Origin of the sequence: Paenalcaligenes hermetiae (assembly GCF_039543645.1) — a bacterium.
Classification (GTDB): domain Bacteria; phylum Pseudomonadota; class Gammaproteobacteria; order Burkholderiales; family Burkholderiaceae_B; genus Paenalcaligenes; species Paenalcaligenes hermetiae.
Map to the genome: position 1 here is coordinate 514107 of NZ_BAABKD010000009.1, position 115343 is coordinate 629449.

General features: G+C 48.4%; 103 protein-coding genes and 1 tRNA gene (2 of these 104 cut by a window edge). 59 read left to right on the plus strand and 45 right to left on the minus strand.

Annotation, left to right across the window (positions count from 1 at the left end):
* The 8 genes in view from hisA to tatC are tightly spaced (at most 59 nt apart) and all read left to right on the plus strand, a layout consistent with a single transcriptional unit that may run on beyond the window.
* Positions 1 to 718, plus strand: partial view of a 1-(5-phosphoribosyl)-5-[(5-phosphoribosylamino)methylideneamino]imidazole-4-carboxamide isomerase gene (gene hisA, locus ABD980_RS08250; protein ID WP_260650841.1) — the 3' portion only. It extends 23 nt beyond the left edge of the window; 718 of the gene's 741 nt are visible here — the last part of the coding sequence; its start codon lies off the left edge, out of view; it ends in the stop codon at positions 716 to 718.
* Positions 715 to 1485, plus strand: coding sequence for an imidazole glycerol phosphate synthase subunit HisF (gene hisF / locus ABD980_RS08255; protein ID WP_260650842.1), 771 nt, complete (start codon positions 715 to 717; stop codon positions 1483 to 1485). The genes hisA and hisF overlap by 4 nt, the downstream gene beginning before the upstream one ends.
* Positions 1482 to 1880: a phosphoribosyl-AMP cyclohydrolase gene (gene hisI, locus ABD980_RS08260; RefSeq protein ID WP_260650843.1), complete on the plus strand. Its 399-nt coding sequence runs from the start codon at positions 1482 to 1484 to the stop codon at positions 1878 to 1880. Before hisF ends, hisI begins: the two co-directional genes overlap by 4 nt.
* Positions 1877 to 2212, plus strand: a complete 336-nt coding sequence (locus ABD980_RS08265) for a phosphoribosyl-ATP diphosphatase (RefSeq protein ID WP_300647002.1) — start codon at positions 1877 to 1879, stop codon at positions 2210 to 2212. Before hisI ends, ABD980_RS08265 begins: the two co-directional genes overlap by 4 nt.
* Positions 2213 to 2271: 59 nt before the next feature.
* Positions 2272 to 2640, plus strand: a complete 369-nt coding sequence (locus ABD980_RS08270; protein ID WP_345370927.1) for a histidine triad nucleotide-binding protein — start codon at positions 2272 to 2274, stop codon at positions 2638 to 2640.
* 12 nt (positions 2641 to 2652) lie between these two features.
* A complete protein-coding gene (gene tatA / locus ABD980_RS08275; RefSeq protein ID WP_260650847.1) occupies positions 2653 to 2880 on the plus strand; it encodes a Sec-independent protein translocase subunit TatA in 228 nt (75 codons plus the stop codon).
* A gap of 18 nt (positions 2881 to 2898) precedes the next feature.
* Positions 2899 to 3306, plus strand: a complete 408-nt coding sequence (gene tatB / locus ABD980_RS08280) for a Sec-independent protein translocase protein TatB (protein ID WP_260650848.1) — start codon at positions 2899 to 2901, stop codon at positions 3304 to 3306.
* Positions 3303 to 4061 (plus strand): twin-arginine translocase subunit TatC, encoded by a 759-nt coding sequence (gene tatC, locus ABD980_RS08285; RefSeq protein ID WP_300647001.1) that lies wholly within the window; start codon positions 3303 to 3305, stop codon positions 4059 to 4061. The genes tatB and tatC overlap by 4 nt, the downstream gene beginning before the upstream one ends.
* 33 nt (positions 4062 to 4094) lie before the next feature.
* Here the strand turns inward: tatC and ABD980_RS08290 are convergent, their stop codons facing one another.
* Entirely contained in the window at positions 4095 to 4802 is a 708-nt protein-coding gene (locus ABD980_RS08290) for an alpha/beta hydrolase family protein (protein WP_300647000.1), read from the minus strand.
* Positions 4803 to 4831: 29 nt separating this feature from the next.
* Here ABD980_RS08290 and ABD980_RS08295 point away from each other — a divergent pair, with 29 nt between their 5' ends.
* A complete protein-coding gene (locus ABD980_RS08295; RefSeq protein ID WP_345370929.1) occupies positions 4832 to 5608 on the plus strand; it encodes a Nif3-like dinuclear metal center hexameric protein in 777 nt (258 codons plus the stop codon).
* Positions 5609 to 5664: 56 nt separating this feature from the next.
* Here ABD980_RS08295 and mscL read toward each other — a convergent pair whose 3' ends face one another.
* The gene (mscL, locus tag ABD980_RS08300; RefSeq protein ID WP_300646998.1) at positions 5665 to 6132 is read right to left on the minus strand and encodes a large conductance mechanosensitive channel protein MscL; all 468 of its coding nucleotides are present in this window, start codon (positions 6130 to 6132) and stop codon (positions 5665 to 5667) included.
* 124 nt (positions 6133 to 6256) lie between these two features.
* On the opposite strand from mscL, the gene petA reads away from it, so the two are divergent.
* The 10 genes from petA to ABD980_RS08350 all read left to right on the plus strand — a co-directional run bounded on the left by petA (position 6257) and on the right by ABD980_RS08350 (position 15064).
* Complete coding sequence (gene petA, locus ABD980_RS08305) at positions 6257 to 6904, plus strand: ubiquinol-cytochrome c reductase iron-sulfur subunit (RefSeq protein ID WP_260650853.1); 648 nt, start codon at positions 6257 to 6259, stop codon at positions 6902 to 6904.
* Between the two features lie 43 nt (positions 6905 to 6947).
* Complete coding sequence (locus ABD980_RS08310; protein WP_260650854.1) at positions 6948 to 8333, plus strand: cytochrome b; 1386 nt, start codon at positions 6948 to 6950, stop codon at positions 8331 to 8333.
* A gap of 19 nt (positions 8334 to 8352) precedes the next feature.
* On the plus strand, positions 8353 to 9207 hold the full coding sequence (locus ABD980_RS08315) for a cytochrome c1 (protein ID WP_300646996.1): 855 nt from the start codon (positions 8353 to 8355) through the stop codon (positions 9205 to 9207).
* A 110-nt stretch (positions 9208 to 9317) separates the two neighbouring features.
* Positions 9318 to 9926 (plus strand): glutathione S-transferase N-terminal domain-containing protein, encoded by a 609-nt coding sequence (locus ABD980_RS08320; protein WP_260650856.1) that lies wholly within the window; start codon positions 9318 to 9320, stop codon positions 9924 to 9926.
* Positions 9927 to 9928: 2 nt separating this feature from the next.
* On the plus strand, positions 9929 to 10345 hold the full coding sequence (locus ABD980_RS08325; protein WP_260650858.1) for a ClpXP protease specificity-enhancing factor: 417 nt from the start codon (positions 9929 to 9931) through the stop codon (positions 10343 to 10345).
* Between the two features lie 45 nt (positions 10346 to 10390).
* Positions 10391 to 10466, plus strand: a tRNA-Thr gene (locus ABD980_RS08330).
* 169 nt (positions 10467 to 10635) lie between these two features.
* The gene (locus tag ABD980_RS08335; RefSeq protein WP_345370934.1) at positions 10636 to 11616 is read left to right on the plus strand and encodes a TRAP transporter substrate-binding protein; all 981 of its coding nucleotides are present in this window, start codon (positions 10636 to 10638) and stop codon (positions 11614 to 11616) included.
* A gap of 13 nt (positions 11617 to 11629) precedes the next feature.
* Positions 11630 to 12112 (plus strand): TRAP transporter small permease, encoded by a 483-nt coding sequence (locus tag ABD980_RS08340; protein WP_345370936.1) that lies wholly within the window; start codon positions 11630 to 11632, stop codon positions 12110 to 12112.
* A complete protein-coding gene (locus ABD980_RS08345) occupies positions 12109 to 13398 on the plus strand; it encodes a TRAP transporter large permease (RefSeq protein ID WP_300646993.1) in 1290 nt (429 codons plus the stop codon). Before ABD980_RS08340 ends, ABD980_RS08345 begins: the two co-directional genes overlap by 4 nt.
* Before the next feature lie 97 nt (positions 13399 to 13495).
* On the plus strand, positions 13496 to 15064 hold the full coding sequence (locus tag ABD980_RS08350; protein WP_345370939.1) for an LTA synthase family protein: 1569 nt from the start codon (positions 13496 to 13498) through the stop codon (positions 15062 to 15064).
* A 175-nt stretch (positions 15065 to 15239) separates the two neighbouring features.
* On the opposite strand, the gene ABD980_RS08355 is transcribed toward ABD980_RS08350, so the two are convergent.
* Positions 15240 to 15500, minus strand: coding sequence for a response regulator (locus ABD980_RS08355; protein WP_345370941.1), 261 nt, complete (start codon positions 15498 to 15500; stop codon positions 15240 to 15242).
* A gap of 35 nt (positions 15501 to 15535) precedes the next feature.
* Here ABD980_RS08355 and ABD980_RS08360 point away from each other — a divergent pair, with 35 nt between their 5' ends.
* Genes ABD980_RS08360 through ABD980_RS08370 form a run of 3 tightly spaced genes read left to right on the plus strand, consistent with a single transcriptional unit; the run spans position 15536 to position 18657 of the window.
* The gene (locus tag ABD980_RS08360; protein ID WP_345370943.1) at positions 15536 to 15928 is read left to right on the plus strand and encodes a diacylglycerol kinase; all 393 of its coding nucleotides are present in this window, start codon (positions 15536 to 15538) and stop codon (positions 15926 to 15928) included.
* A 59-nt stretch (positions 15929 to 15987) separates the two neighbouring features.
* Positions 15988 to 17919 carry a DUF294 nucleotidyltransferase-like domain-containing protein gene (locus ABD980_RS08365; protein ID WP_345370945.1) on the plus strand — a complete coding sequence of 644 codons (1932 nt, stop codon included), beginning with the start codon at positions 15988 to 15990 and terminating at the stop codon, positions 17917 to 17919.
* Positions 17920 to 17922: 3 nt separating this feature from the next.
* Complete coding sequence (locus ABD980_RS08370) at positions 17923 to 18657, plus strand: 3'-5' exonuclease (protein WP_345370947.1); 735 nt, start codon at positions 17923 to 17925, stop codon at positions 18655 to 18657.
* A gap of 36 nt (positions 18658 to 18693) precedes the next feature.
* On the opposite strand, the gene ABD980_RS08375 is transcribed toward ABD980_RS08370, so the two are convergent.
* The 18 genes from ABD980_RS08375 to ABD980_RS08460 all read right to left on the minus strand — a co-directional run bounded on the left by ABD980_RS08375 (position 18694) and on the right by ABD980_RS08460 (position 38117).
* The gene (locus ABD980_RS08375) at positions 18694 to 21108 is read right to left on the minus strand and encodes a penicillin acylase family protein (RefSeq protein WP_345370949.1); all 2415 of its coding nucleotides are present in this window, start codon (positions 21106 to 21108) and stop codon (positions 18694 to 18696) included.
* 74 nt (positions 21109 to 21182) lie between these two features.
* A complete protein-coding gene (locus ABD980_RS08380; protein ID WP_260650969.1) occupies positions 21183 to 22316 on the minus strand; it encodes an ABC transporter substrate-binding protein in 1134 nt (377 codons plus the stop codon).
* A 36-nt stretch (positions 22317 to 22352) separates the two neighbouring features.
* Positions 22353 to 23102 carry an ABC transporter ATP-binding protein gene (locus ABD980_RS08385; RefSeq protein ID WP_260650968.1) on the minus strand — a complete coding sequence of 250 codons (750 nt, stop codon included), beginning with the start codon at positions 23100 to 23102 and terminating at the stop codon, positions 22353 to 22355.
* Positions 23099 to 24880 carry a branched-chain amino acid ABC transporter ATP-binding protein/permease gene (locus ABD980_RS08390; protein WP_345370952.1) on the minus strand — a complete coding sequence of 594 codons (1782 nt, stop codon included), beginning with the start codon at positions 24878 to 24880 and terminating at the stop codon, positions 23099 to 23101. The genes ABD980_RS08385 and ABD980_RS08390 overlap by 4 nt, the downstream gene beginning before the upstream one ends.
* On the minus strand, positions 24880 to 25917 hold the full coding sequence (locus ABD980_RS08395) for a branched-chain amino acid ABC transporter permease (protein ID WP_345370954.1): 1038 nt from the start codon (positions 25915 to 25917) through the stop codon (positions 24880 to 24882). Before ABD980_RS08395 ends, ABD980_RS08390 begins: the two co-directional genes overlap by 1 nt.
* A gap of 293 nt (positions 25918 to 26210) precedes the next feature.
* Entirely contained in the window at positions 26211 to 27209 is a 999-nt protein-coding gene (locus ABD980_RS08400) for a CDP-6-deoxy-delta-3,4-glucoseen reductase (protein ID WP_345370956.1), read from the minus strand.
* A gap of 93 nt (positions 27210 to 27302) precedes the next feature.
* Complete coding sequence (gene dmpG / locus ABD980_RS08405) at positions 27303 to 28325, minus strand: 4-hydroxy-2-oxovalerate aldolase (protein WP_260650962.1); 1023 nt, start codon at positions 28323 to 28325, stop codon at positions 27303 to 27305.
* An 11-nt stretch (positions 28326 to 28336) separates the two neighbouring features.
* Positions 28337 to 29281: an acetaldehyde dehydrogenase (acetylating) gene (locus ABD980_RS08410; RefSeq protein ID WP_260650961.1), complete on the minus strand. Its 945-nt coding sequence runs from the start codon at positions 29279 to 29281 to the stop codon at positions 28337 to 28339.
* A gap of 2 nt (positions 29282 to 29283) precedes the next feature.
* Positions 29284 to 31137 carry a feruloyl-CoA synthase gene (locus tag ABD980_RS08415; protein WP_300648471.1) on the minus strand — a complete coding sequence of 618 codons (1854 nt, stop codon included), beginning with the start codon at positions 31135 to 31137 and terminating at the stop codon, positions 29284 to 29286.
* A gap of 119 nt (positions 31138 to 31256) precedes the next feature.
* Positions 31257 to 32042 (minus strand): 2-keto-4-pentenoate hydratase, encoded by a 786-nt coding sequence (locus ABD980_RS08420; RefSeq protein WP_260650959.1) that lies wholly within the window; start codon positions 32040 to 32042, stop codon positions 31257 to 31259.
* Positions 32043 to 32056: 14 nt separating this feature from the next.
* The gene (locus ABD980_RS08425; protein WP_345370961.1) at positions 32057 to 33037 is read right to left on the minus strand and encodes an NAD(P)H-dependent flavin oxidoreductase; all 981 of its coding nucleotides are present in this window, start codon (positions 33035 to 33037) and stop codon (positions 32057 to 32059) included.
* 23 nt (positions 33038 to 33060) lie between these two features.
* Entirely contained in the window at positions 33061 to 33855 is a 795-nt protein-coding gene (hcaB, locus tag ABD980_RS08430) for a 3-(cis-5,6-dihydroxycyclohexa-1,3-dien-1-yl)propanoate dehydrogenase (RefSeq protein WP_260650956.1), read from the minus strand.
* A 10-nt stretch (positions 33856 to 33865) separates the two neighbouring features.
* Positions 33866 to 34390: a 3-phenylpropionate/cinnamic acid dioxygenase subunit beta gene (locus tag ABD980_RS08435; RefSeq protein WP_345370963.1), complete on the minus strand. Its 525-nt coding sequence runs from the start codon at positions 34388 to 34390 to the stop codon at positions 33866 to 33868.
* Positions 34391 to 34402: 12 nt separating this feature from the next.
* Positions 34403 to 35749: an aromatic ring-hydroxylating oxygenase subunit alpha gene (locus ABD980_RS08440; protein WP_300648466.1), complete on the minus strand. Its 1347-nt coding sequence runs from the start codon at positions 35747 to 35749 to the stop codon at positions 34403 to 34405.
* A 41-nt stretch (positions 35750 to 35790) separates the two neighbouring features.
* Complete coding sequence (locus ABD980_RS08445; protein ID WP_260650953.1) at positions 35791 to 36144, minus strand: non-heme iron oxygenase ferredoxin subunit; 354 nt, start codon at positions 36142 to 36144, stop codon at positions 35791 to 35793.
* Positions 36144 to 36992 (minus strand): DODA-type extradiol aromatic ring-opening family dioxygenase, encoded by an 849-nt coding sequence (locus tag ABD980_RS08450; protein WP_260650952.1) that lies wholly within the window; start codon positions 36990 to 36992, stop codon positions 36144 to 36146. The genes ABD980_RS08445 and ABD980_RS08450 overlap by 1 nt, the downstream gene beginning before the upstream one ends.
* Positions 36992 to 37294: a hypothetical protein gene (locus ABD980_RS08455; protein ID WP_260650951.1), complete on the minus strand. Its 303-nt coding sequence runs from the start codon at positions 37292 to 37294 to the stop codon at positions 36992 to 36994. The genes ABD980_RS08450 and ABD980_RS08455 overlap by 1 nt, the downstream gene beginning before the upstream one ends.
* Positions 37295 to 37301: 7 nt before the next feature.
* Positions 37302 to 38117 (minus strand): alpha/beta fold hydrolase, encoded by an 816-nt coding sequence (locus ABD980_RS08460; RefSeq protein WP_260650950.1) that lies wholly within the window; start codon positions 38115 to 38117, stop codon positions 37302 to 37304.
* A 271-nt stretch (positions 38118 to 38388) separates the two neighbouring features.
* Here ABD980_RS08460 and ABD980_RS08465 point away from each other — a divergent pair, with 271 nt between their 5' ends.
* Positions 38389 to 38961, plus strand: coding sequence for a TetR/AcrR family transcriptional regulator (locus ABD980_RS08465; protein ID WP_260650948.1), 573 nt, complete (start codon positions 38389 to 38391; stop codon positions 38959 to 38961).
* Here ABD980_RS08465 and ABD980_RS08470 read toward each other — a convergent pair.
* Positions 38958 to 39878: a LysR family transcriptional regulator gene (locus tag ABD980_RS08470; protein WP_300648461.1), complete on the minus strand. Its 921-nt coding sequence runs from the start codon at positions 39876 to 39878 to the stop codon at positions 38958 to 38960. The genes ABD980_RS08465 and ABD980_RS08470 overlap by 4 nt on opposite strands.
* A gap of 118 nt (positions 39879 to 39996) precedes the next feature.
* On the opposite strand from ABD980_RS08470, the gene fmdA reads away from it, so the two are divergent.
* The 5 genes from fmdA to ABD980_RS08495 all read left to right on the plus strand — a co-directional run bounded on the left by fmdA (position 39997) and on the right by ABD980_RS08495 (position 45861).
* Positions 39997 to 41196, plus strand: a complete 1200-nt coding sequence (gene fmdA / locus ABD980_RS08475; RefSeq protein ID WP_345370968.1) for a formamidase — start codon at positions 39997 to 39999, stop codon at positions 41194 to 41196.
* Between the two features lie 53 nt (positions 41197 to 41249).
* Positions 41250 to 41543 (plus strand): FmdB family zinc ribbon protein, encoded by a 294-nt coding sequence (locus ABD980_RS08480; protein WP_345370970.1) that lies wholly within the window; start codon positions 41250 to 41252, stop codon positions 41541 to 41543.
* Between the two features lie 61 nt (positions 41544 to 41604).
* Positions 41605 to 42279 carry an HAD family hydrolase gene (locus ABD980_RS08485; RefSeq protein WP_300648455.1) on the plus strand — a complete coding sequence of 225 codons (675 nt, stop codon included), beginning with the start codon at positions 41605 to 41607 and terminating at the stop codon, positions 42277 to 42279.
* Positions 42280 to 42379: 100 nt separating this feature from the next.
* Positions 42380 to 43924 (plus strand): hypothetical protein, encoded by a 1545-nt coding sequence (locus ABD980_RS08490; protein ID WP_300648453.1) that lies wholly within the window; start codon positions 42380 to 42382, stop codon positions 43922 to 43924.
* 89 nt (positions 43925 to 44013) lie between these two features.
* Entirely contained in the window at positions 44014 to 45861 is a 1848-nt protein-coding gene (locus ABD980_RS08495; RefSeq protein WP_345370973.1) for an SLC13 family permease, read from the plus strand.
* Here ABD980_RS08495 and ABD980_RS08500 read toward each other — a convergent pair.
* The 5 genes from ABD980_RS08500 to ABD980_RS08520 are packed head-to-tail and all read right to left on the minus strand — an operon-like array spanning position 45835 to position 50710.
* A complete protein-coding gene (locus ABD980_RS08500) occupies positions 45835 to 47271 on the minus strand; it encodes a GTPase/DUF3482 domain-containing protein (RefSeq protein ID WP_345370975.1) in 1437 nt (478 codons plus the stop codon). The genes ABD980_RS08495 and ABD980_RS08500 overlap by 27 nt on opposite strands.
* Entirely contained in the window at positions 47268 to 48671 is a 1404-nt protein-coding gene (locus ABD980_RS08505; protein ID WP_345370977.1) for a DUF2868 domain-containing protein, read from the minus strand. Before ABD980_RS08505 ends, ABD980_RS08500 begins: the two co-directional genes overlap by 4 nt.
* 2 nt (positions 48672 to 48673) lie before the next feature.
* A complete protein-coding gene (locus ABD980_RS08510; protein WP_345370979.1) occupies positions 48674 to 49159 on the minus strand; it encodes a TPM domain-containing protein in 486 nt (161 codons plus the stop codon).
* A 9-nt stretch (positions 49160 to 49168) separates the two neighbouring features.
* Positions 49169 to 50038: a TPM domain-containing protein gene (locus tag ABD980_RS08515; RefSeq protein ID WP_345370981.1), complete on the minus strand. Its 870-nt coding sequence runs from the start codon at positions 50036 to 50038 to the stop codon at positions 49169 to 49171.
* Between the two features lie 60 nt (positions 50039 to 50098).
* Entirely contained in the window at positions 50099 to 50710 is a 612-nt protein-coding gene (locus ABD980_RS08520; protein ID WP_345370983.1) for a LemA family protein, read from the minus strand.
* A gap of 274 nt (positions 50711 to 50984) precedes the next feature.
* On the opposite strand from ABD980_RS08520, the gene ABD980_RS08525 reads away from it, so the two are divergent.
* The 4 genes from ABD980_RS08525 (at position 50985) to ABD980_RS08540 (ending at position 55589) form a co-directional block, all read left to right on the plus strand.
* Positions 50985 to 52274 carry a DEAD/DEAH box helicase gene (locus ABD980_RS08525; protein WP_345370985.1) on the plus strand — a complete coding sequence of 430 codons (1290 nt, stop codon included), beginning with the start codon at positions 50985 to 50987 and terminating at the stop codon, positions 52272 to 52274.
* Positions 52275 to 52404: 130 nt separating this feature from the next.
* The gene (locus ABD980_RS08530; protein ID WP_260651035.1) at positions 52405 to 53001 is read left to right on the plus strand and encodes a cysteine hydrolase family protein; all 597 of its coding nucleotides are present in this window, start codon (positions 52405 to 52407) and stop codon (positions 52999 to 53001) included.
* A 202-nt stretch (positions 53002 to 53203) separates the two neighbouring features.
* A complete protein-coding gene (locus ABD980_RS08535; RefSeq protein ID WP_260651036.1) occupies positions 53204 to 54808 on the plus strand; it encodes a peptide chain release factor 3 in 1605 nt (534 codons plus the stop codon).
* A 109-nt stretch (positions 54809 to 54917) separates the two neighbouring features.
* Positions 54918 to 55589, plus strand: a complete 672-nt coding sequence (locus ABD980_RS08540; RefSeq protein ID WP_345370989.1) for a hypothetical protein — start codon at positions 54918 to 54920, stop codon at positions 55587 to 55589.
* 32 nt (positions 55590 to 55621) lie between these two features.
* Here the strand turns inward: ABD980_RS08540 and bfr are convergent, their stop codons facing one another.
* Together bfr and ABD980_RS08550 are read right to left on the minus strand one after the other, a co-directional pair.
* The gene (gene bfr, locus ABD980_RS08545) at positions 55622 to 56104 is read right to left on the minus strand and encodes a bacterioferritin (RefSeq protein ID WP_260650977.1); all 483 of its coding nucleotides are present in this window, start codon (positions 56102 to 56104) and stop codon (positions 55622 to 55624) included.
* Positions 56105 to 56197: 93 nt separating this feature from the next.
* Entirely contained in the window at positions 56198 to 56449 is a 252-nt protein-coding gene (locus ABD980_RS08550; protein ID WP_260650996.1) for a (2Fe-2S)-binding protein, read from the minus strand.
* A 187-nt stretch (positions 56450 to 56636) separates the two neighbouring features.
* On the opposite strand from ABD980_RS08550, the gene ABD980_RS08555 reads away from it, so the two are divergent.
* A complete protein-coding gene (locus tag ABD980_RS08555) occupies positions 56637 to 57230 on the plus strand; it encodes a hypothetical protein (RefSeq protein WP_300647369.1) in 594 nt (197 codons plus the stop codon).
* Between the two features lie 278 nt (positions 57231 to 57508).
* Positions 57509 to 59200, plus strand: coding sequence for a 2-isopropylmalate synthase (gene leuA / locus ABD980_RS08560; RefSeq protein ID WP_345370992.1), 1692 nt, complete (start codon positions 57509 to 57511; stop codon positions 59198 to 59200).
* 59 nt (positions 59201 to 59259) lie between these two features.
* Here the strand turns inward: leuA and ABD980_RS08565 are convergent, their stop codons facing one another.
* A complete protein-coding gene (locus tag ABD980_RS08565; RefSeq protein WP_300647367.1) occupies positions 59260 to 59613 on the minus strand; it encodes a DUF1840 domain-containing protein in 354 nt (117 codons plus the stop codon).
* Positions 59614 to 59707: 94 nt separating this feature from the next.
* Here ABD980_RS08565 and ABD980_RS08570 point away from each other — a divergent pair, with 94 nt between their 5' ends.
* The 4 genes from ABD980_RS08570 (at position 59708) to ABD980_RS08585 (ending at position 66427) form a co-directional block, all read left to right on the plus strand.
* Positions 59708 to 63280 (plus strand): RHS repeat-associated core domain-containing protein, encoded by a 3573-nt coding sequence (locus tag ABD980_RS08570; protein ID WP_345370995.1) that lies wholly within the window; start codon positions 59708 to 59710, stop codon positions 63278 to 63280.
* 134 nt (positions 63281 to 63414) lie between these two features.
* Positions 63415 to 65100, plus strand: a complete 1686-nt coding sequence (gene argS, locus ABD980_RS08575) for an arginine--tRNA ligase (protein ID WP_345370997.1) — start codon at positions 63415 to 63417, stop codon at positions 65098 to 65100.
* 8 nt (positions 65101 to 65108) lie between these two features.
* Positions 65109 to 65759, plus strand: a complete 651-nt coding sequence (locus ABD980_RS08580) for an SPOR domain-containing protein (protein WP_260650984.1) — start codon at positions 65109 to 65111, stop codon at positions 65757 to 65759.
* A 35-nt stretch (positions 65760 to 65794) separates the two neighbouring features.
* Entirely contained in the window at positions 65795 to 66427 is a 633-nt protein-coding gene (locus ABD980_RS08585) for a thiol:disulfide interchange protein DsbA/DsbL (protein ID WP_345371000.1), read from the plus strand.
* A 74-nt stretch (positions 66428 to 66501) separates the two neighbouring features.
* Here the strand turns inward: ABD980_RS08585 and metC are convergent, their stop codons facing one another.
* On the minus strand, positions 66502 to 67689 hold the full coding sequence (gene metC / locus ABD980_RS08590) for a cystathionine beta-lyase (RefSeq protein ID WP_345371002.1): 1188 nt from the start codon (positions 67687 to 67689) through the stop codon (positions 66502 to 66504).
* A 9-nt stretch (positions 67690 to 67698) separates the two neighbouring features.
* Positions 67699 to 68772, minus strand: coding sequence for an MBL fold metallo-hydrolase (locus tag ABD980_RS08595; RefSeq protein WP_345371004.1), 1074 nt, complete (start codon positions 68770 to 68772; stop codon positions 67699 to 67701).
* Between the two features lie 74 nt (positions 68773 to 68846).
* On the opposite strand from ABD980_RS08595, the gene ABD980_RS08600 reads away from it, so the two are divergent.
* The 7 genes from ABD980_RS08600 to ABD980_RS08630 all read left to right on the plus strand — a co-directional run bounded on the left by ABD980_RS08600 (position 68847) and on the right by ABD980_RS08630 (position 77841).
* Positions 68847 to 69254, plus strand: coding sequence for a MerR family transcriptional regulator (locus tag ABD980_RS08600; protein ID WP_300646492.1), 408 nt, complete (start codon positions 68847 to 68849; stop codon positions 69252 to 69254).
* 63 nt (positions 69255 to 69317) lie between these two features.
* The gene (locus ABD980_RS08605) at positions 69318 to 70496 is read left to right on the plus strand and encodes an isovaleryl-CoA dehydrogenase (RefSeq protein ID WP_260650990.1); all 1179 of its coding nucleotides are present in this window, start codon (positions 69318 to 69320) and stop codon (positions 70494 to 70496) included.
* 23 nt (positions 70497 to 70519) lie between these two features.
* A complete protein-coding gene (gene aceK / locus ABD980_RS08610; RefSeq protein ID WP_345371008.1) occupies positions 70520 to 72370 on the plus strand; it encodes a bifunctional isocitrate dehydrogenase kinase/phosphatase in 1851 nt (616 codons plus the stop codon).
* Positions 72371 to 72380: 10 nt separating this feature from the next.
* On the plus strand, positions 72381 to 73562 hold the full coding sequence (locus tag ABD980_RS08615) for an acetyl-CoA C-acyltransferase (protein ID WP_345371010.1): 1182 nt from the start codon (positions 72381 to 72383) through the stop codon (positions 73560 to 73562).
* 89 nt (positions 73563 to 73651) lie between these two features.
* The gene (locus tag ABD980_RS08620) at positions 73652 to 75259 is read left to right on the plus strand and encodes a carboxyl transferase domain-containing protein (protein ID WP_345371012.1); all 1608 of its coding nucleotides are present in this window, start codon (positions 73652 to 73654) and stop codon (positions 75257 to 75259) included.
* A gap of 13 nt (positions 75260 to 75272) precedes the next feature.
* A complete protein-coding gene (locus ABD980_RS08625) occupies positions 75273 to 77288 on the plus strand; it encodes an acetyl/propionyl/methylcrotonyl-CoA carboxylase subunit alpha (RefSeq protein ID WP_345371014.1) in 2016 nt (671 codons plus the stop codon).
* A gap of 91 nt (positions 77289 to 77379) precedes the next feature.
* A complete protein-coding gene (locus ABD980_RS08630) occupies positions 77380 to 77841 on the plus strand; it encodes a Smg family protein (protein ID WP_260650995.1) in 462 nt (153 codons plus the stop codon).
* Positions 77842 to 77860: 19 nt separating this feature from the next.
* On the opposite strand, the gene ABD980_RS08635 is transcribed toward ABD980_RS08630, so the two are convergent.
* Entirely contained in the window at positions 77861 to 80371 is a 2511-nt protein-coding gene (locus ABD980_RS08635; RefSeq protein WP_345371016.1) for a GDYXXLXY domain-containing protein, read from the minus strand.
* A gap of 62 nt (positions 80372 to 80433) precedes the next feature.
* Between ABD980_RS08635 and ABD980_RS08640 the strand changes: the two genes are divergently transcribed.
* On the plus strand, positions 80434 to 83016 hold the full coding sequence (locus ABD980_RS08640; protein ID WP_345371018.1) for a DNA topoisomerase III: 2583 nt from the start codon (positions 80434 to 80436) through the stop codon (positions 83014 to 83016).
* 6 nt (positions 83017 to 83022) lie between these two features.
* A complete protein-coding gene (locus ABD980_RS08645) occupies positions 83023 to 83589 on the plus strand; it encodes an SET domain-containing protein (protein ID WP_260650497.1) in 567 nt (188 codons plus the stop codon).
* Between the two features lie 90 nt (positions 83590 to 83679).
* On the opposite strand, the gene ABD980_RS08650 is transcribed toward ABD980_RS08645, so the two are convergent.
* Positions 83680 to 85173: an AMP nucleosidase gene (locus ABD980_RS08650; RefSeq protein WP_345371021.1), complete on the minus strand. Its 1494-nt coding sequence runs from the start codon at positions 85171 to 85173 to the stop codon at positions 83680 to 83682.
* 245 nt (positions 85174 to 85418) lie between these two features.
* On the opposite strand from ABD980_RS08650, the gene ABD980_RS08655 reads away from it, so the two are divergent.
* Positions 85419 to 87578: a malate synthase G gene (locus tag ABD980_RS08655; RefSeq protein WP_345371023.1), complete on the plus strand. Its 2160-nt coding sequence runs from the start codon at positions 85419 to 85421 to the stop codon at positions 87576 to 87578.
* A 119-nt stretch (positions 87579 to 87697) separates the two neighbouring features.
* Here the strand turns inward: ABD980_RS08655 and ABD980_RS08660 are convergent, their stop codons facing one another.
* The 5 genes from ABD980_RS08660 to dinB all read right to left on the minus strand — a co-directional run bounded on the left by ABD980_RS08660 (position 87698) and on the right by dinB (position 93318).
* Positions 87698 to 88567 carry an alpha/beta fold hydrolase gene (locus ABD980_RS08660; protein WP_260650500.1) on the minus strand — a complete coding sequence of 290 codons (870 nt, stop codon included), beginning with the start codon at positions 88565 to 88567 and terminating at the stop codon, positions 87698 to 87700.
* 292 nt (positions 88568 to 88859) lie between these two features.
* Positions 88860 to 89798 carry a 3-carboxyethylcatechol 2,3-dioxygenase gene (locus tag ABD980_RS08665; RefSeq protein WP_345371025.1) on the minus strand — a complete coding sequence of 313 codons (939 nt, stop codon included), beginning with the start codon at positions 89796 to 89798 and terminating at the stop codon, positions 88860 to 88862.
* 277 nt (positions 89799 to 90075) lie between these two features.
* Positions 90076 to 90774, minus strand: a complete 699-nt coding sequence (locus ABD980_RS08670; RefSeq protein ID WP_345371027.1) for a fumarylacetoacetate hydrolase family protein — start codon at positions 90772 to 90774, stop codon at positions 90076 to 90078.
* 103 nt (positions 90775 to 90877) lie between these two features.
* Entirely contained in the window at positions 90878 to 92068 is a 1191-nt protein-coding gene (locus ABD980_RS08675; RefSeq protein ID WP_345371029.1) for an acetylornithine transaminase, read from the minus strand.
* Positions 92069 to 92136: 68 nt separating this feature from the next.
* A complete protein-coding gene (gene dinB, locus ABD980_RS08680; RefSeq protein ID WP_345371031.1) occupies positions 92137 to 93318 on the minus strand; it encodes a DNA polymerase IV in 1182 nt (393 codons plus the stop codon).
* 112 nt (positions 93319 to 93430) lie between these two features.
* On the opposite strand from dinB, the gene ABD980_RS08685 reads away from it, so the two are divergent.
* Genes ABD980_RS08685 through ABD980_RS08705 form a run of 5 tightly spaced genes read left to right on the plus strand, consistent with a single transcriptional unit; the run spans position 93431 to position 98917 of the window.
* Positions 93431 to 95005 carry an ABC transporter substrate-binding protein gene (locus ABD980_RS08685; RefSeq protein WP_345371033.1) on the plus strand — a complete coding sequence of 525 codons (1575 nt, stop codon included), beginning with the start codon at positions 93431 to 93433 and terminating at the stop codon, positions 95003 to 95005.
* A gap of 55 nt (positions 95006 to 95060) precedes the next feature.
* Entirely contained in the window at positions 95061 to 96047 is a 987-nt protein-coding gene (locus ABD980_RS08690; protein WP_260650507.1) for an ABC transporter permease, read from the plus strand.
* Complete coding sequence (locus ABD980_RS08695) at positions 96047 to 96958, plus strand: ABC transporter permease (protein ID WP_345371036.1); 912 nt, start codon at positions 96047 to 96049, stop codon at positions 96956 to 96958. The genes ABD980_RS08690 and ABD980_RS08695 overlap by 1 nt, the downstream gene beginning before the upstream one ends.
* 1 nt (position 96959) lies before the next feature.
* Positions 96960 to 97931, plus strand: a complete 972-nt coding sequence (locus ABD980_RS08700; RefSeq protein WP_345371038.1) for an ABC transporter ATP-binding protein — start codon at positions 96960 to 96962, stop codon at positions 97929 to 97931.
* Complete coding sequence (locus ABD980_RS08705) at positions 97928 to 98917, plus strand: ABC transporter ATP-binding protein (protein ID WP_345371040.1); 990 nt, start codon at positions 97928 to 97930, stop codon at positions 98915 to 98917. The genes ABD980_RS08700 and ABD980_RS08705 overlap by 4 nt, the downstream gene beginning before the upstream one ends.
* 53 nt (positions 98918 to 98970) lie before the next feature.
* On the opposite strand, the gene panD is transcribed toward ABD980_RS08705, so the two are convergent.
* The 4 genes from panD to dnaA all read right to left on the minus strand — a co-directional run bounded on the left by panD (position 98971) and on the right by dnaA (position 104575).
* Positions 98971 to 99513 (minus strand): aspartate 1-decarboxylase, encoded by a 543-nt coding sequence (panD, locus tag ABD980_RS08710; protein ID WP_260650511.1) that lies wholly within the window; start codon positions 99511 to 99513, stop codon positions 98971 to 98973.
* 12 nt (positions 99514 to 99525) lie between these two features.
* Positions 99526 to 101973, minus strand: a complete 2448-nt coding sequence (gene gyrB / locus ABD980_RS08715; protein WP_300646568.1) for a DNA topoisomerase (ATP-hydrolyzing) subunit B — start codon at positions 101971 to 101973, stop codon at positions 99526 to 99528.
* A 74-nt stretch (positions 101974 to 102047) separates the two neighbouring features.
* Entirely contained in the window at positions 102048 to 103157 is a 1110-nt protein-coding gene (dnaN, locus tag ABD980_RS08720; protein WP_260650513.1) for a DNA polymerase III subunit beta, read from the minus strand.
* A gap of 2 nt (positions 103158 to 103159) precedes the next feature.
* Positions 103160 to 104575 carry a chromosomal replication initiator protein DnaA gene (dnaA, locus tag ABD980_RS08725; protein ID WP_345371044.1) on the minus strand — a complete coding sequence of 472 codons (1416 nt, stop codon included), beginning with the start codon at positions 104573 to 104575 and terminating at the stop codon, positions 103160 to 103162.
* Positions 104576 to 104929: 354 nt separating this feature from the next.
* Between dnaA and rpmH the strand changes: the two genes are divergently transcribed.
* The 6 genes from rpmH to mnmE all read left to right on the plus strand — a co-directional run bounded on the left by rpmH (position 104930) and on the right by mnmE (position 110477).
* Positions 104930 to 105064: a 50S ribosomal protein L34 gene (gene rpmH / locus ABD980_RS08730; protein ID WP_260650515.1), complete on the plus strand. Its 135-nt coding sequence runs from the start codon at positions 104930 to 104932 to the stop codon at positions 105062 to 105064.
* A 51-nt stretch (positions 105065 to 105115) separates the two neighbouring features.
* Entirely contained in the window at positions 105116 to 105472 is a 357-nt protein-coding gene (locus ABD980_RS08735) for a ribonuclease P protein component (RefSeq protein WP_345371047.1), read from the plus strand.
* Complete coding sequence (yidD, locus tag ABD980_RS08740; protein ID WP_260650517.1) at positions 105472 to 105696, plus strand: membrane protein insertion efficiency factor YidD; 225 nt, start codon at positions 105472 to 105474, stop codon at positions 105694 to 105696. The genes ABD980_RS08735 and yidD overlap by 1 nt, the downstream gene beginning before the upstream one ends.
* A 91-nt stretch (positions 105697 to 105787) precedes the next feature.
* Entirely contained in the window at positions 105788 to 107461 is a 1674-nt protein-coding gene (gene yidC / locus ABD980_RS08745; RefSeq protein WP_345371049.1) for a membrane protein insertase YidC, read from the plus strand.
* Between the two features lie 164 nt (positions 107462 to 107625).
* Complete coding sequence (locus tag ABD980_RS08750) at positions 107626 to 109068, plus strand: catalase (protein WP_345371051.1); 1443 nt, start codon at positions 107626 to 107628, stop codon at positions 109066 to 109068.
* A gap of 38 nt (positions 109069 to 109106) precedes the next feature.
* Positions 109107 to 110477, plus strand: coding sequence for a tRNA uridine-5-carboxymethylaminomethyl(34) synthesis GTPase MnmE (gene mnmE, locus ABD980_RS08755; RefSeq protein ID WP_260650520.1), 1371 nt, complete (start codon positions 109107 to 109109; stop codon positions 110475 to 110477).
* A gap of 593 nt (positions 110478 to 111070) precedes the next feature.
* On the opposite strand, the gene ABD980_RS08760 is transcribed toward mnmE, so the two are convergent.
* Both ABD980_RS08760 and ABD980_RS08765 read right to left on the minus strand, forming a co-directional pair.
* Positions 111071 to 113170 (minus strand): GmrSD restriction endonuclease domain-containing protein, encoded by a 2100-nt coding sequence (locus ABD980_RS08760; protein WP_345371054.1) that lies wholly within the window; start codon positions 113168 to 113170, stop codon positions 111071 to 111073.
* Positions 113171 to 113197: 27 nt separating this feature from the next.
* Positions 113198 to 115343 carry the 3' portion of a type I restriction endonuclease subunit R gene (locus ABD980_RS08765; RefSeq protein ID WP_345371056.1) on the minus strand. Its footprint extends 893 nt past the window's final position, so 2146 of the gene's 3039 nt are visible here — the last part of the coding sequence; its start codon lies off the right edge, out of view — the gene reads right to left on this strand; it ends in the stop codon at positions 113198 to 113200.

A 115343-nucleotide genomic window follows, 5' to 3' on the forward strand; every position in this document is an offset into this window, starting at 1 on the left:
CCTCAAAGACGGACGCTGTGTACGTTTGCGCCAAGGCGCACTAGATGACGTTACTGTTTTCTCCGATGATCCCGCTGCTATGGCGGAACAATGGCTAGACCAAGGGGCGCGACGTCTACATCTGGTCGATCTTAACGGCGCATTTGCTGGTAAACCTGTCAACCAAGACGCCATTGCGGCGATTTTGGATGCTGTCAATGACGAGATCCCGGTACAAATTGGTGGTGGTATCCGTGACCTCGACACCATTGAGACGTATCTTGATATGGGTATACGTTATGTCATTATTGGCACCGCTGCCGTAAAAAGCCCTGGTTTTTTACGTGATGCCTGTAGCGCCTTTCCTGGTAGCATTATTGTTGGGCTAGACGCCCGTGATGGCAAAGTTGCCACCGATGGCTGGAGCAAAGTCTCCCGCCACGATGTGCTTGATCTTGCCAAAAAATTCGAGGACTACGGTTGCGAGTCCATCATTTACACTGACATTGGTCGTGACGGCATGCTCTCTGGCGTTAACATCGAAGCCACCGTACGTTTAGCTCAACACGTCAATATCCCTGTTATCGCCTCCGGTGGGGTTACCGATATCAAAGATATCAAAGCCTTATGCGAAGTCGAGAACGAGGGTGTAGAGGGTGTGATTTTAGGCCGGAGTATCTACGAAGGCACCTTGGACTTCGCCGAGGCGCAAACCTTTGCTGACGAGTACGAAGCATGAAATCTGAACCATCTTGCCGTATTATCCCCTGCCTTGACGTCACCGCCGGTCGTGTCGTAAAAGGCGTTAACTTTGTTGACTTAGTTGATGCAGGGGATCCTGTAGAAATCGCCCGTCGTTATGATGAACAAGGCGCAGATGAACTTACCTTGCTCGATATTACGGCGACCACCGAAAACCGCGACACCATTCTTCCTGTCATAGCCGAAGTCGCCAAACAAATCACTATCCCGCTGACCGTGGGTGGTGGGATCCGAGAGATCGAAGACATTCAACGCATCATCGATGCCGGCGCACATCGCGTTTCTATCAACAGCGCCGCCATTACAAACCCTGACTTGATTCGCGTTGCTAGCGAACAGTTTGGAAAAGAGCGCATTATCGTTGCTATCGATGCCCGCCAAACAGCAACAGACCCACAAAAATGGGAAATTTATACCCATGGTGGCCATCGCGCCACTGGTCTGGATGCCATCGAGTGGGCACAACGCGTAGAAGCACTAGGAGCCGGTCAGCTGCTAGTCACTAGCATGGATAAAGACGGCACAAAAACCGGCTTTGATCTCGATCTAACTCGTGCTATTGCCGAAGCGGTCAACATCCCCGTGATTGCCTCTGGTGGCGTAGGAAACCTACAGCACCTCGCCGATGGCGTTCTTCAGGGCAAAGCCGACGCGGTGCTAGCCGCCAGCATTTTTCACTTTGGCGAGCACACTATTGCTGAAGCCAAAGCTTTTCTGCGTGATCAAGGCATTACGGTACAATGAGTATGTCTTGGTTAGATCAAGTTAACTTTGATAGCAATGGCCTAATACCGGCCATTGCTCAAGACCACCTAAGCGGACGCATTTTAATGGTTGCGTGGATGAATGCCGAAGCGCTAGCCGAAACCGTTGCTACGCAACGTGCCGTGTACTGGTCACGCTCGCGCCAGCGCCTATGGCGCAAAGGCGAAGAATCCGGTCACCACCAGTCAGTGCGCTCGATTCGCTTAGACTGTGACGCTGATGTTATTTTACTTACCGTAGAACAGCACGGTGACATTGCCTGTCACACAGGACGGCATAGCTGCTTTTTTCAGCGTCTTAACACCAACGGGGACACCCCTAAATGGGAAATCACCGACCCCGTTTTAAAAGACCCAAAGTCCATTTACTCATGAACGCCGATCTTATATTTGCTGAACTCGCTGCTGTGCTGAAATCACGCTTGCCCTCTGCCGGTGGTGATCCTGATAGCTCTTATGTGGCTAAACTTTATGCCAAAGGCCCCGATGCATTTTTAAAAAAAATTGGCGAGGAAGCCACTGAACTAGTGATGGCAGCTAAAGACCAAAACCGCGAAGCAATCATTGCGGAAACGGCCGACCTTTGGTTTCATAGTTTAGTCGCATTAAACTACTACAATATCGAACCTAACGATATTATGGCTGAGCTAGCGCGTCGCCAAGGCATTTCCGGTCTAGTGGAAAAAGCCAATCGCAAAGACGCCTAACTATGGCACAATAGCTAACAAACGGATTTAATGGAAAAGGGCTTTGCCCTGTAGTACACATGAGTCAAAACTGCTTATTTTGCAAAATTATTGAAGGCAGCATTCCGTCAACGAAGGTTTATGAAGACGATGAGTTTCTTGCCTTTAAAGACATTAACCCGGTCGCTCCAGTGCATATTCTGCTGATTCCTAAACACCATATCGTCTCCATGCAGCATGTCACCCCCGACGATGCCTCCTGGCTCGGCAAAATGATGGCTCTGGTGCCTAAGATCGCCGCCGAAAGTGGCTGTAGGCCAGGACCAGAAGGCGGTTACCGTCTAGTCATTAATAACGGGCAAGACGGCGGTCAAGAAATCGATCACTTACACTTACATATCATTGGCGGCCCACGCCCTTGGAAAAACACGGCAACTGCGGTTGCATAACGGAGGCCCAACATGGGTAGTTTTAGTATTTGGCATTGGTTAGTTGTATTGGTCATCGTTGCCTTGGTTTTTGGGACCAAAAAACTGCGTAACATTGGTGAGGACCTAGGTGGCGCGGTCAAAGGGTTCAAAAAAGGCATTAAAGAAGCCCAAGAGGACGATCTTCCACCTAAGCAAGTTCCCGATCAGAGCACCGTAGACGTTCACGCCACAGAAAAACAAGACGTCTCTAAACACTAACGCGGCGCATGTGGCCCTATGTTTGACATTAGCTTTAGTGAACTTTTACTCATCGGCGTGGTGGCGCTAGTGGTTCTTGGACCCGAGCGCCTGCCACGGGTCGCCCGTACGGTTGGGCATATGTTTGGGCGTGCCCAGCGTTACATGAACGAGGTCAAAAGCGACATTCAACGCGAAATCGATTTAGACGAGATCAACTCCATTAAAAAACAAATGGAGGAAGCCTCGACCTCTATTAAGCAATCCGTGAATCAGTTCAGCAACCAAATCAAAGACCCCCTCGAAGAGGCACGTAAAGCTGTCAACGAATTAGGACAAGATACAGAGCAAGTGGGGGAAAGCCTTATCAAGGATACCAAGATCACCTCGGATCCCGCGCCCACTTCTCCCGCTTCTGATGATCGCCCTGGTGATAAAAAAGAATGACTACCCCCACTAACGATACGTTCATCTCCCATTTGGTTGAGCTACGCAGCCGCCTTTTAAAAGCGGTAGTCAGCGTGCTGGCCGTATTCATCCTTTTGTTTTTATTTCCTGGGCCATCGGTCATTTATGATTTTTTAGCGCAACCGATGCTCGCGTCGTTACCCCAAGACACGCGTATGATTGCCACAGGCGTGATCACCCCATTTATGGTGCCTGTCAAAGTCACGCTGCTTACTTCATTTATTATCGCCCTGCCTATTGTGCTGTATCAGGCCTGGGCATTTATTGCCCCGGGTTTATACACACACGAAAAACGCCTGGCTCTGCCCCTGATTTTTTCTAGCACACTGCTCTTCATTTTGGGGATGGCTTTCTGTTATTTTGTGGTGTTTAAAACCGTTTTTCATTTCATCGCGTCCTTTGCTCCCGACTCCATCACACCCGCGCCAGATATCGAAGCCTACTTAAACTTCGTGATGACGATGTTTATTGCTTTTGGGATCACCTTTGAAGTGCCGATTGCGGTGGTGCTACTGGTTAAAACTGGCCTAACCTCTGTCAAAAAACTACGCGAAATCCGTGGCTATGTAATTGTGGGTGCTTTTGTCATCGCTGCTGTGGTTACCCCGCCCGATGTAATCAGCCAGTTTCTCTTAGCTGGACCACTATGCTTGTTATACGAGGTCGGTATTATTTTTGCCAACCTAATCAAGCAGCCTCTCAAAACAGAAGCTGATATCGAGGCAGAATCCTAGCTTGTCTCATATAAAAAGGGCATAAAGCCCTTTTTACCTTTGCTCTAGCCATGCTTTTACCCGCGACCAAAATCCCAAGCTCGGGTCAATCACCTGCTGGTGGCTCAATGGCTCTTCCCAATACCACAGCTGATCACCGGTCTCGATAGCACGCTGGGTAAATTCCCGCGCATAGCTTACAGGAACACGCTCATCCAAAAAGCCATGAATCAACAATATAGGGCAACCTAGAGGTAATTGCGCAATAGGCGAAGCAGCTAAAAACAAAGAACTGTTTTTTTCAGGGGATGTTTTAAAAAACGCTTGGGCAGCTGCTTCTCCTAACTTGTCATGATACGCACGGACCACATCAGTTACTGGTGCCAACGCCACTACGGCCTCCACTTGAGACGCCGTTAGCAAAGCCAGCTGCCCCCCTACCGAATGCCCAATACTCAGCAAACGCTTAGGAAGCTGAAGTTGTTGAGCATGCTGTTTAACCTGCTGCAACGCCAGGGAAACGTCATCCCGAATCACAGGCCATTCCCCACCGCAATCCGCGCGTCGATATTCTATATTCGCTACTGCCCAACCGGTGGCTCGTAAATCTTGTGCCAAAGGTAGCATCAAGCTCAAGTCATGCTGCTGACGCCAAAACCCACCATGAATCAAAGCAATCACACCTTTGACCTTTACTTCAGTCTTGGGCATAAACCATTGAATAAATTGGGACTTATCTGCCCCATACGTTAGAATCTCCATATTTACCACCTTTTATTTCTCCTATTAATATGGCCAGTATAAACACTTCGCAATTAGTTCAATGGCTCGACAACTATCTACAAGCCTCGCGCTTTAAGGACTACTGCCCGAATGGGCTGCAAGTCGAAGGCACGCCAACCGTTCAACATATTGTGACCGGTGTGACAGCCTCTCAGGCGCTACTAGAAGCGGCGGTTGAACGCGGCGCGGACACCGTTTTAGTACATCATGGTTGGTTTTGGAAAAACGAGGACGCTCGTATTCGGGGCATGAAAAAAAAGCGCTTAGCTTTTGCGTTGGAACACGACCTAAATCTTATTGCTTATCATTTACCTTTAGATGCCCATCCTGAGGTCGGCAATAATACCCAACTCGCGTTACAGCTTGGTTTACAGCAGGATAAGGACGAAGATGGGCAACCTATAGGAATTGGTCCTAGCGGCCTTATTCAATTAGGTTATTTAGAAACTCCCAATACCCTAGAAAATGTTGCTAAAAAGCTTTGTCAACAATTGCAACGAAGCCCTTTGGTTGTTGGGAATCCACAACAGATTATCCAGCGCGTCGCTTGGTGTACGGGTGGTGCCCAAGGATTTATGACCGAAGCCATTGACGCCGGCGTTGATTTATATATCAGTGGCGAAGCCTCGGAACCCAACTATCATTACGCCTTAGAAAGCGATACGGCTTATATTGGTGCCGGCCACCATGCAACAGAACGCTATGGCGTAAAAGCACTGGGCGACAAAGTTGCCGCCCAGTTTGGTGTCAAAGTGGAGTTTATCGACATCAACAACCCCATTTAACGCGGAATAAAGCCCGTAAATCAGGGCTTTAAGGTACAATTAGCGCGATTCACTCATTAAGCATTTTTGTTTTTGAGAGCATCGCGAATTTCTCGCAATAGCACCACATCCTCGGGTGTGGGTGCTGGCTCAGCCGGAGCCGCAGCTTCCTCGCGGTGGGCTGCTTGGCGCATACGGTTAATCATCTTAACCATTAAAAAGACCACAAAAGCCAACAAAATAAAGTTGATCAAAATGGTCAAAAAGTTGCCCCAAGCAAACACTACTGCCCCTGCTGCATTAAGCTCCTCGAGTGTATATGCACCGCTGTAGCCTTCAGGAACACGTAATACGGTGAACTGATTTGCAAAATCGACTTCTCCCCCAAGGATAAAGCTGATAATCGGCATAATGACATCCTTCACCAGGGAATCGATGATTTTGCCAAACGCGCCACCAATAATTACCCCTACCGCGAGATCAATCATATTGCCTTTAACAGCAAAATCGCGGAACTCTTTTAAAAAACCTGTGGTTTTACTCATATAAACCTCTTAATGACATCACAGAAAATTTGCTAACGCTATAATATATAGCTGCAATGAAAATACCCAGACCAAGTCCGTAAATTGTGCAAAGCCCAACGTGGGCAGAAATAAGGATACTAGAATGAGTCAAATTACGACACAGCCCAACGAAAACGGAGCGGAAGAAACTTCCATTCTCCCGTCCGACCCTTCGCGTCGTTTTTGGGTCACTACCGCCTGTGCGGTCGGTGGTGTCGCCGGTGTGGCTACCGCAGTCCCTTTTGTGGGCTCGTTTGCTCCCTCGGCCAAAGCTCGCGCTGCAGGCGCACCCGTAGAAGTCGATATTTCTACACTCGCTCCAGGCGAAATGCGCACCGTCGAATGGCGCGGTAATCCCATCTGGATTCTGCACCGTACCGAAGCCCAATTAGCCGCTTTGAAAACCAACGACACTGACTTGGCCGATCCTAACTCCGATCGCCCTGGCTTTACTCCGGAATACGCCAAAAACGAATTCCGCTCCCGTCGTCCCGAAATCTTTGTGTGTATTGGTATCTGCACCCACTTGGGTTGCTCCCCTACACCACGCTTAGACGCAGGTGCTCAGCCGGGCGTACCCTCTAGCTGGACAGGTGGCTTCCTCTGCCCATGCCACGGCTCGACATTTGATCTCGCAGGTCGTGTCTTCAGCAACAAACCTGCTCCGGATAACCTTGAAATCCCTCCTTACGAATTCTCCGCCGATGGCACCCGTGTCATTATTGGTGTTGATGAGTTCAACAAGGCGTAAAAGGTCTCTACCGTCTTCATAATTCGATTAAAGGAGCCGTTTCATGGCTGGCGACAAAACTGTTGAAACGACAGGTCTATTAGGGTGGATAGATAAGCGCTTCCCGCTGACATCCCTCTACAAAGACCATATGTCTGAATACTACGCGCCAAAGAATTTCAACTTTTGGTATTTCTTTGGTTCTTTGGCCCTACTTGTGCTTGTTATTCAGATCGTGTCAGGGATATTCCTTGTCATGAACTACAAACCCGATGCAGAGCTTGCATTTGCTTCGGTGGAATACATCATGCGCGAAGTCCCCGGCGGTTGGTTTATCCGCTATATGCACTCCACGGGCGCATCCATGTTCTTCGTGGTTGTGTATTTGCACATGCTGCGTGGGTTGTTTTATGGCTCATACCGTAAACCCCGCGAACTTGTATGGATCTTCGGTGTAGCGATTTTCCTTTGTCTAATGGCAGAGGCCTTCTTGGGCTACTTGCTCCCTTGGGGACAAATGTCCTACTGGGGTGCTCAGGTGATTGTGAACCTGTTCTCAGCCATTCCTTTTATTGGTCCTGAGCTTGCTATCTGGATCCGTGGTGACTATGTGGTCTCTGACGCCACCTTGAACCGCTTTTTCTCCTTGCACGTTATTGCCATTCCCTTGGTCTTGATTGGCCTAGTTGTGGCGCACTTAATTGCGCTTCACGAGGTTGGTTCCAACAACCCCGATGGCATCGAGATCAAAGAAGGTCCTAAAAACGAAAAAGGGATCCCCCTTGATGGTATTCCCTTCCATCCCTATTACACCGTGCATGATATTGTGGGTGTAGCGGGTTTCCTTATCGTATTTGCGGCCATTGTGTTCTTTGCCCCAGAAATGGGTGGGTATTTCTTGGAGTTCAACAACTTTATTCCGGCTGACCCCATGAAAACCCCTCCGCACATTGCTCCTGTGTGGTATTTCACCCCTTTCTACTCTATGTTACGTGCAACCACAGACGACTTCACTTGGCTGCTCGCCGGTGCATCAGTTTTGGCTGCGATTATTTTCTTCTTCAAAGGCTTACCCGGCAAAATGCGCGTCATCGTACCCGCTATCCTAATCGCCGTAGCCATTGCGCTTAAAGTCTTTGATGCGAAATTCTGGGGTGTGGTCGCCATGGGTGGTACGGTTGTGATCTTGTTTTTCCTACCTTGGTTAGATCACAGTCCAGTTAAATCCATTCGTTATCGTCCGACCTGGCATAAATTCCTATACGCCATCTTCATCGTAAACTTCTTGATGTTGGGCTATTTAGGCACACAGCCGCCTAGCGATTTATACAACCTGCTCAGCCAAGTTGGCACAGTGATTTACCTTGCCTTCTTCTTCCTGATGCCAGTTTGGAGCCGCCTAGGTACATTTAAGCCAGTTCCCGAGCGCGTTACCTTCCGCGCCCACTAAGGACCTTTTTCGACACGGAATGACCATGATTAAAAAAATCCTTGGCGCACTGGCCCTCACCTTATCCATCGGTGGCATAGCTCATGCCGCCGATGGCGAGTACCCCATTGAAAGCGCCCCTAACCGCATCACCGACCTTGCTGCTTTGCAAAACGGTGCTAAGCTATTTGTTAACTACTGTTTGAACTGTCACAGCGCCAATGCCATGCGCTATAACAAGCTCACAGACTTAGGTATTACCGAAGAGGAAATCAAAAAGAATCTACTTTTTACCTCTGATAAAGTCGGCGACACCATGTCTATTGCAATGCGTCCTGCTGACAGTAATAAATGGTTTGGTACCACACCCCCCGATTTATCCGTGATCGCACGTGCTAAATCGGCGAACTTAAGCCACAGCGGTACCGATTACATTTATACCTATTTGCGCACCTTTTATCGCGACACAGCGCGTCCTACCGGTTGGGATAACTTAGCCTTCCCAAGCGTGGGCATGCCACATGCAATGTGGGAGCTCCAAGGCCCCGTCAAAACCCAACGCGTTAAAGTTTCTCTAGAAAACGTGGACGGTAAAGAACAATGGGTACGTACTACCACCGACATTGACGAAAATGGTTTCCATACCGTCAATACAGAGGTACTAAACGGCTATTCGGGTCCCGCTACAGAAACCACCACCTTGACACCACTCGACCCCGAGCGTCAGGCACAGTTTGATAGCGATGTGGCTGACCTAAGTAACTTTTTAGGTTGGATGGCAGAGCCCGTACAGACGTTCCGTAAACAAATCGGTGTGGCTGTCATGTTATTCTTATTCTTGTTCTTCTTCGTTGCATGGCGCCTGAACAAAGAATACTGGAAAGACATCAAGTAAGACCATTAGGTCGCTATTCGTTGTGCGCGCCTGCTCTGTTTTAGAGCAGGCCGCCTTTTCTGTTTAAAGCTTAGGCTTTTTTGCTTTTTCACGACTGGAATCCACATACTATGATGGTACTCTACTCTGGAACCACTTGTCCTTTCTCTCAACGCTGTCGTTTTGTGTTGTTTGAAAAAGGCATGGACTTCGAGGTTCGCGATATCGACTTGTATAACAAGCCCGAAGATATTTCCGTGATGAACCCTTACGGCCAGGTACCTATTCTGGTCGAGCGTGAACTCATTTTGTACGAATCCAATATCATCAATGAATACATTGATGAGCGCTTCCCTCACCCACAGCTTATGCCTGCCGACCCAACCATGCGCGCACGCACTCGCTTATTCTTATTTAATTTTGAGCGTGAGCTGTTTTCCCAGGTCTCCATTCTTGAAGACCGTAACGAGGTAGACGCTAAAACTCAAGAGCAAGCTCGCCAAAAAATCCGCGACGGCTTAGCTCAAATTGCTCCTATCCTCACCAAAAACAAATACATGCTTGGTGAAGAGTTCTCTATGCTAGACGTGGCCATTGCACCTTTACTCTGGCGCTTAGATCACTACGGCATTGAGCTTCCTAAGTCCGCCGCACCGATCCAAAAATACGCTGAGCGTGTTTTCTCTCGCCCTGCTTTCATCGAAGCCTTAACCCCTTCCGAAAAAGTGATGCGTCGCTAATTATGTCTGAAACCTCCACTAAACCCTATTTGCTTCGCGCTTTACACGAGTGGTGTACAGATAACGGTTACACCCCTCATATTTTGGTAGAGGTCGACGAGAACACAGTTGTGCCTACCGCTCATGTAGAAGACGGTAAAATCACGCTCAACATCGGTTATTTGGCCACGAACCAACTGGTGATTGGTAACGAATATATCGAGTTTCAAGCTCGCTTCAATGGGGTAACGGAAGACATATTTGTTCCCATCGGTACAGTCGCCGCCATCTTTGCCCGTGAGACCGGTGCAGGTATGGGTTTTGAGGTAACGCCATCAACCCCCTATCGTCCTGATGCGGCTTCAACATCAAAGACGGATGATGCTCCCAAAGACCCGCCCCCCTCGGCTCCTCGCGGTCATTTGCGCATCGTTAAATAATTTATCTTGCTTTTTAAAAAAAGCAACGATATAATTATGTTTTTAGCCGGCTTAGCTCAGTTGGTAGAGCAGCGCACTTGTAATGCGAAGGTCGAGGGTTCAACTCCTTTAGCCGGCACCAGAACACTAGCGGTTTTCCGCATAAAAAGGCTACCAGATCTGGTAGCCTTTTTTCTTTTGTTCCTCTGAAAGAATAGCTCCACAACCCTGCGCAGCGAAAAATAAGGTTACGGTTTACAATCTAAAGGTTTGATTGATGACTAATGCTAGTAACTAGCAGGAGACACCGGATGTTTTCCTCCATGAAAAAATACGTATTCCTAATGGGTCTGGGCTTAGCGCTTATGGCTAACCTAGCTCATGCCCGCACTTTTACCTTTGCTTTGCCTATACCTGCCGAATCCCACTATGGAGCAGCGGCAAATGCGTTTAAAAGTACTTTAGAACGCTTATCCAACCACCGGCACACCGTCAGCATCAAACCCAATGGCATGTTAGGCAGTGAGCGCGAAGTACTGGAAGGGCTACAAATCGGCTCGGTAGACTTTGCGATTTCTTCTACAGGCCCTGTTGGTGGCTTTGTTCCAGAAACCTATGTCTTGGATCTCCCCTTTTTATTTCATGACTATGCGCATGCCCGCCAAGTCATGCAAGGTACTGTAGGCCAACAACTACTCCATGCTTTTACTGCACATGATATCCACGCCTTAGGCTGGGGAGAAAATGGCTTTAGGCACTTAACCAACTCGCGCAAGCCCGTTCATCACCCTGAAGACCTCAAAGGGCTGAAAATCCGGACTCAAGAAAACGATATCCATATCCAGTCTTTTAAAGCATTAAATGGTGCGCCCACACCTATGGCTTGGCATGAGGTATTTACCGCATTACAACAAGGCACCATTGATGGCCAAGAAAACCCCATGGCCGTTTTTGTGTCTACCGGCATTTGGGAGGTGCAAAAATACGCCACCCTATCAGGGCATTTTTACTCACCTGCGGTCATTATGATGTCTAAACAACACTGGGATCGTCTTTCTGCAGAAGAGCAGTCGTGGGTCGAACAAGCCACTGCTGCGGCTATTGAAGCCAACTATGCTTTTGTGGATCAAAATGAAGCCGAAGGCATTGCCCAGCTTAAAGCCCATGGCATGGAGGTAGTCGAAACCATCGACAAAGCGGCTTTTGTCTCGGCAGTACAACCCGTCTACGACGCATTTATTAAAAAATACGGCACAACGCTTTTAGCGCCTATTCAAGCGCAACAGCCTTAAGCTCCACCTACCAATGCGTACTCGCCTTATTAATCTATGTGAACGCTTTACCGCTTTTACACAGGGAGTCTCTGCTCTTTTGCTGGTGTTGGCCACCCTATTGGTTTTCTATCAGGTCATCACACGCTTTTTACTGAACAACCCTGCCACATGGACCGAAGTCTTAGCACGTGCCGCCATGATCTGGATGGTATTTTTAGCTGCTGGTGCCGTTTTTAAGCAAGGCAGCATGATTACTTTAGATTTTTTTAGAGCGATCCTGCCTCCATCTGTACAAAACATCTTACTCGGCGTGGTAACGTTATTGTGTACCCTGTTTATCGCCGTGTTGATCTGGTATGGCTATCAAATGACAGGACGCGTCCATAAACAAACTGTAGCGCTCTTAGGTGTACCGATGTCATGGCTCTATGCTGCTATCCCCGTTGGCGCACTTTGCGCCATCCCAGGGATCATTTTGCATTACCTTAAGCCCGCCTCCTCACAAAACTCATGAATGCTGCGCTTTTTAGCACCTTAGTTATTTTATTTGTCTTATCGGTACCGGTTGCCGTCTCTATTGGGCTTGCCTCTGTATTCAGCATCCATTTTTTTAGCCACTTACCTTTGCTGGTCGTACCACAAAAAATGTTTGCGGGCTTAGACAGTTTTCCCTTACTGGCTATCCCCTTTTTTATTTTGGCTGGCAACCTCATGAGTCATGGGGGAGTCTCGTACCGTTTAGTCCATTTTGCTAAAAGCTTAGTAGGTAATGTTCAAGGTGGTTTAGCAAGCACCGCTATTATCACCTGTATGATTTTTGCGGCAATTTCAGGTTCCTCCGTTGCTACTACTTTTGCCGTAGGTGCTATTTTAATCCCCGCTATGGTCAAACAGGGTTATCCTGTGCCGATGGCGGCCACCATTCAGGCCACTTCGGCCGAACTCGGCGTGATTATCCCTCCCTCTGTACCGATGATTTTATATGCCGTCTCTACAGAAAACTCGGTACGACAAATGTTTATTGCTGGCATCGGCCCAGGCATACTGATCGCCATTTTCTTATTAATAATGGTACAGATTTGGTGTCGTCTGCAGGGCATTGGTAAACAAGACACTACTCCAGACCTCTCCTTTTGGCAAAGCAGCAAACAAGCCTTTTGGGCATTACTGTTACCCATTTTAGTCATCGGGGGGATTTACGGAGGGGTTTTTACGCCAACAGAAGCAGCGGCAGTTGCCGCCGTCTATGCGTTTTTTGTAGGCTGTTTTATTTATAAAGAACTCTCTTGGCACAAACTGGTTCACGTTTTAAAAGTCTCTGCCACTGCAACCAGTGCCATTATGCTCATCATTGCCGCAGCCAGCTTATTTTCTTTTTTGATCGGCTTATCCGGCATAGCTCAAGAAATCAGTGACTGGGCCAAACATACTTTTGAGCATAAGTGGTCTTTTTTACTCTTTACCAACGCCTTATTGTTTGTAGTGGGCATGTTCATTGAAACCTCTGCCGCTATTCTTGTTCTGGCTCCTTTACTGGCTCCTATTGCGGTGAGCTATGGAGTTGACCCTATCCATTTTGGCATCATTATCATTGTGAATTTAGCCATGGGGATGATTACGCCCCCATTGGGTGTGAATCTATTTGCCGCTGCCACCATTGCGCAAATACATGTGACCCGTATGTTTAAACCTTTGATCATCCCGGTATTCACACTCCTGCTTGCTTTACTGTGTATTACCTATATTCCCGAAATCAGTCTCTATTTACGAGATCTTATCGTTACACCAATGTCTTTTTGACGAATTTTTGACGTTTTCTTCAAATAAGATTGATGCGCTGCTCGCTAATATGCCCCTATCCGCCTTTATCTGGGTGCCATTTTTTAGCGTGCAGACTATGTATTCACAACTTTTTTTCTTTTGTCTTAGCAGCTTGGCTTTATTAAGTCTAAGTCGTCTTGGGCTGTGTTTATGGCAGTATGAACGCGTGCAAGCCGTAAACGGCTGGGTGCCTATTTTATGGGGTGGGTTACGCATAGACCTACATCTTATCGCTGCTTTAACCGCTATTCCTTGGCTATTTGCCCCTTGGCTTGATGATGCCGCCGCCGCACATCGCGTGCTTGCTCTTTATCTCAGCTTAGGCGGTATGCTTATTGTTCTTCTCGAGATATCCACACCCCAATTTATTTTGGAATATGACACTCGTCCCAATCGACTTTATGTGGATTATTTAAAACATCCTAAAGAGGTGTTTGGCATGCTTTGGAAGGGTTATAAAGGCATTGTTCTAGGGGGATCACTGCTTTGGCTTGTTATCAGTGCGGCTAATTTTTACGCCTTAACGGTGGTTGCGACGCCTCTTACTGCCTTACATTGGCCAAGTGCATTAGGCTGTAGCTTACTGAGTGCCATCGTCCTGTTTGGCTTAATTCGAGGTACATGGCGTCACCGTCCAATTAACCCATCAACCGTGGCTTTTTGTGGCGATGCCATGGTGAACACGCTGGCTTTAAATAGCTTATATAGCGTGCTCTACGCAATCTATAGTATTAAAAATGAGCGCTCTGCAGAGCAGGCTTATGGAAAAATACCTGCAGATCAAATGATTCACATCATCAGAAAACAGGCCGGTATAGAACAACCTGCCTCACACCCCCTATTACCCACATTACACTCTTCTTCTCCAGCCCAGTCTCACACTCAGCCCAAAAATATCGTTCTCATTGTTGAGGAAAGTTTAGGCGCTCAATATATCGGTAACTTGGGCGGATCCGGACTCACTCCTTGGATCGACTATTTAAGCCAAGAGGCTTGGAATTTTACGCGTGCTTATGCAACAGGAACGCGTTCAGTACGTGGGTTAGAGGCGATTAGTGCGGGGTTTCCGCCAACCCTATCTGATGCTGCCGTGCGCTTGTCCGGAGCGCAGTCGCGCTTTTTTACACTGGCTCAACTACTGAACCAGCAAGGCTATGTGTCTCGGTTTATTTATGGAGGCGAAGCCCATTTTGATAATATGAAAAGCTTTTTTCTGGGTAATGGTTTTACCGAGTTACATGATCAAGCCACGTTCAAAAACCCTGCTTTTACTGGCACATGGGGGGTCAGCGATGAAGACATGTTTAACCGCCTTCATACGCTTTTAAGTCAACAAAAACCCACCGACCCACCTAGCTTAAATTTGGCTTTTTCGGTAAGCAATCACTCACCTTGGGAGTACCCGGAGGGCAGAATCACTCCTATCGGTGAGCCCGCCTCGGTAGAAAACACCGTGCGCTATGCAGATTGGGCGCTAGGACAGTTTTTTGCGCAAGCCCGCCAAAGCGACTATTGGGATAACACGTTATTTTTAGTGGTAGCTGACCATGATGCTCGAGTAGGCGGCAAAAGCTTAGTCCCCTTACAACATTTTCATATTCCGGTCATGATCTTACCCAACCTCATGCGGGTGGGCGCGCAATGATGCAATACGGAGAAAACTACGGCTATCTAAAAGACAACTGTCTCACTGTGCTGGAGCCCCTACGCGAACCCAGCCAATGGCTGTATCAAGCCCCCCATACGTATCAGCCTTATCCCTTAGATCCTGAGTTACTCCAAGAAGCGTTAGCACATGCGCTCTGGCCTCATTGGGCTTATCAGAACGGGGCGCATACTGCAACACGCGTGCTACTGCCCAAATCCTGACGAATACGTTGGCACAAGCCAAAGCCCGACACCCCAGGCAGCATCACATCCAAAACAATCACATCGTACGTATTTGTCGCCAACAAATGCAAAGCCACCAGACCATCATGTGCAAAGTCTAAAATATATGCATCACTATCAAAAAACTCCGCCAAATTCGCGCTTAAATCCGCATTATCCTCAACAATGAGCAAACGAATTGGGTTGGCCATGTTCCGTCCTTTATTTTTACAGTCTACTAAGTGTAATGGATAAGTCTTCTTTTTCTCAGTACAAAAGCCAAGGCGGGGTAAAGCGCCTGTTTCGCGCTTTCGGTTATTCGCTCAAAGGCCTAAAAGCCGCGCTAAAAAACGAAGCCGCTTTCCGGCAAGAGTGCGCTCTTGCGGTCATTTTACTACCCGCAGCATTTTGGTTGGGACGCTCCGCTACAGAGATTTTTCTCTTGATAGCCAGCGTGGTGCTCGTTCTCATCGTTGAGCTGATCAACAGTGCCATTGAGGCTCTGGCCGACACAATCAGTACCGCTCACCATCCCCTACTCGGACAAGCTAAAGATCTAGGCAGTGCTGCGGTATTACTTTGCCTAGTACTAGCAGGGGGCTGGTGGGGTTACATTTGTGTGGATCGTTTTCTGTTATAACCAATACAAGCACCTTAGGGCCTACGTGCCCTTGTCTCTTTTTATCGTGCCAATGTGTTATGCCATCCAGCCCAACCCCTACCGCTCAAGCAGCAATACAACAAAATAGTCAGGCTATTTTGCATTTTTTACAGCAATACCCCCCTTTTAATCAAATGGAAATGGGGCATTTGCTCATGCTCATCGAAATGGCATGGTTACGTTTCTATGCCAAGGGGGACTTTATTACCGGCCCCAATAACGAGGCCGAGCAATACTGGTTTTTAATTCGCCAAGGGCTTGTACGTGGTGAACGCCCCAACCCCAAACTGCCTGATAATGTAGAGCGATTTTTATTAACTGTGGGTGATCAATTCCCTATTGCTGCAATTTTAAGCCAACGCTCGACTCGCACCTCTTATACGGCTCATGAAGACTGCTTTTGTTTGGTTTTAAAAGCCTCTGATTTTGTAAAGCTACTGCGTGTATCAGAGCCCTTACGCTCTTATGCTATCCAAGGGGTCAGTAGTTTATTTGCGGAATTACAGCAACAAGTGCAAGCACGCGCTTCGGCGCACCTAGGCGCCGACTATTCCATCCATGATGACTTACGTCACTTAGTCGTTCGTCGTCCGATTAGCTGCGATGCCCAACAGCCGTTGCAAGCCGTTTTACAACAAATGCAGCAACATCAAATCGGTAGCATGGTCATCGTCGATGAGGCCCAAAAGCCTATTGGGATTTTTACCTTACGGGATTTACGGCGCGTTTTAGCAGAAGACCCGCAGAACTTATATGTTCCCATTGCCCAACTAATGATTCCTGATCCTTTAACACTGTCCCCTGATGCGAGCGCCTTTGATGCGGCGTTGCTCATGGCACAACAGCACATAGGGCATGTTTGCTTAATCGAAAATGGCAAACTGGTCGGGGTGGTTTCGGAACGCGACCTATTTTCTTTGCAACGAGTGGATTTAGTCCATTTATCTCGGGCTCTACGCCATGCCCCCTCGATTCGTCATTTACAACAATTGCGTACGGATATTCACCACTTGGTCGATAGTATGCTGGCCCATGGTGCGGATGCCATCCAAATCACGCAAGTGATCACACAGCTAAACGATCACACCACCGCACGCATCATCGAACTGGTTCTACGACAAAGCGGCGACCCCGGTATCCCTTTTAATTGGTTGGTGTTTGGGAGCCAAGCGCGTGGTGAGCAAGCCTTAAGATCCGATCAAGACAACGGTATCCTATTTATTGCTGACAACCCCGCACAAGCGGAACAGTATAGACAACGCTTACTGCCTATTGCCCAAGCCATTAACGAAGCCCTAGATAGTTGTGGTCTCGAGCTATGTAAAGGCAACATCATGGCAGGGAACCCCAAACTATGCTTATCCTTAAACGAATGGCAAGCGCGCTTTGATGAAATCATTCGCACTCCTGACCCCAAACATTTATTACAAGCCTCTGTTTTTTTTGATATCCGCTGTATTTGGGGCGAAGATTTAGGCTTTGAACGCTTACACCAAACCATTATTCAGCAAGCACAACATAACCATCGTTTTTTACGTCGTTTAGCACAAGCCGCCCTAAACTACCCCAGCGCCCCTAGCCAACTACGTCGTTGGATTGCTAAAACAGTGGGCTCAGCCAGCGGTGCACGCTTAGAGCTCAAACGCCATGGACTGGGGCCTTTTGTAGACGCGGCTCGGGTCCTAGCCTTATCCGCTTTTATTCCAGATGCTTCCACCACAGATCGCCTCGATCGCTTAGCGCAAAAGGGGATTATTAGCGCTAAAGATGCCGAGGTCTGGAAAGACGCCTATCGTTATTTACAGCTTCTGCGCTTACAGCTGCATCAGCGCCAAGAAAAGAACCAGCAGCCTTTAACCAATACCTTGCAATTAGACGCTTTAAACCAGTTGCATCGCCGTATGCTCCGCGAATCATTACGCCAAGTCCGATACATCCAAACGTTTATTACGTATCGCTATAGGATTTAAATCATGCGCTATGGTTGGTGGCAAAAACTCAAAAACTACTATATCGCCAAACGTTCTCAACAAACCGGCACACATCCTGATCGTATGGCGCAGCACCTTGTGGAGCAAGCACCACCTATTATTCCTTCTGATCAGCCCCTGCATACACCGGTGATGGTCTTTGACTTAGAAACCACAGGGCTCAATACCCGCACCGACACCGTTTTATCAATTGGTGCAGTGAAAATTCAACCTGAAGGCATCCCTTTGGGTGCTGGTTTTTATCAAGTATTAGATATTGCGGTAGATCTTCAAGGAGAAAGCCAGCTCATCCATGGGCTCACCCAGAAAGACTTGGCTCAAGGCTGCGATCCTCGTCAGGCGCTTTTGGATTTTTTTCTTTACGCCCAAGATCATATATGGCTGGTTTTTCATGCTGAATTTGATCGACGCATGTTAAAAAATGCAGCGCTCCAACACTTAGGGCTAATTGTAGACCCACAACCCTTGGATATCGCACAAATTGCCCCTTTGCTTTTCCCCGAGCATGACCACGCTCACGCAGGGCTAGATCACTGGCTAGAAGTCTTTCAACTACCCATGTTAGCAAGACACAATGCACTGGCGGACGCCCTAGCAGCAGCTGAATTGCTTATGATTCTTATTCACCGTGCACAAGAGCAAGGTTTTCAAAGCTGGGGGGAAATCCAGACCGCTTGCTCTAAACAGCGTCAGCTCAAGCGGTTGCTTGGCACCTAAAGCAAAAGCACCACGAAGGTGCTTTTGCTAAAGTAGTTAGCGAACTCGTAGTTTCATAACTGCTGATTGATTTTTTTCGACCTGCTCTGGTTTTAACCAACCTTTTTTATACTCAAAGTTCGCATACAAATCTAATTGATCGTCATAATGTGGCGATCTAACCCCATTTGGCCCAATAAATCCACTTTGTCCCGGTGGTAACACATCTAAATACTCCACCCCATCTGGATAAAATATTACCTGATGATTTGATGTACCTCGATTCATATAAGTATCAATCACCATAGCTTCCGATGGTGAATTTATAGGCACCCCTCCAAACGTTTCCACACTAAAGTCATGTGTTCGTACAGGGTACAACATCTGCTCAAACCGTTTATCTTTCCTTGCTTTTAATACTTCTTGCATGACATTACGCATAAAAGTAACACGGTCTACGCCTAACACATCAAAATCTTGCTTAACTCCCGCTTCTTCTCCCTGCAAAGCATTTAATAAGGCCATCGTACCAACAGCGCCACGTAATTCATTTACTTGAAGTAATTGTGTTAAAAATGGCTCAGGTACATGGGGATTAAAAGCCATATGTAATGCTAGCCTTAACCACTCATTAAACAATGCATAGCCTGGCGCATCATAATATCCATCACCATCTTCATCCATCATCCTGCCATCCCAATCAATAATCAACTGTGCCGCCGTCTTAATATCTTTCGAAATCTTTGGATGACCTAATAACTCTAAGAAAAACGGCTTAAAATAATTAATATTAATATTTTGATAGGATGCATGACGGTTCAAATCATTAATTTCCACTAAAGATAACCGACCATGTTTATCAATATAGTCCCCAACAACATCCACTCGATCTACCTGCCCCCAAATTAATGAATCTGAGTTATTCCAGTTCCCTTGAGGCTTATTATTCCAGTTAGCAATATAACCTTTGCTTGGGTTTTTAACTTTAGGTAAATATTGAAAATCTAATAATCCCTGCCACTCGTAATCTCCATTACCTAAAGTAGGTAATCTTGGGTCAAGATTTTCTGACTTAATAGGAAAATGTCCTAAAAAAGCATAACCAATATTTTGGTTTTTATCTATGTAGTACCAGTTCATGCTTAGAGGCATGCTCTTACCTAAAGATAAAAACTCAGACCAGTTTTTGACTTTGCTTAACCGTAACCAAGTTATTAATGACGAGACCTCTTTCCCCTGCCAACTACGTTTTTTGGCATATGCTGTATTATTTTCACTGTCAAAAAATAAAACCTGACCATGAATAGTACTAAAAAATTTTATTTTTACGGGGTCATTATCTTTAACCTGTATGGTCTCCACCCTCTCTGAGAAAGATAACCACTGCCCTTTATATTCATATAAATCATGAGAGGAAGGGTGTAATTTAACTTGAAAAACATCAGTTGTATCACCATACCCTACCGTCACCCCCCATGCTATCTCACCATTAGTCCCCCAGTTCAGCAATGGTAAGCCCCATGAGCTGGCCCCAACGGCATCCCAACCTGCTCCATGTAAAGCTATGCCAAAAGGATATCCTGGAACATTATTTCCATACTGTGGCCCATTAACAAATACAGCTCTATTAATTTCTGTTTTATCAGGGCTAAATATCCATAAATTACTAGCTATAGGATAAGTATTAGGACCATCAGCTTTATGAAGAGCTATAGATAAATTTCTGTGCTTGCTTAAAGTAGAATAAGATATGGGAACAAGTCCATTATCCCATCTATCTACAATTAGATTTTTTTCAGGCTGTTCTATTTGCTCATCATCTGAAATAGTTACAGGTGATTTGGGATCATTAACCCAACGTAACTGATTAAAAAGTGCTAGCCCTTTTTCATGGCCATGAATTTTCCTCAGCTCTGTTAGTAATGCGTAATTCCCAATCTCCTCATTTGCATCAGAAAAGTTTGTAGCTATTGTTCGAATATACACACCAACCACATCTACTTCATCTATGAAAGTAGGCATAAAACCAAACTCATTAAACTGTATAGGAAGAAATAAATCAGGTTGGTCTAAAACCTCTTGTAGCCGTGCATTATAACCAGCAACATAACCCTTCAATATAGCTCTATCATCTTGGGGCAGTGCTTCAATTTGCTGTCGGATCTGATGAGGATCATAACCAGCACGAGCAAGTTGATCAGACTTAATATATTCTGCACCAAGCACCTCGGCCACCGTTCCTCGAGCCATTCGCTTTAACATTTCCCACTGAAACAATCTATCTTCCGCTACTGCATAGCCCATTCCATAAAACAACCCTTTTACATCATCTGCATAAACATGAGGTGTGCCATACAGATCCCGCTTAATAACCACCTCAGTATCAGAAGAAACGACACTAGCACAACCATTTAAAAAGAATGTCACCATAACGGCAGTGACAATAGCTAGCCGCCTCTTTATATAATTCATTGTCTACTCCTCTGTGGATGTGTTTTTTTATCAAGTAGCAAAAGCACCATCATGGTGCTTTTGCAAATACTTCATTATTCTTCGATCAAGACCCAGTCTTTGTTTTGCACTTCGACCAAGGCGCGTGCGCGCTCGTCATGACCAAAGTGATCGGTAGGAGATAGATTGAATACCCCATGCGTACCGACGACCTCTTTCACATTTTCTAAAGCATCACGTAATGCCACACGGAAATCTTCCGTACCAGGTTTAGCGGTCTCCAAGGCAACTGGTACTGCTGCTTTTAATAACTGCCCAGCATCGTATAAATAAGCCCCAAACGGAGAAAGCGCCTCATCACCAAAAGCTGCACTGTAGGCTTTGGCATATTCTTCTGCTACCGCCTTAGATGGATGACTATCGGGGAGCTTATCCCAAATTACCACCGGCCCAATGGGGAGAATCGCGCCGTTTAATGCTTGATCACCAATACGTAAAAAGGCCTGATTCGCTACCCCATGCGTATGATAGATCAAGCCTTTAAAGCCCATGCGGCGTAACTCGGTATGCGGTAAGGCCGCTGGTGTACCGGTCGCCCCGACTAGTACGGCATCGGGTTTGCTGCTAATGACCTTCAAAACCTGCCCGCCAACGGAAGCATCAGTACGACTAAAACGCTCATCGCTGGTTAAGCTAATGCCAGCCTCTTCACCGAGCTCTGTTAACGCTTTTTTCCAGTCATCACCCCACACATCCGCAAAACCAATATAACCCAGCTTTTTGACACCATTTTTCTTCATGTGTTCAATCAATGCCCCCGCCATCAAGCTATTGGTTTGAGGCACCGTAAACACCCAGTGAAACGCATCGCCGGTAGCAGCAAAAGGCGCCAGGGCGATCTGCGGGGTTTTGGACTCTACGGCAATCGGAGCCACTGCTGCAGAGGGCGGTACAGCGGTTGAGCCAATAATGACATCCACCTTGTTTTCATTCACAAATTTACGTGCATTACGTGCGGCTGCTGTCGTATCGGTCGCATCATCCAAGACGATATAATTGACCTTTTCCCCCCCAATTTCCTTGGGAAGTAATTGCACGGTATTACGCTCAGGGATACCCAGCGATGCCGCGGGACCCGTGGTGGAAATCGTAATACCTACATTAATATCTGCCAGCGCCACACTGCTAAATAGCAAGCCACAGGCTAAAAAAGCCACTGTTTTTTTCATAAAAGTCTCCTAACTCATAACCAGTTTTAAATGAATTTATTGCGCTTTTTCTGCGCTGGGTTTGCGCCCCAAATAGGATTCAATGACCTTAGGGTTTTCTGCCAATTCAGCGGCCACCCCCTCTAACACCACATCTCCCGTTTCAATCACATAACCATAATCCGAGGCACGCAAAGCGGCACGCGCGTTTTGCTCTACTAACAAAATAGAGACCCCTTGGCGACGCAAATCACCAATGATGCGAAAAATCTCTTCAATGATTAAGGGGGCTAAGCCTAAACTGGGCTCATCGAGCATTAATAATTTGGGCTTTGCCATCAATGCTCTACCCATCGCTAACATCTGACGCTCTCCACCCGATAGGGTGCCCGCTTGCTGTTTAGCACGCTCGCGCAGACGTGGAAACAAATCATAAATGGCCTCGCGAGCCTGACGAAAATCTTTATCCCCACGGCGGTAGCGACTAAAAGCGCCAAGCTGTAAGTTATCTTCGACGCTCATTTGGCTAAAAAGCTCTCGGCTTTCCGGTACCAAACATAATCCCTTACCAACTCGATACGCCACACTCTGATGATTGGCTAATGGTTCACCCGCATAAATAATGGAGCCCGTCGCAGGGAGCTGTCCCATGATGGCACTCAGTAAAGTGGTTTTTCCAGCGCCATTAGGACCGATCACACTGACGATTTCCCCTTCGTGGATCCGTAAATTCACATTACGTACGGCCTCCACCTTGCCATAGGCGATATCTAGATTCTTGACCTCAAGTAACAGCGGTTTTGTCATGCTACATCCCCACCTAAATAAGCGGCTAGTACTTTGGGGTTTTCTTGGATTTCTTCGGGTAAGCCTTCAGCGAGCTTTTGCCCAAACTCCATCACCACTACGTAATCGGCTAAACCCATTAAAAAGTCCATATCATGCTCAACCATCAATACCGCCATGCCTTCGGCACGTAAACGCATCAATAATTCTGCTAAAGCCTCTTTTTCCAGATGACGCAAGCCTGCCGCCGGTTCATCCAAAAGTAATAAGTAGGGGTCAGCGCATAAAGCACGCGCAATTTCCACAATACGCTGCTGCCCTAAAGCAAGGCTGCCCGCAGCATCATGCATATGTTTAGCCAGTCCCACGCGCTCAATCTGGCGTGCGGCCTCAGCCAAAATAGACGCTTCTTCAGCACGCTCCAGATGTAGGCCGGAGCGGATATAACCAGCTAGCCCCCGTCGATGCGCCCCGAGCGCCACGTTTTCTAAAACCGACATGGTGGGGATTAAGCGCACATGCTGAAAACTGCGGCTAACACCTAGCGCCGCAATTTTGCGCGAAGACAAACCATCAATTCTTTGCCCACGAAACTCAATTTTGCCGCTAGTCAAAGGCAACAAGCCCGTTAATAAATTAAATAGCGTGGATTTACCTGCGCCATTTGGTCCAATTAACGCCGTAATCTGCCCCGTTTTAATGGTTAGGCTCATATTATTATTAGCAACCAACCCCCCAAATTTTTTGGTTACGCCCTCGGCTACCAATAACGGCTCACCCGCTGGCAGTGGTGCTTTTTGAGGTAAAGGGGCGGCTGTTTTTAGCGCGGTAAGATTACGCGCTCGCGGACGTAAAAAAGGAACACGGCTTACCACCACGGGCCACACCCCTTGGCGCGCATACAGCAAACACAAAATAATTAACCCACCAAAAAAGATGGCTTCGTAATTCCCATTTTGTCCAAATAACATAGGCAAGATGCCTTGAAGCCATTCTTTTAAGCCCGTCACCATTGCCGCCCCTAACACGGCACCGCCTAATGTGCTCGCCCCACCTAGTAAAATCATAAATAGGTACTCAATACCCATGTTGATCGAAAAAGGGCTAGGATTCACAAAACGCTGCATGTGGGCATAGAGCCAACCTGAGACCGCTGCTAATAAAGCCGCATAAATAAAAATTAACAATTTTGAGCGCGCAGTACTCACTCCCATGGCCTCTGCCATGACAGATCCCCCAAACAAAGCACGAATCGCTCGTCCTTCGCGACTATCAAGCAAATTACTCAATAGCCACATCACTGCGCCCACAATCACCCAGATCAACACACCAAAGTCTTGACTGGAACTCACAGTCCAGCCAAACAGCGTGATCGCTGGCAAATGACTGATTCCACTAAAGCCCCCTAAATTGGGTAAGTTTCCAAAGAGGTAATACAGACTAATCCCCCATGCCAAAGTACCAATAGGCAAGTAATGCCCCGATAGGCGTAAAGTGAGCAAACCTAAAAGCGTGGCAATCAGCCCTGTAATCACCAAACCAGCCATCAAGCCTAGCCAAGGCGATAGCCCCATCTGGGTTGTCAGCACTGCCGTAGCGTAAGCACCAATACCGACAAAGGCAGCTTGCCCAAAAGAGGTCAGCCCCCCTACACCGGTCAACAGCACCATGCCTAGCGCAACAATGCTATACAAACCTACGTAATTTAATAAAGACAAATAATATTCTGGCAGCACGCGCGGTGCGATCAAAGCACCCATTACCACCAAAATCAAAGGCATAACAACACGACGATGCATTAGTGTTCCTCATCCAGTGGATTGGTGGTTAAAGACAGCCAGAGTAAAAATGGCAAAACCAGCGTGAACACAATGACCTCTTTGTACTGCGAAGCAAAAAAGGTCGCATAGCTTTCAATTAAACCCACCATAAAAGCCCCTAGTGCCGCTAAAGGATAGCTGCTTAAGCCCCCCATAATGGCAGCCACAAAACCTTTTAAACTAATCAAAAAGCCAGAGTCGTAATACAGGGTGGTAATCGGTCCGATCAATAACCCCGAACAGGCGCCAATTAACGAAGATAAGAAAAACGCCGTGCTACCTGCCATGGTGGTTGGCACCCCCACCAGTTGTGCGCCTTCACTATTAAAAGCCGTTGCGCGCAAGGCTTTGCCATACATGGTGTGACCAAAAAACAAATACAACGCGCCAATAAGCGCAATCGCCACCAACAAGACCAATAGGCTTTGGGCACTAATCATGGCTTCACCCAACATAAAGCTAGCATTAGTAAAAGGCTGCGTGCGATACCCTTCGGCCCCAAACATCCACAAACCAATACCCACCAAAGAGATATGCAAAGCGACTGATAAGATCAATAAAACCAGCACAGAAGACTGCGCTACTGGCTGATAAATCAAGCGGTAAAGGATCGGTCCTAATGGGGCGACCACGGCCAGTGTTAACAAGACCTTCCATCCATCACCAAGGCTGTTGAGATCTATAGCGCTTAGCGTCAGCCATAACACGGCAGGCACAGTAAAATGCATCGCTAATACAAAAGGAATACGCCCCAGTGCGCGGTGCTTAGCCAGCACCCAGATATCTTTTATACAAACTGCCACCGCACCAACGGTGAGCAACCACAAGGTCGCAGGTAAGCTTCCCGCTTGAAAAGACGCCATTGTCAGCGCACTAAATGCCACAAAATCCCCTTGGCTCACCAAGATGACACGTGTGACCGCAAAGACTAGTACCAAAGCCAACGCTACTAACGCATAAATGGCTCCAGTGGTTAATCCATCCTGCGTTAAAAATGTCAGGATCGAAAGATTCAAAACCGCCTCCTAAAAACAATTTTTGCTACTATTTTTTTCCATTTCCCCTGATTTTTAGCCAGTAAAAACAGAAGAAAAAATACACATACGCATGTGTATCCAAATACTGCATGGAGCGCGGTTACATGTCAAACTTTAGGCATTAAGTATTACCCCTATATACCGTGTCTTTTTACCGTGTTATTCATCATGTAAAATACGCTTACTCATTGATATATAAAGGATTTTTTAGGCATAAAAAAACGGGCCTAGTTATTTACCCTAGGCCCGTGTTTTTTTAAGTTTTTTAGCGTTTAAACGAAGGCATCAGCAAAGAAGTTTTCTTCGTCTAAACCACGCTGTTCGGTGAAATCCTTGCGTGCGCTGTCGACCATAAGCGGGTTGCCACAGGCATAGACCTCGTAACCAGATAGATCACTAAAATCACTAAGAACCTGATGGTGCACATAGCCGGTCGCCCCGTCCCAAATATCGCCATCCGCCACCTCGGATAATACAGGGGTGTATGTTAACCAGTCGTGATTTTTAGCAAAATCCACCACCCATTGATGCATATATAAATCTTTGAGCTGGCGCCCCCCCCAATACATGCTCACGGGACGCGTATTATTTTGTGCAGCAAGCTGTTCAAGTAGCGCTTTAATCGGCGCAAACCCCGTGCCGCTCGCCACAAATACCATCGGTTTATCCGTATCACGCAGATAGAATGTGCCAAATGGACCCTCTAAGCGCAATAAGGTTTTTTCCTTTAAGTCATCGTACACAAATCGGCTAAAAGTACCACCGGTATTACGGATATGCCATTCTAACTGGTTACTTTCTCCGGGTACCGTGGCCATAGAATAACTACGACGACTACCATCTTTAAGAATGACCTCGGCGTATTGACCGGGGAAATAATTAAAAGGCATGGTGGGTGGCAAATTCAAACGCACAATAGCAACGTCGTCACTAATCCGATCAATACTCCCGACCCGAGCTGCGGTTTTCTGAATCGAGATCCCTTTTAGCTCAGTGACCTCTGGTGCATGAATCTGTAAATCAGAACATGCTTTGGCACGACAAAACAAAGCAAAACCTTCATCACGCTCTGCTTGCGTCAATACCTCTAAATCACTATCTGCATGGTCCACCTGACCCGCTAAAACCTTACCTTTACATGTGCCACACGTGCCTTCCCTACAACTGTGGCGTAGCATCATGCCTTCAGCTAAAGCAGCCTCAAGTAATGTTTGATCTTCAGCAACCTCAAAAACCTGCCCTGAAGGTTGCACATCGACTTTGTACGACATCCGTTTTTACCTTTTCAATGCGCTTGGTTTGCGTAAATGGTATATAAAATAAGCCGCCCCACCTAAAGGTGGGAACGGCTTAGTACCGGCTCATTAAGCCTGCTGTTGTTTCAGTAGGTCTAGTGCTACGTCAACAATCATGTCTTCCTGACCTCCCACCATGCGGCGGCGACCAAGCTCGACCAAAATATCCACGGTTTTTAGACCGTAACGCTCAGCAGCGACTTCGGCATGACGTAAGAAACTAGAATATACACCGGCATAACCTAATGCTAACGTCTCACGGTCAACACGAACGGGACGATCTTGCATGGGGCGTACGATATCATCGGCCGCATCCATCAAGGTGTACAAATCCGTACCATGATTCCAACCCATGCGCTCTGCGGCAGCAATAAAGACTTCTAGCGGAGCGTTACCCGCCCCTGCACCCATACCGGCTAAACTGGCATCCACGCGATCGCAGCCTTCTTCTACTGCAACGATGGAGTTCGCTACGCCCAGCGATAAGTTGTGGTGAGCGTGAATCCCCGTTTCGGTTTCTGGTTGCAATACTGCTTTCACAGCACGGAAACGATCACGCACATCATTCATGTTCATCGCACCGCCCGAGTCCACAATATAAATACATGTGGCACCATAGCTTTCCATTTTCTTGGCTTCTTGTGCTAGGTTTTCTGGTGTGGTGAGGTGGCTCATCATCAAGAAACCTACCGTATCCATGCCCAGCTCGCGCGCAAAAGCAATGTGTTGAGCCGAAATATCGGCTTCAGTACAGTGAGTAGCTACACGTACCACACGAGCGCCTGCGTTATACGCGTCTTTTAGATCATCAATGGTACCAATACCTGGTAGTAGCAATGTGGCAACTTTAGCGTGCTGAACCTCATCAGCTACCGCTTCAATCCACTCTAAGTCTGTGTGTGCGCCAAAGCCATAGTTAAAGCTAGAGCCTTGTACCCCATCACCGTGCGCCACTTCGATACTATCGACTTTAGCTTGATCTAGGGCACGCGCAATACGACGCACGTCTTCAACGCTGTATTGATGACGTACAGCATGGCTACCGTCACGTAAGGTGACATCTGAAATATAAAGTTTTTTCCCTGTGTTCATACTGTTACCCATCACACGTTAAGAATGGATTGTGCCATGCGCTCGGCGGTGGCCAAGGCGGCGGACGTCATAATATCCAAGTTACCGGCATAAGCGGGTAGATAGTGCGCCGCCCCCTCTACCTCGAGGAATACCGAGGTTTTTAAACCACTGAACTGACCTAAACCTGGAATGGTTAAAGGCTGATCGGCGGGAATGCGCTCAAACTGTACTTTTTGTTTGAGACGATAACCAGGCACATACGCTTGAACAGCTGCCACGGTAGCTTCAATGCTTTTTTCTACCGCCGCCTCATCCGCGTCCTCGGACAAAACATATACTGTGTCACGCATAATGACCGGAGGCTCGGCGGGGTTCAAAATAATGATCGCTTTACCTTTGGTCGCGCCACCAATTACCTCAATCGCCTTTGAGGTGGTTTCGGTAAATTCATCAATATTGGCACGCGTACCAGGCCCAGCAGACTTACTTGCAATGGAGGCTACAATTTCCGCGTAGTGAACTTTTGCAACATTGGAAACGGCCGCCACAATAGGAATTGTTGCTTGGCCGCCACAGGTCACCATGTTCACATTAAGCTGATCAATGTGCTCCTCAAGGTTTGCCACCGGCACACAATAGGGGCCAATGGCTGCAGGGGTTAGGTCCACCATGCGAATGTTGGGCTTTAGCTCACGCAAAAACTTATCGTTTTTAATATGGGCACTGGCCGCTGTTGCATCAAAAACGATATCGATGTCTTTAAAAACATCCATTTTGGCAAGCCCTTCTACGCCCTCATGCGTAGTCGCCACGCCCATGCGCTGCGCACGCGCCAAGCCGTCGGAATTGGGGTCAATACCCACCATCGCTCCCATTTCCACGTGCTTGCCGTTGCGTAGCACTTTAATCATCAAATCGGTACCAATATTCCCGGACCCGATGATGGCAACCTTGAGTTTTTTACTGGCACTCATTCCTATTCTCCAGTTTCTTCCGTAATTAAAATTACCGCGGGATCAAGAGGCTCAGCGAACAGTCGCTTCACATCGTCCGCGCGATAACTGATGGCCATGCGCTGGTTGATATAACCTTTATCTGTGATCTCTCCGATCTCGATATTCGGCGCAGAATTTAGCAGTAAAAGACGGCGTGCATGACGTGACGATGCCTTATTTTCGGCATAATGGCGCTTCATCCCTTTTAACAATGCTTGGCGCACCGCTGGGACTTGAGCCAGCTCATCGGCGTGCATGGTTTCCCCTTCTGGTCCAGCTAGCTCACGCAAAGCAGGGGTTGGGAATGCCAATACTCCGATTTCACTTCGATCGTGCCCACAGATCACACAGTCAGAAACATAGGGAGCCAAAGCACTCACTAGCGCAGGACGCAACGTCCCTACTGACACCCACGTACCTGTGGTCAGTTTAAAGTCTTCTGTGACACGACCATTAAACACAATGCCTTTTTCTGGATGCGCTTCGTCTAACAAATACCCAGCATCACCAATCATATAGAAGCCATCGCTATCAAAAGAGCGAGCGGCTAGCTCTGGATCATTCAGGTATTCGGTAAAGACCGAAGGCCCTTTCACACGCATCTCCAGCTTATCGCCAGAAGGGATAAACTTGATCTCAATCCCAGGAACTGGCAAACCTAAATTACCTGGTTTATCAATACGGAAATGCACGTTCGTTAGTACAGGCGTGGTTTCTGTCGCTCCCCACTCCGAAGTGAAGAACAACGGCGTATCACGCACAGTACTAGCGACTTTATGGATGCGATCCCATGTATTTTGAGGAAGCGCCGCAGCGGCATAGAACAAGGCATCTAAATCAGCAAATAATGCCTCGGCTAACTCTGGGTCTTTCTCGATATAAGGTAACAACACATCATAGCCACGAGGCACATTAAAGAACATCGTGGGGCGTACATACTTAATATTTTCAATGGTACGCTCAATACGACCCGGCATAGGTAAGCCGTCGTCAATATAAAACGAGCCGCCATTACGCAACACCATATTAAAGTTATGGTTTGCGCCAAAAGTATGACTCCAAGGCAACCAGTCTAATACTCTAAGTTTTCGATTATCGAGGAAACGCCAGCACTGCGCAATCATCTGCTGATTTGAGCAAAGCATCTTGTGCGTATTGACGACCACCTTTGGTTCACCTGTTGAACCCGAGGTCAACAAATAACGAGCATGGCTCTCACCGGTTAGGGCATAAAACGCCTCCATCACTGCCGGTGTTTCTTTGCTGTTATAGAGTTGATCGATGTGAATAGAACCAGGGATGGCTTCTGGATCCTGTCCGACAATAATCGGACAGGACGGTTTAACACTTAGTAGCGATGGCGCATAGTCTTCACCATGGCTCACAAAAATCGCACCAGGATTAAAAGACTTTAAAATCGCCGTCAGCTTCGTGTAGTCTTTACGACCTTTAGAGTAAGCGACCGACACCGTTCCAATCGGAACCCCCACATGCATAGCTGCCAGTGTCAGCATGGCATGATTTAGGTCATTACTCGAAAGAACGACAAGTGGTTGCGCAGAGCTTAAGCCCATATCTAATAGCCCCTGCCCCAAGCGCCCCACAATGTCGCGTACTTGAGCATAGGTTAATTCACGCCAACCATCACCATCTCGCTCAGCAAAATAAATGGCATCTGGGGTCTCTTTAGCCCACTTTTCTAGCCATTCACCTACGCAACGCGCATAGGGCCCTAGCGGCTCGGGCGAACGTAAGATAAACCCACCGTTATCTAAATGTTCTACTTCTACACGCGCCGGAGCGAGTTGGCTCTCATCATCGAAAAAACTTTGCACTTCGGGTCTCCTGTTAGTAAATGCACTCGCACCTACTATCTGTTTTCAATCTCTATCGGTGAGCCAACCCCCATAGCCAGACAATGCTGGCTATAGAAAGGGCGACAACCAAAAATAACTTAGATAAATTGACAGCTCACCTCGCCTAAGCGAGTTAAGCGTAGCTGTAAATGATCACCAGCTTGTACAGGCACCATGGGACCCAAGGCACCCGACAACAGCACATCACCGGCTTGCAACGGACGACCGACTTCGACCATCGTACGCGCTAGCCATAAACACGCATCTAACGGGTTGCCTAGACAGGCCGCACCCACACCCATTGCCGCGGTTTGGCGGTTTTTGTTTAACACCATACCTTCGAGGCTTAAATCTAATTGATGTAAACGAGTGGGGTTTTTACCCAAAACATACGATGCCGCCGATGCATTATCGGCTACCGTATCCGAAATAGTGATCTTCCAGTCTTCGATCGCAGAGTCCACGATTTCTAGCGCAGGCACCACATATTCCACAGCACGGATCAGCTCTGCCATCGTGACATCTGCATGGGTAATGTCTTTACCCAATACAAAAGCGATTTCCCCTTCGGCTTTAGGAGCAATCAGTTTGGTGCTATCAATTTCAGCTCCATCTAAATACTCCATGTCCGCAAACAGCATGCCAAAATCGGGCTGATCCACCCCAAGCTGCTGTTGCACGGCCACCGACGTCAAACCGATTTTTCGTCCTACTAGACGCGCCCCTGCATCCAAAGCGCGCTGTGTATTGATTTCTTGGATCGCGTAGGCATCTTCAATAGAAGTAATACCAAAACGCTCAGAAATGGGGCAACAAGGGCGAGCTAAACGGCGGGATTCAGCAATAACACTTGCGGCGGCTTCAATGTTTGATTGATTGGTCATAAATTTCTCCAGACTTAAAATGTACGGGCTAAGCTGCTTCGATATTCGGCTTCTAGCTCATCGACCAGCTCGGCCGCAGTATAAAGCGATTTGATCTGCCCTACACCATGCCCGGCAGACCAAATGTGCTTCCAGGCCTTCGTATCGGCCGCCATATTGCCAGAAAAATCAATTTCCGCTGCCTTCGCTACCGAAGGGTCAACTCCAGCTTTCTCTAAAGAAGGAACAAGCCAGTTTGCCATCACGCCACTGACCGATTTACTCGCCACCACGTCTTCCATTTTTGATTCGAGCAACATTTGACGATAACCGTCGGATACCATGCTCTCTTTAGCAGGTATTAAACGTGTCCCAATCAAAACAAAGTCATAGCCTAAAACACGAGCCGCATGAATATCTTTACCATTAGACACCCCACCGGCTAAGCCAACCGGGCCGTCCCAAAATTCGCGCACTTCAGCTAAAAAAGAAAAGGGGTTGTACTTACCTGTATGACCACCGGCTCCTGCACAGACCAAAATCAAACCATCTACGCCAGCATCCGCCGCTTTACGCGCCATCGTAGGCGTAATCACATCTGCCATCACCAAACCACCGTACTCATGCACAGTAGATAACACGCGCTTAGGCGAACCTAAAGCTGTCGTCACAATTGCTGGTTTATAGCGTTTGACAAGCTCCACTTCAGCATCAAAGCGATCATAAGTAGAGTGAACAATCATGTTCAGCAACCAAGGATAGCTTTTGCCTTGGTTTTTTTCAGGACCTAGCTCCGCAGAGATATGCGCTAGCCATTGATCTAGTTGCTCTACCGTACGCGCATTCGGAGCTGGAATACTACCTATAATGCCAGCTTTAGAGCTAGCAATCGTTAGCTCGGGGCTTGAAACTAAGAACATCGGTGCCGCCACAGCAGGTAAGCGCTGTGATTGTAGAAGCTTCAATAATTGGGCTTGCAATTCGGCACGACTTAGGGTGTTTAGATTCACACTCATTCAGACTCCTGATGGGATTAAGACTAACCAGCGGCTTTACGGATCTCCCAGCCCCCATCACTATGAATAATGTGAGCGGTTGTTAGACCCGAGTTTTGTTTAGAAGCTAATAATACATAATGCCCTGTGTGATCCTCGGGGTTAGCAATTCGTTTTAAAGGCACAGCCTCGGCGGCAGCCTGTTCAAACCCAGGGATTTCATTTAAAGGAACACTACGTTTATTTAAGCCCTCTAGGCTTTTCATTGGTGTGCTGGTTGCACCGGGAGACACCCCATTCACACGAATATCAGGAGCTAGCTCATAGGCCAGTTGGCGAATCATCCCCACCAATGCATGCTTGGCTGTAACATATAAAATGCCACCCCCACCAGCATAAAATGCACTATTAGATAAGGTAAAAATCATTGAGCCTTTGCTCTGTCGCAAAGGCTCAATCGCACAACGCGCTCCTAACAAATACCCTTGCACGTTAACGGCAAAAAGTTTCTGAAAGGATTCTTCCAGCTTCTCCGGCTCGATTCGATCCAAACGAGTGAAATAATCGAATACGGCTGCATTCGCAACAAAGGTGTCTAGACGTCCAAAAGTCTCCACAGTTGTATCAACAGCACGCTGATTATCTTGATAACGAGTTACGTCACCCTGTATGGTTACGACCGCATCGCCCAGCTCCTCTTGGAGCTGCTGCAATGCGGTGGCATCACGAGCCATAACACCGACTTTGGCGCCTTCAGCCACATAACGACGCACAATAGCGCTACCAATACCACCGGTTCCGCCTGTGACCAAAGCTACCTGTCCGTCTAGCCACCCCATTGCTATTTCCTTATAAGAACGTGTTGATGTTTTTGCATAAAAGCGTTGCGTTCGGGATCAAAATCTTACGGCGCAAGATCTTGAGCTCACCCTCCACACGACGCAATACGTCTTCTCGGCGTGCCGCAATTTCAAAATGCTCATTCAAACCACGGCTGCGTACGCTGAAAATGCAAGAATGCACCACGAACTCGTCTTCGTTTTCGCCAGCAAAAACCTCTACATTAGAAACAATGTGTACGTTTCGGGTAGGTGGGTTTTCTGCCCAAGCGGTAGCTTGCTTAAAACGCTCAACACGACGGGTCAAATCACGTAAGTGGTCATCAAAATACGCCATGTGATCCGCTGAGTACTGGCCTAACTTGTCTTCACGACGACGGTTTTCAATACCAGGCATCCAGTAGTGAACCTCTTCGTGCATCAAAGCCAACCAGTCGTCCCACTGCTCTGTATCAAGCAAACGGGCCTCACGGTACAAAAACGCTTTGACTTCGCGCTCGACTTCTAGCGCAACTAATTCATTTTTTACAGTCATGAAACCCTCCGATTACTTGAGCTTACCGTTATTACGATCAGGCACATCCTTCCAGCTTTCGGACTGGAGCATGTCTTTCCAACGCTGGTAGAAAGCACGGGAGTTCGCTTCGTTAATTTGGCCTTTAAATACGTTGCCAGGCAGCTCGGAGTCAGGTAGGTAAGTGTTCATACCCAACCCAACATAAAGGTCTTGGTAGCGGGTAACGACGCCACGGCTCGTTTTGGTGCAGTATTCCCAGTTTTCACCGTCATCCATTTCAAACACGCCAGTAGGTGAGAACGTCATCATGGCACCACGACGCCAGAGCTCTTTAATACGCTCAGGCGCATTTTTGTTTACGACTACCCATGTATAAAGCTCGATCTTATTGGGACCACGAGGCTGCCACACACGAACCGTGTTCTGACCTGGTAGGAAAGAGAAGTTAGGGAAAATCGTGCAAGACGAAATCGCACCTGTTAGCTGCGCGCGGAACTCGCCTAAACGCTCAGCCACTTTGGGGCGTAACTCGTGCAAGTATTTATTGATTTCACGCTCACCTAAAACGGCCGCGTTACCAATCCCATCGGTAGCAAACTCATAACCATGACCGTTCCAGTTCACAGCATAAGATTCAGGTAGCTCACCTACGTTAACCACAGGGCCGCCGAGCATAGCACGTGCCGCTGAGTCGTGTGTCCAACCACCATGTAGAATATCGCCCACAAAGTTTTCTGCAGCGACTTTCCAGTTACACTCGTAGGTAGAACGGATACATCCACCTAAGAACTCTGTGCCCCCCTCGTCCATATCAAATATCACATCGAGATACCATGTGATTGGACCTAGGTACTCCTCTAAAGAGGGTGCCTCGGGGTCAAAGGTAGCAAAAACCAAACCTTTGTATGAGTCCACTTGTGCAACTTCACGTAAACCGTGCTTAGACTTATCAAAGCCAGACTCTTCATAGGCTTTGGATTCGTGCATACCGCGTAATGCCCCATCAGGACCAAAAGCCCAACCGTGATAGTTACAAACAAAACCACGCGCATTACCGGCCTCGGCAAAACAAACCTTGTTACCACGGTGAGGACAGGCGTTAATCAACACCTTGATGGACATGTCCTTTTGACGCACGACGATCACCTCGTCCTCGCCCATCGTGGTGGTGAGGTAATCACCGGGTTTAGGTAGTTGCGACTCATGGGCCACAAATAACCAACAACGAGCAAAAATTTTCTCTAGTTCTTGCTCATAAATTTCCTGGTCCCAAAAAATCTTACCAGACAAGCGACCTTCTTCCATATTGCAAAGGTTGTCTAAACCTTGCATAACAGGAGTGGTCTCAATGGGTTTTAAGTTGATAACCTTGCTCATAATTCCTCGATAGCAAATCAGATGGAACGACCGATTACGGTTTAAATGGGGCTGCTGTCATCGCTGGCAGCTTCTTCTGCCTCTGCGCTTAGGTCCGCATAAACCTCATCACCTTCTAACTCAACGCGATACGTACGCAAATCGCGCTCACAAGGGAATGTCACTGCCTTGCCACTTGGGATATGGAACTGCCCCCAATGCACAGGACATGTGATGAGGTCATCATCAATATCCCCTTCGGCCAAAGAGGCCGTTGCATGCGTGCAAAGGTCTGCTGTTGCATAAAACGTACCCTCAAGGTTGTATACACAAATATCACCAACCTCTTCGTTGGGTACACGCTTCATTTCGCCGGGAGCTAACTCATCGGCTTTGCATAAAAAAACTTTAGACATTATTTATCTCCGGCGATGAGCTCAAGGAAACCTAGACCGGTAACCCACTCTGGTACAGGTTCATACACAATGACTTCGCCTTTAGGATTAGGAACTGCGGCCATTGCCACAGCAAAAGTACGGATCTCCATGGCACCGTTACCGCCACGACGCAAAATTTCTTCGTTAGAGTAAGAGCAAAGCGCCTTGAGATCGCCATTGACACCATGCTGCAGGATTTCTTTATCGAAGTCCTCGCCCACTTGACCCATTTCTACGGTGCCCACCCAGTGACTAATACCACCGCTACCAATGATGACAACACGCTCGTCCTCATCAAAGGATTCCACCGCTGCACGAATTTGTTCCCCTAAATCCACACAGCGCTCAAAAGAGATAAATGGATCCACACCACAGGCTAGATAAACAGGAATAGAAGGCAAAGTACGACCTAAGGCTTTTTCGGCAGGTTGCACCACAAACTGATGGGGAATCGCAAAACTATGGTCCATCGTAAAGCTACGACCTACGGCCCAGTCAATACGCTGCTTTTCGCCTTCGTTCACAATGTGATTGGCCAAAGCCTCGTGATTTTTAACCACCCCGCGCTCTAGCATAGGTAAGCGCTCGATAGGACCATCCACATCACCCGTGCCAATTAAGTAGCGTGGCAAACAATGTGTTCCAAAAAGAATGTAGTGGTCACAGCCCACAATAATGACCGATGTGGGGTTCAAGTCCGCTAAACGACGCGCACACTCCTCATAGGCGCCCCATACAGCGTCTTGTTGTTCTTTTGGTGGTGCGTCTGGCGACACCAACATTACGGGGTCATGCGGCATCCAAAATCCGCCAACGATCTTACCCATTAGTTGCTTCCTTTTAGAGCGGCAGAAAAACCAGCCGTTTGTTCATCCGTAGCACCCAGTTTTTCTTTGTACAAACGCATGCTGCGGTTAGGTGCCATTTCTTGCCAAAAACCCATGGTTAACATCGCATTGACGCCTAGCTCTTGCATGGCTTTGACATCAAAATTCAACACCATAGCTTTTTCCTCGTCGGTTAAATCAAAACGAGACAAAAAACCCTCGGGGTCTTCACGGAAGCGTTCTTTGGCAGGACGCTCAACCGATAACTGCCACAAAACGCGCTCTAATACGTTACGACTCATAGCCGCCTCACTCAGATAGGAAATCGCGAACTAAGGCCACAAAACGACGTGGCTGCTCGCTCTGCACCCAGTGTCCACAACGACCAAACAAGTGCAAGTCTGCATTGGGAACCGAATTAGCAATCAATAAACCACACTGGGGAGGAACCACCGCGTCTTCACGACCGTGTACCACAAGCGTAGGAGCGGTGATTTTTTCTAACGCGCTGGCAGGGAAACCACGAACAATGGTTGGGCCTTCCTCGTTAGGTTTGGGCAAAAGTTTACGTAGTGCATCCTGAGCGCCCTCACGTGCGCTGGCTTTGTAGCGAGCCTCGACCAACGCATCAGTAATCAGACTCTTGTCGTAAGGGAAGAGCTCCATGAGCGCACGCATATTTTCCATGGAGGGCTCATAAACCCAAGCGCCACGTAGGCCGGGAGTTTGTTCAAATTCGCCTGCGGGAGTACCTAGCAATACCAGTTTATCTACACGCTCAGGCGCGAAAATAGCTAAGCCAATCGCAACAGCGCCACCAAAAGAGTTACCAATAAAGGAGGCCTTTTCGATGTCCAGCGCATCCATGATGCCAATCAAATGGTTAACCCATAGCTTGATGTCGTATTTTGTACCTTCTTTGAACTCGGTAAAGCCAAAACCAGCGATATCAGGCACGATGACACGCCATTTATCAGAAAACTCGGGCATGGTTTTTGCCCAGTTCGTCCAGCCAGATACACCTGGGCCAGAACCGTGTAGTAAGAACAGGGGAGCACCCTCGCCTGCTTCGTGATAATTGGTTTGATGGCCTGCTGCAAGTAGAGTCTTTCCTACGCCTTCCATTTGACCTCCGATATTTTTAAGATACAGATACGTATGTGTATTTTAAGGACTCAGGTTTACACCTAAAACTATGGTTAATACCTATATATAACGAACTTCAATTACCTATATTACACAAGAAAAACAAAACATGCACTACTGTATGTTCAACAAATGAACAGGGTTTATACGTACAATAGTGTCATTTTTAGCAGAAATTGAATATGATTAAACACCAAACCAAATCCTGTTTGGTCTTGATAAATCAATAACGAAAGAATTAACTCTGACTATGTCGACTCGCCCTACCCTTACCCGGGAAGACTGGATCCAAGCCGCTCAGCGCATGCTTATCAAAGGCGGCATTGATACCGTACGTATTGATAACCTTGCCAAAGAGCTCAATATTACCCGCGGCAGCTTCTATTATCATTTCAAAAGCCGCGAGGATCTTCTACAAAGTCTGTTGATCAATTGGCGCGCTCGCGCTACAGAAAACATCATTCAACAGCTAGGTAGCTCGCCGTATTCCCCCAGCGAGCGTCTCCAACAGCTTTTAAGCTTACCTTTTCGCGGAAATGCCGCTCGCGAAGCCGCCGCATTTGAGATTGGTATTCGGGGATGGGCCAGACGCGACCCACTCGCTAGACAAGCCATGGACGAAGTCGATAGCCATCGCTTGCGCTATATAGAAAGCGTACTCAAACAGATGGGATACAAAGACCAACAGGCTCATGACACAGCCTCGCTGATCTATGCATATCAACTAAGTATTTCCATTGTGCTGCCCAACCTGCCGACCGCTGAACGTTTTGAGCAACATCAGCGCATTATTCAGCAATGGCTCAATGTTCCTACTGACTAATCCAATACTATAGCGCCGTCTGCGTCAGCAGCTTGCTGACGCATAAAAGCTTTTAACGTTGCCCTAAAAGCGTGAGCATGCGGTGAATCACTATCACTACGCCAACTACAAACTACTGGTATAGGCTCAACCTCGACCAAGCAGGGCAAAGCACACAACTCTTTTTTCTGAATCGCCCCTGTGAACCATAAACGCGGCACAAAAGCCGTGCCTGCTTTGTGACGTACAAACTGTTCTATTGCATCTCTGCCAACAAGCTGGTGCACAATACCGTTCTGTATTTTTTCTTTTTTAAGCAACGAGCGTAAAACAAGATCCAGGGGTGACTGTGGCTGTGTGGTAATCAACGCCCCCTGTCGCACCACTTCATCCAAGCTAATAGCTAAGGGTAATTGTGCAGGCGGCAAAGCCACCCACGCCATGGGCAACCGTGCCACGACCATGTTGCGCAACCCTCGCTGCCGCTCCAAGGCCGCAAAACTCACTATCATATCCACAGCTCCAGCCTGTAGCTGCTGATGCAGAAAAGCCGTACTGCCTAAAGAGACTTGTATCTGGGTTAAAGGGTGCAAGCTTGCCAAAAAAGGCAAAAATGTCGGCAACCAAACTGTAGCTAGCTCTTGTTTTATCCCTATTTTTAGCGTTTCTGCTCCTAACGGTTTTTGCTCAGCAACAACTTGCCTTAGCTCTGATTCGGTAGCTAACAGCTGCTTGGCATACATCAGTAGCATTTGACCCGCTGGAGTTAAGCGGCTGTCTCGAGCTGTACGTTCAAATAAGGTTTGCCCTAAGTCCGCCTCTAGGGTTGCTATGCGCCCAGATATCGCTGCCTGAGTTAAACCCAGCTCAGTAGCGGCCGCTCTAAAGCTTCCTAAACGAGCGATCACCAAAAAAGTATCTAAAAATCGTAAATTCATTACCTTATCCTAGGGCTTTTCCCCAGAGCTTTTTTGCTTTGATTCGAGCTAACATCAATTGGCCGAATGGCGCACACAACATATCCACACAATATAAGCTGAAAAAAGGAGACAATCCATGCAGCATCTCCGTATCCAACCTGGGAAACCGTTAGCCGAACAAGCAGAAATCGGTCATAACCGCTGGCACCCCGATATCCCCGAACTCACCAGCGTTAAGCCCGGAGAGGAAATCATACTGGAATGTTTAGACTTTCTGGATGCTCAAATTAAAGATAACGATAGCGCCAATGATGTCCGAGACGTGGACCTAACGCGCGCGCACCCTCTTACCGGCCCTGTTCACGTCGAGGGTGCTGAGCCTGGCGATATTCTCGTCGTTGACCTACTAGATATTAACTATGTCACCCCCATTGGCTTTTCTGGTGTTTTTGCCAAAGAAAACGGGGGGTCTTTTCTCGTTGATCACTTTCCTGAAGCCGATAAGGCAATCTGGGATCTCAGAGGAAAATTCGCTACCTCTCGCCATATCCCCGGCGTACGCATTGGTGCTATGCTTCACCCAGGCCTAATCGGTACCCTACCTTCACACGAGCTGCTCCAAGAGTGGAATCGACGCGAAGACGTACTCGTAAAAAAAGGGCAAGCCAACCCCCCTCATAAAGACACCGCTGTTTTACGCGGGGTATCTGGGGCTGAGTTTGACCGTATGGCAAGCGAAGCAGCACGTACCGTACCTCCACGTGAGCACGGTGGCAACCTCGATATCAAAAACCTCACTGTCGGCACCCGCATTTATTTTCCTGTGTATGTCAAAGGCGCAGGGCTATCTTTAGGGGACCTGCATTTTTCCCAAGGCGATGGGGAAATTTCCTTCTGTGGAGCCATTGAAATGGATGGCGCTGCCCATTTAGGCTTTGACCTCATTAAGGGCGGCATGGCCAAATACGGCATCACCTCTCCCATTTACGTTCCTGGTCGCCACGATGTGCGTTACGACGAATGGCTCACCTTCACTGGCATCAGTGTTGAAAACGAGGTGAACCACTACCTCGACGCGACAGTTGCTTATCGCCAAGCTTGTTTAGCCGCTATTGACTACATCACACGGGTGACGGACCTAAACGCGAGCCAAGCCTATATGCTTCTTACCGCCGCTCCCGTCGAAGGGCGTTACGGCGGTGTAGTAGATGTCCCCAACGCTTCGGCCTCCTTAGCATTACCTACTGGTATTTTCGACACCGACATCTTGCCTCAAGGGGCCCTTAACGACGCGGCACATTTTGGTCGCCCCGGGGTTCGCTGCACATTAAGCTAATGATCACGCATGCCTAGGTCTAGCATCTAGGCACCTTCAACGAGAATATCTTTATGCCTATTTACGATTACACCTGCTCCTCTTGTCACGCTGTAACCACACGCTTTTTACCCATAGCCAAACGACATAGCCCAGGCCCCTGTGCGCACTGCGATAACGACGCCCTACAAATTCAAATCAGTGCCCCTCGTAGCCTTTATATTAAAGGCAGTCCTCAGCGCGCACTCACGCCACAGCAACAGCTCGCCGGTGTTAATGTCGAAGGTCCTGGCACCCAAAAAGGCATTCGCAGCTCGGTGTTGCATAACTGCAAAGGCCCCAGCTGTTCCGTTTGTGCTGCCGCGTAATTTTTTTTACGTTTAAATCACGTATCATAAAAGCACCTACCGTTTTTATTGGTGCTCGTCTATGTCATTTCAGGCCATTATCTTTGACTGCGATGGGGTGCTCGTCGACAGCGAGCCCATTCGTTTAAATCTATTACGTAAAATGCTAGCAGATCTGGGGTGGACGCTCAGCTACGCAGAATGCCAACATCTATTTTTAGGTAAATCCACCCAAGAAGAAATCGACTACATTCAACAACACTTAGGGCAAAAGCTAGATGCAGAATGGATAATGGCTTATACCTTGCGCCGTAATCAAGCGCTACGCCAGCAAGTTATTGCTGTTCCCGGTATTCACTCCTGCTTGCAAATATTAAAAAAGCACTGGCCTGAGCACCTCGCTTGTGCTTCAGCAGCAGAAAAATCAAAAATTCTGCTACAACTGGATAAGGTTGGGTTAAGTTGCTATTTTCAAGGAAAAATCTTTAGCGGGGTCGATACCCCTCGTAATAAACCTTACCCCGATGTGTACCTACGCGCTGCCGAGGTTATGCATACGCCCGCTACCGCGTGCGCCATCATTGAAGATAGTGTGACAGGCATTACGGCTGGTGTGGCCGCCGGAGCCACGGTCTTTGCTTACTGCCCGTCATCAGAAAACCCACACCCTTTACTCGAAGCCGGAGCACACTATACGTTTAGCCAAATGCAACAATTACCCGACTTATTGCTTAGGTGCACTAGCAAAAATGATTGATTAGCGATTAAAATTCGCACCATTGGTGCAGCGCACCGTATTTTTAATCAGCTCACGCAACCAACCGCGTGGGCTTTTTTACTACTTCTACGGATCAATAATGCGACAGGGCTCTTTTCATTATCCATGGTTTAAACGCGAGGATACCGATGCGTTTTTTGCCTTATTCCAAAACAATATAGCCAACTTCATTGTGATTGCGCTGGCCATGTTAGGCATGGGATTTAGCCAAGACATCGTTTTTGGTAAGGTCCTGCCCGGTGCCGCGATAGCGGTGATGACCGGTAACTTTTACTACGCATATATGGCAAAGCGGCTGGCTACGCGTGAGCAGCGTGCCGATGTCACAGCCCTGTCTTATGGCATTAGCACTCCTGTTATGTTTGTGTTTTTATTTGGTGTATTACTGCCCGCTAAAAACATCACCGGAGATGCAGATCTTGCATGGAAAATCGCCGCTGGAGCCTGCTTTTTAAGTGGTCTAATCGAGGTTCTCGTATCTTTTACTGGCCGCTGGATGCAACGTAACCTACCACGTGCCGCTATGCTAGGGGCTGTTGCTGGTGTAGCCATCACCTTTATTGGTGGTGAGATGCTCTTTAAAACCTTTGAAATGCCTATTTTAGGCTTGGTAGTGCTTGGCATTATTATTGTGGGGATTATTGGTCGGGTCGTCATGCCTTTTCGCTTATCTCCCACATTTTTTGCCATTCTAATCGGTACAATTTTAGCTTATACCCTACGCCAATCCGACCCACAAAACATTCAAAATGGGCTTAGCCACTTAGGTTTTTATCCCCCGCTTTTGACCACTGCCGCTTTTGATGGAATGGGTTTATTATTTACCACCATGGTTGGGGTATTAACGGTGGTATTACCCATTACCTTGTATAACGCCATTGAGACCATGAACAACGTTGAAGCCATGAAAGTCTTAGGCGATGAGTACGACGTACGGGAATGCCAAGCGGTGGATGGCGTTGGGACCATGCTTGGTGCTTTGTTTGGCGGTCTATTTCCCACAACAGTCTATATTGCTTCGGCTAGCTCTAAATGGATGGGTGCAGGGCGCGGATACAGTATTGCAAATGGTGTGGTTTATATTTTAGCGACGACCTGTGGGCTTATTGCGGCAATGGCCGCGATCATCCCTGTCGCTGTAGTTTCCCCTATTTTGGTTTTTGTGGGGATTTCAATGGTAGCGACGGCTTACCAAGCAAACGCCAAACGTTATTACCCAGCAGTAGCTATAGCAATGCTGCCCTACTTTGGTAATTATCTGATGACACGATTCGGCAATAAAGCAGGAGAAGTCGTAGAAGGGATCTCAAGCGGCATTATTCCACTGGGCCAAGGTGCCATGTTTACAGCCATGATGTTTGGGGCAATGACAGTATGTGTGATTGATCACAATTTCCGTCGAGCTGCTGTCTTTAGTTTTATTACTGCCTTTTTAGCCTTTATTGGATTAATACATGCCCCTAGCTTGGGTTGGAACGCAGCCCCAGAATTCAGTTTAGGTTATGTTATTCTCGGCTTATTTTTCTTATACTTTACTTTGGTAAAGCCCACTATTCTGCCCGCACCACCGGCGTTATTTAGCTTACGCAGTGACGACGACCAACCACAAAGCCGTCCTCGCTAACGTGTCATTAAAGGTCGTTTTTTAACGACCTTTTTGTTTTCCTACCTATCTGCCTTATAGTCATAAGAACTAAACTAACGGGAGAGATCATGCTTAGCCCCGCCGTACTCATCGTCCTGATTTTGCTTGTCACCATTGGCTTATTTCTGTTTGGGCGCTGGCGGCACGATATTGTGGCCATTATTGCCCTCTTGTTATGTACGTTCTTAGGCTTGGTTGATCCCAAAAACACCTTTATGGGATTTAGTCACCCAGCGGTAGTCACTGTTGCTTGTATTTTGATCCTCAGTTACGCGTTGCAGCAAACAGGGGTCGTCGATGCTCTAGCTCACCGTGTGCTCCCTAAAAAAGGCTCGCCCACCATTGCCTTGCTAACGCTTACGGCTTTAGGCGCTTTTTTATCAGGCTTTATGAACAATGTAGGTGCTCTGGCTTTACTCATGCCGGTGGCTCTACAGATGGCCAATCGTTATCAATTAGCGCCCGGCCAAGTCCTAATGCCACTGGCTTATGGCACAATTTTAGGCGGGCTAACCACTTTGATTGGTACTCCCTCTAATTTGATCGTCTCTAGCTTTCGTATCCAAACTTCGGGCTCAGGCTATCACATGTTTGACTTTAGTCCTGTTGGCGTAAGCGTAGCCATCATTGGTATTTTATTTATTTGTCTGCTCGGTTGGCGCTTCATTCCGGTACGAGAGCGCGCGGGCAAAGATTCTTTTGATACCGGCGCGTATCTTACCGAAGCCCGTGTCCCCGCCGAAAGCAAAGCCATAGGGATGCGTCTGGGCGAAGTCCAGTCCACTCTGGATCAAACAGATAGCCAAATCTTGGGGTTAATTCGTAAAGACATTCGTCTCAATGCCCCCAACCCAGCACTAAGCCTAGTAGAAAATGATGTGCTTCTTATCGAAGCCGATCCAGAAGCCTTAGCCAAAAATCTCGATGTGCTAGGCCTCGTATTTAATGAGGACAAAGCCCCCTCCACCCCTCCCGAGGGGCTACCCGCGGCACAAGCCACCGAAGCGAAAACATCAGCCAATGGCGATAAAACTAAAGAGAAAAAAGAAAAAGGCAGTTATTCCAATGAACTCTCTGAGCTCGCTATTTTGCCAGGGTCTCCGCTTATTGGGCGTAGTGCCGCTGACTTACGTCTACGCTCTTTATATCGAATTAACTTACTCGCTATTTCCCGTCAGGGTACTCGCTCTAGAACGCGTCTTAAACAAACCCCCTTACGCATTGGGGATGTACTGCTCTTACAAGGCGCAGCCGAAAATGTGGCCGATTTTGCCTCGGTGGGTGGATGCGCCCCCCTCGCGACCCGTCCTTTACGCGTGCCCGACCGCCAAAAGATGCTGCTCTCCGCTGGTATTATGCTGTTGAGTGTCATACTCGCCGCTACAGGGCTAGCTTCAGCAGCGGTAAGTTTTATGTTTGGTGTGCTCTTATTGTTACTGCTTAATGTGATTGCAATCCGCAATGTTTACCAAGCGGTAGACTGGTCAGTGATCGTTTTGCTTGCCGCGCTGATTCCTGTCGCACAAGCCATGGAAAGCACCGGAGCCGCTGCCGCGATTGCTACACTTTTATTAGATTATGTCGCACAGGGCAATACCATGTGGGCGCTTGTGCTTATTATGGTGGCCACCATGGGACTATCTGATCTTATGAATAATGCCGCTACCGCTGCCGTCATGAGTCCTGTTGCCATTGGCACAGCGCAACAGTTAAGCGTCAACCCCGATACCTTTTTAATGGCCGTGGCTATAGGCGCCTCCTGCGCTTTTCTTACCCCCATTGGTCACCAAAACAATACGCTTATTTTAGGTCCCGGCGGCTTTAGGTTTGGAGACTACTGGCGCATGGGGTTGCCACTAGACATCTTACTTGTGGTTAGTACTATCCCCTTACTGCTCTACTTTTGGCCCCTCTAGCTGCTGCACCAGTGCCACGATGGCCTGCTCCCGACGCGCACTCGGTAAGTGGCGCGGGTGTAGAGACGACCATTCAGGATGGGCGCGCGCTTGCTCTATGGCTTCGGGCAAAGGCCCCGAGCGCCAGTTAATTGGTGTGCTCTCCTCTGAAAGCGAACCACCATCTAAGGCGATCTGTGCCCGAGTGATAGCAATGGGTGTTTGCGCGGCATGTCCACGTTGCGCTAAAGCATGAATAAGCGCAATTTGGCGTAAAGCCAATACTCGAATCACACTATCGTCTACAGTTAGCTCCGTTTCGCCACGCCACTTGCCTATTAAGCGCTGCCCCCATTTATCTACCCCCTGCCAAATCCCACCCGCCGCCGCCCCAATCAATGTACCTGAGCCTAAGCTTAAACCAGCTGTTAGTAGATCAAACGTTGCTCCTGCCATCGCCCCAGCAGCTACCCCCTTCCCAACCTGAATACCGAGCTCTTTTAGCACCTCGGGATGAAATAAATCCGTTTCCCAGCGATAGCCCTCTAGAGCAATATGATCGGGCAAGTAGTCACGTGTGGTGAAATTAAAACGCCGTAATAAAGCTTTAACACAAGCTTCTTCTCGTAAGCGAATTGTTTCATGCAAGGTTTGAATATTTTGCTCCAAAAGGGCTTTTTGCGAAGGGCTGGTCAAGCGCCACGCCGCCACATCCACTAAGAGCTCGGCCAACAATCGCCAAGCATCTTGCATGCGTTGTTGCCGCTGCTGCGCCACATCCACACTTAAGCGCTGCAACTGCTCACTATGTGCCGCTGACACCAGCAAAGCCAGTTTCTCGTAAAGCAATGCCTCGCCATTTAGCGCCGGCGCTACGGTATCAAACTCTGCTAGAGCATGTAAGCCTAAATGCGCAAGCGCCGTACGCCACTCTTCTATCCGTTGCTCAGGACTACGCGTGAAATTTAATACAGGTAATAAGGGCTTACCACACTGGGCCAACACACGTATTTCATCCTTGTGCTTAGCAAGCACAGGATCTCGTACATCAATCACATATAAACCGGCATCGCTTTGTAAAAGTTGGCGTAATACTCGAGCCTCTTGTTCAAAACGCTCATTCGCTTCCGGCGTTTGTAAGAACAAGGCAATGCGTTCGGGCTCATCCATTCGCTCCTGCTCGTTAGTTAGACGCTGTAAATAATCCAACAACGCCATACTGTCTTCCATACCCGGCGTATCAAACAGTTCGATGAGTGTCTGATCAGCGATTTTTAAACGCACTCCCTCTACATGACGCGTTGTACCTGGGCTATTACGTACCTCGCCAAAATACGTATCCCGTGTCAACGTGCGCAGTAACGATGTTTTCCCCGTATTGGTGTGCCCCACCACAGCAAGTTTTAAAGGAGCAAGAGTGGTTTCGGTCATGATGAGCTTAACTCGAAAAGCAACGGTTCTGGATGAGTATAAATAGCATAAAAACCCGCTTTCTTTAATCGTTCATACCACGACTCGCGTCGATCAGGCTTTTCGCCATGTTGATTGTCTTTAGCATTTAATAAATAAATAGAGCAATAATCCGCATACGTAGCTAGCTCTGCTAACCATGCCACTACCCCCCGATCAGGCGTTTGCTCCGCATCCACACACAATACTAAATGCGTTACCGGGTGCTGGACTAATGCCATTAATAACTGATGGCGCTGCTCACGGCTATCCACCACTCCCTCGTCTCGCCACCTATCGGGCAACATAAAAGGAGGCCAAACCTGATCGGATGGTAACTCGATTCCTATCACTGCCGTCGGTGCAAGCAAAGCGGGGCGCTCTTGCACCACCTGAGCCTGCGGGACCTGATCCTCACCAGCTATCGCATCCACTCCCACATATTCCGTTTGCGGTTGCAAGCGAGGCTTAAGCTCTGTAATCCCTGGTAACGCACCTAGCTCAGGTCTTCGCCGCTGTGCGCGCCAAAGCATAAATATGCAGACTAACAACGCCATCAATCGAGGCAACATGCCATATACCACCAAGCTGCCTAACAGCCACTGGGACCATTGCACCTGTGCGCTCATAGGTAAAAGCGTACTGCCATCACTTTGAGCAATCACCGCCATTTCTGGCATAGCAAAGCCTAACTGCTGCGGCAACCACCCAACCAGCTGCACCCACGCCACAAAATGGCTCGGAGTCAGCAATGTTGTCTCCCAAGCAAAGCTATACCGTTTTGCGGTAAGCAAAAGCACCAGCATGACCGCCGCCGCAAGCAGCGCTAGCAGCCACAAAACATGGTTGAGTAAGCCAAAACGCCAACGTAATGAGGCTTGTTGCCCCCATAAGCTAAGCAAAGCGCGTAACATCAAGGCTTGATCCGGCCCGCGAACAAAACGCTGACTTAACCACACGGTGATATGCCCCACCACAAAGCCGCGCCCCTCTTGGTGTGGCTGCCACCAAAACGAAACGAGCCAGAGTAACAAACTCAAGCTTGGCGCCCCTAATAAGGCTACCCAAGCCAATAAAATATTCACAGAGCCATGAGGACGACTCAAAGCACCAGCCGCCATCCCTAGGCCGAGCAATATAAATATCACGCCTAAAACCAGCACACAGCCACGTAACCAGCGTAATACCTGCTGCTGAACCAACAACCAACCTAAACGTTCGCCTAAATAGCACGCACGACGCAAAACCCGCTGTGTAAAATCACCGCCCGCCGCCACCACGCGGCGCACCTCTGCTGTGTCCTCTATCGGCCCCCACTGACTTTCCTTTAAGCGAAGGGCCTCTGCAAGCCAATAGGCGGAAGAAACATCAACGTCTTTCATCGCTACAGCAAAACCGGCGCATTCGACAGCACATCTGCTGTATGATCACCCTCGGGGGCATGCTTTTGTAAGATTTGCTCTATATCATCTACAGCCGCTAATAAGCCCTCTATGTAATCCCCTTTAGCCAAACGCGCTTGCAAACGCACACAGACTTGCTGCCATTGGGCTGAACTTGCTGTAATACCTCGGTCTGCAATGATTTCTATGGCTCGTTGATCTAAGGCTAAATACAGCAATACCCCACTATTAAGCGGAGTATCCCATACGCGTAAACGGCCATAGACTTCCAATGCTCGATAATGTGGATGCTTTTCATGTTTAGGCATCACAGCCTCAACCGCCAAAACCAGCTCACCCGTATGTGTGTTTTCACTTTGCTTAATACGCTCTGCCACATGAGCCAGTACTTCCTCATCAAAATGACGACGTCGTAGCCATTGGCCTTCAAGAGCAGCAATACCGGTAATTTGTTTGATTTTTTTCATATCCGCTCCCTACCAGCTTCCTGAGGCACCACCGCCGCCGCTACTACCACCGCCGCCGCCACCAAAGCCGCCACCCCCACCAAAACCGCCACCGCCGCCACCGCCAAATCCCCCACCAAAGCCACCACCTAAACCACCAATTGCGGCGCCTCGGCGTGAGGCTCGCCCTGAGTTACCTCTTCCTCCGGCACCAAATGCTTTACCAATAAGAGATAAAACAAACGCTACCACAGCGCCTACCAGCGCCAAAGGCACACTCCAAAATACAAAGAAGCTAAATAAGCCAATAATTAAGGCCGCCGCCACTGGGGGCAACACAAAAGAAAAAAATGCCAATGGCAATAAAATAGCAATCGGGCCTTCCTCGTCAGTATCTACCTGACTGGATTTGATAGGCGGAGGAAGCGGTTCTCCTTCGACCAGACCCATGAGTTTTTCTACACCGGCATTAATACCCCCGACATAATCCCCCTGTGTAAAAGCGGGGGTAATAAACTCACGAATAATACGGCCCGCCTGTAAGTCTGTCACCGCGCCCTCGAGCCCATAGCCCACCTCAATACGTAAGCGCCTATCATCTTTAGCGACCACGAGCAAAATACCATCATCCACTTTTTTACGACCAACTTTCCATTGGTCATAAACCCGACGGGTGTAAGAGTCAATGCCCTCCGTACCAGTGGTTGACACCACCAACACAAAAATCTGCGCCCCTTTACTTTGTTCAAAAGCTTGGAGCCGCTGTGTCAGGGCTTGTTTTTGTGCAGAGTTAAATGTGCCCGTGGTATCGACTAACCAACTATCAAGTTTAGGAATAGGCTGGTCTTTAGCCCAAGCTGGCCACGCCATACTCAGTAACGCCACTAACCATATACTCACCAGCCCTCGCCAAAAGGGCTGTCGCTCAAAAGCCAAAACCATAACTATTCCTTTTCCCTATTAGTTTGTCGCCCCAGCAGGTAAATCAAAACGCACCTCTGGGTTACGCGTGATTTCGTCCTGACGATCTACACCGTAGTTCTCTTTGACCTTATAACCAAAAACCTTAGCTGTAATTACCGTAGGGAACTGGCGAATGTATAAATTATATTCTTGGACCGCCTGTACAAACCGACCTCGCTCGGTCGCGATTCGGTTCTCTGTACCCTCGAGCTGTGTCATAAGATCACGGACTAAGCCATCGCTTTTAAGCTGAGGATAGTTTTCTGCCACCGCCATTAAACGTGATAAAGCCGAAGAGAGCTGGCCTTGGGCTTGGGAGAATTTTGCCATGAGCTCTGGGTTATCCAAATCATCGACTTTTAAATGAATTTGCCCAACCTTGGCTCGAGCTTCTGTCACATCAGTCAATACCGTACGCTCATTAATCATATATGCATTGACTGAACTCACAAGCTTGGGCACCAAATCCGCACGACGCTCATATTGGTTTAAGGTCTGCGACCAAGCCGCCTTAACTTGCTCATCTAAACGTTGAATTTCATTATAGCCACAGCCACTTAACAGCAATGCAACTAGGCTCAACAACAACCATCGTAAATACTGTTTCATTTTTTTCGCCTCAAAATCAAAGCACAAAATAGCTCAATCTTCGCTTAGGTTATACGGGCTCTGTGTCGGCGGCAAGCCAAAAAAAGTGAATAAACATTGTTTTTATGTCCTCCACTTGCCTTTATCGTTATAATAAAAAACTCACGTAGCACGCCAATCGTTGCGTTTTCATTTCTACGCAGGCCTTCCTGCGATGGCATATTCGCCTTCAACCTCATTCTGTCAGCCTAGATTGGTATTACGATGACGTAATAGGCTAGTCGCTGGAAATACCTTGAATACCTCTATTACTTTTGCCGCATTATCATTGGCAGACCCCTTATTGCGTGCGATTCGCGATACGGGTTACGATGCCCCCACTCCTATCCAAGCCCAAGCCATCCCACATGTGCTACAGGGCAAAGACGTGCTTGCTGCCGCCCAAACCGGCACCGGCAAAACGGCTGGTTTTACCCTGCCTATTTTGCACCACATCCTAACGCAGCCGCGCCCCACTCAACAGGCAGGCAGCCCTCGAGCATTGATTTTGACACCTACGCGTGAGCTCGCCGCCCAAGTAGAAGCTTCGGTGCGTCTCTACAGTCAATACACACGTATCCGCTCTTTGGTGTTATTTGGTGGCGTCAATATTAATCCACAAATACAAGCGTTAAAAAAACCTATCGATATTGTGGTCGCCACACCTGGGCGTCTTTTGGATCATTTGGGACAAAAAACCATCCAACTCAAAGATGTGGAAACCGTCGTACTGGACGAAGCCGATCGTATGTTAGATATGGGCTTTATTCGGGATATCCGACGCATTCTGAAACTCATCCCCAGTCAGCGTCAAACCCTGCTATTTTCAGCTACCTTTTCCGATGAGATTCGGGATCTGGCACGTAATGCCCTCCGTGACCCTATCGAGGTTTCAGTTGCCCCGCGCAACACAACTTCGGAACTTATTTGCCAACAGGTGGTTTTTACCGAGCAACGCCACAAGCGCGAACTGGTCAGCCATATCATTCGCCAAAGCGGCTGGCATCAGGTTTTGGTTTTTTGTCGCACCAAACACGGAGCGAATCGCCTTGCGGAAAAATTAAGTAAAGACGGTCTTAGCGCCGCCGCCTTACATGGCAACAAAAGCCAAGCGGCGCGCACACGCGCTTTAGCGGGTTTTAAATCCGGAAAAATTGCAGTACTTGTAGCCACTGACATCGCGGCTCGCGGGTTAGATATTGAACAGCTCCCCTATGTGATTAATTTTGAGCTACCCCAAGTTGCAGAGGATTATGTACATCGTATTGGCCGTACCGGTCGAGCTGGTAGCGAAGGGCGAGCCATTTCACTGGTAGATCCATCAGAAAACCGTTTGCTTAAAGCAATCGAGCGCCTAATTCAACGTACTATTGAGCCCATCACCATCGAGGGCTTTACTCCTCTCGACTTGCCCGAGCCCCCTGTTAACCGTCCCCCCGCACGTAATAACCCCCGTGCCAACACATCAACTACCAAGCGCCGCCCCCGCAAACGCACACCAGCAGCTAAACGCAGCTCCGGTACAGCGCCAATCAATCTAAAATAACAACTAAACATACAGAACTGTTTGTTTATTTCCGTATAATCCCATCACCCTGGGCTATGATACAGACATAGCCCGAACAGTTCTGTTTGGCCAGTGCCAATTCACCTACTAATAAGATAAGGAGAGATGGATGACAACCCTATTTGATCCTAAAAAAACAGCGGTCTTATCGCTACACATGGTCAACGATATTGCCTCCCCAAAAGGTAAGTTTGGTCCGATGTTTGGTGAGCAAGTCGTTGCTCGAGATGTTGCCAATCAAGGAAAAGCCTTAGTGGAGTACGCTCGTTCGCAACAGATCCCCGTTATCCACGTAGCCGTACGCTTTCAGCCTGGACACACGGATCTGGTAGCAAACTCACCTTTGCTTACTATTGTTAAAGATATGGACGCTTTAGTAGAAGGCACATGGGGCGCTGATTTTATTGATGAAATTCAACCTCTAGATGGGGAAACCATCATCACACATCAACGTGTGGGTGCTTTTCAAGATAGTCAACTTCATCAAAGCCTCCAGCAAAAAGGCATCGAACATTTGATTTTATTTGGTGTTGTCACCAACAACATCGTCGAACACACAGCTCGTAATGGGGTAGACTACGGCTATTACGTCACAGTGGTAGAAGACTGCTGCGCCGCCCCCACCCTAGCGGTTCACCAAGCCTCTATAGAAAACATGCGCCTCGTCGCAGATATCAAAACCCTCGCTGAGATCACTTCCTCTTAACCCTTTAAGGCCCGTAAGATTCCCTAACGGGCTGCTATCTTTTCACCTCATGGTAAGTAGACGCTAACCATAACAAAACACCATCTCGCTTAGTTTTCTTATACGACGGAACATTGTATCCAAACCCAATATCAGGGAAAATAACTCTATTCTTATTATCTAAAGCGGCCTTATATCGCCGCCATTTTTTTCTACACAACTCATGTCCAACATCGCTAAAGAAGTCGCCAAGCGTCGTACCTTTGCTATTATTTCTCACCCGGACGCGGGTAAAACCACCCTGACAGAAAAACTGCTCTTATTTGCGGGCGCTATCCAAATTGCCGGTAGCGTAAAATCTCGTAAATCTGACCGCCATGCCTCGTCAGACTGGATGGATATAGAAAAGCAACGGGGGATTTCTGTAGCATCGTCCGTGATGCAAATGGAATACCGTGACTGCGTGATCAACCTGCTCGATACCCCCGGACACCAAGACTTCTCCGAAGACACTTATCGCGTTCTTACCGCTGTTGATGCAGCCCTAATGGTTATTGACGCCGCCAATGGTGTGGAACCACAAACCATCCGTTTGCTCCAAGTCTGTCGCGCTCGTAACACCCCGATTATTACTTTCATCAACAAATTAGACCGCGAAGTCCAAGAGCCCCTTGATTTGCTATCCGAAATCGAGGATCACCTAGGCATGGATGCCATCCCGTTTTCTTGGCCAGTGGGCATGGCAAAACGTTTTGGTGGGGTTTTTAACCTACCCAAAGACCAAATGCATGTGTTTGACAACAAAAACAAAGATCACCGCGCTGAAAATATTGAAATCTTGCCAGGGCTTCACAATCCCGATACCGAAGCACGTTTTGGCGCCGAATACGCCAAAGCACAAGAGGAAATCGAACTTATCCAAGCCGCCACACCGGATTTTGATTTGCACGCCTTTTTAGCGGGTAAGCAAACCCCCGTCTTTTTTGGCTCAGCGTTGAATAACTTCGGCGTCCAAGAGGTACTGGATGCACTTGTTGACATGGCACCGCCCCCTGGTCCGCGTGAAGCCGTACAACGCGAGGTCAAACCCACCGAAAGCAAATTCACCGGCATGGTGTTTAAAGTCCAAGCAAATATGGACCCCGCTCACCGAGACCGCGTCGCTTTTGTGCGAGTCAGCTCAGGTCATTTTACCCGTGGTATGCGCCTTAAAGTCGCTCGCACCAACAAAGAAATCCGCCCAAACAACGTGGTTTCTTTTTTATCGCAACGCCGCGATCTTGTCGAAGAGGCATTTGCGGGTGATATTATCGGGATTCCTAACCATGGTGTATTGCAATTAGGCGATGTGTTAACCGAAGGTGAAACCCTACAATTTACTGGCTTACCCTTTTTTGCCCCCGAGCTCTTTCAAAGTGTGGAAGTCAAAGACCCTTTACGCACCAAACAGCTACGTACAGGGCTCACCCAGCTTGGCGAAGAGGGGGCCATCCAAGTCTTTAAACCCCACCTTACGGGTGGTAGCTTGCTACTTGGTGCCGTAGGGCAACTACAGTTCGAGGTGGTTGCAGACCGACTCAAAAACGAATATGGTGTAGACGCACGTATGTCCCCGTCTCGCTATAATCTGGCACGTTGGGTCACATCTAAAAACCCCGCCGCACTAAAAAAATTCATTGATAGCAACGCGGCCAACATCGCGTATGACGTGGTCGATGCCGTCGCCTTTTTGGCTAGCTCCCCCGCTCAACTACGCGTAGCGCAAGAACTACACCCCGATATTGAATTTCATACCATGCGCGAGCATAGTGGCCAGCTTTTCCACTAATTACCTAACGTATCATGTGACAGTTGTTGGATTCTGTCACATGCTCTCGCTGCGTATTCAGTACAATATAAGTATTGTTTTTATTCTCTTATTTAATTAAATCCAGTCTATGTCTTGGCGCATTATTATTGTCACTCTGCTTCTTGCTATTGCCGCCTCCATTTGGGGTGGGCTGCAACTAGGCAACTGGCTTATCGCAAACGGCCCGTTAAAATCGGATGTGCTTGATGCGTATAAAGACCTTTATACCGTCCCCACCCTGGATGCAGACGGCAACCCCTACGTACCCGCTCCGCCGCAACCACTCGTGGATGGTCGTCTTGCCGTTCCCGACACCCCTGAGCCTGCCGAATGGGAAATCGATCACAATATTGATTTGTTAGCTGAACGCCCTCCAATTGCTTTAGCCACAGCCTCTGGAGCCTCAACTGGAACAAATGATTTTGCACGCCATCACGTGAGTCCTAGCGGCTTACAGGGCTTAGCTCAAATTGGTACGCTAACACCTCATACGATGAGAACTTCTGAGCCTAATAATGATGTGATCCAGCCCATCGATATCGGGACACCACCCCCGCCCCCCTCTCAAGAAGTACAAGCCCCATCCCTGCCTATTACCGCTAACCCTAACTGGCAAGTGGATTTTCAGCGTGAGCTTCAAGCATGTGATCGCTTAGGCTTTACAAAAGTCCCTAGCTGCAAATGGGACGCACGTAATAAGTATTGTGGCCCACATAATGCATGGGGTCGGGTTCCAGGTTGTCCAGCTAAAGCCTTCTAAACAAAAAAGCCTCGGTTTGACCGAGGCTTTTTTTAGGATTCAGCCGGTGTGCTACTTTGGCTCTGCAGATAATTGGGCAAGCCCATTTTTTCAATTAAGTCTTGTTGGGTTTCTAACCAATCAATATGCTCTTCGGTGTCTTTTAAGATATGTAACAATAAGTCTCGTGAAACAAAATCCCCCACAGACTCACAGTGCTTAATTCCCTCTACGACGGTAGCGTGTGCCGCCTTTTCTAGGGATAAATCGCACTCTAAAATTTCTGGTACGTCTTCACCAATACGTAGTTTATGTAGATCTTGTAAGTTAGGTAAGCCATCTAACATCAAAATACGATCAATGAGCAAATCAGCGTGTTTCATTTCGCCAATTGACTCGTCGTATTCGACTTTACCTAATTTATCAAAGCCCCAGTGATTAAGCATGCGAGCATGCAAAAAATACTGATTAATGGCGGTGAGTTCGTTTTTTAATTGTTGATTCAGGTAGGAAATAACTTGTTTATCGCCTTTCATGGTGTTCTCCGATAAGAGCCGTCTTCACCCCATTATAGGGCAGCCTACCCTAAAGTATAGGCGAAAACACCAATCAGGCAGAGCCCACTACACTTATTGAGCCACCACCGCTGCTGTCAGTTGAGTATCATTTGCTGCCTGACGTCGCGAGCGAGTGATTTCCGTCGCATGTAAATGATGTTCAAATTCCGGAACAGGAAGCAACTCCATAGCGCTTTCAGCGCAACGGCCACAGTTAATCGCCACCCCTAATTCGAACTGCAAATCTTCAAGTGTGGACGCCCCATTGGCTACTGCGGTTTTAATTTGCTTATCCGTGATTGCACTGCAGATACAAATATACATGAGAATCATTATCATTTAGTTGAGCTAAGACAAACCATACCACTGAAAACAAAAATAAACAAGCGTGAAAAAACAACACTATAACTAACGGAATTCTCTTTTCAATTCGCAAGCATCGACAGTCCACGAGCAACGTTATATCTTTTGTATATGGCTTTCGTCGATTTTTATTTTTTGTGTTTTTCTTATGATGATGCACCCAGAGACTGCTCATACTGATATGCCACTTGCCCCTCCTACGGTAAAAGACCGCATCACGATTCATCAAACTATCCTACGTTTGACCGCTATCTATAAAACCGTGGCGCTTGCTATCGTACTCATTGGCGTTGTGCTTTGGCTGACCATCATCAACCGTATTTTGCACTTTGGGCGTACCTTGGATTACTCAGGGCTTGAAGCCCTAGGCATTGATGCCGCCCTAATCAAACAGTACAACCCTTTTTTTTGGTGGACAGTGGTTATCATTTGCACTCTACTGTTTAGTTATCTGCTTTTTCACCTCGTCCAGTACACTCGTCAACGTGCCAGCCAAAAGGTTGTCTCTGATACCGACTTGTCGGAACTACTAAAAAAAATATCGCCTGCAGCAACACATGTCCTTTCTTGGGCTTGGCAGCAGCGACGACACCCCATCACCGTCGGCGTTTTACAACAAACCACAGCACAGCTCGGCGCAAATCGTTATGCCTTGATTTGTTTAGCAAAAAAACAAGAACAACAAATTCAAAATCATCTTGCGCCCACAACAAAACACACAGAACCCTTGCATCATTTATGATTTTGTGTTTTATTAGTGGCATGACTATTTCACGCACAGCCTCTATCTGCAGCATTCCTACTACCAGCGCTTACCGCTGCGTCGCTGCTCGTGCGTATGCCCAAACACTTTCCTTACTGCCTCTACTACTAGCGCCCGGTTGCCGGGCCTAGAGTCTAGTGGCAGTCCGGCAGCCATATACACAGCCACATATTTGAACGCCGTCACCGGCAATTCAAGTATTTTTGTGGTTCAGGTGGCGGCGAAAAGGTTTTACTTTTTGTCCCACAGGTGTATCCATGATTTCCAATCCCGCTTCAAAATACGTTCCCTTTAGCCCTTTTGCTAAAGACTTCTCCGATCGCACATGGCCGTCCAAACGCATCACGCAGCCCCCTATTTGGATGAGTACAGATTTACGTGATGGCAACCAATCCTTAATTGAGCCCATGAGCGTAACCAGCAAATTACGCTTTTTTGAGTTGCTCGTAAAAATCGGATTCAAGGAAATCGAAGTTGGCTTCCCTTCTGCCTCACAAACCGATTTCGACTTTGTGCGCAAGCTTATCGACGAAAACCGCATTCCAGATGATGTGACCATCATCGGTTTGACACAAGCTCGCCAAGACCTTATCGAGCGTACTGCCGAAGCGATGGCGGGTGCTAAAACCTCCATGATCCATATGTACAATGCCTGCGCTCCTGCTTTCCGTCGCATTGTCTTTAAAATGGAAAAAGAAGAGGTCAAACAAATTGCTATCAATGGCACCCGCATGGTCAAAGCTGCGATTGCTAAATATCCGCAGACCAAATGGCGCTACGAATACTCCCCAGAGGTCTTTAGTACCACTGAGCCAGAGTTTGCTCTAGAAGTCAGCAATGCTGTCATCGATGAGTGGCAACCCACCCCTGAAGATCCAATGGTATTGAACTTACCTGCCACGATAGAAGCCACCACCCCAAACCTATACGCCGACCAAATTGAATGGATGCACCGTAACTTGCATAATCGTGAAAGCGTTGTCATTAGTCTTCACCCGCATAATGACCGTGGAACAGGGGTAGCTGCCGCCGAGCTGGGCTTAATGGCCGGCGCAGATCGAGTCGAGGGCTGTTTATTTGGTAATGGTGAGCGCACCGGTAACGTTTGTTTAGTTACCTTAGCCTTAAACCTCTACACTCAAGGCATTCACCCAGGCTTAGACTTCTCCGATATTGACGAGGTACGCCGCATTGTCGAAGAGTGCAATCAGATTCCTGTTCACCCCCGCCACCCCTACGCCGGCGACCTTGTGTTTACGGCATTTTCTGGCTCCCATCAGGATGCCATTAAAAAAGGCTTTGCTATACAAAAACCGGATGCCATATGGGAGGTTCCTTACTTACCTATTGACCCTGCCGACGTGGGCCGTAGCTACGACGCAGTGATTCGCGTTAACAGCCAATCCGGTAAAGGTGGGGTTTCGTATCTCCTTGAACAAGAACACGGTTTAGTCTTGCCTCGTCGCTTACAAATTGAATTTAGCCGCGCTATCCAAGCGGTTACCGATAGCACCGGTAAAGAGGTCAACCCTGAGCAGGTCTATGGTATTTTTGAAAAAGAATACTTGCGCACCGAGGGGCCATGGAAGCTCGTCACGCATAAAATCACTAGCCAGCCTAAAGCCGAAGACGGCACCCAGCAATTCGATATTGAAATTGATATGCTAGAAAAAGGGCAGCCCATCAAGTTGCACGGTAAAGGCGAGGGCGCGTTAGCCGCCTTTATTAATGCTTTGGATATTCCAATCCGAATTATGGACTACACCGAGCATGCCATTGGCAGCGGCACGGACACCAAAGCCGCTACCTATGTAGAAATGCGTATTGGTGAAAACCCAAGCGGCTTTGGGGTAGGTATCCATCAAGACATCCTTACTTCATCATTTAAAGCTATCCTAAGCGCTATTAACCGCCATGCTTTACAGCATGATGGCAAGCTCAACATTTAACGGTTCCTAATAAAAAAGCCCAAACTCACAATCGTTTGGGCTTTTTTTATCCGTATTTTTTACCAGGCCGTTTCCGCGGGCTCCCACATCACATCCACGCTTTGCTTTTGTGCTGCTACTAGCATTTCGTACAAAGGATAAGCTCGCTGTTTAAAACCCACTGCGCGACTCATTGCCGGCACTTTAGGCGCATCTGGGTCGTCTTCGTTCACCTCATCATCCACTACCGGCGCCTCGTCCATCGCCGCCTTTAATCCAGCTATCGCCGCTGGCAACTGATCAGGGGTGAAAACTCCACGCTCAGGTAATACCCCATCCTCGAACCGTTTCCCCGCCGCCTCTAAAACAGGTAGCGCATGCTTACCTAACATCAAAATGGACGCCGAGGCTTTTGAGATAAATGTAATTAGCATCTGGTTTCCCCCCTAAGACAAAAATAGCACCAACCGCACTTTTTCTTGCGTAATGAGTTCAAGATAACACAAAGCTCAATAAGAAGGAGAAGTTATGCGAAGCCTAATTGTTGCTATCTATGTCACTATCTATCTTTTTGCATATGCGGCTCAAGCCAATACCTGCACGCCAGCCCCTAGTCCTCATTATTGTTCTACGGCAGCCCCTAGCCACACTAATACATCAAACTGGCTTTTCCCCAATAGTGCCTTAAACCCTGTGGATCTATACACAGGTGATAAATTTTTACAAGAGGTCGACTACTACGGACACCCGCAAGCGCCTGACCTGCGTTTAATTCGCTATTACCACTCTCAACGGCCTCATTTATCTGCATTAGGCACACAATGGCATTTGCACTTTAACGCACAATTTGACCCAAAAACATCACGCATTACTTTTTCTGATGGCCAACAACGCTCTTTGCCCCCCACTGATATACAAACCCAACCCCCATTTATTATCTGGCACGCTTCTAACGAAGAGTCATGGTGGTTTCATCAGTCATCAGGCTGGTTAGCTCAAATCCACTTTTCCCAACGTCCCCCATTAATTATTCACCGCCACACACAGCCTGAGCTTATACATCAGATTCAAAGCGTAGAGCAAAATCAGCACCAACTGCATTTTATTTACGACACTAACCAAATCCCTGTGCGCTTACAGGCAGTTCAAACTCCGGTTGGTGAAATCCATTACCATTATCAAACCACGTCACAACAGCAACTGCCTTTCTTAGCCCATGTCACCTACCCCGATCAGCGCCGTCTGCTTTACCATGCCGAGCCCGACTACCAACAAGGTAACCCTTGGGCAATTACTGGTAAAAGTATCCAGCAGCACTGGCAGCAACCACCTAAGCGGGTTCGTAGCTGGGTCTATGATCAAAAAGGCCGTGTCATCTTTAGTATGGGAACTCAAGCCCATGAGTGGGTGCGTACCTACTATCCTGATACACAATTTCCAGACCAAACTCGTCTACAAGGTCCACAAGGCCTGACTCACGTCCGCTTTGATTTAAGCTTAACCCCTCCACGTATTGTTGAGGTTTCTGGGGCAGGTTGTTGGGGCTGCCCTCCCCCATTTACGCAAAGCCAAAATCATGTGTCATTACAAGCCATGAAATGGCAACGCCATCCTGATCAATCCACTCAACTGCACCTACAGCTACCCGGCTGGCCTGATTTATCACTTCACTACAATGCCGCAGGGCAACTCACTCAATGGCAAAACAGTTATCAGCAGCCAGTTACCCTCCACTATGAAGGTCAACGAGCACATCGCATCAATTGGGCAAATAACACCCAGCACACCGTCCACTACAACTCACAAGGACAGGTACAAACCATAGACTATCAACATGCACAACAGACCTTACAAACACGTCTTTCTCGCCCTCACCCACGACACCTAGTCATTGATCATCCTACAGAGCAAGAATATTTACGTTTTAATGAGACAGGGCAATTACTTTCACGCAAAATTCAACGTCATCTCCTGCCCCCTTCCTCTTCTACTCCCATTAACTGGCACTATGAGGAGCGGTTTGAGTACGATGATCAACAGCGTTTAGTGCAGCACCATCTACCCGAAGGAGGCGTACTGCAATACATTTGGGGTCCTAAGCAAATCGAACGTATTGAATGGATCAATCGCCAACAACATACACAATGGGTCGTTCGTAAAATACCATTAGGCTATGAGTATGCAAACCTAAGTCGTCGCCTAGAAGTGCAACATGGCCCCCACCACTTTATCTATGTAGGCACAACGCAAACAGCTTGGTGGCAACAACTTCAACGCCAGGAAAAAGGCTTAGTCACCGCACGTCATCAATCCTATGACCTATTGCCCTCCCAGCCTCGTTGGCACCATCACTACGCTTATAATACGTCGCGCCAACTAGTAATAGAAAAAACCAATGCCCCTTCACCTCGCTTTTATGCTTGGCGCCAAAGCGGCCTTTTAGCTGCTAACTCTGCCACTTCTACTCCCTTAATTCAACGTGATGCCGCTGGTTGGGCAACTCGATGGCAACAAGATGAAAAAGACTACATTTTGGGATACAACGCCTTAGGACGTCTACACACTGTGCATAACCCTGTGGAAACTGTACAAAAAAACAGTCATAATGCCGCGGGCTTCAGAATTTATACACAACATTATCCACAAGACCAACAGCAGTTTTTTCTTTATCACAATAAAAAACTGGTTGCTGAATACACTACCCATCTAGAGACCAAACTCCCTACGGATGCGGTTCACCCCATTTCAAGACGCTATATTTATCTAGATAATCAGCCCATCGCTATGATTGATTATGATGCACACCCTGACGGTGAGTTACTACTTATGCACAGTGATCACTTAGGAGCGGTGCATATCATCAGTGACTTAGAGCAAAATCTGCGCTGGGCAGCCACTTACGATGCCTTTGGTTATGCGACTCAGCAAGCGGGTGATCTAGATTTTCATTTACGACGCGAAGGTCAATACCATGATATGAGCACAAACTGGCACGACAACCTGCTGCGCACTTATTTGCCTCAACAAGGACATTTTTTAGAGCCCGATCCAATTGGACCGACCCCTTTCAGTCAGCTATATGGTTATAGCCAGCAGCAGCCACTCAACCATACTGACCCTTGGGGCTTATTATTGTTTGCTTTTGATGGAACCCGCTATGATCACACGGTAAACAGTGTGGTTCATCAACTACACCAAGCTTCTCAAGAAACCAGCTATTACGTCGCCGGTCCCGGTAACCCTGAAACCCTTGATTGGGATGCTCTCATCGCCCACAGCGCTGGACGTATTGTAAGAAAACAATGGGACGCCCTCATTCGCCATCTCATCTACTTACAACACAACGCCCCTCACACAGTTGTTCCCATTGATATTATTGGATTTTCTCGTGGTTCTGCGCTCGCCCTTCACTTTGCCAACCAAGTTTTAAAATATACAAAAAATGGCTTGTTTAGTTATACCAATCGCTATGGTGATCATGTACAAATGTGTATTCAACCCCGTTTTATTGGCTTATTGGACACCGTAACTCAAATGGGAATACTTGGCTCCCATAACTTTCTCTTTAACTTTAGTGTATCTCCCTTGTGGCAATGGGTAGGACATGCTGTCGCCTTGCATGAGTACCGATACCTCTTTCCTCTACACGCTCTTGGCACTGGAGATAACATTATAGAAATTGGTCTAATAGGAGCTCATGGGGATTTAGGTGGTGGCTACCCAGAGCCCACCGAAGCTGATACCCGCCCTTTAAGCGATATCGCATTAGAGTGGCTGCTATGGCAAGCTCGAGCTCAAGGGCTAGCTTTTGATCCAATTCCTTTAAACTCCGATGCTAAGTGGGCCTATCTTCATGACGAAAGCCTACTCATAGAGTTTGATCGTGACGTCGAAAACTATGATTCCCTTTTTTTCGTGCACCCCTCTTTACGAAACAAACAGTTTCTACACCCTACTTATGGCTATGGCGCACGGCGCCAAGTCCGCGCATTTTTAGATAGATCGCTATCAAAAGAAGAAAAAATCCACAATCGAGTGGCCAAAGTAGATCTAGAGGCCTATTACGAATGGTTAAAACCTTATTTTTCTACAGAGCCGTAAACACGATCAGACATACCCTTACTGAACAAAACCGCGTTTCACGTTATGATGTAAGCCTAATCGTTCGGGCTTGAGCCAATCTGTATTCTTACGCGCTCGCCTTTATTTATTGCCTATTTTCTCTCAAACAACCTATGCTTGCTCAGCAACAACAACAGCTCAGCGCCTGCATTCAGGCCGCCGTCCAATCTTTGGTGCCAGACGCTAACCCGTCTATTGTTTTAGAACGCCCTAAAGTCGCCGCCCATGGTGATGTGGCAACCAACGTCGCTATGCAACTGGCGCGTCCGGCCAAGCGTAACCCTAGAGAACTAGCTCAAAGTATTGTGGACTTTATTTTGGCCGATGCCAGCATGAAAGACCTCATTTCCTCGGCAGAAATCGCTGGCCCAGGCTTTATCAACTTTCGCTTAACACCTGCAGCCCACCAGGCTGTACTGCCAGAGGTTTTTACTCAAGGCAATGCCTTTGGTAATCAGCCAGCTACCCAACAAAAACTCATGGTGGAGTTTGTCTCTGCTAACCCTACCGGCCCCTTACATGTGGGGCATGCACGTCAAGCAGCGCTTGGTGATGCCTTATGCCGCTTATTTAGTAGTCAGGGGTTCGAGGTTAGCCGCGAGTTTTACTATAACGATGCCGGCAACCAAATCGATAACCTTGCTATTAGTGTACAAGCGCGCGCTCAGGGTATTGCTCCTGACAGCCCCGAGTTTCCTGCCGATGGCTATAAAGGCGATTACATTATGGACATCGCCCGCGCTTTTTTAGCCAAAGAAACGGTTTCTGCTGCGGATGGCGAGCCCGTCACTGCTTCCGGTGATATCCAAAATCTCGATGACATCCGTCGCTTTGCCGTAACGTATTTACGTCACGAGCAAGACTTGGATCTAAAAGCTTTTAATCTGGTTTTTGATAATTACTACCTCGAAAGCTCACTATACACCGATGGTCGCGTCGATGCTGTAGTCAAAGCCCTTACTGAAGCGGGTCATACCTATGAAGCAGATGGAGCGCTTTGGTTACGCACCACAGAGCTCAACACTGGTGACGACAAGGATCGCGTGATGCGCAAACGCGAGGGGGGCTATACCTATTTTGTACCAGACGTGGCATATCATGTTTCTAAATGGGAGCGCGGTTTTCATCACGCAATCAACATCCAAGGCACAGACCACCATGGCACAATTGCTCGCGTGCGCGCAGGCTTACAGGGCTTAAACATGGGGATCCCCGCCGACTACCCCGCTTATGTTTTACACAGCATGGTAAAAGTGATGCGAGGCGGCGAAGAGGTCAAAATCTCCAAGCGTGCCGGCAGTTACGTGACCTTACGTGACTTGGTAGATTGGGTAGGGTTAGATGCGGTACGTTTTTTCTTGGTTCAGCGTCGAGCGGACTCCGATTTTGTATTTGATATTGATCTCGCTCTTTCTAAAAGCGAGGAAAACCCCGTTTACTATATCCAATACGCACATGCTCGAGCACACTCTGTCTTAAAACAGACGGCTTTATCTAAGCAAGCCTTAGCAGAAGCCGACTTTAGCTTGCTCACCGCCCCTAGCGAAATCAAATTGTTACAGCGTCTGGCTGAATATCCCGCTATGCTAAGCCAAGCCGCCAAGGATCTTGCTGCTCATCAGGTGGCGTTCTGGCTACGTGACTGTGCGGCGGATTTCCACGCCTGGTATAACAACGAGCGCGTTATGGTAGAGAACACCGCACTAAAAACCGCTCGCGCCGCCCTGACGGCTGCTACTGCACAAGTCATTGCTAACGGCTTAGATAAGCTCGGCGTCAGCGCTCCTAAAACCATGTAATTATCATTATGGCCACCCGTCGTAAATCAACAGCTAAACCTTCTGCCGGCATGTTTTCCGGCATCCTGATTGGGCTAGTCATTGGGCTTGCCGCGGCGGTGGCCGTGGCACTTTACGTCACAAAAGCCCCCATGCCTTTCATGGATAAAGCGAGTCAAGAAATCGAACGCATTCTACTGCCTGATGTGCAACATGCTCCCGACCCCAATATTGGTCTCTATGGTGAAATGGCCCCCTTAGATCAACCCGTTTTTATTGGAAAAGAAGCCGAGATCGCACAAAATCTGGGGCAGGTGGCAGCCCCCTCAACACCCTCTATCCCTACCCCCTCTACAGATGCACTCGGTAATTTAATCGCTCAGCTTCCGAATCCCCATGCCGCTAAGCCAAGTGCCCCTAAAACCACTACTCAGGTTGCTAAAGCCGCCCCCTCCACCTATTACCTACAAGCGGGCGCTTTTCGCTCTGCTCAAGACGCAGAAAGCATGCGTGCCCGCATATTATTACTCGGCTTAGATGCGACTGTTCAAAAAGGTGAATACAGCGGTGGTACCATTAACCGTGTTCGGGTGGGTCCATTTAATGGGCTCGATCAAATGAATCAAGCACGAGCGACCCTAGGTAAAGAAAAAATTGAAACTTCTGTGGTACGTCCTTAGTCATACCACTATTTATTGGAGTCACAGGAATCATTATGTCTTATTTATCTCTTTTTAGTCGCTTGGCAGCAACGGCAGCACTAACTGCTAGCGTACTTATTAGCCCTGCTGTTACGGCTCAAGAGCTCGCCCCTAACTCTTACATCACCCTAGGCCAAGCCATACCAGCGGATAGCCTAAATAAAACCGAGGTGCTTGAGTTCTTTGCGTATAGCTGCCCACATTGTGCCGTTATGGAGCCTCTAGTCGAAAAATGGTCCCAAAGCTTTGAGGAGAAAGTAGTATTAAAGCGGGTGCCTGTGGCCTTTAACGCCGGTATGGCCGACTTACAGCGTACCTACTTTGTCTTTGAGGCGCTTGATCGCTTAGACTTACACCCTAAGCTCTTTGCGGCAATCCACCAAGAAAAACGCGCGCTATTTGATAAAAAAGCCATACGTAAATGGGCAGCAGATCAAGGCATCAGCGAAAAAGACTTTGATAATGCTTTTGATTCTTTTGGTACCCAAACCAAAGCCAATCGTGCTAATGATCTCATTCGTCTCTATCAAATCCAGGGTACTCCTAGCCTAGCGATCGGGGGCAAATACGTCACCTCGCCGGCTTTCACGAACGGCTACGAAGAAACCATACAAGTGGCTGACGCCCTACTAAAGCAAGCACAATAGCTGTTTTCAGGGGCTCGCAGGTTGCACTCTCACCCCCTTATTATGACGTCCTTGCGTATAGCAAGGACGTTTTTTTAGATGCTTTCTAATTGCTGACGCGCCTGTGCAAGATCTGCCACCAAATCCTCTACCTGCTCTAGGCCAATATGTAGGCGAATCAAGAACCCATTTTCCGGATTCCAGTACGAATGATTCGCTAAAGCCGCTGGCTCCACCAACTGAACAAGGCTTTCAAAGCCCCCCCATGAAAACCCAATCCCAAATAAACGCAAAGCATCAACAAAACGACGTGCGGCTGGCATGTCTACCCGCAAACTAAAAGCCAATAAACCATTTGAGCCGAATGCATCACGTTGCCATAAGGCATGCTGTGGATCATGTGGCCACGCTGGATGATAAATAGCGGAAACCTCAGGCCAGCTCGCTAAAAACTCACACACTTGTAAAGCACTTGCTGCGCTTTGCTGCATACGTAACGGCAGGGTTCGCACCCCACGCAAAGCTAACCATACATCGTCCGCACTCACAGAAAATCCCAACGCATAATGACAAGCCTCAATCTGCTGGGCATGTGCAGAATTTTTTGCTACTACAGCACCAAGCATCAAATCCGAGTGTCCACCAATATATTTGGTTCCAGCGATAATAGATACATCTGCACCCAAAGCCAACGGCTGATAAATCAAGCCTGAGCCCCAGGTATTATCCGTCATCAAAATCAGATCATGCGCCTGAGCCACAGCAGCTAAAGCCGGCATATCAAGCATCTGCATAAGCAACGACCCAGGCGACTCCACATACAGCACTTTGGTGTTCGGCTGAATCGCAGCTTGGCAGGCTTGGGGCGTGGGCGCACAATAACTAACGTTCACCCCCATGCGCTCTAAGACATTTTTATCCAAAGTACGTACCGGCGCATAAGCACAGTCAGCTACCACCACATGATCGCCCTGACTTAAAAAACTCAGCATGGCTAAACTAATTGCAGCCATCCCCGATGGCACCAAAAATGCCTGAGTACCGCCTTCGAGCTCACAAAACACATCCTCGAGCGCCCGATGCGTGTCCATACCCCCACGCCCATAAATGACCGCTCGCTCACCCGCTTGTCGCGCCGCAATTGCCTGATCTAAATGCGACAGCGTTTTAAAACGTACTGTACTTGTACGTACCGGTGGCATTGCTACGGGTGCCGCTCCCGTTTTATCATCGAAATCGGCTTGCCCAGCGTGTTGTAAAAAGGTGTGAAGGTGTGGCTTCATAATGTGTTCCTAAACCGAATAAAATTGATAAACGCCCTGATCATTCACGGCTCGCTTCACCTGCCCAGCAAAATACAATAAATGCAAATGTGCAATGGCTTCTCCCATCGCAAAAGTGAGCTGATGCATATCAAGCTGACGTTTAAATAAAATAGGGACCAGCTGCGCCGCACTACACCCGCCTGCTTGCCTACAGGCCGCTAAGGTCTCGGCCAAGCGATCCTGATGATGTTGTTTTAGCTGTGCGATACGCCAATGTAACCCCTGAAACGGTCTTCCATGCGAAGGCAGCACCAACGTCTGTTCCGGCAAATCCAAATACCGTTCTAAAGAATCCAAATACAACGCCAGTGGATTCGCCTCGGGCTCATAATCAAAGACACTCACATTGGTAGAAATCGTAGGTAAAACCATATCACCAGCAATCAACACCTGCTCACTATCACAATACAGTGCCATATGCTCTGGTGCATGACCATATCCAGCAATACATCGCCATGAACGCCCACCTATCATGACGCATTGCCCATCAAGCAAACGTCTAAAGTCACGTGGGAGTGTCATAACCAGACTTGGATAGTAGCGACTACGCTGTGCTATTTGCTCTTGAGCGGCGGGGTCGACCAGACCATGCCGTGCAAAATGCGCCGCAGCGGCGCGCCCTCCCGAAGCGCCCATCTGCTCGGAAGAAGCGGGGTTAACCCATAAGCACGCTAAGGCATAATCACTCAGGCTCATCCATAAAGGCACCTGCCATTTTTCTGCCAACCAACCCGCTAAGCCCACATGATCCGGGTGCATATGGGTGGCAATAATACGCAGTAAAGGCAACCCATTAAACACCGACTCAAACAGTTGCTCCCACAAAGCTTGCACCTCGGGCCGCGCCACTCCGGTGTCCACTAGTGTCCACCCTTTTTGACCTTCGATTTCATCTTCTAAGAGCCATACATTAATATGGTCTAAAGCAAAAGGTAAAGGCAACCGTATCCAATACACGCCCTTTGCCACTGCTTGCATGGTAGCGGCTGGGGGCAAAAAATCCTGCCATGGATAGATCAGTCCATTTTTGTTTGTCTGCATCTCCGTGTTCTCCCTGCTTGTCTGTTATGGTTTGCCATGGTAGTTTACGTTAACGTCAACTAATTTTAGTCGCTATGTCACAAAAAACATGGTCTATTTCTGATCTGGCTAAAGAATTCGATATTACGCCGCGTACCCTGCGCTATTACGAGGATCATGGCATCTTAAGCCCAGAGCGAGTCGGCCTACAACGACTCTACCACCCTCGAGACCGCACCCGCTTAAAACTAGCGCTACGCGGTAAGCGAATGGGGTTTAGTTTGGCTGATATTCGTAGTCTGATTGATATGTATGATGGCCCTGGTAGCACGCAAGCACAACTCATACACTATCAAAAAGTACTTAATCACTACAAAAACAAACTCCAAAGTCAACTCAAAGACCTACAACAAACCTTAGCAGAAATTGAAATACAACAGCAAAACTGTGATCGGCTGCTTGCGGAAAAATCACAACGCTGCCACACAAACGGGGCAACATAATACCTATCGTTTCTTGTGCCCTCTTTTCTTTTAGCTCGCAGTACTTTTGGTTGGAGACAAACGATGAACTTACCCGGATTAAACTTTGATCTCAGCGAAGAGCTCACTATGCTACGCGATACCGTTCGCCACTTTGCTGAGAACGAGATCGCTCCCCTGGCTCAACAAATCGACGAAAGTGACCAGTTTCCTATGGATCTATGGCCCAAACTGGGCGAACTAGGTGTATTAGGGCTGACCGTCTCCGAAGAATACGGTGGCGCTGACATGGGCTATTTGGCACATATGATTGCCATGGAAGAAATTTCCCGAGCCAGTGCTTCGGTTGGTCTGTCTTATGGCGCCCACTCGAATCTATGTGTTAACCAGCTCTTTAGAAACGGCACCGCTGAGCAAAAAGCCAAATACTTGCCAGGGCTTGTCGATGGTAGCCAAATCGGGGCGCTAGCAATGAGCGAAACCGGTGCCGGCTCTGATGTGGTCAGCATGCGCCTACGCGCCGAAGACAAAGGGGACCATTACTTACTCAATGGCCACAAAATGTGGATTACTAATGGTCCGGATGCCGATACCTTAATCGTCTATGCCAAAACCGACCCCGCCGCCCACCAACGAGGCATCACCGCCTTTATTATCGAAAAAGACTTCCCTGGTTTTTCTGTAGCTCAAAAACTAGATAAGCTCGGTATGCGTGGGAGCCACACTGGCGAGCTCGTTTTCACAGATTGCCGCGTTCCCAAAGAAAACGTATTAGGCGAGGTCAATGGTGGGGTAAAAGTCCTGATGAGTGGCTTGGATTACGAACGTGCCGTGCTGGCGGGTGGCCCACTAGGCATCATGCAAGCCGTCATGGATGTAGTGATGCCCTATGTGCATGAGCGCAAACAGTTTGGTCAGGCCATTGGTGAGTTCCAGCTTATTCAAGGCAAAATCGCAGACCTCTATACCACCCACCAAGCCAGTCGTGCACTCTGTTATAGCGTTGCTAAACACTTAGATGCGCTTGGCGAAAACCACTCGCGCACCGTACGCAAAGACTGCGCCGCAGCGATTTTATTTAGCGCAGAAAAAGCCACATGGATGGCAGGCGAAGCCATTCAAATCCTAGGAGGAAATGGCTACATCAACGAGTTCCCCACAGGACGCCTTTGGCGCGATGCCAAACTTTATGAAATTGGCGCCGGAACCAGCGAGATTCGTCGTATGTTAATTGGTCGTGAACTCTTTAATGAAACCGCTTAACCTTTAAACTTGCTATGAATGCCATGCCTTTTGCTTCAGACCACTCGATTATAGAACCCGCACAGCGACCTATGCCTAGCCCCGAGCACGTGGCAAGCATGATCTTACAAGGTTTTAATCGCCACTATTCTCTGTTCCGTTATAGTGCACAACGTGCCAAAGTCCTATTCGAATCGGCTCATTGGCATGGCATCCAGCAGCTCTCGCGCGAGCGCATTGAATATTACGATATGCGCGTGCGCGAATGTGCAGCGCTGCTCGGGCCCGTTTTAAAAAACACCGCGCTGACCCCCTCCTCCAATGAACAGGAGCTCAGCCCCGAACAGCAGCAGTTCTGGCAGCAAGTCAAACGCGAATTTGCGCACTCACTTGCTGGTCATAAACAACCAGAATGTGCAGAAACGTTCTTTAATTCCGTTTCATGTCGTGTGTTATCGCGCACGTATTTCAACAACGATTTTCTCTTTGTTCGCCCAGCAATCGCCACCGAATACATTGACAGTGCCCTGCCTTCGTATCGTTCTTACTACCCACTAGATACAGGTCTAATCCCCGCACTAACACAAATGATCACGGATTTTGGGTTGGCTTCACCATTTGCAGACCTACCCTCTGATGTACGCCTTTTGGCACGGCGAGCGATTCATGTTCTGCGCCAGCGCTTACCTCGCGACCCTGGCTTGCGTATTGGACCAGACTGTCAGATTCAGGTGCTCAATACGCTTTTCTTTCGCAATAAAGGCGCATATATCGTTGGACGATTCATTAACCATACCACCATCCACCCTTTTGCCATTGCCTTAACGCATACCCCCAGCCATCACATAGAAATCGATGCCTTGCTCGACAGCGCCGATGACTTAAGTACATTGTTTAGCTTTACGCGCGCGTATTTTTTGGTGGACATGGAAGTGCCCTCTGCTTACGTCCATTTTTTACAGTCGCTCTTACCACGTAAATCCGCCGCCGAGTTTTACAACGCTATTGGCCTACAAAAACAGGGGAAAAACCTCTTTTATCGCGATTTTTTACACCATCTTGGGCACTCCAGCGATCTGTTTCAGCTTGCGCCAGGGATTAAAGGAATGGTGATGACGGTATTTACCCTGCCTTCTTACCCTTATGTATTCAAAATGATACGCGATACTATTGCTAAGGATGGTATGGACCACGCTACGGTTAAAAGCCGCTACCTCTTAGTGAAAAAACACGATAGAGCTGGTCGTATGGCGGACACTTGGGAATACTCGCAAGTCGCCCTGCCTAAACGCCGCTTTTCGCCAGCATTACTGGAGGAGCTGCGCCAAGAAGTCCCCAGCCAAATCGAAGAAACTGGAGATCTAATTGTATTGCGTCATGTCTATATCGAACGGCGCATGTTACCGCTTAATATATACCTAAGTCGTGCTTCTGGTACGGCTTTAGAAATGGCAGTGAAGCAATACGGTGAGGCTATTCGCGAACTAGCAGCCAACAACATTTTCCCAGGGGATATGTTGTATAAAAACTTTGGTTTAACTCGATTAGGGCGTTTAGTGTTTTATGACTATGACGAAATTCAAACCATGACAGAAATGAATTTCCGCCATATTCCTCCTGCACCTAACGAAGAAGCCGAGCTAGCCAGCGAACCTTGGTATCCCATTGGTCCTAATGACGTTTTCCCGGAAGAATTTCGTTGGTTTCTACTAGGGGATCGTCGTATTCGCGAGGCCTTTATGAAATACCACGCTGAGCTACTCAATGCCGACTGGTGGAACGCCTGCCGCGATCGTGTCGCACAAGGCCGCCTAGAAAATATCTATCCTTACGATTTATCAAAACGCTTACCCCATCGTCGGGTAGCAAACCCCACTACGGTTATACCGCATTAGGAGTCAAATTATGTCTGATCATGTTGTCATTGTTTCTGCAGCGCGTACCCCCATGGGCGCAATGACTGGCAGCCTATCCTCCTTGGCTGCCCATGAGCTCGGCTCTGTGGCCATCAAGGCCGCCCTAGAGCGTGCTGGAGTCAACCCAGATCAAGTTGATGAGGTCATCATGGGCAACGTGCTCCAAGCCGGCCAGGGTCAAGCTCCTGCTCGTCAAGCCGCAATTGGCGCTGGCCTACCCAGCAACGCACCTTGCACTACGATTCATAAAGTCTGCGGCTCCGGCATGAAAGCCGCCATGTTAGGTCACGACTTGCTCAAAGTCGGTAGCGCCAACGTCGTCGTTGCCGGTGGTCAAGAGAGCATGTCCAACGCCCCTTACCTCTTACTTAAAGCACGCACTGGATACCGTTATGGTCATGACAAAGTATATGACCACATGGCGCTAGATGGCCTTGAGGATGCTTACGAAGGCATTGCTATGGGTGTGCTGGCAGAGCGTTGTGCCGAGAAGTACGCTTTTACACGCGAAGAACAAGATGCTTTTGCGCTTGAGTCCTTACGTCGCGCGCGCGCGGCAACAGAAGACGGCAGCTTTAAAGCTGAAATCGCTCCCGTCACCATTAAAGGGCGTAAAGGTGAAACCGTTGTGGATACAGACGAAGCGCCTACTCGCGCTATGCCTGACAAAATTCCTAGCTTACGCCCCGCGTTCAAAAAAGACGGCACCATCACTGCCGCAAATGCCTCTTCCATTTCTGATGGCGCTGCCGCGATGGTACTCATGCGAGAATCCACCGCCAAAGAACTCGGTGCCCAGCCTCTTGCTCGCATCGTTGCGCATACTCAGCACGCACACGAACCCGAGTGGTTCACCACAGCCCCTGTAGGTGCGGTGCAAAAACTGCTTGATAAAACAGGTTGGAAAATCGAAGACGTTGACTTATTTGAGATCAACGAGGCGTTTGCCGTTGTTACGATGGCCGCCATGAAAGACCTCAACATTCCTCATGAAAAAGTTAACGTTTACGGTGGCGCTACCGCTCTGGGTCACCCCATTGGTGCCTCGGGTGCGCGCATTGTGACGACGTTGATCCATGCCCTCAAACAAAAGGGCGGTAAACGCGGTATTGCCACTTTATGTATTGGTGGCGGCGAAGCCGTAGCCATGGCAGTAGAGCTCGTAGACTAAGCGTCACACTCGCCTTTTCTGTGTAGGAGACCCGGCAGGCCCTTGGGCCTGTCGGCCAAAACATAACGATATTAGGTGGCAGCACAGACATGACAATTATCAAAACTAAAGTACAGCCCCGTTCGGCGGGCTTTCAGGAAAACGCCGCTTCTATGGCAAATCTGATTCAAGATTTACGTAAAATACGCCAACAGCTTGCCCAAGGCGGCAGCGAATCCGCGCGCCAGCGCCATTTGGACCGCGGCAAACTCTTACCTCGTGAACGGGTAGAGCGGCTTTTAGACCCAGGCTCCCCATTTTTAGAACTTTCTCCTCTTGCCGCCTATAACCTCTATAACAACGAGGCACCCGGTGCCGGCATTATCACGGGCATAGGTCGTATTAACGGCATTGAGTGCATGATTGTATGTAATGATGCCACCGTCAAAGGGGGAACCTATTACCCCATGACTGTTAAAAAACACGTGCGAGCTCAAGAAATCGCCCAACAAAATCGCTTACCCTGCGTGTATTTGGTGGACTCGGGTGGGGCCAACCTACCCAACCAAGACGAGGTCTTTCCCGACCGTGATCACTTTGGGCGAATTTTTTATAACCAAGCCCAAATGTCTGCCCAAGGCATTGCCCAAATCGCCGCCGTCATGGGTTCATGTACAGCTGGGGGCGCCTATGTACCCGCCATGAGCGATGAGTCCATTATTGTGCGCAACCAAGGCACGATTTTTTTAGCTGGGCCGCCTTTAGTCAAAGCCGCCACAGGCGAAGAGGTCAGCGCCGAGGATCTCGGTGGTGGTGATGTACACACCCGTTTATCAGGGGTCGCCGACCACCTAGCAGAAAACGATGACCATGCGTTGCAACTGGCACGCCAAGCCGTTGGGCGCCTTACCCATCAAAAAACCTATCCCTGGCCACTGCGACCCGTAGAGGAGCCCCTTTACGACCCTGAAGAGCTCAACGGCATTATCCCTAACGACACCCGCAAGCCCTACGATGTCAGAGAGGTCATCGCACGTTTAGTCGATGGCTCCAAATTCGAAGAGTTTAAAGCCCGTTTTGGCACCACGCTGGTCACAGGCTTTGCGCATCTACATGGCATGCCTGTTGGCATCATTGCCAATAATGGCATTTTGTTTTCCGAAGCCGCGCAAAAAGGAACGCATTTCATTGAGCTCTGCTGCCAACGCAAAATCCCATTGATTTTTTTACAAAATATCAGTGGTTTTATGGTGGGGCGCAAATACGAAAACGAAGGCATCGCTCGCCACGGTGCCAAAATGGTTACCGCTGTATCTACCGCTTCGGTACCTAAGCTCACCGTCATTATTGGAGGCTCGTTTGGAGCCGGTAACTACGGTATGTGTGGCCGTGCTTTTAATCCTCGCATGCTCTTTATGTGGCCTAACGCCCGCATTTCCGTCATGGGGGGTGAACAAGCCGCTAGCGTATTAGCTACGGTGCGTCGCGACAACCTAGAAAAAACGGGTAAAGACTGGTCTGCCGACGAAGAGGAAGCCTTCAAAGCCCCTATACGCGAACAATACGAACACGAAGGGCACCCCTACTATGCCTCGGCTCGTCTCTGGGACGATGGCATCATTGAGCCGGCACAAACGCGCCGTGTTCTTGCGCTAGCGCTGTCCGCCGCACTCAACGCCCCCATCGAAGATACGCGCTTCGGTGTGTTCCGTATGTAATAGGGAGTAAACCATGTTTGATACTATTTTAATTGCTAACCGTGGTGAAATTGCTTGTCGTATTGCCGCTACTTGCCGCCGCTTAGGCATACGCACGGTCATGGTGTATTCCACGGCAGACGCAGAGGCGTTGCATGTCAAATCCGGGGACGAGGCCATTTGCATTGGCGAGGCAGAACCCCAAAAAAGCTATTTGAATATTGCTGCAATTATTGACGCCGCCAAACGTACCGGCGCCCAAGCCATTCACCCAGGCTATGGCTTTTTAGCTGAAAACACGGAATTTGCTCAGGCTTGCGCCGACAATGGTCTGGTTTTTATTGGTCCAAAGCCAGATGCTATCACGGCAATGGGAAACAAATCTGCCGCCAAACAGCTCATGGAGCAAGCCAATGTGCCCTTAGTACCGGGCTATCACGGTGATAACCAAGATGCCGCCTTTTTACACCAACAAGCTGACGCGATGGGCTACCCCGTGCTGATTAAAGCCAGCGCCGGAGGTGGTGGTAAAGGCATGCGCATTGTGACCTCGAGCGATCAGTTCCTAGAAGCCTTGTCTTCTTGTAAACGCGAAGCAAAAAGTAGTTTCAGTGACGACCATGTTCTCATTGAGCGCTACCTACAAAAACCGCGCCATATTGAAATCCAAATTTTTGCAGATACCCACGGCAATACCGTTCATTTATTTGAGCGGGACTGCTCCGTCCAGCGTCGCCATCAAAAGGTCATCGAGGAAGCCCCCGCCCCCGGCATGACCCCAGAACGACGTGCCGCCATGGGAGCCGCAGCCGTTGCCGCCGCTCAAGCAGTGAACTATGTCGGAGCGGGTACCGTAGAATTTATCTGCGAAGGCGATGATTTTTATTTTATGGAGATGAATACTCGCCTGCAGGTTGAACACCCCATCACAGAACAAATCACAGGTTTTGACTTGGTAGAATGGCAGCTTCGCGTTGCCGCCGGCCAAACCTTGCCCGCCTCGCAAGATAAACTCCATATTCATGGTCATGCTTTTGAAGCCCGTATTTACGCAGAAAACCCAGACAATCAGTTTTTGCCCTCAATTGGTCAAATCCACACTTTAGTATTCCCTGAACACCAAAGCTTCTGCCTTAGTCCCGTTCGGGTAGACAGTGGCATTTTGCAAGGGGACAGCATCAGCCCCTTTTACGATCCTATGATCGCCAAGCTCATTGTCCATGGCTCAGACCGAGAAGATGCGCTACGTAAACTACAACACGCACTTGAGCAAAGCTACATTGCCGGCTTACATACGAACCTACGCTTCTTACACCGATTAGCATGCGATGACGCCTTTATGGCCGGCGATGTCGATACAGGGTTTATTGAGCGTCGTTATGACTCGCTTTTCCCTCAACCTCGCCCCGCCGGCCTATTGGACTTAGCCGTAGCCTTGGCCGCACAGCTACACCAATATGGGGTAAGTTGTAGTCAAAACCCAACGGTTAGCGCTGATCCATGGGATCAAAATGATTTTTGGCGTGCTAATGACCTGCTGTACCGCCATTTTGTGTTTGCCGATGGGGATCAAACCAGTTCCCTACAACTACGCCGTGAGCATAATCAATGGTATTTACAACACAACGACACCACTACGCCATTTGCCTGGCAGGTCGAAGCAACAGAACAATCTCTACGTGTGACCATTACCCTAGGTGATCAGCGTCTTCATGCCACGGTCTATGGGCAAACCCCAGAGTACGATATCCGCTACGGTAAAATCCAACGCCATCTTACTTATGTCGACCCGCTAGCGGTGGATCCATTGGCCGAGGAAGACAACGGCGGCGGCCTGACGGCTCCGATGCCTGGCAAAGTCTTATCTTTGGCAGTACAAGCTGGGGACACCGTCGAGGCGGGCCAACTGCTACTGGTTCTGGAGGCCATGAAAATGGAACACGCGATTACCGCTCCCCATGCTGGCACCGTCAGCGAGCTTTTCTTTAACGCAGGCGATCAAGTCACTGAGGGTGCGGCCCTGCTTGCCATCGAAATTACAGACAACTAGATTTGCACCGCGGCCTAATTCAGCGTACAGTTTTACTTAAAACCGTGTAGGCTTTATGTAGGCCGCGCAATTTTTTTGATGGTAATACTCCATGTTCGATATATTGGTTTATCTTTTTGAAACCTATTACACTCCCCAAGCTTGTCCTAAAGCCGAGATCCTAGCGCATAAACTAGCAGCCATTGGTTTTGAGGACGAGGAAATCAACGAAGCCCTTAGCTGGCTCCATGGCTTACGCGAGTCCGCGGCCATGCATCAACCCTTATTACCTCAACATCATGCTCACAGCATTCGTGTTTTTACCGAACACGAACAGCAAGCCCTAGGCCACGAAGCCATTTCTTTTATCCGCTTTTTAGAAAACTCCGGTGCTTTACCTCCGGCCTTACGAGAAATCCTGATTGAACGCACTTTAGCGATTCATGAATACCCTGTGTCGCTTCCCACTATAAAAATAGTTGCTCTGATGGTGTTATGGAACCACGAGGTTGAGATCGATCATTTGGTTTTCGAAGAGCTATTAACCGACGATGAAAATCGTTTATGTCATTAATAGCCCTTTCTCCTTCTCATTAAGGCGCAGTCAATGGCTGCGCTTTTTCATCTAACAGCTGATATAACAACGCTTTACCTGTAGGGGTCACTTTAAATTCGCCATATTGTGCTTGCGCAAAATAGGCCGCCTGTCCCTCTGGAAAAAACCAAGCATCAATACCACTTGGTAACCAGCGCCCTTTTTTATATTTAAGCTGCACAACCTGAGTCTGTTCCAATCCATTTTCACCTTGAGAAGGCGACCCCCACTGTTGCAGGTGCTCATCCCACCACCAAACATCCTTACCTAAGGGCTTTTGCACGGCCACAAGCTGCGCCACCCCCTGAGCATTAGGCCTCACATACACATTGAGCGTTTTCGCGCTTAAACTGCTCCTAGGGGCTTGAGCATCTGGTAACTGTCGTAACCACCGATCCACTTCGAAACTTAATGCCATATAATCGCCTTGCATCAATGCTCGTGGATCGACTGGCGCCAATTTCAACACCACCGACTGCCCTTCAGCCAAAAGCTTTTCTTTTGCCCACACATCCAGTCCAGAAACACTAAGGATTAGCCCCCACCCCACAATTAAACCTAATCCTAGACGCACATTCGTTTTTTTACCTAAATCTTTGTTGGCTAAACCCGTAGTGCCTTCCAGCTTTGTCCGATCATCTCGCAGTAACCAAGTAATTAAAGCCAATACGGCTCCTGCCAAGGCAAGCTCCATCGCCTTTGTGATCAACAATCGATCCTGTGCATAATAGTGCCCGCCTAAGGCAAATAAAAACACGATGCCAGCACACCATAATAAAACATGGTCTCGCCGTGCATAGGACCACAACCACGCAATTAATGCCAGATTAGCTAAGGGCACCGCCCATAACCAAACCATGCTTACTATGGCAAGCAGTAGACTGCCTCCTATGACCCATACCCACGCATACTGCCGCCATAATACATAAGCAAAGACAGCAGGAACCGCAGCACTCACAGCCCAACGTAGCCGCTGCAGTGTTACCTCCACACCACCTATAGCCGGAAAATCTACACTCAGTAGCCCCCCTCCTACTAATAAAGTGCCCCATGCCCACCAAAGCGGTGACAAATTCTGCTGCCAACGAGTCTTTTGCGCCATTACCCACGCCAAAAGCAACCAGCCTAAAAACAATCCCGTTAGCACCACATCGCTATAGTCAGCCCAATACTCCCAAACCTGATCCAATGACCAAAAAATACCATTAACAATGATTCCAAGCGCCATCAAGGCACTACTAAACCGTAGTGTCCAGCGAGAGTCACTCACCGCATACACAACCCCATTTAGCGCCACTAGCCACCCAATCACCCCCCAACTAGGCTGAGTGAGGACATCTAAACTCACTACGGCTAAAAAAACGCTACTCAACCATAAAAACAAAGGCAGATCTTGTAACCATTTATTGGGATTTTTTTGTATGTAAATAATTATTCCTAGCGCTACAAGCAAGTATAAATGGATAAATAAAGGCGACACCACCCCAAACAACATCCAAAACATTAGTAGAAAAAACATCACTACAATATGCTGTACCACCAAATAGAACGCACGCAAAAACCATGGTTCCTTTTGATGTGAGGACGGCTCTGTGTTATGCCAGACGCGTCGTAAATCCCAAATCAAACCCCAGCCAACCGCTGCACAAAATACAAATAACAGTACGACCGACGAGGTCCACACCCCTATTGTCACCACAAAAAAACCTAGCGCTACGATATAAAAGCCGCCATAAAAAATAGCCCCTGCAACCAAGTCTTGCTGACGACGCAAATACCAAGCGCCTAGCGCCCCTAAAATCAAAAGACTGATACCGTTTTGCCACTCCATGTAGGTGTTTTGATATAACCAGGCCATGCTTTGCCAAAACACCACGGCACTCATTAACAAAAACGCCGCCAGACGCCGCACTAATAAATACGGATCACGGTAATAAGGCGCCGCCCAATGGCTCAAAGCCAAAAATACCCCATTCAAAGCAATAAGAATGAGCTCATATGAAGAATTTGGCGTCAGTAACAGAGCAAAGCCACCCCACGCGGGGTCCACCTCTAGGAACAAAAAAACGGCAACATTTGTCAATAACAAAACAATCAGTATGATAAATAGGGAACGCGTTACCACTAACCATGGCAACAGCAGCAGTGCCCAAACAGCAAAAAGCTGCCACGGGTCCGCCCCGGTTTGATAGCTTTGTCCAATTAAGGCCAGTAGTCCTCCAACAGCGATGGCAGCTAATGCTAAGCCCATGCTTGACAGGCTGAGCGCTCTAGACCAATCTGTAGGCACTTGCTGCGCGCGATACCACGCCAAAAATACAAATACTGTTATAGTTCCCTGTAACAAAGCCACGCGACCTACTTTAGGCCAGCTAAGCCAATTGGCGGCAATCGCCATTATCAGCGCGCTTCCAAGCAGCACCGCAGCCAATAACAGGCTGCTTGCGCTTAAGAACTGCTTCCATTCTGGCCGGTCCAAAATGGAGCCCTTTAACACTTTAACTTGCATAATGCGTTTTTCTCCTCGTATGATCTGCGCTATCAACGCGGACTTACAGCTACGGTACACCCATGACTAAAACTCTGATCATTGCCGAAAAACCTTCTGTTGCCCTGGACATTTCCCGTGCACTAGGAGGCTTTACCCGAGAAGGGGATTATTTTGAAAGCGAAAACTATGTATTGGCTTCTAGCATCGGCCACTTACTCAGTCTTGTCGCCCCCAACGATCCAGTCCGAGGCAAATGGAGTTTTACGCATCTGCCCGTTATCCCCCCACAATTTGAACTTAGCCCATCAGACAAGAAGTCTACTGAAAGACTAAAACTGTTAGTCAAATTACTCAAGCGTAAAGACGTGGACAAAGTTATCAATGCTTGTGATGCTGGACGCGAGGGGGAGCTTATTTTCCGCTATATCATGCAGTATGCTAACGTCAATAAGCCTATTAAACGTCTCTGGCTACGTTCCATGACGCGCGAAGCTATCCGTGAGGCTTTTAACCAGCTGCGTGATGACGAGGAGCTCAAGCCACTAGAAGCCGCGGCTAGATCCCGAGCTGAAGCTGACTGGCTAGTCGGCATCAATGGTACGCGAGCTATGACCGCATTCAATAGTAAAGATGGTGGTTTTTTCAAAACCCCGGTGGGACGTGTACAAACCCCAACCCTCACTATTGTTCATGAGCGCGAAGAGGCCATTCGTCGTTTCACCCCCCGTGATTACTGGGAGGTACATGCTGACTTTACGGCCTCCACCGGACAATACGCTGGGCGCTGGTTTGACCCCAAGTTCACAAAAGATGAAAACGATGCGGAAAAACGCGATACACGAATTTGGGATGCCGAACAAGCACAAGCCATTGTGCAAGCTTGTGTAGGGCAACCTGGAGTCGTGACCGAGGAATCCAAACCCTCCAAACAACAGTCTCCTGCCTTGTTTGATTTGACCACGCTCCAACGCGAAGCCAACTCTCGCTTTGGTTTTTCTGCTAAAACCACGCTGGCTTTAGCACAAACCCTCTACGAGCGTCATAAGGCCTTAACTTATCCACGTACCGACTCTCGCTACTTACCTGAAGACTACCTGCAAACGGTCAAAGATACGATACAAGCTATTGCCGAAGCTGGGACAACGGCCTCAGCTTCTGTCCAACCTTTTGCACAACAAGCTCGCGATCAAGATTGGATCAAACTAAATCGACGCGTATTTGATGACAAAAAAGTTTCCGATCACTTTGCAATCATCCCTACATTGCAAGTGCCTCGTGAGCTTAGTGATGCTGAGTTCAAAATCTATGAGCTTGTCACTCGTCGTTTTTTAGCTATGTTCTTCCCAGCCGCAGAGTTCCGTATTACCACTCGTATCACACGAGTCAACGAACATCACTTCAAAACCGAAGGAAAGGTCTTAGTCAACCCGGGCTGGCTCAGCATCTATGGTCGTGAAGCACAAACCAGTGAAGATAGTCTCATCGCCGTACAAGCCAACGAAAGTGTCCAAACAGAACATATAGAAGCCCGTGCCCTGAGCACTAAACCTCCTGCCCGCTTCTCTGAAGCCACCCTACTTTCAGCAATGGAGAGTGCTGGAAAGCTTGTTGATGATGATGCGCTACGCGAAGCCATGTCCGAGCGTGGTTTAGGCACACCAGCGACTCGTGCTGCTATCATCGAAGGTTTACTTAACGAAGGCTACTTACGTCGCGAAGGACGAGAGCTCGTCCCAACAGCTAAAGCCAAGCAACTCATGACACTGCTCGCAGGTCTAGGCGTCCATGAGCTAACCTCACCCGAGCTCACTGGAGACTGGGAGTACCGCCTAAAACAAATCGAGCAAGGCCAACTCGACCGCGCCGACTTTATGGCAAAAATCGAGGACATGACCGAAGCCATCGTGCGACGCGCTAAAGAATATGAGCGGGATACCGTTCCTGGTGATTACGTCACTTTAGCTACGCCCTGCCCAGTATGTGGCGGCGTTGTCAAAGAAAACTATCGTCGCTATGCCTGTACCGCTTGCGATTTTTCTATCGGCAAACACCCGGGGGGCAAAACCCTAGAAATCCACGAGGTCGAAGAACTGCTACAGAATCGCACCATTGGCCCTCTAACCGGCTTCATCAGCAAAATGGGCCGACCTTTTGCTGCCATCTTACGCATCAATGATGAAAACAAACTCGAATTCGACTTCGGCCAAAATGATGACGAAGACAACGAGCCGGTGGATTTTTCTGACCAAACCCCAGTAGGAGCTTGCCCAAAATGCAACGCCAATGTCTATGAACACGGGGTGCGCTACGTTTGTGAAAAAGCCGTTGGACCAGAAAAAAGCTGTGATTTCCGTAGCAACAAAGTCATCCTGCAACAGGAAATCTCCCGTGAGCAAATGCATAAACTGCTCACCGAAGGCAAAACCGACTTACTAGAAAATTTTGTCTCGAACCGTACCAACCGCAAGTTCAAAGCCTTTTTAACGCGTGACAGCAAGGGTAAAATTAGCTTTGAGTTCGAACCGCGTGCAAGCAAAGCCGCGAAAAAAACCACAGCAAAAAAAGCGGCTAAAAAAGCGACGAAAACGGCAGCGAAAAAAGTAGCGAAAAAAACCGCTAAAAAGGCAGCGAAAACCATCGCAGCCAAAACCTCAGAGGCCTAATACCGAATGGATCATCCTTCCGACCCTTGGCACGAAGTTCGCCGTTCCCCCCTTCATGGGCACGGCGTTTTCGCGCGCCGTCCTATTCCCAAAGGTACATATATTTTGGAATACGAGGGCGTGCATATCACCCAAGAGCAAGCCGATGCTCAAGAACCCTCAAATCCAGACGACCCGTTTCATACCTTCTTTTTTGCTATCAGCAACGGCATGATTATTGACGGTGGCAATGGGGGCAACGACTCTCGCTATATCAACCACTCCTGTGAGCCAAACTGCGAGGGCCATGAAAGCGAAGACGGTAATCGTGTGTTTATTGTGGCGCTTAGAGACATTGCCGCGGGTGAAGAGCTGCTTTATGATTATGCGCTTACCATTGACGACAAAATCACTAAAACGCTTAAAAAACAATACGCTTGCTTATGTGGGACACCCTCTTGTCGGGGCACCATGCTCGCTTTACCCAAGCCATCTAAAAAACAAAGAAAAAAAGCCAAAAAGAAAAAATGGCTGAAAAAAATCATACGCCAAGCAGTCCGTGAAGAGATTCAAGATTTATTACGTAATACGTAAAAAAATCAACCCTCTTGCTTAAACAAACAAAAAAACCGGATTTTCAAATCAAATCCGGTTTTTTTGTTGCTGCTACTCTAATAAGTACTATTACTGAAAAGCCGTTTCAATAAAGCTACGTAGTTTTCTTGAGTGCAAACGCTCAGGCGGCATATCACGCACCAGCTCTAAAGCTCGTATCCCAATATGCAAATGCTGACCTACTTGCATACTATAAAAAGCATTTGCCATGCCTGGTAATTTTAGCTCACCATGCAGCGGTTTATCAGACACACACAATAAAGTGCCATACGGTACACGAAACCGAAAACCATTTGCCGCAATCGTAGCAGACTCCATATCTAAAGCTATCGCACGCGACTGTGATAATTTACGCACAGGTTCAGACTGATCACTCAGCTCCCAGTTTCGATTATCAATCGAAGCCACCGTCCCTGTACGCATAATACGTTTTAACTCCCAGCCAGATAAGCCAGCCACCTCGGCAACCGCCTGCTCTAAAGCGATTTGAATTTCCGCCAAAGGTGGTACTGGCACCCATGTAGGCAAATCCTCATCTAACACTTTATCTTGTCGTACATATCCATGCGCCAAGACATAGTCACCCAAGCGCTGCGTAGTGCGTAAACCAGCACAATGTCCTACCATCAACCACGCAGACGGCCGTAATACAGCCACATGGTCTGTAATCGTTTTTGCGTTCGATGGCCCTACCCCAATATTGATCAGAGTAATACCACTATGCTTATCCCGCATAAGGTGATAAGACGGCATCTGCGGCAACCGCCCCGGTGGTGTGCCTTCGGTACGCCCTCCGGCATAAGTCACGACATTTCCCGGCTCAACTAGCGCGGTATACCCCCCTTTTTGCTCCATTAACATCTGCTTGGCCCAAGCACAAAACTCATCGACATAAAACTGATAGTTCGTAAACAGGACAAAGTTCTGAAAATGAGCAGGCTTCGTCGCCGTGTAATGCTGCAAACGATGTAAGGAATAATCCACACGCGGCGCCGTAAAAGGCGCCAAAGGCAATGGCTCCCCTTTTTTAGGCTGCCACGTGCCATTTACGATGGCATCATCCATATCCGCCAAATCGGGCACATCAAAATGATCACGTAACACATGCCCAGAGGACTCAGGATAAATCACGGGACTACCATCGCTGTCCCCCAAACAAAAATGCAAGGGAATGGGCTGACTGGACTCCCCGATTTCCACCGGCACTCCATGATTTTTAATCAGCAACCCAATTTGCTCCACTAAATAATCAAAAAATAAGTCTGGCTGCGTTACCGAGGTGGCATATAACCCTGGCTCCACCACATGCCCATAAGACAAACGGCTATCAACCTCTTGGTGGGTATCAACCCGAATCCGGATTGCAGGATAACACGCTCTATAGCGCTCCCCTGCAGGAAAACCATGACGCATACACTGCAAAAAATGCTCACGAATAAACTGTGTATTACGCCGATATAAATCGACCAAACGCTGTGTGGCCGCCACTGGTTCCATGAATCCTTCGTACGGCTGTGCCGGAGGAAGACGCATAACATGCGTAGAGGCTTTGATCTCTTGCATAAAACGATCCTTTAGGGTGAGTGATAACGCTAATCTATCCCGCACAAAAACAAAAAACGGCGATCTACGACCGATTTCTTGTTTTTATGCGCGCCAGTCGATACTTAAAGTATCGAATCCACTAACTCAAATGAGTGTTCATTTCATGGGTTTTAGTCGCCATAATGAATAACAGGAGCAGACAAACTGCGTCACCATCATAGCAAAAACACTTCTCTTCATTATGACGTAACAAAGGGCTAATCATGACAAATCGTACGCAATGCCACCAATTACACATTGACAACACGCTCTATCAGTTTCTTCAAAACGAAGTACTACCTCATAGCGGCTTAGATAGCGATGCTTTTTGGGAGGGTTTTAGTCAACTGGTTCACGATCTAGCCCCCAAAAACCGTGAGCTACTCGCCAAGCGTGATGCTTTGCAAGAGCAACTGGATACCTGGCACAAAGCTAACCCTGGCCCCATCCAAGACATGGTGGCTTATAAAGACTTTTTGTCCGAAATTGGTTATCTACTACCCCAACCAGAGCATGTGCGCGTACAAACTCAAAACGTTGATAGTGCGATTACTAACCAAGCCGGCCCACAGCTTGTGGTTCCCATTACTAACGCCCGCTACGCATTAAACGCCGCCAATGCGCGCTGGGGCAGCCTCTATGATGCCCTATACGGCACTGATGCTATTCCTCATACCGATGGCGCCGAGCCCACTGGCTCTTACAACCCGGTTCGTGGTGAAAAAGTCATTGCTTTTGCTCGCGACTTTTTAGATCAAAGCATCCCACTACAACAAGGCTCGCACAAAAATGCTACCGCGTATGCCATTGTAGACGGGGCACTACGCATCACGCTAGACGATGGTTCAACCACAACACTACAACAACCCGATGCGTTACTCGGCTACCGTGGGGATACCAATCAACCTGAAGCTATCGTATTTATCCATAATGGACTGCACTTTGAAATTCAAATAGACCGTTCTCACCCCATTGGCAAAGACGATGCAGCAGGCATTAAAGATATTTTGCTGGAGTCCGCCGTCACCACCATTATGGACTGCGAAGACTCCGTAGCTACAGTGGACGCCGAAGACAAAACCTTAGCGTATCGCAATTGGTTAGGCTTAATTACCGGCACGCTCACCGAGGACATTGAAAAAGGCGGTAAAACCTTCACCCGTCGTCTTAATCCTGACCGCGAATACACCGACCTACAAGGCAACACGCAAAAGCTCCCTGGGCGCTCTTTGATGTTCATCCGCAATGTTGGTCACCTCATGACCAACCCCGCAATTTTAGACAAAGAAGGTAACGAGATCCCCGAGGGCATCATGGATGCCGTGATCACTGGTTTAATTGCCAAACGCGACCTAGAACTAAAACTTAACTCTCAAACGGGCTCCGTCTATATCGTTAAACCCAAAATGCATGGCCCTGACGAGGTCGCCTTTGCCGATGAGCTTTTCGCTCGTGCGGAAGACCTTATCCAAGTGCCTCGCAATACACTAAAAATGGGTATTATGGACGAAGAGCGTCGCACGACAATCAACCTAAAAGCGTGTATTGCTGCCGCAAGCGAACGCGTGGTTTTCATTAACACAGGCTTCCTAGATCGCACCGGTGATGAAATCCATACATGTATGCATGCTGGTCCCGTTGTACGCAAAAACGACATGAAAACCCAACCCTGGCTACCCGCCTATGAGCGTAACAACGTTCAAACAGGCCTAGATTGTGGTTTACGTGGTCGCGCTCAAATCGGTAAAGGCATGTGGGCCATGCCGGATCTCATGGCTGACATGCTCGAACAAAAAATCGGGCACCTCAAAGCAGGGGGAAATACAGCATGGGTACCCTCGCCTACAGCGGCCACACTACATGCTTTGCATTACCACCAAATCGATGTTCAAGCCTTACAAAAAAGCATGGAAGGCCAAAACACCCCCGTTTTGGACGATATCCTGACTATCCCCGTAGTCGACAAACCCTCTTGGTCTGCCGAAGAAATTCAACAAGAACTCGATAACAATGTCCAGGGTATTTTGGGCTACGTCGTGCGTTGGATCGATCAGGGCGTTGGTTGCTCTAAAGTCCCTGACATTCACGATGTCGGACTAATGGAGGACCGGGCCACTTTACGTATTTCCAGCCAGCATATTGCCAACTGGTTATTACATGGCGTAGTCACCGCCGAGCAAGTCGATGAAACCCTACAGCGTATGGCAGCCATCGTCGACAAACAGAACCAAGGCGATGCCGCCTATTTACCCATGGCCAACCATTTCAACACATCTAAAGCCTATCAAGCCGCTCGCGACCTGATCTTTAAAGGCTTAGAGCAGCCAAATGGCTACACCGAACCACTATTACATCAGTGGCGTCTAGCCCTAAAACAAAGCTAAGCTTGTAAACCTGTTTTTACTCTAAGAACCCATTGACCCGCACTCCTCTGTGCGGGTTTTTTTATGCAAAAAGCCCGATAACACATATCGGGCTTCGTCTACATTTAAATCAGTAAGATTTATTTATCAGCAGCTAAAAAATCCAATACTAACGCATTAAAGCGATCTTTATGTTCCCACTGTACCCAATGGCCACAACGATTAAACAAATGTAGTTCCGCATTAGGAATATGTGCCACTAAACGTAATGCCGCATCCATGGGTACAAAACGATCATCACGCCCCCACATAATCAATGTTGGTGCTGTGATAGAACTTAAACGCGCCCCAAAATCAGGGAACTGACGGGGGTTGGTATCAATACTTTTAACAAAATTATCCAAGTGATCCTGACGCGCCAGAATATTCTCTAAGCGTTGCTGCAAAAGCTCATCGGTTAGGCTGCTGGGATCATAGACAAAAATGTCCATCATCGCGCGTAGGTTTTCCAGAGTAGGGTTGCGATACAACGCCTGTAAGCGCTTAATGCCCTCGGTAGGCATGGGGGTAAACGTACTTAACCCACCCGTACCTCCCCCCATCAGGATTAGTTTACCCACACGCTCTGGGTTATCGAGTGTGAATGCCGTCACACTGTGTCCACCCATGGAGTTACCAATCAAGTGCGCTTTTTGAATACCCAGCGCATCCATCGTGCCTTTTAAGGCTTGTGCATTCAAATGTGAGCGTGACTCTGTCGACACAATGGGGTCGCTTTTTCCCCAGCCGGGACAATCTAATAAAATCACACGATAGCCCGCTTTAACTAAAGGCTCCACGTTTTGACTAAAGTTTGCCCAGCTTGTTGCACCGGGTCCTGAGCCGTGCAGCATAATCACGACCTCATCACCACTACCAAAATCGTTGTAGTGAACTTTAGCTTTTAGGTCCCCCTCAACGATGTCTACAAAACGACTACTCTGTTCTTCACTAATCACAATATCCGTCATGTGTATTCCTTTGTTGGTTATATGAACTAAAACGAACCCCTATGACCCCGTTGCGCGACAAGCCCCGCCGTTCAGGGCGGGGAAGGATAGCGCGGACGGCGCAGCCGTCCTATAATGGCATTGCTGCCGACAACCAAGGCAGCCTACGGCAGGGCATGCCGGAAGTAACGCCTGTGGAGATACGAGCAGCGGTTGCGCACTCGGCCCAGGAACCCACCGAAGCGACTCAGGAGTGGCTCAATGCCGCCCCTGAGCGCCGTAGGAATCTCCGGCCTTCAGGCCGGGGAGGATGTCAATTAGGCTGCGCGCTAATCACACCATATCCAGCAATCCATTCATTGATAGGGCGGTAATAGTCTTTGGTAGCGGTGTAATCCCCTTGGGCAGCCAATGCCGCAAACGCAGCGACCCAAGTTCGTACCTCGTGCGTGGAGCGCCCCGCCTCTTTAGAAATGACCTCCACTTCAAAAGCATCGACTTTTTCTAGCTCGTTATTAGCTAACAAGTCCATAAATGCATTATCCCACTCAGCATTTAAAGGGGTTAACTCGCATTCGGCAGTACCAAAGATTTTTGCCGCTGCAACCGTACGCGCTTCTCGAGCCGCACGGGCCTCTGGCGTGGGGTTACGTCCACAAATTAAAAACTCTGCCACTTCTGATGCGGCACCACTTAATAAGGGCACAGGTGGTTCATGGGATAGCCCACCCGAACCTAAAATCAATACTCGCTTATTAAGCGTAGCAATAAACTGCCCTATCGCATCACCTAATTTACGAATACGACGATATGGGTTAAATGGCGGCGCCACTGAGTTAATAATAATGGGGATAACAGGATAACGCGTTAAGCTCCCTGTGGTCTCCATCAAAATCTGCGTGCAGCCATGATCCACCTGTAAGCGATGAGACAAGGCAACATCCACATCTTTGTCATGAATATAGCGGACCAAATCCAAGGCTAAATCTTGGGGTATGGATAAATTGCCTAAAGGAGTATTGTAGTCCCCTACGGACTCAGCAGCTGTCGCCACCACAAACGGCGGCATCAAATCATAAAACAAGCCGTTGTAATGATCCGGTGCAAATAGAATAATAAGCTCAGGATCAAATGCCTCGACATCGGCTTTAGCCTGAACCAATACCTGCTCTACCTCCGCGACAATACTAGGCTCAGGATCATATAGCCCCCGCAAAGGCGTATGAGACAAACACTTCAACAGCACCGTCATACGATTACTCCTTAAATGACTGTTTTATTTTGTATTGAATCACTCTCGTTTTATTTTTATAAAAGTCACGAGAGCCCCACCTAAGCTAGGCAGGCAATTGACATATGCAAAACAGATTATCACACCCACCTAAGCAACCCAGGCAGCTATATGCCGCCTGTTCATACAGCAAACACCCCGCTTCTCCACGTAAACAAACGATTTACCCCACAAACAAAAACCGACCATAACGGGTCGGTTTTTTCACTGTGAACAAAATAAACGCTATGTTTAGGGCTTACATCACGTCTAGGCACAGCTCCCCAAGCCCTTCTACACCTAGCCGCATTTGCTGCCCTTTGTGCACCGCCCCCACCCCTTCGGGCGTACCTGTGAAAATCAAATCACCCGGTGCCAACGTAAATAAGGTAGATAAATACGCTACCGTTTCGGCAACCGACCAAATCAAATGGCTCACATCACTACGTTGACGGTCTTCACCATCAACCTGTAACCAAATAGCACCCGTAGCGATATGCCCCACTTGCTCTACAGGATAAATAGGACCAATCGGCCCCGAATGATCAAAAGCCTTACCCACTTCCCATGGACGCCCCATTTCTCGCATTTCTATCTGCAAATCGCGCCGCGTCATATCCAGCCCTACGGCATAGCCCCAAACATGAGTTAAGGCTGTCTCTACCGCTATGTTCGCCCCCCCTTTACCTATTACGGCCACCAGCTCTGCCTCATAGTGCAGGTTTTGTGTCTTAGAAGGGTACGGCCAGGCATACGGTTTGCCCTCTTCAATAGGAACTATCGCATCCGTTGGTTTACAAAAGAAAAAGGGGGGTTCTCGATTCGGATCGAAGCCCATTTCAATCGCATGCGCCGCATAATTACGCCCCACACAATATACCCGACGTACAGGCACGCATTGATCACTATTTTTAACCGGAACACTCACCTGTTCGGGGGGACTAAACACATAACTCATAACCTTATCTCCTCTTGTTAAGACGTATGCACTAAGCATACAAAAAACCGACCTCAAAAGGTCGGTTTCATGTGAAACATCATGCACTAAGTGATACAGCCGATTAGCTACGCACTTGCGCAATCAAGGCATCTAATATCTGTAACGCCTGATCCAAATCCTCTTTGCTAATGTTAAGAGCTGGCATAAAGCGCAACAAATGTGGGCGCGGAGAGTTCAGCAACATACCCTCTGGATTACGATTTCGTGCTGCCTCGACCAAAGCAGGGCCATCGTCACGATCTAAGATCAAAGCCCGTAATAAGCCCTGACCGCGCTCCCCTTTTAGCCCCCACTTAGCGCTCAGCGCCAATAAACCCTCGGAAAGCTGCTGCGCACGCTCATTAACGCTTTGCATAAACCCATCGGCTGTTAGTGTTTGCATAACCGCTACGCCTGCCGCTGTCACCACCGGATTCCCATTATACGTACCACCCTGGTCCCCATGTTCAAAACATGAGACTGACTCTTTGGCGCATAATGCCGCTAACGGTACCCCGGCACCAATTCCTTTTCCTAGGGTCATAATATCGGGCTCTACCCCAGAATGCTGGTAAGCAAACAGTTTACCCGTGCGCCCCATACCGCTTTGCACTTCATCAACGATGAGTAAAAGACCAAACTCATCACAGGTTTGTCGCAAGGCTTGCATAAAAGCGGGATCGGCGGGGATCACACCGCCCTCGCCCTGAACGGGCTCAAGCATAATAGCCACGGTTTTTTCATCTACCAACGCGCGCACAGAATCAATATCGTTGAGCTTAGCCTTAGGAAAGCCATCGACTTGGGGAGCAAAAATCGTATCCCAGCCAGCTTTACCCGATGCGGACATCGTGGCTAAGGTGCGCCCATGAAAACTGTGCTCAAAGGTAATAATTTTATAAGCACCTTGGCGGTGGAGCTGCCCCCACTTACGGGCAAGCTTGATCGCCCCCTCGTTGGCTTCGCCCCCACTGTTGGCAAAAAACACCCGATCAAAGCAAGAGTGCTGCGTAATCAATTTAGCTAGCTCCATCATAGGAGCATTGTAAAACGCTGGCGAAGGGTTCATCAGCTCCGAAGCCTGCTTACACATGGCTTCGACAACATTTTTAGGGCTGTGCCCCAACGCATTCACCGCCCAGCCCTGAATCATATCAAGGTAGCGCTTGCCGTTATGATCTTCGAGCCAAGAACCTTGACCACGCACAAAAACCAAATCCGGACGAGAGGTAATTTCCATCAGTGCGTCTGCACCAACCTGATCAAATTGCATAACGGCAAACCCTGTATAAAAAAGAGAACGATAGAACAAAAACAGTTCGTTCTTATAATTTTAGCGCATCAATCCCGCTTTGTATCCAAACACGCCAAATCACCAAAAGAAAGTTGCACAGGTAAGCGATCGTAGCGCACACAGTCCGCTTCGGCGATAAGCTTAGATGCACGTACGCCCACAAGCCGTAGTGATCGATGACGGATCTGCGTACGTCGTAAGCACTGACGCGCCGCGTGCAGCAAATCCGCTTGCTTTACAACCGGTACGTCCATACTATGATCGCGAGTTAAGGTAGAAAAATCATCAAAGCGCAGCTTAATACCAATCGTAAAAGCACGGTAACCTTTTTGTTGTAAGTCCTGCGCTAACTGACCACAAATCGCCTCTAAAAACTGGGTAAGACGTTGCCGATCATGACGAACATGTAAGTCTCGCTCAAAGGTACGCTCACGACTTAACGACTTAGGCTCCGAGGCCAAAACAATGGGTCTATCGTCTTTACCTTGTGCCGCATCAGCTAACCACTTGGCATAACTCAACCCAAAGTGCCGTTGTAATAAAGGTGGGCTCGCTTGCGCCAAATCCCCTACGGTATGAATTCCCAACCTAGCAAGTTTTTGTTGAGATTTAGGGCCAATCCCATTGACCTTACCTACGGGTAAAGGCCAAACCATCGTTGGAACTTCTTCCTGCCCTAATACACACACGCCATTTGGCTTATTTAAGTCTGAAGCAATCTTAGCTAAAAGCTTATTTGGACTAATCCCTACCGAACACGTCAAACCTGTGGCCTCCCACACCACTTGTTGTAAACGCCGCGCTAATTGCATACTGCTTTGCGCTAAGTGGCTTAAATCAATGTAGATCTCATCAATGCCACGATTCTCTATGCGATCAGAAACGGTCGCTACGGCCTCCTTAAACAGACGAGAATAATATCGATATGCTTGAAAATCTGCCGGTAATAAATACGCATCGGGGGCATACTGAGCCGCTTTCATTAAACCCATAGCAGAAAATACGCCTAAAGCACGTGCCTCGTAACTAGCCGTGGTCACCACCCCGCGCCCAACATAATCACGCAAACGAGCATATTCCCAAGTGCCATCGGCCTTTTTGACTGGAGCAGGAACATTCCGCCCCCCGATTACCAAAACCTTTCGGCGTAAATCCGGATAACGCAACAAGGCCACAGAAGCATAAAATGCATCCATATCTAGGTGAGCAATGCGGCGTTTTTTTGTCATGCTTTGCTTTTAATTAACCTCTCTTTATGCATAGATGGTCTATGCTTAACATTGACGCCTTAGCCAAGATTAAGGCACGATCAAAAAACAAATAATGATCCGGAGAAGCCAGATGCATAAAAAACTTTTGGTAGCGGCCTTATCCGCTGCGCTACTTATCCCCATGGGGGCTCATGCTAAAACCCTACGCTGGGCCAGCCAAGGTGATATTTTAACCCTTGACCCACACGCTCAAAACGAAGGCATGACAATCGCTGCCAGCAGCTACGTCTATGAACCTTTGGTTGACTATGATAAGGACTTTAATCTGGTACCCTCACTGGCTACCGAGTGGGAGCCCGTATCAGATACCGTTTGGCGGTTTCACCTACGAAAAGGGGTCAAGTTTCATGATGGAGCTGATTTCACAGCAGAAGACGTCGTCTTTTCCATCAACCGCGCTTTAGCACCTACCTCTAACTTTAAAGCCTATGTCAATGGCATTAAGAACGTACGCAAAATCGATGACCATACGGTAGAAATCGAAACCGATGGTCCAAACCCCGTGTTACTGCGCCAGCTTACCAATGTCTTTATTATGAATAAAGCCTGGGCTGAAGCCAATAACGCCACAACACCTCAGGATTTTGCAAGCCAACAAGAAACCTACTCGGCCCGTCACACCAATGGTACCGGCGCCTATAAGCTCGAAAGCCGCGAAGTCGATATCCGCACAACATATGTAGAGAATCCCGACTGGTGGGGCAAAGACAGCAAAACCGGTAATGTCAGTAAAATTGTCTACACGCCAATCAAACAAAATGCTACTCGCACCGCCGCCCTACTTTCTGGCGAAGTGGATTTTGTCCTCGACCCTCCCGCTCAAGACTTAAACCGCATTAAGCAGCAAGCCAAAGTGGTCGAGGGCAACGAGTACCGCACCATTTACATTGGCTTAGACCAAAAAAGCCCAGAGTTAAAATACAGCTCCATTAAAGGCACCAATCCCTTTGCTGACGTACGTGTACGTCAAGCGCTTTATTTAGCCATCGACACCGAGGCCATTAAAAAAGCCGTCATGCGAGGCTCCTCTTTACCTACCGGTACGATGGTCGCCCCACAAGTGCATGGCTGGACCGAAGACCTGGCTAAACGCCCAGCTCCTGATGTTGAAAAAGCCAAAGCCCTGCTCAAAGAAGCCGGCTACGGCCCCAATGAGCTGAACTTTACATTAGACTGCCCCAATAACCGCTACATTAATGACGAAGCCATCTGTCAGGCTGTGGTTGGCATGTGGGCCAAAGCCGGCGTGAAAGCAAACTTGAACGCCATGCCCCGCGCCACTTACTTCCCTAAAGTTCAGTCTTATGACACCAGCGCCTACTTATTCGGTTGGGGGGTGCCTACCTTTGACGCTCTCTATACCTTACAAAGCCTCATGCACAGCAAAGGCGAAGGCGCCGATGGTTCCTTTAATTTTGGCAACTACGAAAACACCGAGGTCGATCAGCTAATTGATCAAATCAAAGTCGAAACGGACGAAGCCAAACGTACCGCTGCGATTCATCAAGTCCTCAAAATCCATGCCGAAGAGGTCGGTCACATCCCACTCCATGATCAAGTTATCCCTTGGGCCATGGCAAAAAACGTTAACGTAGTGCATCGCGCAGACAACCGTCTGACTCCGCACTGGGTAACTATTGATTAATTCTTAAATAGGATCGTAGTTGTGGGCTATCAACCCACACTACGGCTTACCCTGTATGTTGGTATTTATTATCCGACGCCTGTTTCAAGCTGTACTGGTTATGCTCACCGTTAGCTTGCTGGCGTTTATTTTATTTCGATATATTGGCGATCCCGTCACAGCCATGCTCGGACAGGATGCGACCGAAGCTGATCGTATTGCTCTACGAGCCAGCTTAGGGCTGGATCAATCTGCTTTGGTGCAGTTTTGGCACTTTGTACAAAACGCCATCCAAGGTGAGTTTGGCTTATCCCTACGCCAAGGACAAAGCGTCGCCGAGCTACTTAAAGACCGCTTACCAGCCACGGTTGAGTTATCTGTGGTTGCGGCTCTCTTAGCGCTGATTATCGGCTTACCTTTAGGTGTGTACACCGCTCTTAATCGCCATAGTTTTTTATCTCAGGCCATTCTCGCTTTTTCCCTGTTGGGTATTTCTCTTCCCACCTTTTTAATCGGGATTTTATTGATTTTAGTGATGTCCGTGCAGCTGGGTTGGTTGCCTAGCTATGGGCGTGGCGAAGTCACTTATTTTGGCTGGTGGAGCACAGGGCTACTCTCTATTGATGGTTGGAAACACCTGATTCTGCCTGCTATTACCTTATCTTTATTTCAGCTTACTCTGATTTTACGATTAGTACGCTCAGAAATGCTCGAGGTGCTTCGTAGTGACTATATTAAATTTGCCCGAGCCCGTGGCTTAAGCCAACGTGCCATTCATTTTGGACACGCGTTAAAAAATACCATGGTACCTGTGATCACCATCACTGGCCTACAACTTGGCGGGATTATTGCTTTTGCAATTGTCACCGAAACGGTCTTCCAATGGCCGGGAATGGGGCTGCTCTTTATTCAAGCGGTGCAGTTTGCAGACGTGCCCGTGATGGCCGCCTATCTCTGTTTAATTGCGTTGGTTTTTGTGTGTATTAACCTGATTGTTGATTTATTGTATTTTGCCGTAGACCCACGCCTGCGCGTCAGTCTACATCGCGGAGGTACGCACTGATGAATGCTTTTCAACGCTTTTGGGATAGCGATATCGCTTGGTCATGGCGCCATTCTCCGGTGGCAATATTTGGCACCGTAATGACTATTGTGCTTTTTATCGGTGCCTTGGGTGCCCCTTGGCTCGCCCCGCACAATCCTTTTGATTTAGCCTCTGTCGACCTCATGGATGCCCTTTTACCCCCTGCGTGGCAAAGCGAAGGCCAGCTCAACTACCTACTTGGTACCGATAGTCAAGGCAGAGACCTTTTTTCTGCTCTACTCTATGGCACGCGTATTTCCTTATTGATTGGCTTTGCCTCGGTCATACTAGCCATGGTGGTGGGCATTGGGTTAGGTCTGATCGCGGGATACAGCGGCGGACGTATTGATGCTTTTATTATGCGTGTTGCAGATGTACAGCTCTCTTTTCCGGCTATTTTAATCGCACTGCTTATTGATGGCGTCGCCCGCGCGGCCGTTCCCCAACATCTGCTTGATGTGATTGCTTTTCCCGTCTTAGTCGGTGCTATCGCTTTAGCCGGCTGGCCCCAGTATGCGCGTACCGTTCGTGGCTCCACGCTCGTGGAAAAAAATAAAGAATACGTACAAGCCGCCAAAGTCATTGGGGTATCAGGTCCACGTATCATGTTTCATCATGTACTCCCCAACGTACTGGGACCAGTATTGGTTTTAGCCACCGTGCATTTAGCCACAGCTATTATCACCGAAGCAACGCTTTCCTTTTTAGGAGTCGGTGTTCCGCCTACATCCCCTTCTCTCGGTACGTTAATTCGGGTTGGTAATGATTTTCTTTTTTCAGGCGAATGGTGGATTACGATTTTCCCTGGGCTGATGCTGGTATTACTGGTTCTTTCTGTCAACTTATTAGGTGATTGGTTGCGCGATGCGCTCAATCCAAAACTAAACTAATATGAGCGCATTACTAGAAGTCAAAAACCTAAAAGTCGAGTTCCCTACGCGTCGCGGTACACTTACCGCCTTGCATGACGTCTCTTTTCGTATTCAAAGCGGAGAAGTCCTTGGTGTAGTGGGTGAATCGGGTGCTGGCAAATCTCTGACCGGAGCCGCCATTATTGGTTTGCTTGATCCCCCTGGGCGTCTTGCCGGTGGCGAAATACATTTCAATGGTCGACGCATCGACCACCTTTCCGAAGAACATTTACGCCGTATCCGAGGGCGTGAAATCGGTGCTATTTTCCAAGATCCGCTCACCTCGCTCAACCCACTCTACACTGTTGGGCAGCAGCTCATTGAAACCATTCAAACACATCTAGACCTTAATCATAAGCAAGCACGGGAACGCGCCATTGAACTACTGGAATCCACAGGCATTCCAGCCGCTCGCGAACGCATTGACCACTATCCTCATCAGTTTTCTGGTGGCATGCGACAACGCGTGGTGATTGCTTTAGCTCTAGCAGCAGAACCTAAGCTAATTGTGGCCGATGAGCCTACAACCGCCCTCGATGTCTCCATTCAGGCACAGATTATTGACCTGCTCAAACATCTCTGTAAGACCCACGGAACATCTGTCATGCTAATTACCCATGATATGGGCGTCATAGCGGAAACAGCTGACCGTGTTGCTGTCATGTATGCTGGTCGTATCATTGAGATTGGCCCTGTACAAAAGGTAATTCAACGCCCACTGCATCCTTACACCACGGGTCTTATGCGCTCTATTCCTACTCTAGATCCTGACACCAAACGTTTAGAGCAAATTCCAGGTGCTATGCCACGATTAAATGCCATCCCTGCTGGCTGTGCTTTCAACCCTCGTTGTAAGCACGTCATGGAACGTTGTCACCATGAACGTCCTGAACTCATCGCTACTAACGACCGGCACGTCGCCTGTTGGCTGCACACAGGAGAATCACAATGACCACACCTTTAGTTAAAGTCAAAGATGCCGCCCGCTACTTTGATGTATCACCATCTTGGCTAGAGCGTACACTCTATCGTAAACCCAAAGTTTTCTTACGAGCCGTCGATGGCGTCAACTTTAGCTTAAACCGTGGCGAGACCTTAGCGTTAGTTGGGGAATCAGGGTGTGGTAAATCCACAGTAGCACGGCTATTAACCGGTTTATATGGTCTGAGCCGCGGTACGATTTATTTTGATGGCATGGATATTTCTTCCATGAATCACAGTCAAAAACAAGCCATGCGCCGGCGCTTACAAATGATTTTTCAAGATCCTTATGCCAGTCTCAATCCCCGCTGGCGGGTAGGAAGAATTATTGCCGAGCCGCTTAACACGCACACTAAACTCAATGCCGCAGAACAAGCCGATCGAGTTAGCGAGCTGCTTCAACAAGTCGGGCTGAACCCAACGGATCAAAGCCGCTACCCCCACCAGTTCTCTGGTGGACAGCGCCAACGCATTTCTATTGCGCGGGCTTTAGCATTAAACCCTGAGTTTATCGTATGCGATGAGCCCACCTCCGCTTTGGATGTATCGGTACAAGCCCAGGTTCTTAATCTAATGAAAGACCTACAAGCGCAGCTCGGTCTCAGCTACTTATTTATTTCCCATAACCTAGCTGTTGTTCACCATGTCGCCGATCGCGTTGGCGTGATGTATCTTGGCCGCATTGTAGAGATTGCCAAGAGAGACCGTCTTTTTGCTACACCACGCCACCCTTATACACAAATGCTGCTCGGAGCAATTCCAGATATGAGTGGCACCGGTAAAGCCCGCACCCCTGTCGCTGGCGAGGTCCCCAATCCTCTTAACCCTCCCTCAGGCTGTACTTTCCATCCGCGCTGCCCGCTTGCTACAGACCGTTGTCGAAAACAAAGCCCCGAACTCCTAGAGCAAGATGGCACACTCGTTGCTTGTCATGCCGTCGAAGAGGGGCGTACTTAACCAAAAAAAGGTCCGTGGATAACGGACCTTTTCTTTAGCCTAACCGTATTAGATTAAGCAAACTGATTTAAATGGCAAGACAATACATCTGCAATGGCCCGATCATCCAAACCACGCGCACGCAAATCGGCTGCTAACGCCTCTATATTTACATTCACTAGCTGACGTTCTGCGCCATTGGGGCGTTCCTGACGCTGAATGCGGAAATTAAAAGGGCGCTCTGGTGTCTCATATACCTGATAACGCATTACCTCATCAACATTGTTTTGCCCATCAAAGGTCAATACCACCGGCTCAATCTCAAACAACTGCGGTGTATCAATGTATTCAGTGGCACAGATAATCACCTGATCCCCACGCTGACAAGTACGTGCAGCAGCACCATTTAAAATACAACAACGTGAGCCAGGCTCCCCATAAATCACATACGTAGAAATACGGGCACCGCTGTTCTTATTCCAAATTTCCACGAACTCCATCGGTACAATACCTGCCTGCTCGCAGATCTCAGGGTCTAAAGTAATGGAGCCGTGGTAGTTCAAGTCTGCTCCGGTAATCGTAATACCGTGCAACTTGGCTCGAACGATTTTCTTCATGTAAATATCACTCTATATATCGATATTGCTGGCTTGCAAAGCATGTTTTTCGATAAAGGCACGACGGGGTTCTACCTCATCGCCCATCAACGTAGTAAACACCTGATCGGCGGCTATGGCGTCTTCGATTTGCACGCGTAATAAGCGACGTGCTGAGGGATCCATAGTGGTTTCCCACAATTGGTCAGGGTTCATTTCCCCTAAACCTTTATAACGCTGTTTGCTGACCCCACGTTCGGCTTCTGCACGTAGCCACTGCACAGCGTCACGGAAATCCTCAATCGCTTGCTCTTTACGACGCTCGCCCTCGCCACGCAAAATCTTTGCTCCTTTGCCAATCAAACCCAAGAAGGTTTCCCCAGCGCGTTTTAGGGCCAAGTAATCTGCACTTAAAATAAACGGCTTATCAAAAACACTGACACGTGTATTGCCATGATGCAAACGGCGCACCACCACCTGCCAGTTTTCTGTTTCCTCGTTAAATTCGGCTGCCACACGCACTAAATGAGGATTCGCAGGGTCTTGTAATACCTCTAGCAGAGACTGTGCCGATGCCTGCGCGCTATCCTCGGAACTCAAGTCAATCTGAACCCCCTCGGCGACGGCTGACAGCGCCTCGCTATCAAACAAACGCCCCTGACGTGAAATCACCTGATCGGCCAAAATATATTGACGTACGAGTTCCTCTAGGGTTTCTCCTGTGATGAGCTCCGCCCCCGCTTTAGGTAATAAAGCAGCATCTTTAAGTGCTAACGACAACATAAACTGTGCTTCTTCGGCATCATCTTTCAGATAACGCTCCTCGCGCCCTACTTTGACCTTATAGAGGGGGGGCTGTGCAATGTAGACGTAACCCCGTTCTATGAGTTCTGGCATTTGGCGATAAAATAGCGTTAGCAACAACGTGCGAATATGCGCGCCATCCACGTCCGCGTCCGTCATGATAATAATGCGGTGATAGCGCAATTTATCAATATCAAAGTCGGGCCCAATACTTGTGCCTAAAGCCGTAATCAATGTGGTAATTTGCTCACTTGCAATCAGCCGATCAAAACGGGCTTTTTCTACGTTGAGAACCTTGCCGCGTAAAGGCAAAATAGCTTGAAACTTACGGTCACGCCCCTGTTTAGCCGAGCCCCCCGCCGAATCCCCCTCCACGATATACAGTTCAGATTTGGCCGGATCTTTTTCCTGACAGTCAGCCAGCTTACCGGGCAGGCCTGCACCTTCTAGTACACTTTTTCGTCGAGTGACCTCACGCGCTTTACGTGCCGCTTCACGCGCTCGCGCGGCTTCGATAATTTTATTACATACCGCACGCGCATCAGCCGGGTTTTCTAGCAACCATGTTTCCAAAGTACGGCTTACCGCTTCTTCTACCGCAGGACGCACCTCGCTAGAGACTAGCTTATCTTTGGTCTGACTGCTAAATTTCGGCTCGGGAACTTTAACAGAAAGCACACAAGCTAAGCCTTCGCGCATATCATCACCCGTGGTGTCGACCTTTGCGCGTTTGGCTAGCTCATTATCGTTAATGTATTTATTTAAGACGCGTGTCATCGCAGCACGCAAACCGGTTAGGTGGCTACCACCATCACGCTGCGGAATATTATTAGTAAAGCACAGTACATTTTCGGCATAGCTGTCATTCCACTGCATGGCGACCTCCACCCCTACCATCACCCCCCCAGCATCTGACTGTGTGCTCACAGAAAACACATTCGGGTGCAGTGTGCTTTTACCTTGGTTAATGTACTCCACAAAGCCTTTGACGCCACCCAAAAAGGCGAAATCCTCTTCTTTGCCTTGGCGCTCATCAACCAAACGAACCTTAACCCCATTATTTAAAAAGGACAGCTCGCGTAAGCGTTTAGCTAAGATCTCGTAATGGTAGTTAATATCGGTAAAAATCTCATGGTCAGCTAAATAACGTACCAATGTACCCGTTTTTTCTGTATCTCCAACTACTTGTAACGGTGCTACGCGCTCACCACGCTGAAAGCGTAAATGATGTTCTTTGCCATTACGCCAAATGGTTAAATCCAACCACTCCGACAAGGCATTAACACAAGAAACCCCTACCCCGTGTAGACCACCTGAAACTTTATAGGAGTTTTGATCGAATTTACCCCCTGCATGCAGCTCCGTCATGACAATTTCTGCGGCGCTACGATGCTCTTCATCATCACGGTGAATATCCGTAGGAATACCACGCCCATTATCTCGCACCGAAATACTATTATCGGCATGAATGGTCACCACAATATCATCACAATGGCCAGCTAAGGCTTCATCAATCGCGTTGTCCACCACCTCGAACACCATGTGATGCAAACCCGTACCATCAGACGTATCGCCGATGTACATGCCGGGGCGTTTTCGTACCGCCTCCAGCCCTTTAAGCATCTTAATCGAATCCGCACCGTAATCGGGTTGGTTAGTCGTTGTTTGATCTACCATGAATATATTTACCTGTAGTGAGTCATGCAGCTAGCTACCGCTAGCCGTTCCACGTTTTTTAATCCGAAACGGAATTAAATGCGCATGGGCATAACTACATATTTAAATGCATCTTCTTCGGGCAAGGTAACAAGCACAGAAGCATTGGAGTCCGGTTGTACAGACCAACGCACATCCTGCGTTTTGGTATTAGCTAATACATCTAATAAATAGCTAACATTAAAACCCACATCTAAAGACTCATAGGCATAATCGACCTCGAGCTCCTCTCGGGCTTCTTCTTGTTCCGCATTCGATGCAGAAATTTTCATTTGATTCTCACCCAACTGAATACGCACGCCACGTAGCTTATCTGTGGTCAGAATCGCTGCACGCTGTAAACACCCTTGAAGCGCTTCGCGGTTCATCACAAAATGACGTGTATAAGAAGTGGGAATCACACGTGTGTAATCCGGGAATTTGCCCTCTACAAGCTTAGTAATCAGCTCCACGCCATCAAAATAGAAACGCATCTGGTTTGCCGCGACCTCTATCTGAACAGGCGATTCGCTATCATCCAATAACCGTTGCATCTCTAATACGGTTTTACGTGGAACAATGACATCTTGCTTGTTATCAATACCTTGTGCTTCGGTAGCATGGTGCGCCAAACGGTGCCCATCCGTAGCCACCGTACGTAATAAACCCGGCTCAAACACAAACAGCATACCATTCAGGTAATAGCGGATATCCTGCTGTGCCATCGCAAAATGCACGGTGTTCAACAAGTGTTTAAGCGCCTTTTGTTCCAAGGCAAATGAAACATCCCATTGCGCTGGTTGCGCCAAAGTAGGAAAATCGCCGGCATCCATCGTTTGTAAAGCAAAACGGCTACGCCCAGACTGAATCAATAGCTTGCCGTCCTCGAGTGATAAAGAGACCTCGCCACTACCAGGCAATGCTCGCAGAATATCTAACAGTTTTCGAGCTGCCACCGTGGTCGATACCATGTCATCACCCACGCCAAAATCAGCATGCGTTGTTATCTGCACCTCTAGGTCTGTAGCAATAAAGGACACACGACTGCCCTCTTTGCGCAGCAAAATATTTGCCAAAATAGGCAATGTATGCCGACGCTCAACAATTCCGACTACCGTCGTTAATGGTTTCAGTAGCGCATCGCGCGAGGCTTGTACGAGTAGCATAGTTATCCTTTTAGAGTTTGTTCTAAAATATGTAATGAGTGGTTTAGTTCGCTGTCATTACGACGCGCTTCAGATATTTTGCGTACCGCATGTAATACCGTTGTGTGATCGCGCCCCCCAAACAAATCCCCAATCTCTGGTAAGCTTTTCTGTGTTAGCTCTTTGACCAGATACATCGCAATTTGACGAGGCACAGCAATGTTCGCGGGGCGACGCTTAGAATACATATCTGAGACTTTGATTTTGTAAAAATCCGCCACCGTTTTTTGTATATTTTCTACCGTAATCTGATTATTGGAAACGGAAAGTAGGTCTTTTAGAGCCTCTTTACACAAATCTACCGTTAGCTCGTTTTTTTCATGAAATCGAGCATAAGCGGCTACCGTGCGCAGCGCGCCCTCGAGCTCACGCACATTGCTACGCAAATGCTTAGCAATAAAAAAAGCGACCTCTTTAGGCATGAGCATATTTTCAGCCTGTGCTTTACGTAGCAAAATCGCTACACGCATCTCCAGTTCTGGTGGCTCAATATGCACAGTCAATCCGGAGTCAAAACGGGAAATCAAACGACTTTCAATGTTTGATAGCTCCTTAGGGTAAGTATCAGAGGTAATAATGATTTGCTTGCGTTGAGCAACCATTGCTTCAAACGCATAGAAGAACTCTTCTTGAGTTCGGTTTTTACCTGCAAAAAACTGAATATCATCAATCAACAACAAATCCAGCGAATGATAATAGTGCTTAAACTCATCAAACGCTTTACGCTGATAAGCTTTCACCACATCTGACACATACTGATCCGCATGCACATACCGTACTTTTACTCCACGCCCACGTGCCACCATGGCATTACCCACCGCATGAATCAAATGCGTTTTACCCAGGCCTACCCCGCCATATAAGAATAACGGGTTATAAGAAGTACCCGGGTTTTCTGCAACCTGTAGTGCAGCGGCACGCGCGAGTTGATTCGCCTTACCCGTAACAAAGTTATCAAAACTAAGGTCCGGATTAAGGCGAGATTGATCCATAGCCACAGTTGGGGCTACCACAGCCGATACGGGCTGAGCCTGGTAAACAGAAGGTATAGCACTCGAATCCGAGGTCGCATCGCCGCTCACCATAGTTTGCCGTAAGCTTTGAGCCGTAATCATAGGTTGGGGTGCCGCTGTAGACTGAGCAAGCTCAAGCTGTAATTCAACCGGAACCCCAAACCACTCTGTCGCAATCTCTTGGATACGGTGAGAAAAATTTTTACGTACCCAGTCCAATTTAAAACGATTAGGCGCAGCCATACGCAAGACCGCCGATTCTTGGTCAAACTCCAAGGGCTCAAGCGGCTTAATCCATGCGCTGATTTGTTGAGGTGGTAGGTCTTGTTCTAGACGCTGTACACAAGAAAGCCAAAATTCATTCATTTTTTTCACTATATAGCAAACCTTAATTCTACCTCTACCACACCGACTTATCCACAGGCCAACTGTAAATTATCCACAGCCTCTACTGCGTTTTTGTGGAAAAAACACACACCCTCTCGAAAACCCCGTCCTCTTTCAGGTAAAATTGCGGCGAACCGGCTTTGTTTTGGTGCTTAGCTATTGACTAAATAGTTAAAACTTGCTGAAATAATAGTCTTTTGTAGATTTTTTGTTGCCAGAAACCTAGTTTTGCCGTTAACTCGATTATTTAATACCAATTAAATAGAGATTTATCAGGGGTTAGGTTTGGTCTTTTAGGCGTTTTCTGGCGGCACTTTTATTTGTGGACTAACCATGAAACGCACATATCAACCTTCAGTTACCCGTCGCAAACGCACGCACGGTTTTCGCGTACGTATGAAAACCCGTGGCGGCCGTGCCGTTCTTAACGCTCGCCGCTCTAAAGGCCGCAAGCGTTTAGCCGTTTAATCGGCAAGCAGGTGCCTTCTTGGCACGTACTGGAAAGGTCGCATTATTTACATGCGTACTGACTATCCAGCCTCTGCACGATTACATCGCCCCTCCGAATACGCTTCTGCACTCAAAGGCAGGCGTATAGCAAGAGGGGCTTTGTTTGTGCTTAACACCCCGCGTCAGTCACCCGTTGGCCATACCGCTCGACTCGGTTTAATCATACCTAAACGTCTTGCAGCCCGAGCTGTAACACGCAACACCATCAAACGCGTTATTCGCGAAGCCTTTCGCTTACAGCGACCTTATCTACCCCCTAGAGACCTCGTCTTTCGCCTGCACAGCAAGGTTCCTGACACGTCTTTACGGCAATTGCGAAAACTCGTGCGAGCAGAAGTCGATGACCTTTTAAAAAAGGTCCGGTAATGAAAACCATATTAATAGGCTGCGTTCGTTTTTACCAAATCGCAATCAGTCCTTGGTTGGGACGAAATTGTCGGTATTTTCCTACGTGTTCAGCCTATACTATCGAAGCCATTGAACAACATGGTGCTTTACGTGGGCTTTGGTTAGGATTAACACGCATTAGCCGCTGCCACCCTTGGGGACGTAGCGGTTACGACCCGGTTCCACCGAAAAAAAAGCACTAATTCATTAACATTACCCGATAAGCCCCTATTTAAGTAAATCGACCAACTGGTCTACACTTAACGTTTGCTTATTCTTTGTATAACAGGCGCTATGGATATTCGACGCACCATCCTTTGGATGATCTTTTCCTTTTCGCTCCTGCTCCTTTGGAATAACTGGCAAGAGTACAACGGCAAACCCTCTTTGTTTGCCAATGCTCCCGTTACCGAAGAGCAGTCAGCTAACACCACGCCGGCCTCAGCGGCGGACACCACCGTACCTCAGGCTCTCAGCAGCACCAGTACAGCTCCCACTTTACCTGAAAGCACGGTAGCCTCTGCTGATACTGAAATTATCACGGTGACCTCTGATGTGTATAAACTCAGCTTCGACACCATTGGTGCCCAGCTGGTACGAGCCGAGCTGCTTAATTACGCATCACCCGATGAAAATGCAGAGCACATGACGCTACTGGATAATTCCGCGACCTCTACCTATCTAGCTCAAACCGGAGTGGTGGGCGCGCCGGCAGGACAGTCATATCCCACTCACCTTACCCCTTTCCGCTTGATTTCGGAGCAAACCGACTTGCAATCAGGGCGTTTAGATATTGTTTTTGAGGCCACAGCAGATCAGGTTCGCGTTCTCAAAACCTATACCTTAACCGAGGGTAGCTACGATATTAAGGTTTCTCACCAAATCGAAAACCTCAGCGATCAGCCGATAGCCCCTTCGATTTACCTGCAACTGAGTCGCGATGGTAATAACCCCCCCGACTCCTCTAAGCTCTACCGCACCTTTACGGGCCCTGTAGTCTACTCTGAAGACGATAAATTCCAAAAAATCGGTTTTTCCGATATCGATAAAAATAAAGCCAAGTACACCCAATCCGCAGACAACGGTTGGGTAGGCATGGTGCAACATTATTTTGCCTCTGCTTGGGTTCCTCCCCAGGGTCTAGAGCGTAAAAATGAGATTCTACGAGTTGCTAATAACCTCTACGCCGCACGAACCATTTTACCGGTTGGCACCTTGGCAGCTGGCGAAAGCAAAACCATCACCGCCGATCTTTGGGTAGGCCCCCAAGATCAAAAAGCCATGAGTGCCGTTGCCAAAGGCCTGGATCTTGTGGTGGATTATGGTTGGCTAACTATTATCTCTAAACCCCTGTTTACCATCTTAACTTGGTTACACAGCCTGATTGGTAACTGGGGCTGGGCAATTGTGCTACTGACCGTCTTAATTAAACTGGTCTTCTATCCGCTTTCTGCTGCCAGCTATCGCTCCATGGCAAAAATGAAGCAGGTCACCCCACGCATGCAAGCCATTCGTGAAAAATATGCGGACGACAAGGTTAAACAAAACCAAGCCATGATGGAGCTCTACCGCAACGAAAAAATCAACCCATTAGGCGGTTGTTTACCCATGCTGGTACAAATTCCCGTCTTTATTGCACTGTACTGGGTGTTACTCGGTAGCGTAGAAATGCGTGGCGCACCATGGATTTTATGGATTCAGGACTTATCTGCCCGTGACCCATGGATGATCTTACCCGCCATCATGATGCTCACTATGTTCTTGCAGATCAAGCTCAATCCCACCCCGCCTGATCCAATGCAAGCCAAGGTCATGATGATTATGCCTTTGGTGTTTGGGGGGATGATGTTCTTCTTCCCAGCTGGGTTGGTGCTCTACTGGGTAGTTAACAACGCCCTATCTATCGCCCAGCAACAATACATCACGAGTCGAATCAACAAAGAAGAGGCCGCTAAAAAAGTCGGCTAATACCTTTTTTCTGCTCAAGCAAAAGCCTTCGTTTTTTACGAAGGCTTTTTTTATGCTCCATAAACAAAAACTATCGCGCCCTTCAATATAATCAATTTCAATCAATATTTGGTTTGCGATAGACTAATTATATCAGACTTAATCATGTAATTAGGAGACTCGATATGACAAAGCGCACGATCACCACGGCCGCTGGCGCACCCGTTAGCCATAATAACAACTCCATGACCGCCGGCCCACGTGGCCCCGTGTTACTTCAAGACACATGGCTTTTAGAAAAACTGGCTCACTTTAACCGCGAACGTATCCCTGAGCGCGTCGTACACGCCAAAGGGGCTGGTGCTTTTGGCCACTTTACCGTCACCCACGACATTAGCCAATACAGCTGCGCCGATGTTTTTAAAATGGGGAAAACCACCCCCGTTTTAGCGCGCTTTTCTACCGTAGCCGGTGAAGCAGGAGCGGCAGATGCCGAGCGTGATGTGCGCGGGTTTTCCTTAAAGTTTTATACCGAAGAGGGAAACTGGGACTTAGTAGGTAATAATACCCCTGTGTTCTTTATTCGTGACCCGCTTAAATTCCCCGATTTTATCCACACCCAAAAGCGCGATCCACGCACCCATTTACGCAATATGAACGCCGCGTGGGATTTTTGGTCGCTTAACCCCGAATCCTTGCATCAAGTCACGATTTTAATGAGTGATCGAGGTTTACCTAAAAATTTCCGTCAAATGCATGGCTTTGGCTCGCACACCTATAGCCTAATCAATGCCGATGGGGTACGCCACTGGGTAAAATTTCATTTTAAATCCCAGCAAGGAATCGCTAACTATACTAACGAAGAAGCCGCACAAGTGGTCGGCCAAGACCGCGAAAGCGCCATTCGGGATCTCTTTGAAAACATCGAAGCCCAAAATTTCCCGCGGTGGAACTTACGCATTCAAGTGATGACCGAGGAACAAGCTAACACCTATCACATCAATCCCTTTGATCTAACAAAAGTGTGGCCTCATGGTGATTTCCCACTCATTGATGTAGGTGTGCTCGAGCTTAACCAAAACCCAGACAACTACTTTGCACAAATAGAACAAGCCGCGTTTAGCCCAGCCAATATCGTTCCCGGCATTGGTTATTCCCCTGACCGCATGTTACAAGGCCGTCTCTTTGCGTATGGTGATACCCAGCGTTACCGCTTAGGCATCAACCACCATCAAATCCCTGTTAACGCTCCACGCTGCCCTTTCCATAACAGCTTTCACCGTGATGGCGCCATGCGTGTAGACGGTAACCAAGGCGCTAAACCTAACTACGAACCAAACAGTGCGAATACTTGGCAAGAATCCAGTTATAATGAACCTCCATTAGCCTTAGATGGCCAAGCTGCAGACCATTGGAACCACCGCGAAGACGCCGACTACTACTCCCAGCCCGGCGACTTATTCCGCCTTATGAACACCGAGCAAAAACAGCAGCTATTCAATAATATTGCCGATGCATTTGCCGGCGTAGACGAGGCCATTATCCAACGTCAATTACAGCATTTTCACCAAGCAGATCCAGCTTATGCCCAAGGCGTACGCGAGGCCCTTGCCCAACGTAACGCTTAACTCCTAAAGATAAGTCGGGTCTGCTCTTGATTACAACTATGAGCATAACCACTTATCCTATCGCAGCAATTGCCACAGCCCCCGGACGCGGGGGCATTGGCATTGTCCGTATTTCCGGTCCTGATCTAAGTGGCTTTGTACACGCCTTTTTCTCACAGCCACTGCGTCCCCGCCACGCTCACTTCCTTCCTTTTAATGATGCCCACGGTCAAGCCATTGATGAGGGTATCGCGCTTTATTTCAAAGCACCCCACTCTTATACTGGCGAAGATGTGCTTGAGCTCCAAGGCCATGGCGGCACCGCCGTTTTACGCCGTGTGCTAGCTCGTTGCTTTGAGGTTGGCGCTGCTTTTGGTTTACGACACGCTGCTCCTGGCGAATTCACCCAGCGTGCTTTTCTAAATGACCGCATGGATTTGGCCCAAGCCGAGGCCGTCGCCGACTTAATCAACGCCTCCTCAGAAGCGGCAGCCAAAGGGGCGATGGCCTCTCTCAGTGGGGCTTTCTCCAACCAAATTAACGCACTGGCAGACCGTATTATTCATTTGCGCATGCTAGTAGAGGCCACGCTCGATTTCCCCGAGGAAGAAATCGATTTTTTAGAAAAATACCAAGCTGCAGAGCAACTACAAAGTATCCACGATGAGCTGCAATCCTTACGCCGTCACGCCAAACAAGGCCAAGTCATGCGCGATGGGCTACATGTGGTTCTAGCAGGACAACCCAACGTTGGTAAGTCCAGCTTATTAAATGCTCTTGCTGGTGATGAGATCGCTATTGTCACCGATATTGCTGGCACAACCCGTGACCGAGTCACTCAGCTGATCCACATCGATGGCGTCCCCATTCATATTGTCGACACAGCGGGTTTGCGTGAAACAGAAGACACCGTTGAAAACATCGGTATTCAACGCTCCTGGCAAGAAATTGCCAAAGCAAATGTTATTTTGCATTTAATCGACGCTCGCCACCCGAATGACGACTCTGATCAAACTATTATTTCTCGCTTACCACAACATACACCTACCATACGGGTGTATAACAAATGCGACTTATTAGAAACGAGTCACCTCGACCTTCTACCAAAAGAAAATGATTCTCATTTACGCATATCAGCACATACAGGACAAGGCTTAGAAACATTACGGCAACGTCTTCTGCATTTGGCGGGCTGGTCACCCAATACAGAATCACCCTGGTTAGCACGTGAGCGCCATCTACATGCTTTAGATCGTTGTGATGAGCATCTTCAGCTAGCCCGATTCCATGCTCAACACGATGATCAGATCCTAGATCTTTTTGCTGAGGAGCTTCGCTTAGCCCATACTGAACTATGTGAGATCACAGGTACGTTTACCAGCGATGACTTACTCGGAGAGATTTTCTCTAGCTTCTGTATCGGGAAGTAAAACACTCAAAGAGATCGAAAAGCATCCAACTAAATACAAGTAAGTAATTGTTTTATAAGTACATTTATTTTATTTCTTTGCAGGCAGTTTGATCCGTTTTGTCCCCTCTTGCTCCGTGTGTGCTCCGAGTATAAATTTTCGGAGCACATGGAGCACAATAGGGCTGTAAATCGTCAGGCTGAGGCCATCATCCGGGCAAAACGATTGCTGGAAAGTGAATCGTCACGGCATGGATTGAATGATCGGACCAAGCTTTCTGCCAGTTTCTTTGAATATTTCGACCAGCTTTGATTCACTGATGACTGTACGAATTCGAATCACACATTCTTCTTTCAGAAAGGCCTTTGCGAGGCCGTTTCGAGCAAGGCTGAATAGCACCAGGTGCTCGCTAACCGAAATAGCCTCATGAAGGCCCTTTCAGAGGCCCATTAGAGCGCATGGAATGAGCTCAAAGTTATCCAAATCAGATAGGTATGTGTAGCGATTGGAAAGTCCTCCAGGAGAGTCCCCGACCGCTGTTGGAGAACTTTCGCTCATTGTGATCATCCAGCCACTACTTTCCGCCCCAGTTGCCGGGGCGCTGTTCCCACTGCTCAATCAGCATCGTTCCCCATCTGCTTTTCGAACGCCTGTCGAATAAGCCCCATTACATAGGCCAGCTCAGATTCCTCACTTAACCCTACTTCTACATCGCCATTTCCCCAACGTCCGAGGTTGGTCACGTCACGAGCCATCCCCTTCGGATCGCTCAACTCGTGAAACGGCATATTCAATGACAGTCGCAATCGGTTTTTTTGCGGTACAACATCGACAAAGTTCGTCTCGGCTTTGAATGCGATATAAAGCTTAAGAACTTCTTCAGTAACACTCGGGTCGAGGGCCAGAACTTCTTTGCGAAGCAGCTCAAATAAAGTACGCATTGGGCTTCCCTCTGCTAGTTGAGGGTGGTCTTCTAGGCTATACGCTTGCTCTTTGGCTGGTTTGTTACGGTAGGTCTCAAGAATCTCATCCGGCAATACCGGCGCCGCCCAAACCCGCACCGCCTCCTGTGCCAGCTTGGCGGCCCGATTCTTAATGGCGTCCTCATTCCATGCTTCTACAGCTCCAAGGCCATCATTGAGCCGTAGAGGGCTTTGTTTGAATCCGCCCTGCATATCGCGCTTCTCGATGAAAGCTCGGTCGCTGTACTCTGAGTTGTAGCCCGTAAGAGTCAGATTACCCAGCGTATGCAGCCAAGTTTCATGCACACGCTTCCATTCCGGACCTAGCTCATCCTTCCATCTAGCAGACAGATTCTCATTCTGCGGCATGATGTGTTCGATCGTGTATTCGTCGACCGGAACCCGTTCCTTGCGCTCAAAGTTTTCCATGCGGCGTAACCAGTAACTCCGACTGCGGAAATTATAGAGATCGCGAACTGCCAGTTCCCGTTTGAACTCTTCGTCATTCGGAAAACGCCGGTATGATTTCAAACCGAGCAGGTGAGCCTTGATGCTCTCTAGGTAGCGGTTCTTATGCAATGATTTGTGAAAGGTCGCAAAGGTCTTGTTCAGCGAGTTTGTGGGGATGGCACAAACGGCTCGACGGAACACATAAGCCTCGATCAGCCGAATAGCGCTATGAAAGTCATCTTGGGACAGATTACCCTGTTGGTAATCATGGTAAAGTTCCAGCAGAAACGGATAGGCCACGTCGACTTTTAGCTCCCGCAGGTCCTTAAATGCCATTCCGAGCTGTTTATCTGTTTCTTTCCCCAATGCCATTGCACAAAAATACCGAGCGAAAGCATGTATTTCGGCAACCAATGAATCGACACCAGCACTCGCAACTTCGGCGCGACGTGAATGCTGTTTGAAAGCCTCGTATACCTCATCTAACCGTGGAATTTCCCCGGTTTTAACCGTGAGGTAGTGGCGCATGAAGCTGTCAAAGTAAACGCCATAGCCTTCTTGCCCGAATTCCACCTCCATCGGACGCCAATGATCGCGATAGAGCCGAGTTTGATGCTCCGGCTCCAGTCCCATCAGCACATAGTTGCGGATCAGGTCAGCCTGGCTCAAAGCTTTTCCTGTGGAATTCATGCTCTCAAAAATGAGTTGCGGGTTATCCTGGTCTCGGCTCAGTGCAATATCAACGATAATAAGCTTGGAAATTCCTCGGCAAAGAGATTCCAAGTCGCCATTAAGCTTCTCAATTTGGCGGTTAAAGAACTCGAAGTTTTCTTTGACTCGAAGGGAGCCATTATCGGGTAATGGCTTTTGTGTAACTAACGCCAGCAAGCTTTCTTTATCCGTCTGGGTAAGTAGCAATTTGTAGGCTCGTTCACCCTCTTCCAACGGGTTAAGCAGGTAGTAATTGCGCAGCTTCTTAGCCGAAAACCCCTCCAGAGGTTCTGTGTCCCCAAGGTGTCGGGAAAGTGCCTCAAGAATCAGCATGGTGGTGGTCAGGCGCTGTTGCCCATCAATAACCAACAATGGTGATTGGCTGGATACCTGATAGAGACCCTTCTCAATATAAACCACAGAACCAATAAAATGGGCTGATATACCATCGTTGGTACCGGCTCGTATAATGTCGTCCCACAGTTGACGACATTGCTGTTCAGACCAAGAATACGTTCTCTGGTAGATCGGAATGACAAATTGTGGCGACTTCTTCAGGAAGTCGAGCAACTTGGCTTCTGTAGCTTTCATAACGGACGTTATCCCTTTTTTGTTCTGTTATTGCGATTCAACGCTGGTTTTGACCTGGTTATACACAGCCCGCATCAGGTACTGAGAAGCGATATTGCGGAAGGACTCGTCGTTCATAAGGCGTATGAAGATGTCTTCGTTGCCGTCCATGCGCTCTACAAACAAGTTCTCAAGCTGCTTGTTAAATACCGGTTCGAAGTTCTCCAAACTGTTAGCCATGACGGCCTGCCGCAACTGTTCGTTGGCAACGGCGGTTTCCTTCACCTGATCGAAGAACAGCTGATCCGCCGGGGTAAACTCAGTGCCAAACCGTTCGTTCAGCTTGTCGACCAGTGTCGATAACTGCACCTCTTCATCAGCTTGCCCCGTACCAACCTCGGTCGGGCCATACAAGGCATCTGGTTCACCAGCCTTCAGGTCGATGGCGCCCTCACTGATTTTCTGCAGCCGGTAGTATTTAAGCTCTACCTCATCATCAACCTGTACCGTGCGCGTATCGGCGGTATAAGGCAATTTGGTGAGTAGGAAACGAGCATAGGTGTATAGCTTCTCGTGGTCCGAATCTTGGTAAGGAATAATCTGGGCGACGAAGCCGTACAGGTTACGGAAACTGACTAACTGCCCTTTGAATAGGGCTTGGTCTTCCTCGCTCAGTTTTTTGAAACGCTCAACCGCCAAATCAATCAGGCTGTTCAGCTTCTTATGCTCGCCACCTGTTGGGTTCAGTCGATTGCGGAACCAGATCTCGCACCACGCGCTTACCTCACCCTCCGTGAAAATCTGCCAGGTGGACAGGGTGTGGGCCAGGTTATTGAGCTGCTGAGGGTCGGTGTCTTCTTCCTTGGTGGTCACCTCGTAATAGGGCTTGAACGCTTTGTAGATGTCCTCCGGTTCGTTAACGAAGTCCAACACAAAGGTATCTGTTTTGCCCCTGGCCGTTCGGTTAAGCCGTGACAGCGTTTGCACCGCCTGAATGCCTGACAGCTTCTTATCCACATACATGCTATGAAGTAGCGGCTGGTCAAAGCCAGTTTGGTATTTTTCCGCGACCAGTAACACCTGATATTCCTCGGTGTTGAATTTCTCTGGTAACTCAGACTCCTTGATGCCTTGGTTCATACCCACTTCGGTAAATGTCTTGTCAGCATATTCCTTGAGAGCGATTTCTCCCGAGAAGGCTACAAGGGACTTCACATCCGTATAGCCTTTAGATTTGATGTACTTGTCAAAGCCCAGCTTGTAGCGCACCGCATGTTCCCGGGAGCTGGTCACTACCATGGCCTTTGCCCGGCCACCGATCTTGTGGCGGGTATGGGTACGGAAGTGCTCAACGATCACCTCAACCTTCTGCGCTATCTCATAGTCGTGGAAGGAAACAAAACGAGCCAGCGCCCGCGCGGCCTTGCGGCGCGGTACTTCAGGGTCATCCTCCACCTTCTGGATCAGCTTGTAATAACGCTTGTAGCAGGTGTAGTGGGCCAGCACGTCATGGATAAACCCTTCTTCAATGGCCTGGCGCATACTGTAGTGATGGAACGGTGCCTCTCCGTTTGGGCCCGGTTCGTTAAACACCGCCATGGTCTTGAACTTGGGGGTAGCGGTGAACGCAAAAAAGCTCAGGTTAGGCTGTTTGGCGCGTTTGAGTTGCTCTCGAATCAGCTCTTTCTTGGCTTCTTCGCTCAGGCTCTCGTCCTCCATGTCCAGCAACTGCTCGGCGATGGCGGATTCAATGCCATCCTTGTTCAGGATCTTGCGCAGCTCCATAGCCGTTTCGCCACTCTGCGAGCTGTGGGCCTCATCCACAATCACCGCAAAGCGTTTGCCTTCCGTCGAAATTGAGATGCCCTTGCCTTTTTGCTCCAGCGTGCGGATGGCCTGACTGATGAAGGGGAATTTCTGGATGGTCGAGATGATGATAGGTACGCCGTCAGCCAGCGCCTTAGCCAGTTGCTGAGTATTTTCGTCGATCTTTTGGACGACGCCCAATTTGTGCTCGAACTGGAAGATGGTGTTCTGTAATTGCTGGTCGAGTACCCGGCGATCTGTAATCACCACCACAGAATGAAACACCTTCTCGTTGTTAGCATCGTGCAGACTGGACAAACGATGAGCCAACCAGGCAATGGAGTTGGATTTACCGGAGCCGGCAGAGTGCTGTATCAAGTAGTTATGG

Coding starts and splice junctions, on each gene's coding strand:
- hisF (WP_260650842.1), top strand. CDS start 715: ATGAAATCTGAACCATCTTGCCGTATTATCCCCTGCCTTGACGTCACC.
- hisI (WP_260650843.1), top strand. CDS start 1,482: ATGAGTATGTCTTGGTTAGATCAAGTTAACTTTGATAGCAATGGCCTA.
- ABD980_RS08265 (WP_300647002.1), top strand. CDS start 1,877: ATGAACGCCGATCTTATATTTGCTGAACTCGCTGCTGTGCTGAAATCA.
- ABD980_RS08270 (WP_345370927.1), top strand. CDS start 2,272: ATGAGTCAAAACTGCTTATTTTGCAAAATTATTGAAGGCAGCATTCCG.
- tatA (WP_260650847.1), top strand. CDS start 2,653: ATGGGTAGTTTTAGTATTTGGCATTGGTTAGTTGTATTGGTCATCGTT.
- tatB (WP_260650848.1), top strand. CDS start 2,899: ATGTTTGACATTAGCTTTAGTGAACTTTTACTCATCGGCGTGGTGGCG.
- tatC (WP_300647001.1), top strand. CDS start 3,303: ATGACTACCCCCACTAACGATACGTTCATCTCCCATTTGGTTGAGCTA.
- ABD980_RS08290 (WP_300647000.1), bottom strand. CDS start 4,802: ATGGAGATTCTAACGTATGGGGCAGATAAGTCCCAATTTATTCAATGG.
- ABD980_RS08295 (WP_345370929.1), top strand. CDS start 4,832: ATGGCCAGTATAAACACTTCGCAATTAGTTCAATGGCTCGACAACTAT.
- mscL (WP_300646998.1), bottom strand. CDS start 6,132: ATGAGTAAAACCACAGGTTTTTTAAAAGAGTTCCGCGATTTTGCTGTT.
- petA (WP_260650853.1), top strand. CDS start 6,257: ATGAGTCAAATTACGACACAGCCCAACGAAAACGGAGCGGAAGAAACT.
- ABD980_RS08310 (WP_260650854.1), top strand. CDS start 6,948: ATGGCTGGCGACAAAACTGTTGAAACGACAGGTCTATTAGGGTGGATA.
- ABD980_RS08315 (WP_300646996.1), top strand. CDS start 8,353: ATGACCATGATTAAAAAAATCCTTGGCGCACTGGCCCTCACCTTATCC.
- ABD980_RS08320 (WP_260650856.1), top strand. CDS start 9,318: ATGATGGTACTCTACTCTGGAACCACTTGTCCTTTCTCTCAACGCTGT.
- ABD980_RS08325 (WP_260650858.1), top strand. CDS start 9,929: ATGTCTGAAACCTCCACTAAACCCTATTTGCTTCGCGCTTTACACGAG.
- ABD980_RS08335 (WP_345370934.1), top strand. CDS start 10,636: ATGTTTTCCTCCATGAAAAAATACGTATTCCTAATGGGTCTGGGCTTA.
- ABD980_RS08340 (WP_345370936.1), top strand. CDS start 11,630: ATGCGTACTCGCCTTATTAATCTATGTGAACGCTTTACCGCTTTTACA.
- ABD980_RS08345 (WP_300646993.1), top strand. CDS start 12,109: ATGAATGCTGCGCTTTTTAGCACCTTAGTTATTTTATTTGTCTTATCG.
- ABD980_RS08350 (WP_345370939.1), top strand. CDS start 13,496: ATGTATTCACAACTTTTTTTCTTTTGTCTTAGCAGCTTGGCTTTATTA.
- ABD980_RS08355 (WP_345370941.1), bottom strand. CDS start 15,500: ATGGCCAACCCAATTCGTTTGCTCATTGTTGAGGATAATGCGGATTTA.
- ABD980_RS08360 (WP_345370943.1), top strand. CDS start 15,536: ATGGATAAGTCTTCTTTTTCTCAGTACAAAAGCCAAGGCGGGGTAAAG.
- ABD980_RS08365 (WP_345370945.1), top strand. CDS start 15,988: ATGCCATCCAGCCCAACCCCTACCGCTCAAGCAGCAATACAACAAAAT.
- ABD980_RS08370 (WP_345370947.1), top strand. CDS start 17,923: ATGCGCTATGGTTGGTGGCAAAAACTCAAAAACTACTATATCGCCAAA.
- ABD980_RS08375 (WP_345370949.1), bottom strand. CDS start 21,108: ATGAATTATATAAAGAGGCGGCTAGCTATTGTCACTGCCGTTATGGTG.
- ABD980_RS08380 (WP_260650969.1), bottom strand. CDS start 22,316: ATGAAAAAAACAGTGGCTTTTTTAGCCTGTGGCTTGCTATTTAGCAGT.
- ABD980_RS08385 (WP_260650968.1), bottom strand. CDS start 23,102: ATGACAAAACCGCTGTTACTTGAGGTCAAGAATCTAGATATCGCCTAT.
- ABD980_RS08390 (WP_345370952.1), bottom strand. CDS start 24,880: ATGCATCGTCGTGTTGTTATGCCTTTGATTTTGGTGGTAATGGGTGCT.
- ABD980_RS08400 (WP_345370956.1), bottom strand. CDS start 27,209: ATGTCGTACAAAGTCGATGTGCAACCTTCAGGGCAGGTTTTTGAGGTT.
- dmpG (WP_260650962.1), bottom strand. CDS start 28,325: ATGAACACAGGGAAAAAACTTTATATTTCAGATGTCACCTTACGTGAC.
- ABD980_RS08410 (WP_260650961.1), bottom strand. CDS start 29,281: ATGAGTGCCAGTAAAAAACTCAAGGTTGCCATCATCGGGTCCGGGAAT.
- ABD980_RS08420 (WP_260650959.1), bottom strand. CDS start 32,042: ATGACCAATCAATCAAACATTGAAGCCGCCGCAAGTGTTATTGCTGAA.
- ABD980_RS08425 (WP_345370961.1), bottom strand. CDS start 33,037: ATGAGTGTGAATCTAAACACCCTAAGTCGTGCCGAATTGCAAGCCCAA.
- hcaB (WP_260650956.1), bottom strand. CDS start 33,855: ATGGGGTGGCTAGACGGACAGGTAGCTTTGGTCACAGGCGGAACCGGT.
- ABD980_RS08435 (WP_345370963.1), bottom strand. CDS start 34,390: ATGACTGTAAAAAATGAATTAGTTGCGCTAGAAGTCGAGCGCGAAGTC.
- ABD980_RS08440 (WP_300648466.1), bottom strand. CDS start 35,749: ATGAGCAAGGTTATCAACTTAAAACCCATTGAGACCACTCCTGTTATG.
- ABD980_RS08445 (WP_260650953.1), bottom strand. CDS start 36,144: ATGTCTAAAGTTTTTTTATGCAAAGCCGATGAGTTAGCTCCCGGCGAA.
- ABD980_RS08450 (WP_260650952.1), bottom strand. CDS start 36,992: ATGGGTAAGATCGTTGGCGGATTTTGGATGCCGCATGACCCCGTAATG.
- ABD980_RS08455 (WP_260650951.1), bottom strand. CDS start 37,294: ATGAGTCGTAACGTATTAGAGCGCGTTTTGTGGCAGTTATCGGTTGAG.
- ABD980_RS08460 (WP_260650950.1), bottom strand. CDS start 38,117: ATGGAAGGCGTAGGAAAGACTCTACTTGCAGCAGGCCATCAAACCAAT.
- ABD980_RS08465 (WP_260650948.1), top strand. CDS start 38,389: ATGTCGACTCGCCCTACCCTTACCCGGGAAGACTGGATCCAAGCCGCT.
- ABD980_RS08470 (WP_300648461.1), bottom strand. CDS start 39,878: ATGAATTTACGATTTTTAGATACTTTTTTGGTGATCGCTCGTTTAGGA.
- fmdA (WP_345370968.1), top strand. CDS start 39,997: ATGCAGCATCTCCGTATCCAACCTGGGAAACCGTTAGCCGAACAAGCA.
- ABD980_RS08480 (WP_345370970.1), top strand. CDS start 41,250: ATGCCTATTTACGATTACACCTGCTCCTCTTGTCACGCTGTAACCACA.
- ABD980_RS08485 (WP_300648455.1), top strand. CDS start 41,605: ATGTCATTTCAGGCCATTATCTTTGACTGCGATGGGGTGCTCGTCGAC.
- ABD980_RS08490 (WP_300648453.1), top strand. CDS start 42,380: ATGCGACAGGGCTCTTTTCATTATCCATGGTTTAAACGCGAGGATACC.
- ABD980_RS08495 (WP_345370973.1), top strand. CDS start 44,014: ATGCTTAGCCCCGCCGTACTCATCGTCCTGATTTTGCTTGTCACCATT.
- ABD980_RS08500 (WP_345370975.1), bottom strand. CDS start 47,271: ATGACCGAAACCACTCTTGCTCCTTTAAAACTTGCTGTGGTGGGGCAC.
- ABD980_RS08505 (WP_345370977.1), bottom strand. CDS start 48,671: ATGAAAGACGTTGATGTTTCTTCCGCCTATTGGCTTGCAGAGGCCCTT.
- ABD980_RS08510 (WP_345370979.1), bottom strand. CDS start 49,159: ATGAAAAAAATCAAACAAATTACCGGTATTGCTGCTCTTGAAGGCCAA.
- ABD980_RS08520 (WP_345370983.1), bottom strand. CDS start 50,710: ATGAAACAGTATTTACGATGGTTGTTGTTGAGCCTAGTTGCATTGCTG.
- ABD980_RS08530 (WP_260651035.1), top strand. CDS start 52,405: ATGACAACCCTATTTGATCCTAAAAAAACAGCGGTCTTATCGCTACAC.
- ABD980_RS08535 (WP_260651036.1), top strand. CDS start 53,204: ATGTCCAACATCGCTAAAGAAGTCGCCAAGCGTCGTACCTTTGCTATT.
- ABD980_RS08540 (WP_345370989.1), top strand. CDS start 54,918: ATGTCTTGGCGCATTATTATTGTCACTCTGCTTCTTGCTATTGCCGCC.
- bfr (WP_260650977.1), bottom strand. CDS start 56,104: ATGAAAGGCGATAAACAAGTTATTTCCTACCTGAATCAACAATTAAAA.
- ABD980_RS08550 (WP_260650996.1), bottom strand. CDS start 56,449: ATGTATATTTGTATCTGCAGTGCAATCACGGATAAGCAAATTAAAACC.
- ABD980_RS08555 (WP_300647369.1), top strand. CDS start 56,637: ATGATGATGCACCCAGAGACTGCTCATACTGATATGCCACTTGCCCCT.
- leuA (WP_345370992.1), top strand. CDS start 57,509: ATGATTTCCAATCCCGCTTCAAAATACGTTCCCTTTAGCCCTTTTGCT.
- ABD980_RS08565 (WP_300647367.1), bottom strand. CDS start 59,613: ATGCTAATTACATTTATCTCAAAAGCCTCGGCGTCCATTTTGATGTTA.
- ABD980_RS08570 (WP_345370995.1), top strand. CDS start 59,708: ATGCGAAGCCTAATTGTTGCTATCTATGTCACTATCTATCTTTTTGCA.
- argS (WP_345370997.1), top strand. CDS start 63,415: ATGCTTGCTCAGCAACAACAACAGCTCAGCGCCTGCATTCAGGCCGCC.
- ABD980_RS08580 (WP_260650984.1), top strand. CDS start 65,109: ATGGCCACCCGTCGTAAATCAACAGCTAAACCTTCTGCCGGCATGTTT.
- ABD980_RS08585 (WP_345371000.1), top strand. CDS start 65,795: ATGTCTTATTTATCTCTTTTTAGTCGCTTGGCAGCAACGGCAGCACTA.
- metC (WP_345371002.1), bottom strand. CDS start 67,689: ATGAAGCCACACCTTCACACCTTTTTACAACACGCTGGGCAAGCCGAT.
- ABD980_RS08595 (WP_345371004.1), bottom strand. CDS start 68,772: ATGCAGACAAACAAAAATGGACTGATCTATCCATGGCAGGATTTTTTG.
- ABD980_RS08600 (WP_300646492.1), top strand. CDS start 68,847: ATGTCACAAAAAACATGGTCTATTTCTGATCTGGCTAAAGAATTCGAT.
- ABD980_RS08605 (WP_260650990.1), top strand. CDS start 69,318: ATGAACTTACCCGGATTAAACTTTGATCTCAGCGAAGAGCTCACTATG.
- aceK (WP_345371008.1), top strand. CDS start 70,520: ATGCCTTTTGCTTCAGACCACTCGATTATAGAACCCGCACAGCGACCT.
- ABD980_RS08615 (WP_345371010.1), top strand. CDS start 72,381: ATGTCTGATCATGTTGTCATTGTTTCTGCAGCGCGTACCCCCATGGGC.
- ABD980_RS08620 (WP_345371012.1), top strand. CDS start 73,652: ATGACAATTATCAAAACTAAAGTACAGCCCCGTTCGGCGGGCTTTCAG.
- ABD980_RS08625 (WP_345371014.1), top strand. CDS start 75,273: ATGTTTGATACTATTTTAATTGCTAACCGTGGTGAAATTGCTTGTCGT.
- ABD980_RS08630 (WP_260650995.1), top strand. CDS start 77,380: ATGTTCGATATATTGGTTTATCTTTTTGAAACCTATTACACTCCCCAA.
- ABD980_RS08635 (WP_345371016.1), bottom strand. CDS start 80,371: ATGCAAGTTAAAGTGTTAAAGGGCTCCATTTTGGACCGGCCAGAATGG.
- ABD980_RS08640 (WP_345371018.1), top strand. CDS start 80,434: ATGACTAAAACTCTGATCATTGCCGAAAAACCTTCTGTTGCCCTGGAC.
- ABD980_RS08645 (WP_260650497.1), top strand. CDS start 83,023: ATGGATCATCCTTCCGACCCTTGGCACGAAGTTCGCCGTTCCCCCCTT.
- ABD980_RS08650 (WP_345371021.1), bottom strand. CDS start 85,173: ATGCAAGAGATCAAAGCCTCTACGCATGTTATGCGTCTTCCTCCGGCA.
- ABD980_RS08655 (WP_345371023.1), top strand. CDS start 85,419: ATGACAAATCGTACGCAATGCCACCAATTACACATTGACAACACGCTC.
- ABD980_RS08660 (WP_260650500.1), bottom strand. CDS start 88,567: ATGACGGATATTGTGATTAGTGAAGAACAGAGTAGTCGTTTTGTAGAC.
- ABD980_RS08665 (WP_345371025.1), bottom strand. CDS start 89,798: ATGACGGTGCTGTTGAAGTGTTTGTCTCATACGCCTTTGCGGGGGCTA.
- ABD980_RS08670 (WP_345371027.1), bottom strand. CDS start 90,774: ATGAGTTATGTGTTTAGTCCCCCCGAACAGGTGAGTGTTCCGGTTAAA.
- ABD980_RS08675 (WP_345371029.1), bottom strand. CDS start 92,068: ATGCAATTTGATCAGGTTGGTGCAGACGCACTGATGGAAATTACCTCT.
- dinB (WP_345371031.1), bottom strand. CDS start 93,318: ATGACAAAAAAACGCCGCATTGCTCACCTAGATATGGATGCATTTTAT.
- ABD980_RS08685 (WP_345371033.1), top strand. CDS start 93,431: ATGCATAAAAAACTTTTGGTAGCGGCCTTATCCGCTGCGCTACTTATC.
- ABD980_RS08690 (WP_260650507.1), top strand. CDS start 95,061: ATGTTGGTATTTATTATCCGACGCCTGTTTCAAGCTGTACTGGTTATG.
- ABD980_RS08695 (WP_345371036.1), top strand. CDS start 96,047: ATGAATGCTTTTCAACGCTTTTGGGATAGCGATATCGCTTGGTCATGG.
- ABD980_RS08700 (WP_345371038.1), top strand. CDS start 96,960: ATGAGCGCATTACTAGAAGTCAAAAACCTAAAAGTCGAGTTCCCTACG.
- ABD980_RS08705 (WP_345371040.1), top strand. CDS start 97,928: ATGACCACACCTTTAGTTAAAGTCAAAGATGCCGCCCGCTACTTTGAT.
- panD (WP_260650511.1), bottom strand. CDS start 99,513: ATGAAGAAAATCGTTCGAGCCAAGTTGCACGGTATTACGATTACCGGA.
- gyrB (WP_300646568.1), bottom strand. CDS start 101,973: ATGGTAGATCAAACAACGACTAACCAACCCGATTACGGTGCGGATTCG.
- dnaN (WP_260650513.1), bottom strand. CDS start 103,157: ATGCTACTCGTACAAGCCTCGCGCGATGCGCTACTGAAACCATTAACG.
- dnaA (WP_345371044.1), bottom strand. CDS start 104,575: ATGAATGAATTTTGGCTTTCTTGTGTACAGCGTCTAGAACAAGACCTA.
- rpmH (WP_260650515.1), top strand. CDS start 104,930: ATGAAACGCACATATCAACCTTCAGTTACCCGTCGCAAACGCACGCAC.
- ABD980_RS08735 (WP_345371047.1), top strand. CDS start 105,116: ATGCGTACTGACTATCCAGCCTCTGCACGATTACATCGCCCCTCCGAA.
- yidD (WP_260650517.1), top strand. CDS start 105,472: ATGAAAACCATATTAATAGGCTGCGTTCGTTTTTACCAAATCGCAATC.
- yidC (WP_345371049.1), top strand. CDS start 105,788: ATGGATATTCGACGCACCATCCTTTGGATGATCTTTTCCTTTTCGCTC.
- ABD980_RS08750 (WP_345371051.1), top strand. CDS start 107,626: ATGACAAAGCGCACGATCACCACGGCCGCTGGCGCACCCGTTAGCCAT.
- mnmE (WP_260650520.1), top strand. CDS start 109,107: ATGAGCATAACCACTTATCCTATCGCAGCAATTGCCACAGCCCCCGGA.
- ABD980_RS08760 (WP_345371054.1), bottom strand. CDS start 113,170: ATGAAAGCTACAGAAGCCAAGTTGCTCGACTTCCTGAAGAAGTCGCCA.